This window comes from Pseudomonas iranensis (genome assembly GCF_014268585.2).
Lineage (GTDB): Bacteria > Pseudomonadota > Gammaproteobacteria > Pseudomonadales > Pseudomonadaceae > Aquipseudomonas > Aquipseudomonas iranensis.
The window spans coordinates 4,377,501-4,490,545 of sequence record NZ_CP077092.1; the positions used below are offsets into that span (position 1 = coordinate 4,377,501).

Here is a 113,045-nt window from a genome sequence, read left to right on the forward strand (position 1 = left end):
CTGCCGATCTGCACCGCCCTGGCCACCAAGGCGCTCAAGACTTTCACTCAACTCTCGCTCGACGATGGCAGCGAACAACGCATCCTTGGATGAAAAGTGGCTGTAGAACGCGGCGCCACTCAAACCGATGGCTTTCATCAGGCCATCCACGCCCACCGTGGAAAACCCCGATTTCTTTGCCGACAGCGCGCTGCTTTGCAGCAATCGTTCGCGGGTTTCCGATTTGTGTCCGGCCGAATAACGCATGTCATCTCCTGAAGTAGATCGCCTTGACGCTGCCCGAATCCTAGCATAACGTTCGTTAACTAAACGATCGTTAACCCAAAGGGATTCACCCATGAATAACAAGAAGGTCGTGTTGGTTGTCGGGGCCGGTGATGCCACGGGCGGGGCCATTGCCAAGCGCTTTGCCAGTGAGGGATTTATAGCCTGTGTGACCCGGCGCAGCGCCGACAAATTGCAGCCTCTGGTTGACGCAATCATCGCTGATGGCGGTGAGGCCCATGGTTTTGCCTGCGATGCGCGCAAGGAAGAAGACGTCATCGCCTTGATCGAAGACATCGAAACCCGCGTCGGCCCGATTGAGGCCTTTGTCTTCAACATCGGCGCCAACGTGCCTTGCAGCATTCTCGAAGAAACCGCGCGCAAATATTTCAAGATCTGGGAGATGGCCTGCTTCTCCGGTTTTCTCAATGCCCGTGAAGTGGCCAAGCGCATGGTCACTCGGCAGCGCGGCACGATTCTGTTCACTGGTGCCACGGCCGGGCTGCGCGGTGCTTCTGGATTTGCCGCTTTCGCCGGAGCCAAACACGGCATCCGCGCACTGGCGCAAAGCATGGCGAGAGAGTTGGGGCCGATGAACATTCATGTCGCCCACGTCGTAGTTGATGGTGCGATCGATACCGACTTCATCCGCGACAGCTTTCCCGAGAAATACGCGACCAAGGATCAGGACGGCATTCTCGATCCAGGGCACATCGCTGAAAACTATTGGTATCTGCACAGTCAGCCACGGGATGCCTGGACCTTCGAGCTGGACCTGCGCCCATGGAACGAACGCTGGTAAGCCCTCCCCCCTCATTACAACAATAAGAGAGCGATTTGATCATGACGAAAACCGTGGAATTCTATTTCGACCTCGGCAGCCCCACCACCTATCTGGCGCACACCCAGCTAGCGAAAATCTGCGCCGATACCCAGAGCGAACTGATCTACATCCCGATGCTGTTGGGTGGCGTGTTCAAAGCCACCGGCAACGCTTCGCCGGCAATGATTCCGGCCAAGGGCCGCTACATGTTTCAGGACCTCGATCGCTTCGCCAAACGCTACGGCGTACAGCTCAGATTCAATCCGCACTTTCCAATCAACACGCTGATACTGATGCGTGCCGTCACTGGCTTGCAGATGCGCCAGCCGCAGCGTTTCGCCGAGTTCGTCGATTGCCTGTTCAAGGCGCTTTGGGTCGAAGGCCGTAACCTCAACGATCCGCAAACCGTTGCCGCCGTGCTGACTGAAAACGGCTTCGATCCCCAAGAGATAATCGCCCTGACCAACGATGAATCGGTAAAAGCCGCACTCAAGGAAAACACCGAAGCCGCGATCAAGCGCGGCGTTTTCGGTGCCCCCAGCATGTTCATTGGCGATCAGTTGTTCTTCGGTCAGGATCGACTCGACTTCGTAGAAGAGGCATTGCGCCAGGATTGAAGCCGAGACCCAAGGCACCGCGAGCGGCGCCTTGGGTAAATCGATCAAATGGCCACAGTGCGCTCGTTCAACCAGCTCAACGCCGCGCCATCCAGCAATGGACTCAGTCGCTCACGCACTTCGCAGTGGTAGTCGTTCAGCCACTGCTTTTCTTCGTGGGTCAACAGGTCAGCAATCAGGCAGCGGGTATCGATCGGGCACAGCGTCAGGGTTTCGAACTTGAGGAAGTCGCCGAATTCGCTGCTGCCGGCCTCGCGGTTCATCGCCAGGTTCTCGATGCGCACGCCCCAGCGGCCCGGGCGATAAGTGCCGGGTTCGATCGAGGTAATCATCCCCGGCTGCATCGCCGTCTGCGGTGCCGGTGCCGCTTGATAAGCGATCACTTGCGGACCTTCGTGAACGTTGAGGAAATAGCCCACGCCATGACCGGTGCCGTGACCGTAGTCGACGTTGTCAGCCCAGATCGGCGCACGAGCGATGGCGTCGAGCAGCGGCGACAGAATGCCTTTCGGGAATCGTGCCCGCGACAGCGCAATCACGCCTTTCAACACGCGCGTGCAATCCTGTTTCTGCTCCTGCGTCGGCGTACCCACCGGGACCATGCGCGTGATGTCTGTGGTACCGCCGAGGTATTGGCCACCGGAATCGATGAGCAACAGACCATCACCCTCGATCAGCGCATGCTCTTCTTCGGTAGCGTGATAGTGCGGCATCGCGCCATTGGCGTTGAACGCGGCAATCGTGTTGAAGCTCAGCGAAACGTAATCGGGACGACGTTCACGGGCAGCGGTAAGTTTCTCGTCGATGGTCAGTTCGGTGATGCGCTCGCGCCCCCACGCCGATTCCAGCCAGGCAAAGAATTCGCACAACGCCGCGCCATCCTGCTCCATGGCTTTGCGGATGTGCTGAGCGTCGGCTTCGTTTTTCTGCGATTTGGCCAACGTAGTCGGGTTGAGACCCTCGACCAGTTTCACGCCACTGTCCAGGTTATCCAGCAACCCCGTGGTCACTCGCGCCGGATCGACCAGCAGGCTCGCGCCGCTCGGCACAGCACGCAACGCATCGGCCACTTCGCTGTAGTCACGCAGCGTCACGCCATCCTGCTCCAGTACCGCGCGCAGATCGCCATCGACCTTGCTCAGCGCCACGAACAGCGTGGCCTGTTGCTGATTGATCAAGGCGAACGAAACAAACACCGGATTGAACGAAACATCACCGCCACGCAGGTTGAACAGCCAGGCGATGTCATCCAAGGTGGCGATGAAGTGCCAGTCGGCACCACGTTCTTGCAAGGTTTCGCGCAATTTCGCGAGTTTCTCGCCACGGCTGACGGTCGCTTGTGGCGGCAGATGCTGATAGATCGGCGCGTTCGGCAGGCTCGGGCGATCACGCCAGACTTCCTGCAACAGGTCGATATCGGTGCGCAGGCGAGCACCGCGTGCCTCAAGCTTGCTGCTCAGTGTGCGCGCCGAAGCCACCGCCATTACCGCACCATCCACCGCAACCACGCCGCCCTCGGGGGTATGCTCGGCCAGCCAGTCCAGCGGGCTCGGTTGCCCCGGTTGCAGCTTGACCAGTTCGATGCCGCTGCCGTTAAGCTCTTTCGTCGCCTGTTCCCAGTAACGACTGTCGGCCCACACACCGGCGAAATCCGCAGTGACGATCAGCGTACCGACCGAACCGTGAAAACCCGACAGCCATTGCCGGCCCTGCCAGTAACCCGGCAGGTATTCCGAAAGATGCGGGTCGGCGGACGGCACCAGCAGCGCATGGATACCTTCGCGGCGCATCAGTTCACGGGTATGCGCCAGGCGCTGAAGCACCGATCCTTCGGTCAAGGTGTGGGAACTCATCATGTCTCCTGCTAATCGCGTCATCGTTATTGTTCGTAGCCTTCGCGGCCATGGAAAGCGTCTGCTGTTTAGAGCCCTGTCGCCCAGAATGGCGGGGCACTGGCGCAGGCGGTTGTGATCAGGTCAACGGCCTTGTCGACATCCTCAACGGTGGTAAACCGCCCGAGGCTCAAGCGAATGGTGCGCCCCGCCAGCCGCGCATCGTGCCCGAGCGCGAGCAGCACGTGGGACGGCGCATTACTTGCGGAATTACACGCCGAGGTCGCGGAAAACGCGATCGAATGGCTCAATGCGGCGCTGTTGAACTCGCCCTCGCTGAAGGTCAGGCTCAGGGTGTGCGGAATACGTTGCGAGGCACTGCCATTGAGGCGCACGCCGGGCAACTTCAAAAGCTGTTCGAGCAAGCGTTCGCGTAAAGCGATGATGGATTTTTTCTCTTCATCGAATGCGTCGGCGGCCAAAGCGAAAGCAGCGCCCATCCCGGCAATCTGATGAGTCGCCAGGGTTCCGGAGCGCAGGCCACCTTCATGACCGCCGCCGTGGATCTGTGCCTGCAAGCGTTGCTGCGCCTGCGGGCCGACATACAAGGCGCCGATGCCTTTGGGACCGTAAAGTTTGTGTGCGGAAAACGACATCAGATCCACCGGCCAGCGGCTCAGATCGATCGCGACTTTGCCCGCGCCTTGCGCCGCATCAACATGAAACAACGCCTGCCGACTGCGCACCACTTCGCCAATCGCCTCGACATCGTTGACCGTGCCCAGCTCGTTGTTGACCAGCATCAGCGACACCAGAAAGGTGTCGTCACGCATCGCTTCGCTGACCGCTTGCGGCGTGATCAAGCCTTGGGCGTCCGGCACCAGATAGGTCACGGCAATGCCCGAGTCCTGCAATTGCCGAGCGGTGTCGAGAATGGCCTTGTGTTCGATCTGACTGGTAATGATATGGCCGCCGGAAATGCCACGGGCCTGGGCGACGCCTTTGAGGGCGAGGTTGTTGGATTCGGTGGCTCCGGAGGTCCAGACAATCTGCTCAGGCTGCGCGCCGACCAGATCGGCGACTTGCCGACGTGCCTGCTCGACCGTCTGCCGGGCCTGCTGGCCGAAAGCGTGGGAGCTGGACGCCGGGTTACCGAAGTTACCGTGAAAACCCAGACATTCGATCATCACCTGGATGACCCGCTCGTCCACCGGGGTGGTGGCGGCGTAATCGAAATACAACGGACGTGTGTTCATAAAGGACTCGCAGAGCGTGTTCCGGGATCAGGAGGCTCGTGTCTGCAAACGACGATGCACAGCCTCGTGAGCTGTGCATGGGTTCGAGAGCGTCATCAATACCTGATCGGATGCCGTTAAAGAAGTAGGGCTTCATTAAAAGTGCGTAGGAACGCTCCTGAAACCGAGCTTAACAGGCATCGGGCCGGCGATTGAAGCAATGCGTCAGTGAACTTTCCAGAAGTAACGGATACAACGAGATCACCAACAGCGCTGCCATGCCCCAATTGAACACGCGCAACCAGCGCGGATCTTTCAGCACATTGCGCAACAGCGTGCCGCACGCCGCCCACAGGCCGACACTGGGCAGATTGATGATGGCGAACACCGCCGCGATGATTACGACGTTATAGAAATAACCCTGCATCGGCGTGTACGTGCTGATGGCGCCGATGGCCATGATCCACGCCTTGGGATTGACCCACTGGAACGCCGCGGCGCCCAGATAGCTGATCGGTTTCGCCTCGCCGTGGGCACTGTCGCCGACCGGGCCGGAGTGGGCGATCTTCCACGCCAGATACAACAAATACGCCGCGCCGACATATCGCAGCACCGTATACAGAATCGGATAGGCCTGAAACACCGCGCCAAGGCCGAAGCCCACCGCTACCACCAATAAAAAGAAGCCGCAGCTGATGCCGAGCATATGCGGAATGGTGCGGTTGAAACCGAAATTCACTCCGGACGCCAGCAACATGGTGTTGTTCGGCCCCGGTGTGATCGAGGTGACAAGGGCAAACAGGGCAAAGCCCAACAGCAGATCAAGCGAGAGGTTCATCGAGGCAGTCCATCCAGGGTCATTCAGCTGTTGACCCTATCCCACACGGCCCGGCAAACCCACGGACAGTTAGGGAAAACTTCAAGCAGTACAGTTTGCTTTCAGCTCGGGCGACCGTGCAGCTGTACGGCACGTTCGGCGCTCATCTCACCCTGTTGATCGAAGCCGAAAGTCTTCTGCGGCTGGCCGAGCAACTGGGCTTTTTTCGCGTGGTATTCGTCGAATGACAAGCCGCTGCGGTTCAGCGCTTCCAGCGCCAGTTCGCGGGATTCTTCAGCGGTGTATGGGCGCAGCTCTGGCGAAACATGGCCGGCACAACCGGCGAGTACGGAAACAGCGAGCATCAGCGAAACAGTCAGTAAACGGTTCATGGGAGCGTCCTGGCGAGCAATGTGGGGTCGATGGAGAAAGGCTACGCCCGGGCACGCTCGCGCAGAAATCAACGCTCTCAATAGTGGCTATCAGGTTTGCGCTAATACTGGCTGACCGGCAAACGGCAGTGCAGCGCGTCGTCGTGGCTGCGGGCAATGCTGCTGTGCACCTGGAACGAATTGAAGGTCACGGTTTTCGCCCGATGGGTGCGGATCAATTGCCAGAAATCCTCCTCGCCGCTTTCGAAACTGCGAAAGGCCGCCTCCCCCGCTTCGCGACTTTGCCACTGCAAAAAGCTCAGCACGCGGCGGCCGTCGTCGCTGGCCTGCACGCTGGCGCTGAGAAACCCGTCGTAACGCTGGGCCAGCCCCTCGGTCTGCGTCGCCAGTGCCGAGACCAGCGCTGCTTGCTGGCGGGGTTCGATTTCAAATTCGATCAATTGGGTAAAGCTGCGATTGCTCATGGAAAGCCCCCACTCATCTTGAAGCGAGCCTTGCGACCCGAAGAGCTGCAGGGTAAAACCTCTAGTTAAGTCAAGGTCAAGAGCATTTTCAGCATGATCAGCAAAGACCAGGTGCACAAGCCTCTCACCGTGGGCGAGGTTGCGGCGCGCAGTGGCGTCGCAGTCACGGCGCTGCACTTTTATGAAGCCAAAGGTTTGATCAAGAGTGAACGCAATGCCGGCAACCAGCGCCGCTATCCGCGCGCCGTCCTGCGCCGGGTGGCGTTGATCAAAGTTGCGCAACGGCTGGGGATACCGCTGGCGGAAATCGGCGAAGCGCTGAAGATCCTGCCGCAGGATCGCGCGCCGTCGGCGGCGGACTGGAAAATGCTGTCTGAACAATGGCAGCGCGAGCTCGATGAACGGATCAGGCAATTGACGCTGATGCGCGATCAGCTCACCGGGTGCATCGGCTGCGGCTGTCTGTCCATGGAGGCGTGTCCGTTACGCAATAAAGGCGACATGCTCGGTGACCGAGGGCCAGGCCCGCACTTTCGCGATGAGTGATGACGCTGCTCGTCGGCGAACAATTTGCGCAGCAAGGACGGTTCTATAGTGATTGCTCCGGGTAAATCCGGTGTAACCACATCTGTTGAAAACAAAAACAGGGAGAACGTCATGAGCGTCAAACCCATTCCCGAGGGGTATCACAGCATTACCCCGTATCTCGGCATCCAACAGGCTGCCGAGGCCATCGAGTTCTACAAGAAAGCTTTCAATGCCAGCGAAGTCATGCGCCTGACCATGCCCGACGGCAACATCGGCCACGCCGAGCTGCGCATCGGCGACAGCGCGATCATGCTCGGCACGCCTTGCGACCAAGGGCCGTTGAGCAATCCACAGCAGGCGGTGTCGATCGGCTTGCACCTGTATGTCACCGATGTCGACCAGTCCTTTCAACAAGCGCTGGATGCCGGCGCGCAAAGCGTCTCCGAGGTCAAAGACCAGTTTTACGGTGACCGCAGCGGTACCTTGAGAGATCCGTTCGGCCATCTGTGGTTTCTCGCCACGCACAAGGAGGATCTGAGCGAAGAGCAGATTCGCCAGCGTGCGATGGAGATGTTCAGCCAAGGCTGAGGGCTTTTTGCCTCGGATCGACCGGCAAAAATGCACTGCCGATGTAATTGCGAAACATTTACTTTCATATCCGCTTTCGGGATTTTCTTCGCTCATCCGTCTTATAGGAATGCAGGCCGTTCGCGTAGGCAAAAGCCACGAACGGCCTCCCGGGGAGTTCCGTGCTGCGAAGCCCGTAGCCCGGCCCCTTCCACCGCAATCAAGACGCGCAATCATGTCGAAGAAATCCCGTTCCAAACTGTGGTTCCTGGTGCATAGCTGGCTGGCGTTGCCGATCTGGTTCTTTGTGTTGATCGTCTGTGTCACCGGCACGCTGGCGGTGGTCAGCCAGGAGATTGTCTGGCTGGCCAACCCGCAAATGCGCGCCAGTCAGCCGTCGGACGATGCGCCGCGACTGAGCTATGACCAGATTCTCGCCGCGATCAAACAGGCCGAGCCGCAAACCCTGGTACAGAGCATCAATCGTCCGGACGAGTCGCACTTTGCCCTCGATGTCGAAGTCAGCTACCCCGACGGGCGCTCGTTGACGGTCTATGTCAATCCGTACACCGGAGTCATTCAGGGCACCGCGCCGGCCTTCGATTTCAAGGCCTTTACCCGCGCCCTGCATGGCTGGTGGCTGGTGCCGTTCACCAATGGTTACAGCTGGGGCTGGTACCTGGTGTCGTTGCTCGGCGTGCCGATGCTGGTGTCGCTGATTACCGGGCTGGTGGTGTACAAGCGCTTCTGGAAAGGTTTCCTGCGCCCGACCCTGCGCGTGCGCCACGGCGCGCGGATTTTCTGGGGCGACTTTCATCGCCTGTGCGGCATCTGGTCGATCTGGTTCATCGCGGTGATTTCCATCACCGGCATCTGGTTCCTGATCAAGGCGATCCTGTTCGATAACCAGATTTCCATTTCCAGCGAGCCGATCATCCCGGCGATGTCCCGCGAAAGTGTGCCGATCTCGGCCGCCGGCACCCCGCCGCCGCGCATCAGCCTGGACCGCGCCATCGAAATCGCCCAGCAGAAGATTCCGGGCCTGGAAGCCAGCTACGTCAACCTGCCGGGCAATGCCTACTCGCACATGAGCGTCAGCGGCCGTGGCTGGTATCCGCTGATGTATCAGACCGCGACTCTCAACCCGTACAACGGCGAAATGGCCTCCTCACGGTTGCTGTCCGATCGGTCCTCGCTGGAATTCGTCACCGAGTCCATGCGCCCGTTGCACACCGGCGACTTCGGTGGGATCTGGATCAAGTTGATCTGGTTCTTCTTCGGTCTGTTGCTGAGCATGATGATCCTCAGCGGCCTGCTGATCTGGACCAAGCGCACCGCGTTGGCCACCGCCAATGCGCTGAAACGCGAAGACAAGAAAAACCGCATCAAGGCACAACCGGCGCTGCGCCGTGAACCTTCGGAGGCCAGCCTGTGAACAAAGCCATCTCGGTCACACCGCCCTCGCGCCTGTCGCGTTTCTGGCACAAGTGGCGCTTCCACATCAATGTCCTGCTGTTGCTGATCCCGCTGGGCTTCATGCCGAAATACTTTGCCGATGCCTCGCTGTTTCGCGGCGACAGTGGCCTGGGTCAACGGGAAATTGGCACGGTTCAGGTCGGCCCATGGAGCCTGCGCCTGGCCGAGTTACGCGAAGAGGCACCGCACCTGAGCGGACCGGCCGGCTATATGAAGGATTTCACTGCCGCCGTCTGCGATACCTGCGTCGAACAGGTCAAGGCCACTTACCTGCGCATCGGCAAGCCGCGCAGTCTGCGCGCCGCTGGCACGATCTTCTTCGGTACGCCTTATCGCATGGGCACGCAAATGCCGATCCCGGCAAAGACCAAACCTGACGCCGAGCTGTGGATCACCATGGAAGGCTGGGACGGCAGCATGCACCAGGCCGCGATTCCCCTGAGCCAAGCCTCCCCCGCCACGGTTGCGTGGCTGAACAAACAAGGAGCCAAACCATGACTCGCTCGCCCCTTCAGACCCGTTTGCTCGCCAGCGCCGCGCTGCTGCTGCTGAGCGCCGGTTTCAGCGCCAGCGCCCTGGCGCACAACCCGATGTGCGAATGCAAAGCCATCGATGCCGAACAGATCAAATGCACCGGCGGTTTTTCCGACGGCAGCGGCGCGCCGGGTGTGACCCTCGACGTGATCGGCTACGACGAAACCATTCTGGTGCCGGGCAAATTGGGTGATGACTCGACGCTGACGTTCAAGAAACCCGGCAGCGAGTTCTATGTGCTGTTCGATGCCGGCCCAGGCCACGTTGTGGAAATCGACCAGGCGGATATCGAAGCCCCATGAGTAGCCCGACGACGCAAGTGGTACGCCCGGCCGGCGCCGGTCATGAAACCCTCAATGTGCTGCTGTTGTGCCTGCTGATCCTCGCGGTCGCCGGCTCGGTGGTGGCGTGGCGCGGGGTTTCCCATGAACCGGAGCCGGTCGCCAGCAACCAGTACGACGCCCGCCGCGATCTCAGCGCCGCCGAGCAAGGCATCTATGCCGACCTGCGGGTAACTCTCGACGAAATCCGCTTGCTGCGCGAAGAGCAACAAGCCCTGCCGACACCAAAAATGCTGGCCGAAGAAGGCTTTGCGCCGTTCGCGCAGGACGCCAGTTCGGTCAGCCGTGGTGGTCACGCATGGCAAATGCTCGCCGAGCGCGCCTATTTCGGCCGCAGCGCAACGCCTGATGTCGCCGGTTCATTTCTGATGCGTGTCGGCACTGACGCCAACGCGGTGCCGGACATCTGGCTCAACCGTGGCGCCGATCCCGCCCCTGCTGAGGATCTGTCTGACGCCGCGCTGTCCGCCGCTGGCTGGAAACAGATCGTCGCGCAATTCGATGCCGGGGTTACCCGCGAACATCGCCATTGATTCCTCGCCTTTATCCGAGAGAAGACTGCTTGCCCATGCCCATTTCATCTCCTCGCCGTCCCTTGTTACGTCTGTTTCTGCTTGGCCTGTGCGCCTGCCTGCTGAGCCCGTTGGCCAGCGCCGAGCAAGGCAAACGCCTGCGTATCGGCATCACTCTGCATCCGTATTACAGCTACGTCGCCAACATCGTCGGCGACAAGGCCGAAGTGGTGCCGCTGATTCCTGCGGGCTTCAATCCGCACGCCTACGAACCGCGCGCCGAAGACATCAAGCGCATCAGCGGACTGGACGTGATCGTGCTCAACGGCGTCGGCCATGACGACTTCGCCGACCGGATGATCGCCGCCAGCGAAACACCCAACGTGAAAACCATCGAAGCCAACGAGAACGTGCCGCTGCTGGCGGCCACCGGTGTCGCTGCGCGCGGCGCCGGCAAAGTGGTCAATCCGCACACGTTCCTGTCGATCAGCGCTTCCATCGCCCAGGTCAACAACATCGCCCGCGAGCTGGGCAAGATCGATCCGGACAATGCCAAGACCTACACCCAGAACGCCCGCGCCTATGGCAAACGCCTGCGGCAGATGCGCGCCGACGCGTTGGCCAAACTGACCCAGGCACCGAACGCCGAACTGCGCGTGGCCACGGTGCACGCAGCTTACGACTATCTGTTGCGTGAATTCGGTCTGGAAGTGACAGCCGTGGTCGAGCCCGCCCACGGCATCGAGCCAAGCCCGAGCCAGCTGAAAAAAACCATCGATCAATTACGCGAACTCGACGTGAAAGTGATCTTCTCCGAGATGGATTTCCCTTCCAGCTACGTCGACACCATCCAGCGCGAATCCGGGGTGAAGCTGTACCCGCTGTCGCACATTTCCTACGGCGAATACACCGCCGACAAGTATGAAAAGGAAATGACCGGCAACCTCAACACCGTGGTTCGGGCGATTCAGGAGTCGGGGGCATGACGTCGAAAGAAACCTTGATCGCCGATCACGCTGAACCCCCTGTGGGAGCGAGCCTGCTCGCGAAGGCGCCGGATCAGCCAACATCTTCGTTGAATGACACACCGCATTCGCGAGCAGGCTCACTCCCACAGGGAAAAAACGGGCCGGCGCTGGAGTTTGCGGGTATCAGCCTGACCTTGGGGCGTACGACGATTCTCGACAAGGTCAGCTTCCAGGTGCAGCCCGGCAGCGTGCATGCGCTGGTCGGCCCCAACGGCGGTGGCAAGAGTTCGCTGATCAAGACCCTGCTCGGGCAGATGCCGCATCAGGGCCAGCTCAGCCTGCACTGGCCCGGCGAGCCTGGCACCATTGGTTACGTCCCGCAGGCGCTGGAGTTCGATCGCGGCCTGCCGATGACCGTCGACGATTTCATGGCCGCCATGTGTCAACGCCGCCCGGCCTTTCTCGGCTTGAGCAAACACTATGCCGGCGCCATCGGCGAAGCGCTGGAACGGGTCGGCATGCAGGACAAGCGCAAGCGGCGCATGGGCGCGCTGTCCGGCGGCGAGCGGCAGCGGGTGCTGCTCGCGCAGGGCTTGATTCCGGCGCCGCAACTGCTGGTGCTCGACGAGCCGATGTCGGCCCTCGATGAGGCCGGGATCCAAGTGTTCGAACGTCTGCTGACTGACTGGCGCGCGGCGGGCATCACGGTGTTGTGGATCGAACATGACCTGGAAGCGGTAGGTCGGCTGGCCGATCGGGTTACCGGTCTCAACCGCCGCGTGCTGTTCGATGCCACACCGCAACAGGCGCTGACTCCGGAACGTCTGCTGACGCTGTTTTCCACCCATCCACGGAGCGCGGTCTGATGAGCTACGAAGCCTTTCGTTTGATGGTCCAGGGTTGGGCATCGTCAGGTTATCTGCCCGAGGCGCTGGCCTACGGTTTTGTGGTCAATGCGCTGCTCGCCGGCCTGCTGATCGGCCCGGTGCTGGGCGGGCTCGGCACGCTGGTGGTGGTCAAGCGCTTCGCGTTCTTTTCCGAAGCAGTCGGCCATGCCGCGTTGACCGGTGTCGCCATCGGCATCCTGCTCGGCGAACCCTACACCGGCCCGTACGGCAGTCTGTTCGGCTACTGCCTGCTGTTCGGCATCCTGCTCAACTACCTGCGCAACCGCACCGGGCTGGCACCGGATACGCTGATCGGCGTGTTTCTCTCGGTGTCACTGGCCCTGGGCGCGAGCCTGCTGCTGATTCTCGCCGGCAAGATCAACGTGCACATTCTGGAAAACGTGCTGTTCGGTTCGGTGTTGACCGTCAACGGCAATGATCTGGCGGTGCTGGCCATCGTCGGTTCGCTGGTCATGGCCCTCGCCCTGCCGCTGTACAACCGCATCATGCTCGCCAGTTTCAATCCGCAACTGGCGGCGGTGCGTGGCGTAGCGGTGAAGACCCTGGATTACCTGTTCGTGATCCTGGTGACCTTGATCACCGTCGCGGCAGTGAAGGTGATTGGCGCGATTCTGGTCGGTGCCTTGCTGGTGATTCCGGCGGCAGCGGCGCGCTTGCTCAGTCAGTCGCTGAAAGGGTTTTTCTGGTGCTCGGTGCTGATCGCTACCGTCAGCACCCTGTGCGGGATTCTTGCGCCAATCGTGTTCGACCTGCCGATCCCGTCCGGCGCTGCGATCATTCTGGTCGCCGGCATCGCTTTCGCCCTCGCCGCCATTGCGCGCGGCGTCGTCCCCAGCCTGAAAGGGAACCTTGGATAAATGGCTTTTTCATTGCGTAACCTGACTCTGGCCATGGCCCTGTGTGGCGTGGTCTGCACTCCGTTGATGGCGGCTGAAACTGCGAAACCGGTGCGCGTTCTGGCCTCGTTACCGATCACCTATGGATTGGGCGAAGCATTGCTCAAGGGCACGAACGTCAACCTCGAACGTGCGGCGCCGGCCAACCTTCCGGGTAGCCGTCAGACTGCGTATTTCACCGGCCGTGGCGCTCCGGCGCTGAGCAAACTGGCCACCGACGCGGACGCGGTAATCGGTCTGCGTTCGCTGTGGGCCGATGATCCGCTGTACCCGATCGCGCGGCGCAGCAATATCCGTATCGTCGAAGTCGACGCTGCGCGCCCGGTCGACGGCGCCCTGCCCGGCATCGCCGTGCAGCCGGGCCTGCAGGTTGATGGCCTGAACAGTCAGCCATGGCTGGCGAGCAACAACATGGGGCGCATGGCCGATGTGACGGCCGCAGACCTGGTGCGCTTGGCGCCGAGCGCCAAGCCTGCAATCGAAGCCAACCTGGCGGCGTTGAAACAGCGTTTGCTGAAACTCAGCGCGGACACCGAAGCGCGTCTGGCCGAAGCGGACAACCTGAGCGTGATGAGCCTGAGCGATCACTTCGGCTATCTGATTGGCAGCCTCAACCTTGAACTGGCCGGACAGGATGCGCGTCCCGATGCCGATTGGACGCCAGAGGAGTTGAAGAAGCTGACAGCGACGCTCAAGGACAATGACGTGGCGGTGGTGCTGCACCATCGCCAGCCAGCGGAGCCGGTGAAAGCAGCGATTGCCGAATCCGGCAGCCGCCTGGTGGTGTTGAGTACCGATGCGGCGGATCCGCTGGCGGAGCTGGAGGGGAATGTGGATTTGTTGCTCAAGGGGTTGAGCGGAGCGTAGTTTGAATAAGTCCGCGTAATCGTTCTTCGCGAGCAGGCTCGCTCCCACAGTTGAAATGCGATCCCCTGTGGGAGCGAGCCTGCTCGCGAAAAGGCCCGCGCCCACAACGTCACTCTCCAGACATGAAAAAACCCGCTGACCATCACTGGCCCAGCGGGTTTCTTTTGCCCGGTCGCTTATTGCGCCGCGACTTGCGCATCCATCTTCTGGCGCAGGCTCAATGGGCGCATGTCGGTCCAGACTTCTTCGATATAGGCCAGGCATTCCTTTTTCAGGCCGCTCTTGCCCACGGTGCGCCAGCCTTGGGGCACGGCTTTGTAATCGGGCCAGATCGAGTATTGCTCTTCGTGGTTGACCACGACCTGAAAGAGGATGTCCTCGCGGTCGAATACTGACGTCATGCTGGTTCTCCATCGTTGTAAGGTCGGCTGCACAAAGAATGCAGCCGGGTATGTAGAAAGAACGTTCGCCGCGCGGAAAAATTTACAGCGCGGCGGTGGCAGCGGCCAATGCGCGACCGAAGATCTCGGCCACCCGATCGATTTCCGCGGCAGTGATCACCAGCGGCGGCAGGAAGCGCACCACTGCGCCATGGCGGCCGCCCAGTTCCAGAATCAGGCCACGCTTGAGGCATTCACGCTGTACCAGCGGCGCCAGACGCGCAAACGCTGGCGGATGACCGAGCGCGTCGGGCGCGCTGTTCGGGTCCACCAGTTCGACGCCGAGCATCAGGCCGCGACCACGAATATCGCCCATCTGCGGGAAGTCGCGTTGCAGGATGTGCAGATGCTCGCTGAGTCGATCACCCATGGCGGCGGCGTGCTCGCAAACCTTGTGCTCCACCAGATAGCGCATCACCGCTGAACCGGCGGCCATGGCCATCTGATTGCCACGGAACGTGCCGGCATGGGCGCCGGGTTGCCAGGTGTCGAGCCAGTCGCGGTAAACCACCACCGCCAACGGCAGGCTGCCGCCGATGGCTTTGGACAGTACAACCACATCCGGAACGATGCCCGCGTGTTCAAAGGCAAACATCTTGCCGGTACGGGCGAAACCGCTCTGGATCTCATCAACGATCAACGCCACACCGGCCTTTTCGGTGATCCGGCGCAAGCCGCGCAACCACTCGACATCCGCTGGTATCACGCCGCCCTCGCCCTGCACCGCCTCGACAATCACCGCCGCCGGCAATTGCACACCTGCCTCAGGATCGTTGAGCAGATTTTCCAGGTAGCTCAGATTGGCGTTGACGCCCGCCGCGCCACCGAGACCGAACGGGCAACGGTAATCGTAGGGAAAAGGCATGAACTGCACGCCGTTGCTGAGCAACGCACCCAATGGTTTTTTCGGCCCCAGGCTGCCCATCAGGCTCAACGCACCTTGGCTCATGCCGTGATAACCGCCGGAAAATGACAGCACGGTGCTGCGCCCGGTTGCGGTGCGCACCAGTTTCAGCGCTGCTTCCACGGCGTCGGTGCCGGTCGGGCCACAGAACTGGATCTTCGCTTGCGCCGCCAGTTCTGTCGGCAGCAGGCCGAACAGGTCCTGGACGAATTGATCCTTGACCGGCGTAGTCAGGTCGAGGGTGTGCAGCGGCAACTCATCGGCCAGCACCTGCTGGATCGCCTCGATCACCACCGGGTGGTTATGCCCCAGCGCCAGCGTGCCGGCTCCAGCCAGGCAGTCGATGAATGTACGTCCTTCAACATCCTCGACATACAAGCCCTTGGCACGCTTGAGCGCCAAGGGAATACGCCGAGGATAACTGCGCGCGTTGGACTCCTGCCGGCTCTGCCGCGCCAACAACGGTGATTCGTTGAATTCGAACAACGTTTCCGCCGGCGCCGAGGCGACCCGGGCCGACGACGCTTCGATAAGACTGGTGGCGACTGACATCTCTCGACCCCTCAATTCGCTATGGATAGTGACCAGAACAGCACACCGACAGGTGCGCGTTCCGGTCGCGGGGCGCACTTGCAGGTTTTCCTGTTCTGGAAACGCTTCAGCGCGGTGCGGATTTACACCCTTGATCAAGTTGTCAGGCCGATAAGGACAAAGGTTTGTGCAACGGCACGGTTTGCAAGCCGTCGCAGATGCCAGATGGCGCCGCTTGTTGATAACCCAGATGCCGATAGAACGGCTCGGCGGTGCGCGTGCTGTTGAGGTGAACATGCTGCGCACCGCGAATGCGCAACCAGCCTTCAAGATTCTGCATCAGCGCCCGTCCGACACCGCGGCGGAAGGATTCCGGTTGCACGTAACACAGGGAAATCTCGCCGCTGGCCTGGGCCATGCCGACACCGACGGGTTTGTCCGCCAGTAAAGCCAAGCATAAATGGAAGTGGGGATGAGCGAGCCGGGCGCTGATGAAGTCAGCGGATTGCTGAGCGATCCAGGTGCCGACCCGTGGCGGATCGTTGCGGTGGTCGAGCGCGCAACCGATGCGGATGGAACGCTCGATGATGCGGCTGATGATGCCAGCGTCGGCCAATCGGGCCGGACGAATGCAGATGGGTGCTTCCATGGCGCAGTTCCCTCAATCCATTGAGTCAAAGCTGCGTTGACCTTAGCCCCGCCACTGGCGGATAGCGAACGCCAAGAAGTTACATTTGATGTGGCAGAACATGTTCTTTTGTGGGAGCGAGCCTGCTCGCGAAAGCGTCAGGCCAGTCAACGTCCATATTGGATGACTTACCGCATTCGCGAGCAGGCTCGCTCCCACAGGGGATCCGAGGTGAGATCAGAGGGTTTGCAACGGCATGGTCAGTTCCACCCGCAAGCCATCCGGGCGGCTGTCGAAATGCAGGGCGCAGTCACAGCGCTGAACAATCGCCTGGACAATCGCCAGACCCAGCCCGCAACCGGTGCTCTGCCCGTTGCGCCAGAAGCGCTGGGTCAGATGCTGCAAGTCATCCGGCGCAATGCCCGGGCCATGGTCACGCACGACAAAACGCACGCGATTGCCGATGTTTTCCAAATGGACTTCGACCGCACAATCTTCAGGCGTATGGCGCAGGGCGTTGTCGAGCAGGTTGCGCAATGCAGCAATCGCCAGCACGGCAGGCATTTGCAGCGGTGCGGCGGACAGGTCGTCCGGCACGTGCAGTTTGATCCGCAGCCGTTCACCGCCGGTGGCGTCCTGGATCGCCAGTCGGGCCACTTGCTCGGCGCTGCATTGCGAGCCGTCATCGAACGACAGGCTGCCTTCGACCCGCGCCAGCAGCAGCAACTGTTCAAGGGTGCGGTGCAAGCGATCGGCGCCCTCCTCGGCGCGGGCCAGCGATTGATCGCGGGCACTGCCATCGGTCATGCGCGCGACTTGCAGGTGGGTCTTGATCGCCGTCAGCGGACTGCGCAGTTCATGCGCGGCGTCACCGGTCAAGCGACGTTCACGCTCGATGGTCTTGCCGATGCGCTGGAACAATTGATTCTGGGTTTCCAGCAACGGCTTCAATTCGCTGGGAAACGCCTGCAACTGCAATGGCTCAAGGGAATCGGCATTGCGCCGCATCAGCGCCTCGCGCAGACGATTGAGTGGAGCCAGACCCTGACCGATGCCCAGCCACAACAAACACAGGCACCCCAGCAAGGCCACGCCGACCGGCACCGAAGCCGCGAGCAGAATCGACATGTTCAAGGCTTCGCGCTCGATCTGCCGATCCGCCGTAGTGATGCGCACATCGCCCCGGGCCAGGGTGAAACTGCGCCACGGGGCGCCGTCGATCATTTGATCGTGGAAGCCCATTTTCTCGGCTTCCAGCGCTTGCTCGGGGTTGTTGTGGCTTCGCGCGAGAATCTCGCCGCGCAATGAACTGACCTGACAGGCCATGCCGCCGGGAATGTTCAGCTGTTCAGCACTGAAGTGAGTGCCCTCGCCCTTGCTCGGCAGCGTCGGCAATTGCTCGAGCAAGCCGGCGACCATGCGCGCGGAGGCAACCAGACGCTGGTCGAGAGAAAACATCATCTGATTGCGCAGATCGCTGAGCATCCACGCCGCCGCCAGCGCCCAGATCAGCGCGAAGGCGGCGCCGAGCGTCAGACTCAGCCGCAGGCGCAGACTCATCACTTGCCTTGCTCTCCGCCATCGGCAGGCCCGAGGCGATAGCCCAGACCACGCACGGTTTCGACGATGCCTTTGCCAAGCTTGCTCCGTAGGTGATGGATATGCACGTTCAGTGCGTTGCTTTCCAGTTCGTCGTTGAAGCCGTAGACGCTGTCCTTCAGTTGCTCGGTGGACAGCACTCGGCCGCGATTGTGCAGTAGCGCCTGCAACAGCGACTGCTCGCGGCGCGACAGGTCCACCGGTTGCCCGGCGAGGCGGGTTTCGCGGCTACTCGGGTCGTAAGTAAGCGCGCCATGCTCGATCAGATTGACGCTGCGCCCGGCCACTCGGCGCAACAGGGTTTGCAGGCGAGCGAACAGTTCGCGCAGGTCGAAAGGCTTGAGCAGGTAGTCGTCGGCGCCAGCCTGCAGACCGTCGACACGATCGGTCACCGAATCGCGCGCGGTGAGGATCAACACGGGGATTTCCAGGCCGCTTTGCCGTAACTGTTGCAGCAACTTGAGGCCATCTTCGTCGGGCAGGCCGAGATCGAGCACCATCACGTCGAATTCGGCGACCTTGAGCATCGCCCGCGCCTTCGACGCGGTGTTGACGTGCTCGACGGTCAGGCCCTGTGCCGTGAGCCCGGCGACGATGCCGCTGGCGATCAGCTCATCGTCTTCGCAAACCAGTACGTGCATAGGGGCTCCGGAAATAAAAAGGCGAGTGAAGCAGGCAAGGATTAAGGGGCAATTATGGCGGCACACGTCGACTTCGCAAAGCTGCACGGGAATGCAGTCAGGTTGGCGCAGCCCAGCAACCGACGCGAGCACGCCAAGCAAACTTATTACCCCGTTACCCATCCGAAAACAATTTCAGCCTTTATCGTCAACGCAACTTCATCTAGTTTCGACTGGCAACTTCAACCCCACACTTAAATGGATGACGTTTAAACATGACCAACTTGAATAACTTTGTTGCCATAGACTGGCGCTCCGGTCCTGATCGAATCTATTTTTTCTTCAAGGACACCGATACCTATTCGCGCTTTGATCTTGGCGACAATAGTGTCCCGTCCAATTATCCAGCCGCCACGGCAGGCAACTGGGACAACTTCGCCCCGTATACCAAAGATCTGCGCTTTGGCTTGACTACCACTTCCTTCGGCTGGAACGCCGGAAGTGACGAGGATATTGCCTGGCTGTTCTTCTATGACGGAACAACTCCGATGGTCTGCAAATACGATCAGGACAGCGATAAAGTTGCCGCCTTCTACAAGGTAGCCGACTCGGTATGGAAGCCGATTCTTCCATATTTTGACAAGATCATCGCCGGCACCTGGTTTCAACTGACAGGCCACCCTTTTCTGTTTCGATTCATCCTCGATGACGGCCACTACTTGTCTTTCGACTACAAGGCCAAGACCGTCAAGTACAACCGCTTCGGCGAATATCAGCTGGGCGCGCTGAAACCTTACAAGGACCGGATAATCACAGCGGCGCAGAATGACCGGACATTTGCAGACAGTTACTGGTATATCTTCCTGACCAACAATCAGTACCTCACTTACAACATTCAGTCCGACCGACTCGTTGCCGGCCCCAGAACCATTGATGACGGCAATTGGCCCGGCCTGCTGCGTGGCTGATTGGTCAATCCCGGCGAGCCTAGTAGGATAGGGTTAATTATCGGTTAATCGCCGCCGCCCATCCTGCACCCCACTTGCACAGGGACAAGGCTCCTCCATGCGTCATTTTTTTCTTCTGTTTGCTCTACTGGTTTCCGGTCTGGCTCAGGCCGGAAACAATCCGTTCGAGTCCAAGCCGGACTTTTTACCCGTCGACAAAGCATTCGTACTCACCTCCGAGCGTCTGGACTCGGGCGAAACCCAGCTGTTCTGGCAGATCGCTGACGGCTACTACCTGTATCAGAAACGCCTGAAATTCGACGGACTGGCCGCCGACCAGCAGCCAGTGTTGCCTGAAGGCGAATCCCACAGCGATGAGTTCTTCGGCGAGCAGCCGGTCTACCGCCAAGGGCTGGAAGTGAAAATCCCGGCAGCGGCCAGCGGTCAGATCAAAGTCAGTTATCAGGGCTGCGCCGATGCCGGTCTGTGTTATCCACCGCAAACCCGGGTGTTTGACCTGGGTGGCAAAGCCGCAGCAACACCAAGCGCTGAAGCCCCGGATCAGGCTTTGGCCAGCAGTCTGCAACAACGGGCGCTGGGCTGGAGTCTGCTGGTGTTCTTCGGACTCGGCCTGCTGCTGGCGTTTACCCCGTGTTCGCTGCCGATGCTGCCAATTCTTGCCGGCATGATTGTCGGCAGTGGTGCCACGCCTCGACGCGGTTTTGCCTTGGCCAGCAGCTATGTGATCTGCATGGCGTTGGTCTATGCCGCAATGGGTGTCATTGCTGCACTGCTCGGTGCGAACCTGCAGGCATGGTTGCAGAATCCTTGGTTGCTCGGTGCGTTTGCCGCCATTTTCGTGGTACTGGCATTGCCGATGTTCGGCTTCTTCGAGCTGCAACTGCCGGTGGCCCTGCGTGATCGTCTTGAACATGCGTCGCGCAGCCGCAGCGGCGGCAGCCTGATCGGCGCCGGTGTGCTGGGCGCATTGTCCGGTCTCTTGGTCGGGCCGTGCATGACCGCGCCACTGGCCGGCGCGCTGCTGTACATCGCACAGAGCGGTAACGCGTTGCACGGCGGTCTGATTCTGTTTGCACTGGGCATCGGCATCGGTGTGCCGCTGTTGCTGCTGGTCACCGTGGGCAACCGCTTCCTGCCAAAACCCGGGGCGTGGATGAATCTGCTCAAGGGCATATTCGGCTTCCTCTTTCTTGCCACTGCATTGTTGATGCTGCGCCCGGTACTGGACCCTTCGTTGTGGTTGGGGCTGTGTGGCGCTCTGCTGTTGATCGCCGCTTACAGCGCCTGGAAACAATCCGCAGGCTTTGGCCGCGTCGCACAGGTGTTTGGCGCCCTGTCCTTGCTGCTCGGTTTGTGGGGCAGCTTGTTGGTGATCGGTGCGGCGGGCGGCAGTGATGATCCGTATCAGCCATTGCAGGTCTACAGCGCCGGCCCTGTCGCCAGCGCGGCGCCTACGGGTCACGATGCCTTCACCACGATCAAGGAACCTGCCGCCCTGCAACGCGAACTCGACGCGGCCAAGGCTCAGGGCCAGTGGGTGTTGCTCGATTACTACGCCGACTGGTGCGTGTCGTGCAAGGTCATGGAGAAGAAGGTGTTCGGTGAGGCCAAGGTCATGCAGGCCCTGAGCGATGTGCGCCTGCTGCGCCTGGATGTGACCGCCGACAACGCTGCGAGCCGTGAGCTGCTCAGTCGCTATAAAGTTCCGGGGCCGCCGACGTTCATCTGGATCGGCGCTGACGGCGAAGAACGCCGCAGCCAGCGCATCACCGGCGAGGTCGATGCCGACACCTTCCTGCAACGCTGGTCCGCCACCCGAGATGCCAACTGATGCTGACGTTCACCCTCGGCACCTTCGCCATCGCGCTCAACCACCTGCTGCTGATCAGTGCTCTGGCGCTGGCGACGTTTGTCGGCTGGCGAGTGGCCAAGCGCGGGGGGGATAACCCCGAGTCAGCGCTGTTCAGCCTGTTTTTGCTGGGCATGCTCGCGGCGCGCGTTGCGTTTGTCGCGCTGTACTGGTCGCACTATCGCAATGATCCGTGGCAGATCATCGATCTGCGCGACGGCGGTTTCCTCGCCTGGCCCGGAGTCATCGTGCTGTTGCTGGCGGCGTTATATCGCGGCTGGCGTCGTCCCGCTTTGCGCCGTCCGCTGGGCTTCGGCGTGGTAAGCGGCGTGGCGTTCTGGCTGCTCGCCACCTTGTCGCTGAACATCTACGAACAGGGTACGCGCCTGCCGGATATATCCCTGCGCAACGCCGCTGGCGAAACCATCAAGCTCAGTGAGTATCAGGGCGGGCCGCTGGTGATCAACCTGTGGGCGACCTGGTGCCCACCCTGCCGGCGAGAAATGCCGGTGCTGGAAAACGCCCAGCAACAGCGCCCTGATCTGACGTTCCTGTTTGTCAATCAGGCCGAAAGCATGCAAAGCGTGGCGACGTTCCTGGAAACCCAGGGCCTGAGCCTGAACAACGTGCTGTTCGACCGCGGCGGCCGTCTCGGTCAGGCCGTGGGTTCCATGGCGTTACCGACTACGCTGTTCTATAGCCCGGACGGTCGCTTGCTGACCAGTCATCTCGGTGAACTGTCGAACGCCAGCCTCGCCCGCGCCCTGGAAACCTTCGACACTTCGCCTTCAAGCCCTAATCAGGCCGTTGCCCCGACCAACTCTGCAAGGAAACTGCCATGCCCCGCCTCCGCCACCTGCTGACGCTGACCCTGGGCACTGCCCTGCTGCACTTGCCGTCGGTGCAGGCTGCTGAAGAACTGCCTGCGGCGATCAAAAAGATCGAAGCCAAGGGCGCGAAAATCGTCGGCCAGTTCGACGCCCCCGATGGCCTGCGCGGGTACGCCGCGCAATACCAGAATCGCGGCATGGCGCTGTACCTGACCCCGGACGGCAAACACGTCGTGGTGGGTAATCTGTACGACGCCGACGGCAAGGACCTGAGCAGCGAGCCTTTGCAGAAACTGGTCTACGCACCGATGTCCAAGGAAGTCTGGGCCAAGTTCGAGGCGAGCAACTGGATTCAGGACGGCAACAAGGATGCACCGCGCACGGTGTACCTGTTCAGCGATCCGAACTGCCCGTACTGCAACATGTTCTGGGAACAGGCGCGGCCATGGGTCAAGGCCGGCAAAGTGCAGTTGCGCCACATCATGGTCGGCATCATCCTCGAAGACAGCCCGGGCAAATCAGCCGCGCTGCTGGCGGCGAAAGACCCGGCCAAGGCCCTGGAAGATCACGAAAAGGCCGGCAAGGGCAGCGCGCTAAAGGCCATGAAAGACATCCCGGTCGCCGTGCAAACCAAACTCGCGGCCAACATGCAGTTGATGGAAGACCTTGAACTGCAGGCCACCCCGGCGATTTTCTACATGGATGACAAAGGCGAACTGCAACAACAGCAAGGCGCGCCTTCGCCGGACAAGTTGGTGAAGATTCTCGGGCCTAAGTAGTTTTTCATTGCTTGGACCGGCCCTTTCGCGAGCAGGCTCGCTCCCACAGTTGACTGCATTCCCTCAGCCAGAATGCGATTAACTGTGGGAGTGAGCCTGCTCGCGAATGAAGCTCACTCGATCTAGCGGTTGCGCTCGGCCAGAAACGCCAGCAGTGCCTCAGTGACAAACTCGGGATTCTCCAGATTGGAGATATGCCCCGCCTCCGGTACCAGCACGCACGGGCAACCGATCAATTCAGCCATTTCCCGTGCTTCCGAGGCTGGCCGTGGTTTGTCCTGATCGCCGCACAGCACCAGTGTCGTCTCCGGGTTCAGCTCGCTCAGACGTGGCAACAGATCGTCGCGACCAAACGTGATGCGTCCCATCGGTACGATGCTGTCGCGCAGACGCTCGGGCGAGTAGCTCTTCAATTTCGCGCGGAAGTCCTGATACAGCGCCGACTGCGGGTCGATGCCCGGGCGGAAGAAGATCGGTACGACGATATCGAGCAGTTGTTCGGAGATGGTACCGGTGTCTTCGATCTGCTTGAACAGCGAGAAGTAATACTGCCGGGTCGGTTCTGGCTCGACGCCGACGTAGGTGTCCATCAGCACCAGACCGTTGAGACGTTGCGGTGCGGACAGTGCCAAACGCACGCCCCACATGCCACCGACGGATAGTCCGACGAGGGTGACGCGATCAATGTCCAGATGATCGAGCAAGGCCTGCGTCTGACGGGCAATGTCGTCCAGCGATGTGGTGCCTTCGGGTAACTTGCCGGACTCGCCATGCCCCCACAGATCCACGGCAATGACGCGATAGTGCGGGGTCAGCGCGGCGATCTGCGGCGCCCACATCGCTTGATCCCAGAGATAACTGCCGGCCAGCAACACGGCGGGGCCGGTGCCTTGATCAATGTAGTGCAGTGCTTGTCCGTCAACCGTGAAAAAGGGCATCGACCACCTCCGCGAGAAAAAACAGAACCGGCAGACTGAGCTGCCGGTTGTTGATCGTCAAGGATGGAAATGTACAGTCATGTACTGGTGATTTGTGTTGAGTTCACCGACGCCATCGCTGGCAAGCCAGCTCCCACAAGGTTCAACGTCGTTCACAAGATTTGTGCTCACCGCAAAAACTGTGGGAGCTGGCTTGCCAGCGAAGAGGCCGGCCCAGGCGCCGGAGGACTACAACCCCTCCAGCTCCGCCATCAGATCATTCAACCGATCAACCTTCTCCTCGGTAATATCACTGGCCGCCAGCCCATCGATGTATTCGGCCAGTTCCTCCACCGTGCTGCATTCGAACATCGCGCGCAGCGGCACGTTGCGTTGCAGGGCTTTTTGTACCCGCGATGCAATTTGCGTAGCCAGCAGCGAATGCCCGCCCAGTTCGAAGAAATTGTCGCGCACGCCGACCTTTTCCACTTTCAGCACCTCAGCCCAGATATCAACCAGGATCTGCTCCAGCTCGTTGCGCGGCGCCAGATAATCCTCGCTCTGCAACTGACCGATCTCCAGTGCCGGCAAGGCTTTGCGGTCGAGTTTGCCGTTGGCATTGAGTGGCATTTGCTCCAGCCACAGCCAGTGCAGCGGCACCATGTATTCGGGGAGTTCGGCGCGCAGGCGCTGCTTGATCCGCTCCAGGCGTTCGCCCGGATTGAGCGCCGCATCGGCCGCGACCAGGTAGCCCACCAGATGCTTGCCGTTGACGCCTTCCTGGACACCCACCGCCGCGTCGCGCACTTGCGGTTGTTCATGCAGGCGCGCTTCGATTTCACCGAGCTCGATACGGTAACCGCGAATCTTCACTTGATGATCGACGCGGCCGACGTATTCCAGCACGCCGTCAGTGCGGCGCCGTGCCAGGTCACCGGTGCGGTACAGGCGTTCGCCCGGCGCGCCGAACGGATTCGGCACAAACACCGGCGCGGTGCGCAGCGGATCGCTGACGTAACCGCGACCGACGCCGATCCCGGCAACACATAACTCACCCACCGCGCCCAACGGCACCAGATCCAGCGCGCCATCGACCAGGTACAGCAAGTTGTTATCGGTCGGCGTGCCGATCGGCAAGTAACTGCCGCGCGTTGAAGCCATGTCGACACGGAAGAACGCCACATCATCCGAGCATTCCGCCGGGCCGTAAGCATTGACCAGACCAATGTCCGGGTAACGCAGCAGCCATTGATGGGCCAGTTCCGGCGGCATCGCTTCACCGGTCGGCAGCATCCAGCGCAAACCATCAAGGCTCAAACGCTCGGAGCCGAGCATGCCCTGAATCAGCGACGGCACACTTTCCAGCACGGTGATGCCCTGCGCCTGTACATGCGCCAGCAAACCTTGCGGATCGTGGGCAATCGTATTCGGCACGATGTCGACCCGCGCGCCGAACAACGGCGCGGCAAGGAACTGCCAGACGGAAATGTCGAAGCTTTGCGAGGCGGTCTGCGCGATCACATCGGCCTCGCTCAAGTCGAGGTACGGGCGTTTGCTCAACTGGTTGTTGAGCATGCCGCGCTGCTCGACCATCACGCCTTTAGGCAGCCCGGTCGAACCCGAGGTGTAGATCACATAGGCGAGATTGTCCGGGCCACTGTGGATGCCCGGATTGTGCGTCGCTGCCACCGATGCCTGGACCTCTTCCCACACCAGCAGGCGCGGGCGATTCGAACAGCCAAACTCTTCGAGCAAGGTCTGCGCCTGCTCAAGGCAGGCTGCACTGCACACCAGCAACGGCGTGCGGCTCAGCTCGATGATGCGGCTCAGGCGCTGGCTCGGCAGACCCGGGTCCAGCGGCAGATAACCAGCCCCGGCCTTGAAGCTGCCGATGATCATGCCGAGCAGATCGAGATTACGCTCGGCCAGCAGCGCCACCGGTTGATCCATGCGCACGCCGGCAGCCACCAGGGCGTGGCCGAGGCGGTTGGCGTTGTGATTCAGTTCGGCATAGCTCAATTGCTGATCGAGGCAACTGGCGGCAACGCGCTGCGGATGCGCCGCGACCTGCGCTTCGAACAACGCCACGTAGCTTTGCTCCAGCGGATAGTCATGGCCGCTCTGGTTGCAACCGTGCAGCAGGAAGTCGCGTTCTTCGTCGCCGAGCAGCGGCAAATCGGCCATGTCGCCATGGAAACCGTCGACCAGCGCCAGCAGCAGGCGCTTGAACTCACTGAGCATGCGCTCGACCGTCGATTCGTCGAAGTAACGCTGGTCATACGACAAATGCAGGCCAAGGTCGTCGCCCGGGTAACACACCGCCGTCAGCGGGAAGTTGGTGTGGGTGCGGCCGGAATCCGAGGTCGCATTCAGGCTCTGTGCACGATCAAGCACCGAGACTTCCACCGGGGCGTTTTCGAAGACGAACAGGCTGTCGAACAGCGGCTGGCCTTTGGGCAGTTCGCTCTGTTCCTGGATGTTTACCAGTGGCAGGTATTCGTACTCGCGCAGTTGCATGTTGCTGTCGAGCAACGCGCTGAGCCATTGACGCACGCTGCTGCGCTGATCGTCCTCAGGCATCTTCACCCGCAGGGCGATGCTGTTGATGAACAGGCCGACGGTGCGTTGCATTTCCGGCATCTCCACCGGCCGCCCGGCCACAGTTACGCCGAAGAGCACGTCGCGATCGCCGCTCAGGCGCCGCAAAACCAGAGCCCACGCAGCCTGGGCGAAAGTGTTGACGGTCAGTTGATGTGCCTGCGCCAGTTCCCGCAGCCGTGCGCCGTCCTCGACATTGAGGCGGGTGTAGCGGTCGCCGACGATCATGCCGCCGCTTTCACCAGCGTGTTCGCGCAGGAACGGCCGGTCGCTCGGGATCGGCGTGGTGCGCTCGAAGCCTTGCAGATTCTGCCGCCACCACTGCCGCGCCTCGGCCAGGCTCTGGCGTTGCAGCCAACCGATGTAATCGCGATAACGCGGCGGCACGCCCAACTGCGCTTCACGACCTTCACCGAGGGCGGTATAGATCTCGAAGAAGTCGTTCATCAGCAGCGAACGGCACCAGGCGTCGATGAGGATGTGGTGGTTGTTCATCATGAACCAGTAGCGCGCCGCGCCGACCTTGATCAGGCGCAGGTGAAACGGCGCCTGATTGAGCAGATCGAACCCGGCTTCGCGTTCGCTTTTCAGCAGCGCTTGCAACTGCGGTTCCTGCTCGGTTTCGGCGACGGCGCTCCAGTCCAGATACTCGATCGGCGTGCGCCCCGGCGTGTGAATCACTTGCAGCATGTCTTCGCCAACGTTCCAGCAGAACGAAGCGCGCAATGCTTCATGACGAGCGACCACCGCTTGCCAGGCCTGAGCGAAACGCTCGGGGTCGAGCTCGCTGTTGATGCGATATCGATCCTGCATGTAGTACAGACCGGTGCCCGGCTCGAGCAAGGTGTGCAGCAACATGCCTTCCTGCATCGGCGTCAGCGGGTAGACGTCTTCGATGTGCGCGGCCGGCACCGGCAGCGCATCGAGTTGCGCCTGAGTCAGTTTCGCCAGCGGGAAGTCCGATGGTGTCAGGCCGCCGGCCTCGTCTTTTAGACAATGGGCGATCAGGCTTTGCAACTCACCGAGGTAGGCGGCGGCCAGATCGTTAATGGTTTGCGCCTCGTAACGCTCGGCACTGAAAGTCCAGCGCAGCAGCAGTTCACCACCGTAAACCTGACTGTCGACGCTCAGCTCGTTGGGCAACGGCGCCTGCGGATCGTGGGCTGCACCGATTGGCTCATCGAGAGGACGGAACAGCGCATCGCTGCCGAAGCTCTGGTCGAACTGGCCGAGGTAGTTGAAGGTGACCTGCGCCTGCGGCAGCGCGGCCATGCTCTGCCGGCAGCCGTCATCGGCCAGATAACGCAGCACGCCATAACCGAGACCTTTGTGCGGCACGGCGCGCAGTTGTTCCTTGATTGCCTTGATCGAAGCGCCCTGCCCGGCAGCCTCTTCGAAGTTGTGCGGGGTCAGGCGCAGCGGGTAAGCGCTAGTGAACCAGCCGACCGTGCGGGTCAGATCAATCTCGTCGAACAGGGTTTCGCGACCGTGTCCTTCCAGTTGAATCAGTGCCGAGGGCTGGCCACTCCAGCGGCACAGCACACGAGCCAGGGCGGTCAACAGCAGGTCGTTGACCTGAGTGCGATAAGCGCTCGGTGCCTGTTGCAGCAACTGCCGGGTGCGCTCGGTATCGAGGCGTACGCTGACGGTTTGCGCATGACGATTCTGCCTGCCGCCCTGCGGATTTTCGCAAGGCAGATCAGCGCTCGGCCCGGCCAGTTGTGCTTGCCACCAACCGAGTTCTTCGCGCAGGGATTCGCTGCCGGCGTAGGCCTGCAAACGCGCGGCCCAGTCCTTGAAGGCGCTGGTTTTCGCCGGCAGTTTCAGCGGCTGCGCAGCGTCGAGCTGGCGATAGGCGGTTTGCAGATCATCCAGCAGCACGCGCCACGACACACCGTCGACCACCAAGTGGTGGATGGCGATGAACAGGCGTTGCTGAACATCCGCAACATCGACCAGCACCGCGCGCAGTAACGGGCCGTTGTGCAGATGCAGACTGCGTTGCGCGTCGGCGAACAGAGATTCGCACCGATCCAGCGAATCGACGCTGACTTGCCAGAGCACATCCTCATTCATCAGCGCTCGATGCGTCGCTTGCCATGCATCATCGGCTTCAGTGAAACGCAGACGCAGGGCATCGTGCTGCTCGATCACTGCCAGCAAAGCTTGCTGCAATCGTTGCGGCTCGAGGCGCACAGTCGGTTCCAGCAGCAGCGCCTGATTCCAGTGCTGACGCTGGGGAATGTCCGTATCGAAAAACCAATGCTGAATCGGTGTCAGGCGCGACTCACCGTCGACCAGACCCTGCTCGGCAGTCACCTGCTGCGTGCGGCTGGCAATGGCGGCGAGCGTCTGCACGGTCTGGTGCTGGAACAGGTCGCGCGGGCTGAAGTGAATGCCCTGCTGACGCGCGCGGCTGACCACTTGAATCGACAGAATCGAGTCGCCGCCGAGTTCGAAGAAGTTATCGTTGAGGCCGACCTGCCTGACGTTGAGCACATCGCACCAGATCTGCGCCAGGGTCTGCTCCAGCTCATTGCTTGGCGCAACATAGTCCTGACGATTCAACTCGGGATCGGGCGCCGGCAAGGCGCGGCGGTCGAGTTTGCCGTTGGCGGTCAGCGGCATGCTTGCCAGCAGCATCAGCTGGGTCGGCACCATGTAGTCCGGCAGTTGCGCCTTGAGGTGCGACTTGAGCGCTTCGCGCAGTTCAGCCTGTTGCGCTTCGCCTTGCCCGGCGACATCGGTAACGAGATAACCCACCAACTGCTTGCCACTCGGCGCATCCAGCGCCAGCACCACCGCTTCGCGGATCGAAGGGTGATCGAGCAGGCGCGTTTCGATTTCGCCCAGTTCGATGCGGAAACCACGGATTTTCACTTGATGGTCGATCCGCCCCAGATACTCGACCAGACCATCGGCACGCTGGCGCACCAGGTCGCCGGTGCGATACATGCGCCCGCCATCAGCGGCAAACGGGTCAGCGACAAAACGCTCGGCGCTGATGCCCGGACGGTCGTGATAGGCCTGCGCCAGACCGGCGCCGCCGACAAACAATTCACCGGTCGCGCCTTGCGGCACCAAGGCCAGATCGGCGTCGAGAATGTAGGCGACCCGCGACCCGATCACGCTACCGATCGGCACACTGCCGGCGCCCTCTTCCAGTACCTGCGGCGCCAGACTGGCCAGCGGCATGACCACGGTTTCAGTCGGGCCATAGGCGTTGAAGAACTGCGCTGGCTGGAACGCCACGCGGATGCGCTGTAGATGCTCGCCGGTCAGCGCTTCACCGCCGGTGATGATCATGCGCACCGGCAGGACTTCATTCTGCGTGGCAAGGAACTGCGCCAACTGGCTGCCGTAGCTCGGCGTGAAGCCGAGGACGTTGATCCGATGCGCACGAATCAAGCCGCAGATTTCTTCCGCGTCCCACTGCCCTTGCGCCCGCAGCACCACCTGCGCACCGCTGAGCAGCGGCACCAGCAGACGTTCGGTGGCGGCGTCGAAGTTGATCGAATAGAAATGCAGTTCACAGTCGTCCGGGCGCATGCCGAAGCGTTCGATCACGGCCTGACAGTGCATGGCAATTTCGCCGTGGGAGACCACCACGCCTTTCGGTTTGCCGGTCGAGCCCGAGGTGTAAATCAAGTAGGCCTGATGTTGCGGCAGGCTGATAAACGGCAGCTCGCTGGCCGGGTAGTCGGCCAGTGCCGGGCTGTCATCTTCCAGACACCAGAGCGCCACGTCTGACGGCAAGTCACCCAGGGCCTGAAACATCGCCCGATCGCTGAGCAGCAGACCGATGCGGCTGTCTTCGATCATGTAATGCAGACGGTCGAGCGGGTACTCCGGATCCAGCGGCACATAGGCGCCGCCAGCCTTGAGAATCGCCAGCAGGCCGATGACCATTTCCAGCGAACGCTCCAGCGCCAGACCGACCCGCACTTGCGGGCCGACCCCGCGTTCACGCAGCGCCCAGGCCAGACGATTGGCCCGGGCATCGAGTTCGGCGTAGCTCAGGGTCTGCCCGGCGAAGGTCAGCGCTGGCGCGTCTTTGCGCGCCAGTGCCTGCTCGGCGAACAGATGATGGATGCACTGATCGAGACGATGCTCGCCCGGCTCGACGCCAAGGCTGTCGAGCAGGTGCTGTTGCTCGGAGTTGTCGAGCAACGGCAGTTCGCTGAGACGTTGCTGCGGATCAGCGATCAACGCTTCAAGCAGGTTGCGCCAATGCCTGGCCATGCGTTCGATGGTCGGTTCGTTGAACAGGTCGGTGCTGTAAGTCAGGCAGCAGCCGAGGCGATGGTCGAGATCGGTGACTTCCAGATTGAGGTCGAACTTGGTCGCCCGAGCATCGTTGGCCAGGTACTCGACGGTCATACCAGCGAGGGTGCGGCTCTGCTGGAATTCCCAGCGCTGCACGTTGCACATCACCTGGAACAGCGGGTTGTAAGCCGCGCTGCGTGGCGGCTGCAAGGCTTCGACCAAGTGATCGAACGGCAGATCCTGATGGGACTGGCCTTCGATCACGGTGTGGCGCACCTGCTCGAACAGTTCGCCGACCGACATCTGCCCGTCGAGCTGGCAACGCAGCACCTGGGTGTTGAGGAACGCACCGATCAGCCCTTCGCTTTCCGGGCGGATGCGGTTGGCCACCGGCGCGCCGATGCGCAGGTCGGTCTGGCCGCTGTAGCGGTAGAGCAACGTGGCGAGTGCGGCGGTCATGGTCATGAACAGGGTCAGACCGTTTTGCGCATTGAACGCCCGCACCCGCGCGGCGAGATCGTCACTCAGATCGAAACGGAACAGCTCGCCCTGATGGCTCTGCACCGGTGGACGCGGACGGTCGCCGGGCAGTTCCAGCAGCGGATGTTCGCGACCGAGTTGCGCAGTCCAGTAATCGAGCTGGCGCTGGCGCTCGCCGGACTCCAGCCACTGACGCTGCCAGACGCTGTAGTCGAGGTATTGCACCGGCAGCGGCGCGAGCGGCGAGGCGCGCTCATCGACGAACGCTTCATACAGCGCACTGAGTTCACGGGCAAAGATGTCCATTGCCCAGCCTTCGGTGACGATGTGGTGCAAGGTCAGGACGAAGTAATGCTCGTGTTCGGCAGTCTTGACCAGGCAGGCGCGCAGCAGCGGTCCGGTTTCCAGATTGAACGGCTGGTGCGCTTCTGCATCGGCCAGTTGCTGGACTTGTAGCTCCCGGACTTCTGCCGGCAGGCTGGAGAAATCCTTCCAGCCCATGCGCACGCCGGTCTCGGCATGCACCTGTTGGCGGGCGACCCCGTCAACGCTGGGGAACGTAGTGCGCAGGGTTTCGTGGCGCAGGATCAGCGCCTGCAAGGCGGCCTCGAAATGCTCGACATGCAGCACGCCGCGCAAGCGCGCCATGCCGCCGACGTTGTACGCCGGGCTGTCCGGTTCCATCTGCCAGAGGAACCACATGCGCTGCTGCGAATAGGACAGCGGCACCGCTTGGCTGCGGTCGACTGTGCCGATCGGCAGCTGTGGGTTGGTGCGGCCGCTGACCTGGATCAGGCGAATCTGTTCGGCGTAATCGCCCAGTTCGCTGTGCTCGAACAAGGTGCGCAGCGGCAGTTCGACGTCACAGGCCTGACGTGTGCGCGAAATGATTTGCGTGGCCAGTAGCGAATGACCGCCGAGGGCGAAGAAATCATCGCGCAGGCCGATCTGCTTCAGACCCAGCACTTCGCGCCAGATCGCGGCGATTTGTTGCTCCAGTTCGCTGACCGGTTCGATGTGTTCACGCACTTGCCACTGGGGCTCGGGCAAGGCGCGGCGATCGAGTTTGCCGCTGGGGCTCAGCGGCATCGTATCAAGGCGCAGCAATTGTGCGGGCACCATGTATTCCGGCAGCTCGGCAGCGAGGGCAGCTTTCAGCCGAATAATTTGCTCATCGGCATTTTCCTGCGCATCGGTCGCCGTGAAGTAGCCGATCAGTTGCGCGCCGGCAGCGGTTTCCCGCACCAGCACCACGGCCTGGGCGACGCCATTTTGCGCCAGCAGTCGCGCCTGGATTTCTTCCGGTTCCACGCGAAAGCCGCGCAGTTTGGCCTGCTGATCGAGGCGACCGAGGTATTCGATCACGCCATCCGAGGACCAGCGCGCACGGTCGCCGGTGCGGTACAAGCGGGCGCCATGCTCGCCCAGTGGATCGACGACAAAACGCTCGGCGGTCAACGCCGGACGCCCGAGATAACCACGCGCCAGACCGATGCCGCTGATGCACAGCTCACCCGCCACACCCGCCGGCACTGGATTGAGATCGGCATCAAGAATGCGGCAGACCACATTGCCCAGCGGCCGGCCAATCGGCGAGCGCGCACCATCGGCGGCACTGCAATGCCAATGGGTGACGTTGATTGCGGTTTCAGTCGGGCCATAACGGTTGTGCAATTGCACCGCTGGCAATTGCGCGAGTACCCGGTTGCGCAACTCGGCGGGCAAGGCTTCACCGCCGGAAAACACCCGGCGCAGGCTCGTGCACTCGGCACTCAGCGGCTCGTCGACGAACAACGCCAGCAGTGGCGGGACGAAGTGCAGCGTGGTCACGCCGTATTGCTGGACCCGTTGCGCGATGCGATGCGGGTCACGGTGTTCGCCGGGGGCGGCAAGCAGCAGCCGCGCGCCGCTGATCAGCGGCCAGAAGCATTCCCACACCGAGACGTCGAAACTGATCGGCGCTTTTTGCATCAGCACGTCGGTTTCGTCGAGGCGGTAAGTGTCCTGCATCCATTGCAGGCGCTCGGCCAGCGCGGCGTGGGTGTTGCCGACGCCTTTCGGTTGCCCGGTGGAACCCGAGGTGTAAATCACGTAGGCGAGGTTGTCGCCGTGCAGTCGCAGTCCCGGTGCCTGGCTCGGCCATTTATCCAGGTGCAGCGCATCCATGGCGATCACGCTGACGCCATCGCTGGCCGGCAGACGCTCGAGCAATTGCGTCTGGGTCAGGAGCAGTTCGACGCCGCTGTCGCGGAGCATGTACGCGAGACGCTCGGCCGGATAATCCGGATCAAGCGGCACATAGGCGCCGCCGGCCTTGATGATCGCCAGCAGACCGATCAGCAGTTGCGGCGAACGCTCGGCAGCAATGGCCACGCACACGTCCGGGCCAACGCCTTTGTCGCGCAGGTAATGGGCGAGCCGGTTGGCTTGCGCGTGCAGCTCGGCAAAATCCAGACTACCGCCGTCCCACACCAGCGCGGTGCGTTGCGGGGTGTTGCGCAATTGTTGCTCGAGCAGTTCCGGCAGCCATTGTTGCGCCGGGGTGCACGGAGCGACGCTCCAGTCCTTCTGCTGATTCTGCTCGCTGGCGGCCAGCAAGCGCAGATCGCCGATGGCCTGCTGTGGCTGTTCGCAGACCTCGCTGAGCAGATTATGGAAATGCTCGGCCAGACGCTCGATGGTCGCGGCGTCGAACAGTTCGCTGGCGTAGTCGAACGCCAAGCTCAGGCGGCCGTTGCGATCTTCTTCGCTGTGCAGTTGCAGGTCGAACTTGGCCTCGCGGCTGTGCCACGGCAGTTCTTCGGCGAGCAGACCCGGCAGGCGCTTGAGCGCACTGAGGTCGCGCTGCTGATGGTTGAACATGACCTGGAACAGTCCCTGTTCGCGGGCCTGCGGGAACGCTTCGAGCAGTTGTTCGAAGGGCAGATCCTGATTGGCCTGGGCGCCGAGTGCGGCTTGGCGGGTCTGGTTCAGCAGCTCGGCAAATGTCAGGCGCGAATCGATTTGCGCGCGCAACACCTGGGTATTGATGAAGAAGCCGATCAGGTTTTGGGTTTCCAGGCGCGGACGGTTGGCGTTGGGCACGCCGATGCGAATGTCGCGCTGACCACTGTAGCGGTGCAGCAAACTTTGCAACGCAGCGAGCAGAAGCATGAACGGCGTGGCCTGGTGGGCCTGCGCAGTCTGGCGAATCGCCTCGCTGAGTTTGCTACTAAAGCGCACGCTGTGGCGTGCGGCGCTGTGGTTGTGTCTGGCCGAGCGCGGGTGATCGGTGGCCAGTTCCAGTGGCGGATGTTCTTCGCCCAGTTGCGCTTTCCAGTACGCCAGTTGCCGCTCGCCCTCGCCTTGCGCCAGCCATTGCCGCTGCCAGTTGCCGTAATCGGCGTATTGCGTGGGCAGTGCTGCCAGTGTCGCCGGCGCACCTTGGGTAGCGGCGGCATAGAGACGCGAGAATTCGTCGAGGAGGATATTCAGCGACCAGCCGTCAGCGATGATGTGGTGCAGGGTCACCAGCAGTTGATGTTCTTCGTCATCGAGACGCACCAGTGTCACCGCCAGCAACGGGCCTTTTTCCAGATCGAACCGAGTGCGCGCCTCGTCTTCGCGAATCTGCTCGGCACGGGCTTCACGCTCTGGCGCTGACAGGTCGCTGATGTCGATCAGTTGCAGGTCGAATTCGGCAGCGGCAAGCACTTGCTGCAATGCCACACCGTCGCGTTCGAAGAAACGTGTGCGCAGTGATTCATGGCGTTCGATCAGTTGCTGGAAGCTGCTGCGCACGGCGTCTTCGTCCAGCTCGCCACGCAGGCGCAGGCCGCCGGGAATATTGTAGGCGCTGCTCTGTGAATCGAGTTGCCAAGTGATCCACAGACGGTTTTGTGCCAGCGACTGCGGCATCGGCTCGCTGCGCGACAAGGTGCTGATTGCATCTTGGGCGCTGCCGCCAGTCTGTTGCTGCTGCGCCAGGGCGGCGGCGAAAGCGGAGAGGGTTGGCGCTTCGAACAGCAGGCGCAGGCTCAGCTCGACACCGAGTGCTTCGCGAACCCGCGCGACCACTTGCGTGGCGGCGATCGAGTTGCCGCCGAGCAGAAAGAAATGGTCGTCGCCACTGACCTGCTTGACGTTGAGTTGCTCGGCCCAGATTTTCCCGATCAACGCTTCAAGGTCCGAAGTGCTGCTGGTCGCGTTTTCCGCTGCCGCTGTGATCGAAGGGAACAACGCGTAACTGTCGAGACTGCCATCGGCCAGACGATTGCGGCACGCCGAGCGCTGCAGTTTGCCACTGGAAGTTTTCGGCAACGCGCCCGGATTGAGCAGCACCACCACGCTTGGCGCCTCCTGATACGCCTCGGCCACGGCTTGGCGAATGGCTTTGATCAGCGCATCTGGCGCAAGGATTTTCTGCACGCTACGGCTGATTTCCGCAGCGATGCCGATGCCCTCTTCGCCGTTGTGAGTGACCGCGAACGCCGCCACGCGGCCCTTGCGCACCACTTCGACTTCGCGCTCGACGGTCTGCTCGATGTCCTGCGGATAGAGGTTGTGTCCGCGGACGATGAGCATGTCTTTCAGGCGCCCGGTGACGAACAACTCGCCCGCACGGATAAAACCCAGGTCGCCGGTGCGCAACCAGCTGCGGCCGGCGTGCTGGACAAAAGTCTTGGCGCTGGCTTCGGGGTTGCGCCAATAACCGTGGGCGATGCTCGGGCCGGTGGCCCAGACTTCACCGACGGCGTTATCGGCGAGTTCTTCGAGGGTATTCGGTTCGACGATCAGCACCGCGTGCTCAGGCTGGCTGATGCCGCAGCTCATGACCGCGCTGCCGTCGCCCGGCTCGGCGCGGTTTTGCGCCAGCGCCTGATCATCCACGCGCAGTGCCGGGATGCCGGCGCCACGCGGTGTTCCGGCGACAAACAGGGTCGCCTCGGCCAGACCGTACGAAGCCATGAAGCTGTTGTCGCTGAAACCGCAAGCAGCGAATTTTTCGGCGAAGCGTTCGAGGGTATCGAGACGGATCGGCTCGGAACCGGAATAGGCCACGCGCCATCGACTCAGATCGAGGCGCTCAAGGGCCGACTCGCTGACCCGCTCACTGCACAAACGGTAGGCGAAATCCGGGCCGCCGCTGATGGTGCCGCCGTATTCGGCAATCGCTTCCAGCCAGCGCAACGGCCGGCCGAGGAAGTATGCCGGCGACATCAGAATGCACGGCACGCCGCTGAAAATCGGTTGCAGCAGACCACCGATCAAACCCATGTCGTGATACAGCGGCAACCAGCTGACGATGACGTCGTCCGGGTTGACGTCGATGCCGAAACCGTGACGGATCAGCAGTTCGTTGGCGACGAGGTTGCCATGGCTGACCTGCACGCCCTTGGGCAGCGCGGTGGAGCCGGAGGTGTATTGCAAAAAGGCGATGTGTTCAGGCGGCAGGCTCGGCTCAACCCAGCGTTCGGCCAGTGCGCTGTCGAGGGTGTCGACGCACAACAGCGGCGGCGCGCCGTCGATTTTTTGCAAGGCATCGCGCAGGTCGGCGCTGGTCAGCAACAGCGTGGGCTCGGCGTCGGCGATGATCGACAGCAAACGCTCCTGATGATGACGACGCGCGGATTCCGGCGGATAGGCCGGTACCGCAATCACACCGGCATACAGGCAGCCGAAAAACGCCGCGACATAATCCGCGCCACTGGGAAACAGCAGCACCGCACGCTCACCGAATCCAGCCTGAGCCTGCAACGCAGCGGCGATGGTACGCGCGCGTTGATCCAGTTCCCGATAGCTGAGCACCACGGTCTGCTCCGGGTTTTCGGCGAGAAAACGCAAGGCCACTCGGTTCGGCGTCAGGGCCGCGCGACGCTTGAGGGCATGGACCAGGGTGCTGGGGAGTTCGAACGCGTCGGTCATGAGGTTTCCTGCCTGAATTCGGCTTGCAAGTGGAATCGGGTGGCTGCGTCACACCTGTCGAGAGGCGTGCGGGGCGCGGTCTGTGCCGACCGCGCAAGGCATCGGAATGCGCTGAGGCCGGGGATCTGCACCCGGGCCATTCACCAATGAGAACGGATGGAGTGGGGAAATAATTAGTCGGCAGGCGCGACGTCCAGCGGGGCTGGGGTGCGGCGGCGTGTCGCAGTTGGCAAAACACATCGCCTTACAGCAATACCTCTCTTTCTCATTTGACAATCATTATCATTCAACATAATTTGTCGCTCGATGTGTAGGACGGCGCCGTCCCCCGAGGCCCTCCCACTAACCTATTGGCAGCAAGGTGATTTCCATGACGGAACAAGTATCCACAAGCAGGTGCGATTCACCGCTACTTCAGGCATTCGTCGACAATCGACTGATTCTGGTCAAGATTGCAGCCCGCATTACCGGTTGCAGGTCTCGTGCCGAAGATGTGGTTCAGGATGCGTTTTTCCGACTGCAATCGGCGCCGCCGATCACGTCGTCGATCAAGGCTCAGCTGAGCTACCTGTTCCAGATCGTGCGCAACCTCGCCATCGATCACTACCGCAAGCAGGCGCTCGAACAGAAATACTCAGGCCCGGAAGAGGAAGGCTTGAACGTGGTGATTCAGGGCGCTTCGCCGGAAACTTCGCACATCAACTTCTCGACCCTCGAACACATCGCCGATGCGCTGACCGAGCTGCCCAGCCGCACCCGTTATGCCTTCGAGATGTACCGCTTGCACGGCGTGCCGCAGAAAGACATCGCCAAGGAACTGGGCGTATCACCTACCCTGGTCAACTTCATGATTCGTGATGCGCTGGTGCACTGCCGCAAGGTCTCGGGCAGTCGGCGGGATGCGGTGATTGCGGGGCGTCGTTAGGATCCGGATTTTGCGTCAAGCCATTCGCGAGCAGGCTCGCTCCCACACTGGATTTGTGTCGTTCATCAAACCCTGTGGGAGCGAGCCTGCTCGCGAAAGCGACCTCAGTTTCAAACGAAAGCCGAGGCCGAACGCATCAGGCCAGCTTGCACCGATCAAAAAACCGCTCCCGCCCCAGAATCATCAGCGCCGCGCGCTTGTGCGGAAAATCGAATTCCTTCTCGCAGTGAAAGCATTGGTTGTGCATATGGCCGATCAACTTCGCGTTGTCGGCACGTGGCTCGGCGACCACGCGCTGGGTCCGTGGATCATCGAGAAACAGGTAATGCACCAGCGCCGATAACCAACTCGCCACTTTATGCGGGCCGCGATGACTTTCTTCGCCGACCAGCATGTGAATGCCACGGTCGTAATCGCCGGCATCGTAGAACGGCGCGATGCGATCTTCCTTGGCCCAGTAGGCTTCGAAATAAGCGAACGGCTGATCATCGAAACAGCCGATCAGGGTCAGCGTGTGCGGATCGGCATCGAGCTTGCCGAGGTATTCGCGATGCTGCTCAAGGCAGCCCTCCTCCTGCCAGAAACTCGCCACACGCGGGCTGTTCTGCCAGCGATTGAAGCGCGACAGATCTTCCTCGATTTCCAGCGTTCGCAAGGAAATCCACGCGCCGAGCCGCGCATCGAAACGCCGATAGACTTCACCGCGCGGCTTCACCGGTCGCAGCGGATGGCGCTTGCCGTGGCTGATGACCATTTGCTGCGGATAGCTGCCGGTCAGTGAAGTGCCCAGCCACGGCTGCGGCAGTTGCCAGAACAGCGTGCGCTCGCAGCGATACTCACCGGCGACTTCGGTATTGATCAGCAGACCACTGCGCAAGGCTTCGGTCGGCGGCTGATCGAGTTGCCAGGTCAATTGCTGGCACGCCGGGTCACGGGCGAACAGCCAATAACAGGCGGCCCACAAGGCTTGCCCGGGCGGCAGGGCAAAACGTTCATCAAGCTGGATCGGGCCATTGGCCTCGCGGTCCAGGCGCAGCCGAATCAGCGGTTGCCCGTCCAGGCTCAGGCTCAGTCGGCTCTCGGTGGCATCAGCGATCAATCGACTGCCCGAGGGCAACGCCAGGGCAGTCAGGTCATTCAGATTGGACATGGGTCGGGCTCACGTAATCGTCGACAGTTCAACGAAGTGACGTGAGCCGGGAGGGGAAATTTAAGCGCGAGATGCAAACAGCGCTTCAGTGATGCGGCACGGGCACCACGGCAATCTTGTAAGGCTCGAAAATCTTCAGCAATTCGCCATTGTCACGCAGACGCTGCAACAGATTGCCGAAGGCGTCGCCGGTGATCGGAGCGCTTGGCCGCAGAATCGCGTAATGGTGATAGATCTGATCGGTACGCTGCGAAGCCAACAGCTCATCGCGGACCTTCTCGTTGCGCAGCAGGTAATCGAACAGATAGGAGCGGGTCACCAAGGCAATGTCGGCGCGCCCGCGCAGGACCATCAGCAGGTTGCTGTCGTGGGAATAGGTCAGCGTGGCGTTGTAGTTGTGCGCGAGGAATTTCGGGTCGGCGTTGAAGTTGGCAAATTCGTAGTGATAACCGCTGAACAGCGCCAGACGTTTGCCCGACAGGCTCGAGAAGTAGTTTTGCTGGCGGCCGTCTTCGCGTTGCGCGACGAAAATCTCGGCGTCTTCCAGGCCCATGTCGACGTCATCATGGGGAATGTCCTTCCAGCCCCACTCGGGGTTCTCGAAGATCGCCATATCGATGCGGCCCTGCTTGAAATCACCGAAACGGCGCGGGATCGACGTCGGCACCAGGACGAACTGATAGTCGCTCTGCGAGCGGTTCAGCGCCTCGATCAATTGCGGCAACAGGCCGGTGTCGGCGCCGTTTTCCGGGCGAATCGTATAAGGCGGGAAATGCGCGGCGCCGACCCGGACCAATTGCGCTGACTGAGCGGGCAATACCCATAACGCAGCCAGCGCAGCGAGCATCAGCCCGGCGGCTGTCCGAATTGGCGAAGACTTCAAAACACCCCACTCCCCGAAAAAAATAGCGATCAATGCATTCAAGCTAGGCGGTTTCGCCGACTTAGCCAGTTTGTCGGCCGGTCCGACAACCGTTCAACGCGCTTCGAGGACCAGAATCAGCGCTTCATCGGCGAGCTGATCGAGGCTCAAACTGCCGCCGGCACGGAACCAGGTGGTGGTCCAGGACAGTGCGCCGGTAAGGAAACGTCGGGTAATAAAAACGTCGCCGCGAATGTAGCCGGCGTCCTTGGCCTCGCCCAGAACCTGCAACCAGATGTCTTCATAAACATCACGCAAAGCGAGCACTTTAGCCTGGCCGTCTTCGGACAATGAGCGCCATTCGTACACCAGCACCGCCATCGCCTCGCCACTGCCGCCCATGATCGACTGCAATTCGCAGCGAATCAGCGCCAGCACTTTCTCGCGCACGTCGCCGGCTTCGGCCAGGGCTGCGCGCATCAGCGCGGTGTTGTAGCGGATGGTTTCCTCCATCACCGCGCGGAGAATTTCATCCTTGCTTTTGAAGTGATGAAAAATGCTTCCCGACTGAATGCCCACAGCGCTGGCCAGATCACGCACCGTGGTGCGCTCGTAGCCTTTGTTGCGAAAAAGGTGAGCCGCCACTTGCAGCAATTTGCCGCGGGCGCTGTCCGGGTCGGTCAACTGGCCCTGGTCGACCAGTTCGCGCATGACCCGCAGGGCTTTTTGCTCGTCCACCCGTTCTCTCCTACAGTCGATCAGTGTGTTGCCCCCTGTAACCGCAGGGTTGCGCGCAATTTAAGCCGCGCGCGGGCACCAAGCAAGCGCTTGGGCAGAAGAATGTTTCGCCTGTTTACAAACCAAGCGCTTGCTTGGTAGCCTCCAGACACTTCTGTCGCAGGTCCCTGAGTCGGAGATAAAAATGCCAACCACCGTGCGAATCGGCTGCGCCAGTGCTTTTTGGGGCGACACTTCCACTGCTGCCGCCCAGCTTGTCTGCGGCGGAAACCTGGATTATCTGGTGTTCGATTATCTGGCCGAGATCACCATGTCGCTGATGGCCGGCGCGCGCCTGAAAGACCCGCAGGCCGGGTTCGCGGGTGACTTCGTTGAAGTGCTGGCGCCGCTGCTGACGCAACTGGCCGAACAGAACATCCGCGTGATCAGCAATGCCGGCGGGGTCAATCCGCAGGCTTGCGCGGCGGCCCTGCAAGCGGCCTGCGACCAGGCTGGGGTCCAGCTGAAGATCGCCGTGTTGCTCGGCGACGACTTGCAAGGACAACTCAAAAACCCCGCCGATATCCGCGAAATGTTCAGCGGCGCGCCGCTTCCGCGCATGTGCGTGTCGACCAACGCCTACCTCGGCGCGCCAGGGATTGTCGAAGCGTTGCGCCTGGGTGCCGACATTGTCATTACCGGCCGGGTGGTCGACAGCGCCGTAGTCAGCGCGGCGCTGGTCCACGAATTCGGTTGGTCGTGGCATGACTACGACAAACTCGCCCAGGCCGCGCTGGCCGGGCACATCATCGAATGCGGCGCGCAGTGCACCGGCGGTAATTTCACCGACTGGCGCGAGGTGCCGGATTACGAGCACATCGGTTTTCCGATCGTCGAGGTCAGCGCCGATGGCCAGTTCCTCGTCAGCAAACCCGAAGGCTCCGGCGGCCTGGTCACGCCGCTGACCGTTGGCGAGCAGATGCTCTACGAAATCGGCGATCCGCAGGCCTATCTGTTACCCGACGTGATCTGCGATTTCACTGAGGTCAAACTCCAGCAACAAGGCAAAAACGTCGTGCAGGTGCACGGTGCCAAAGGCCTGCCGCCCAGCGACAAATACAAAGTCAGCGCCACGTACCCGGACGGTTTTCGCTGCACCGCCAGTTGCCTGATGGCCGGCATCGACGCGGTGGACAAGGCGCGGCGGGTCAGTCAGGCGATCATTGACAAGACCGCCGAGATGTTCAGCCTGCGCGGCTGGGCGCCGTACAGCGAAACCCATGTCGAACTGCTCGGCAGCGAAGCCACCTACGGCCCACACGGCCAGCGCCGCGACAGCCGTGAAGTGGTGATCAAAATCGCCGTACGCCATCCTGACAAACGCGCGCTGGTGCTGTTTTCCAAAGAGATCGCCCAGGCCGCGACCGGTATGGCGCCGGGTTTGACCGGCATCGTCGGCGGACGTCCGACCGTGTACCCGGTCATCCGCCTGTTCTCATTTCTCGTCGATAAAAATGCCTGCACACTGCAGATCGACATGGCCGGTGAGCGCCATCCGTGCGCCCTCCCCGAACCAGTGGCCCTCGACAGCGCAGATTTGCCGCTCGCCCATCAGCCACCCAAACCCCAGGGCCGCGCCGATGCCAGTGTGCCGTTGGTGAAACTGGCGGTGGCGCGCTCCGGCGACAAGGGCAACCACAGCAACATCGGCGTGATGCCGCGCCATCCCGATTACCTGCCATGGATCGCCGAAGCGCTGACCCCTTCGGTGGTGGTCGACTGGATGCGCCACGTCCTCGATCCGCTTCTCGGGCGTGTCGAACGCTGGTATCTGCCCGGCACCCACAGCCTTAATTTTCTTTTGGAAAACGCCCTCGGCGGTGGCGGTGTCGCCAGTCTGCGCATCGACCCGCAAGGCAAAGCCTTCGCCCAGCAACTATTGGAAATCCAGATCCCGGTGCCGCAGAGCATCGCCGAACAGCTCGACTAGAGGATGGTGTGCATGGCTTACGCGTCGATTTTTCGCGCCGATCTGTTCAGCGGCCAGAACATGATTGTCACCGGTGGCGGCAGCGGCATCGGTCGCTGCACCGCCCATGAACTGGCGGCCCTTGGCGCCAATGTGTTGCTGGTCGGGCGCAAGCCGGAAAAACTCGAAAAGGTCGCCGCCGAAATCGCCGAGGACGGCGGCCGCGCGCACTGGAAGGCCTGCGATATCCGCGATGAAGAAGCGGTCAAGCAACTGGTCAAAGAGCTGATCGCCGAACACGGGCCGATCCACGGTCTGGTCAACAACGCCGGCGGCCAATACCCGTCGCCCTTGGCCTCGATCAATCAGAAGGGCTTTGAAACCGTGCTGCGGACCAATCTGGTCGGCGGCTTTCTGATGGCCCGCGAGGTGTTCAACCAGTCGATGAGCAAACACGGCGGCAGCATCGTCAACATGCTCGCCGACATGTGGGGCGGCATGCCCGGCATGGGCCACTCGGGCGCGGCGCGCTCGGGCATGGACAATTTCACCAAGACTGCCGCGTTCGAGTGGGGTTACGCCGGGGTCCGGGTCAACGCCGTGGCGCCGGGCTGGATCGCCTCCAGCGGCATGGACACTTACGAGGGCGCTTTCAAAGCAGTGATTCCGACCCTGCGCGAGCATGTGCCGCTCAAGCGTATCGGCACCGAATCGGAAGTCAGTGCGGCGATCGTGTTTCTGCTCAGCCCGGCGGCGGCATTCATCAGCGGCACCACGGTGAAAATCGACGGCGCCGCCAGCCTCGGCAGTCGCGCCTGGCCGCTGCACAAGGCCAGCCACAGCGAATCGTTCAATGGTTTTCACCGCGCGTATTTACCAGAAGTGTTGCGTCCCGACGTGCTCAAGGACGAGGAATAAGCCATGGCGCAGATTCAGTCGCAACTCGACCCGCACAGCGAAGCCTTCGCACGAAACCGCGCGGCCATGCTCGCCGCCATCGAGCAGGTGCAGCAGCTCGAACAGAACCTGTTGAACAAGGCCGCCGAAGCCAAAGACAAATTCAGCAAACGCGGGCAACTGTTGCCCCGCGAACGCCTGAACCTGTTGCTCGACCCCGGCGCGCCGTTCCTCGAACTGGCCAGCCTCGCCGGCTATAAATTGCACGACGACAAGGATGGCAGTTCGGCCGGTGGCGGGCTGATTGCCGGCATCGGTTATGTCTGCGGAATCCGCGCGATGGTGGTCGCCAACAACAGCGCGATCAAGGGCGGCACGATCTCGCCGAGCGGCCTGAAAAAATCCCTGCGCCTGCAACAGATCGCGCGGGAAAACAAACTGCCGATGATCACCCTCGCCGAAAGCGGCGGAGCCAATCTCAACTACGCGGCGGAGATTTTTGTCGAAGGCGCGCGCAGTTTCGCCAATCAGGCGCGCATGTCAGCGATGGGTTTGCCGCAGATCACCGTGGTACACGGCTCGGCCACCGCAGGCGGCGCCTATCAACCGGGGTTATCGGATTACGTAGTGGTGGTGCGCGGCAAGGCCAAGCTGTTTCTCGCCGGCCCGCCATTGCTTAAAGCGGCGACCGGCGAAGTGGCCACCGATGAAGAACTCGGTGGCGCCGAAATGCACGCGCAAGTCGCCGGCACTGCCGAATATCTCGCCGAAAACGACGCTGACGGCATACGCCAGGTCCGCGAGATCATGCGCATGCTGCCATGGAACGAGCAGCTGCCGTGGCTGCCGCAGCCGCAATTCAAAGAACCGCTTTACCCCATCGACGAACTGCTCGGGCTGATCCCCGACGATGCAAAAAAGCCCTACGACGTGCGCGAAATCATCGCGCGGATTGCCGATGAATCGGACTTTCTCGAGTTCAAAGGCGAGTTCGATCAGCAAACCATGTGTGGCCAGTTGAAAATCCAGGGCCGCGCCTGCGGCTTCATTGGCAACAACGGCCCGATCACCCCGCAAGGTGCGAGCAAGGCGGCGCAGTTCATCCAGTTGTGCGACCAGAGCCAGACGCCGCTGCTGTTTTTCCACAACACCACGGGTTTCATGGTCGGCACCGAATCGGAACAGCAAGGCGTGATCAAGCACGGCTCGAAACTGATCCAGGCGGTGGCCAACGCACGGGTGGCTAAACTGACCATCGTCGTCGGCGGTTCCTACGGCGCCGGCAACTACGCCATGTGCGGACGCGGGCTCGATCCGCGCTTCATCTTCGCCTGGCCCAACAGCCGCACAGCGGTGATGGGTGGCGCTCAGGCCGGCAAGGTCTTGCGCATCGTCACTGAGGCCAAACAGCTCAAGGACGGCATCGAGCCTGATCCGAAAATGCTCGACATGCTCGAACAGATGACCGCGCAGAAACTCGACAGCCAATCCACCGCACTGTACGGCAGCGCCAATCTGTGGGACGACGGCCTGATCGACCCGCGCGACACCCGCACCCTGCTCGGTTACTTGCTGGATATCTGCCACGAAGCCGACATGCGCACGCTGCAACCCAACAGCTTCGGCGTCAGCCGCTTCTGACCGCCACGGATCCTACGGAGAACAACAATGATCTTCACCCCGGAACACGAAGCCCTGCGCCGCACCGTCCGCCAGTTCGTCACGCACGAGATCAACCCGCACGTCGAAGAGTGGGAAAAGGCCGGGCGCTTTCCGATCCACGAGATTTTCCGCAAGGCCGGCGAACTGGGTTTGCTGGGCATTTCCAAGCCGGAAAAATTCGGCGGCATGGGCCTTGATTACAGCTATTCGATTGTCGCCGCTGAAGAGTTCGGCACCATTCATTGCGGCGGGATTCCGATGTCGATTGGCGTGCAGACCGACATGTGCACACCCGCCCTCGCCCGCTTCGGCTCCGACGAACTGCGCGAAGAGTTCCTCCGGCCGGCGATCACGGGCGAACAGGTCGGTTGCATCGGCGTCTCCGAAGTAGGTGCCGGTTCCGATGTCGCCGGGCTGAAAACCACGGCGCGCAAGGACGGCGACGACTACGTGATCAACGGCAGCAAAATGTGGATCACCAACTCGCCGAGCGCCGATTTCATCTGCCTGCTCGCCAACACTTCGGACGACAAGCCGCACATCAACAAGTCGCTGATCATGGTGCCGATGACCGCCCCGGGGATCAGCCTCAGTTCGCACCTGGACAAGCTCGGAATGCGCAGCTCGGAAACCGCGCAGGTGTTCTTCGACAACGTGCGCGTGCCGCAACGCAATCGCATCGGCCATGAAGGCGCGGGGTTCATGATGCAGATGCTGCAGTTCCAGGAAGAACGCCTGTTCGGCGCGGCGAACATGATCAAGGGCCTGGAATATTGCATCGACAGCACCATCGAGTACTGCAAGGAGCGCAAGACCTTCGGTAATGCGCTGATCGATAACCAAGTGATCCACTTCCGCCTCGCCGAATTGCAGACCGAAATCGAATGCCTGCGCGCGCTGGTCTATCAGGCCACCGAGCAGTACATCAAAGGCCAGGACGTCACGCGCCTGGCATCGATGGCCAAGCTCAAGGCCGGGCGTCTCGGCCGTGAAGTCAGCGACAGCTGCCTGCAATATTGGGGCGGCATGGGCTTCATGTGGGACAACCCGGTGGCCCGCGCCTATCGCGATGTGCGCCTGGTATCGATTGGCGGCGGCGCCGACGAAATCATGCTGGGGATCATCTGCAAACTGATGGGCATTCTGCCGGGGAAAAAGAAATGAGCCGCTTGCCCGATTGCCAGACGCTGTTGCTGGAACTGCATGGCGGCGTGCTGCACATCACCCTCAACCGCCCGGACAGCCGCAACGCGATGAGCCTGCAAATGGTCGCCGAACTGCGCGCGGTGCTGGCGGCGGTGCACGATGACCGCACAGTGCGGGCCTTGGTGCTCAGCGGTGCCGGCGGGCATTTTTGTGCCGGCGGCGACATCAAGGACATGGCCAGCGCACGGTCGCAGGGCGCAGACGCTTACCGCGAGTTGAACCGGGCGTTCGGTGCGTTACTGGAGGAAGCCCAGCACACGCCGCAGGTGCTGATCTGCGTGTTGCAAGGCGCCGTGCTCGGCGGCGGCTTCGGCCTGGCCTGCGTCAGCGATGTTGCGATTAGCGATCACAAGGCGCAGTTCGGTTTGCCGGAAACCAGCCTCGGCCTGATCCCGGCGCAAATCGCACCGTTTGTGGCGCAACGGATCGGCCTCACGGAAACCCGCCGGCTCGCGCTGACGGCGGCGCGTTTCGATGGCGCTGAGGCGCAGCGATTGGGGCTGGTGCATTTCGTTGAACAAGATGCGCAAGCGTTGGCCGAGCGACTGGATGAGGTCTTGCAACAGGTGCTGCGCTGCGCACCCGAAGCGAATGCGGTGACCAAAAAATTATTGCTGGCGAGTGCCGGACAGCCGTCCAGTGCATTGCTTGATGAGGCGGCGCAGTGGTTCAGCGCGGCGGTGACTGGAGACGAAGGAATCGAGGGGACCTTGGCATTCATGCAGAAACGCAAACCGGGGTGGGCCTGAAAAAGCATCGCGGGCAAGCCCGCTCCCACACGGATTCTCATTTGCTCAAATAACCTGTGGGAGCTGGCTTGCCAGCGATGAGGCCATCCCATTCACCGCTATCATTTCAGGAACCCCACCATGCCCACCCTCCACAAAATCCTGATCGCCAACCGCGGTGAAATCGCCTGCCGCATCCAGCGCACGGCGCAGGCGCTGGGTTATCGCACCGTCGCCGTTTTCAGCGACGCCGACGCCGATGCGCTACACGTACAAATGGCCGACCAAGCCGTGCACATCGGCCCGGCGCCGGTGCAGCAGTCGTACCTCAACATTGCGGCGATCCTCGACGCCGCCCGCCGCAGCGGCGCCGACGCGATTCACCCGGGCTACGGCTTCCTCTCGGAAAACGCCGATTTCGCCCGCGCCTGCGCCGAAGCCGGGCTGACTTTCATCGGCCCCAGCGTCGAAGCGATCGAACTGATGGGCAGCAAGCGCCTGTCGAAAATCGCCATGCTTGCCGCCGGCGTGCCGTGCATTGCCGGCTATCAAGGCGCAGCGCAGGACGACGCGACGCTGCTGGCCGAAGCCGAACGCATCGGCTATCCGCTGATGATCAAGGCCAGTGCCGGTGGCGGTGGACGTGGCATGCGCCTGGTGCACGAGGCCAGCGAACTGGCGGCGCAACTGCGCACCGCACGCTCCGAAGCAATGAACGGTTTCGGTAGCGACGAGTTGATTCTCGAGCAGGCCTTGATCGAACCGCGCCATGTCGAAGTGCAGCTGTTCGGCGACCAGCACGGCCATCTGGTCTATCTCGGCGAACGTGATTGCTCGATCCAGCGCCGCCATCAGAAAGTCATCGAAGAAGCGCCGTGCCCGGTGATGACCGCCGAGCTGCGCCAGGCCATGGGCGAAGCGGCGCTCAAGGCCGGGCGCGCGGTGGACTACGTCGGCGCCGGCACCGTGGAGTTCCTGCTCGACGCGCGCGGGCAGTTCTACTTTCTGGAAATGAACACCCGTCTGCAGGTCGAGCATCCGGTGACGGAAATGATCACCGGCCTCGATCTGGTCGCGTGGCAACTGCTGGTTGCCGAGGGCCAGCCGTTACCGCTGACGCAGGCACAGATTCGTCTCGACGGTCACGCCATGGAAGTGCGCCTCTACGCTGAAGATCCCGCTGCGGATTTTCTTCCGCAAACCGGCCGAATTGCCGCATGGCAACCGGCTTCGGATCACGGGGCGCGGATCGATCACGGTCTGCTTGAAGGCCAGTCGGTCAGCCCGTTCTACGACCCGCTGCTGGGCAAACTGATCGCCCACGGCGCAACCCGCGAAGAGGCGCGACGCAAATTGTTGCGGGCGGTGCAGGACACCGTGCTGCTTGGCGTGCAAAGCAACCAACGCTTGCTCGAAGGCCTGCTGCAACATCCGCAGTTCATCAGCGGCGACTTCAGCACCGCTTTTATCCAGGAACATTTTTCCAGCCATGCCAGCCTCAACACTTATGTGCCGACGACGGCGCAACTGGCGATTGCCGTGGCGTTGTTCTACCAGGCCAGCGCCCTGCCCCATAGCGCCCCATTGAATGGCTGGCGCAACAACGCCAGCGTGCCGCTGCACTATCGACTCGGCAGTGACGAGCAGAACTGGGCGCTATCAGTGCTGGCGCGCAAATCCGGCGAGTTGGTCGTGCAGGCTGGCGAAAGCACTGTGGTAGTGAAAATCATTGAGCACGCCGCGCAATCGATCACCATTGAACTCGACGGCCTGCGCCAACGTCACGCCTATCGTCTGCACGATCGGCAGCTGTGGCTGTTCACCCATCCGGGCAGCCTGCGCCTGGAGGATCGAACTCATGCGCCGATCGACAGTCAGACCAGCGTCGCCTCCGGCATCCTGAAAGCCCCGATGGACGGTGCCATTGTCGACGTGCTGGTCAGCGAGGGCAGTACGGTCAGCAAGGGTCAATTGCTGGTGGTGCTGGAGGCAATGAAAATGGAGCATCCGTTGAAGGCCGGCATCGATGGCGTGCTCAAACGGGTGCAAGTGAAGGTTGGCGATCAGGTAAAAAATCGTCAGGTTCTGTTGCAGGTCGAGTAGTCGCCCGGGCACAAGCGCGGGGTTTGACTACGCTCTGATAAATCAGAACGCGGAAATCAGGAACCCTGCGATGCCCCATTGGCTGGTCATAGATCTGGAAGCCACCACAGACGAGGGTGGCTGGCCGGTCACGGAAATGGAAATTATCGAGATCGGTGCGACCCTGGTCGACCGCGCCGGGCGCGAGCAGGATCACTTCCAGCGCTTCGTCAAACCGACCCGCCGGCCATTGCTGACGCCATTCTGTCGGGAGCTGACACACATCACCCAGGCCAACATCGATTCGGCGCAACCGCTGAGCGAGGTCTGGCCGGCCTTTGAGCGTTGGCTCGCGCAGCATCAAACCCGTCTGGAAGGCTGGGCCAGTTGGGGCGGTTACGATCGCCAGCAATTGCTGCAGGAGTGGCAACGCCTGAACATCGACAGCGGCCTGAGCAAAGTCCCGCACATGAACCTCAAGCAGCGCTTCGCCAAGGCCCGGCGCCTGGAACGACCGTTGGGGCTCAATGGCGCGCTGCAACTGGCGGGCATGCAGTTCAACGGCCAACAACATCGCGCGCTGGAAGATGCCCGCAATACCGCACGGTTATTGCCGCTGGTCCTGCCGCTTTAGGCGCGTGACGGCGCGAAAAGCCTTGTGCATACTGGCCGCCCCCTTTTAAGCCCTTTTCGAGGAATCCGCCCATGTTTAAAGTCAACGAGTACTTCGACGGCACCGTCAAGTCGATCGCCTTTGGCACCGCTGAAGGTCCGGCGACCATTGGCGTCATGGCCCCGGGCGAATACGAATTCGGCACCAGCCAGCGCGAGATCATGCATGTGGTTTCCGGCGCGCTGAGCGTAAAACTGCCAGACAGCAGCGACTGGGAAACCTTCGCCGCCGGCAGCCAGTTCAACGTCCCGGCCAACAGCAAGTTCCAGCTGAAGGTCGCGGTCGATACCGCTTACCTGTGCGAATACCGCGGCTGATCCCGCCGGTTTCACAGCGCAAAAAAATGCCCGCGTCCAAAAGACCCGGGCATTTTTCGTTTCAGGGAAACTCTATTCGAGAATTTCCACCGGCATGCCGACTTCCAGGCGCCCGTTGCCGTCATTGACCAGATTCTGCCCGAACATCGCGCCATCGGCGGTGCTGCGGTGTTTCTGCAACGTCGCGAACGGCTCACGATCGGTGCTGCGCTCACCGGTTTGCGGGTCGACGGTCGTCATGATGCAACGCGCACATGGCTTGACCACGCGGAATTCGATATCGCCGATGCGAATGCGTTTCCATTGGTCCTCGGCGTAAGGCGCGCTGCCTTCGATCACCAGATTCGGACGGAAGCGCAGCATCTCCAGCTCTCGCCCTACCGTTTCCGAGAGCGCCAGCCGCGAAGCTTCGCCGATCAGCAGCAATGGATAACCGTCGGCGAACGCCACTTGATCGTCGTCCTTGCCGAAACCCGACTGCGTGGTGCGTGCCCGCTCCAGCGGCATCTGCACCAGACGTGTCGGCTTGCCGAGGAAGTCGCTGATAAACCGCGCGGCTTGATCACCGGCGTCCGGCACCCGCAGGGTGTCACGCCAGATCGTCACACCGCGCAGCTCGGCGTCGGCAGCGGGCAGCGCGACTTCGATAGATCCCTGCTCGGGAGCGCTGAGGGTCAGACCGCCGCTGGCATTCCATAACGCCGACAACTGACTCATCCTCGCTTCGGCACGCTGGGTCAGAAAGCGCCCGCTGGCCTCGTCCACCAGCATCCAGCGTCGGTCGCCCGCCAGCCCGAGCTTGTCCAGCTCGATGCTTTGCAGGATTTCGCCCTTGCCGGATTTCAACGGGTAACGATAAAGCGCGCTCAGACGCAGCATGGCCAGCTTCCTTGGAGGAAAAACGCCACCCTATACGAGCTCGATCTGGAATCAAAGACCATGCTCACTTCTACAATGGGTGTGTGGTCAGGCCGGCACGGCGTCGAGCATCAGACGCTGGCGCACCACGTCGACCAGTTTGTCCGGCTGGAATTTGGAGAGGAAGTTGTCGCAACCGACCTTCTTCACCATCGAGTCGTTGAAACTGCCGGACAGCGAGGTGTGCAGTACGACGTACAGGCCACGCAGGCGAGGGTCGTTGCGGATCTCCGTGGTCAGGCGATAACCGTCCATTTCCGGCATTTCCGCGTCGGTGAAAATCATCAGCAGTTTGTCAGTCATGTGCACGCCGGTATCGGCCCAGGCCTTGAGCATGTTCAAGGCTTTCAGACCGTCGCTGGCAATGTGCATTTTCACCCCAAGCTGGCCGAGGGTATCGCGCAATTGCGATAGCGCTACGTTGGAGTCGTCCACCAACAACACTTCGCGGCCACGGGCGCGCTCCAGTACCGGGTCGTCGAGTTTCTCGCGCGAGACCTTGGCGTTGTACGGGACGATTTCAGCGAGGACTTTCTCGACGTCGATGATCTCCACCAGTTGATCGTCGACCTTGCTGATCGCGGTCAGATAATGCTGGCGGCCGGCACTGGTCGGCGGCGGCAGAATGGCTTCCCAGTTCATGTTGACGATGCGGTCGACACCGCCGACGAGGAAGGCCTGCACCGAACGGTTGTATTCGGTGACGATGATCGTGCTGTTCGGGCCCGGCACCAGCGGGCGCATACCGATTGCCTGGGACAGGTCGATCACCGGCAAGGTCTGTCCGCGCAGATTGACCACGCCGCAGACGAAAGGATGACGCTGCGGCATCAGGGTCAGCTTGGGCAGTTGCAGCACTTCCTGAACCTTGAACACGTTGATCGCGAACAGCTGGCGTCCGGCCAGGCGAAACATGAGGATTTCCAGGCGATTCTCACCCACCAGTTGCGTGCGTTGGTCTACCGTGTCGAGAATGCCGGCCATCAATGACTCCTGGGCTTGTTCTGATGAATTCACTATGGGGGTTTATCGGCTGCATTCAGCTAATCTTGATTGCTGTAAAGCGCGCCGCTAAAAATGCCACAAACGGCCATTGATGTCACACTGACATCATGCTTTACTGGCAATCGTGATTTCATCTGCTAGATTCATTGCGGCGCGACCTCGGTTTGCACGTTAGGTTCCCGCGCCTAAGGGATTCCCCTAGGATCAATCAGGCCCAACCTGATATTCGCCATTTCCAATAGCCATTACTGTGACGCCATTCTCATTGCATGAACGGAGTCAGGCTATTGTGTGCGATCGCAATTCAGTGGCAACCCACCCTCTGGAACCCCTCGGTCCGTGCACCTGCACCGCCGGGCGCGATCTGCCGACGATTCACGATCGTCGCCACACACGGCCATCCGTCAACCAACACGACGTGGTGGAGATGAACATGCCAATCGACCGTAAAGACTGGGCGCAACGCTTCCCCGAATTTCTGGTCGAGGCCGAAACGCTTCTCGCCAAGTCCGAAGAATGCCTGAGCCATCTGCAACTGATCAGCAATGACAAGGATGCCATCGACTGCATGCTCGGCACTCTGCTGAAGCTTGCTGGCCGCGCCGAAGCCTTGGCACTGGAAGCAATCTCCGAGTTTTCCCTGCACATCTACAGTCTGCTGAATCTGACCCAGGATCGCGTCGACCTGCACGAACAGGCCCTCGATGCCTTGCGAGACTGTTTCACCCTGATGGCATGGCAGCTTGAGCTGGTCGATCATAAAACCGGACAACTGAGTCTTGATGGCAGCGAGCAGACAGCCCTGCTTGAGGCCTTCGCGGCACAAATGGGCCAGGACACGTTCGAGCCGAAGATGATGAGCAAACGTTTGCTCTCTTCGCCCTTTACCGCGCATCAGGCTTAAGCCTGCAATCCGCGATATTGTCGCAAATGAATGCTTCGTACCTGAAAGCGACAATCCGGGGCAAATAATCTGCCCGACCAACGGCTGATTTCCAGATGCCGCCATCAGGGTTTTCCCTGTGTGCTCCCAGAGACACTTCCAGGCAAAATCGAAGTCGTCCAACTACAAGAACTCCAACTTTTTCCAATATGGAACTTGCGTCCACGATCCGGTATTTCCTGACTGAATGGACATATATAGTGACCGCGACCAACGGTATGTTAAGTGGTATTATGCCGCCGGTTAATTACCTGCCGTTTAATGGCACAGTGACTCCAGCGTTTCATTAGCAATGTTATTGCCGGTCAATGATTGCTTAACGAATGCGGTATGAATCAATAACATAATTGACAGTATTTCCACACAGAGATCCGCCAGTCACCGGTCGGTCTGCCCGCAGCGAACATCCATTGGCTCCATCCGTTATGTACGCCAGTCTGAAGTCACTCATTACATGGCCACCTTCTCGGGAAAACGCCCGGCGCTTCACACTTGTTCTGTGTGTTCTGGCGACCTTGGGCAGTCTGCTGGCGTATGTTGTTTCCGCACGCCTGCCCTTGGGATTGCTGGCACTCGACGTTGCCGCCACCGCGTGCGTCTGGGTGCAATATCGCTTGTCGCGCAAATCGATCAAGTTTCAGCCACAAGAGCTGGCTGATCGACTGCTGCAAGTCCAGGAAAACGAGCGCCATCGCCTCAGCCGTGAATTGCACGACGATATCGGCCAGTTGCTCACCGCCGCCAAGCTGCAAAGTGACTGGCTCAAACGCCGCCTGCCGGAAGATCTGCAGGAACAATGCAAGGTGCTCTGCGACACGCTGGATGAAACCCTGAACAAGGTACGGGACGTCTCGGCGATTCTCAATCCACGTCAATTGACCAGCCTGGGCCTTGAAGCCAGCCTGCGTGCGCACTTGCTCAAGACACTGGCCAACACGCCGGTCAACTGGAGTCTCGATTGCCAGCAACGGCTCAACGGCATTCCCGAGGAAATGGCCGTCGCGGCGTTTCGCATCGCCCAGGAAGCCGTGACCAACATCCTCCGGCACGCACAGGCAAAAAACCTGTTGATTCGGGTACAGCGATTGCCGCAAGGTCTGACGCTGTTGATCAGTGATGACGGCCTGGGTTTTGCTCCGGCGGCCGACCCGGCCAGAGAAGGCCAACGCGGCATGGCCGGAATGGCCGAGCGTATCGAACAACTGGGCGGCACATTGAGCGTTATCAGCGAGCCGGGCAAAGGCACTCGAATCGAAGCACTATTCCCGTGGGCGCCTCGGGCACTCGAACGGGCCAGTACGAATAAGGTTATGCGTTGACTTGTAACTTACTTCTGGTGGATGACCACTCGCTGATCAGAGCCGGCGTGCGCGCTCTGGTACTGGATATTCCCGGTTACGCGGTAATCGGCGAAGCCAGTGATGGTTCGCAATTGCTTGAAATGGTCGAGCAATTGAGCCCGGACATCGTATTGCTGGACATCTCGATGAGAGAAACCGGTGGCCTGGAAGCGCTGCAACGGCTCAAGCGCGTGCGGCCGCAGAGCAAAGTGCTGATTCTGTCGATGCACACCGATCCGGCGCTGATCATGCAGGCGCTGGAGTCCGGTGCCCATGGCTACCTGCTCAAGGACACCACGGCCACCGAGCTCGAGCACGCGCTGGAAGCCCTGCGCAACAACGAACGCTACCTCAGCCCGGCCATCGCTCATACGGTGATCAATCAGGCACTGACCCGAAACCAGAAAAGCCAGCCGGACATCGCCGATTCGCACAATCTGACCGCGCGCCAGCTGGAAATCCTTCGCCTGATCGTGCGCGGCAAATCGACCCGGGAAATTGCCAACGGTCTGGGCTTGAGCGTCAAGACCGTCGAAACCCACCGCGCGCAGATCATGAAACGCCTGCAAATCTACGACGTGGCGGGTCTGGTGCTGTTCGCCGTGCGTGAGCAGATCATCAGCCTTGATGACTGATTGACGGTTGTTGGCCCAATAACGGCGAGTCCTTCGGCAGATGCACCTGCAACGCTGCAGGTTTCGCAACAAATCGCAGACTGTCGCCTTCCAGCGGCTCGCCATCGAGATTGATGCTCAGCCCTTCGGCGACCTTGATCTCGACCCACGGCAAACGTGCCCGCACAAACATGTTGTCGAGGCCGAAGCCCTCGCTCAGCAGATTCTTCAGCGTGCCGACCAGCTCCTGCGGTGCCGGCAGAATGCTGATGTCCAGCAAACCATCGTCGACTCGCGCCTCGGGGCACAGCACATGGCCGCCACCCGCCTGCCGTCCGTTGCCGATGCCCAGTGCGAGCAGTTCACCCTGCCAATGAAAGTCCGGCCCCTGCAACTCGCCATAAGCGGCATGCAGCTCGCTGAACCGGGTCAAACCGGTGAACAGGTAGGCGGCACCGCCCAAGACCTTTTTCAAGTCTTCCGAAGTATTGGCGGTCACCTGGCTGCCGAATCCGCCGGTCGCCATGTTCAGGAAAATCTGCCCGCCCACTTCGCCCAGATCGATATCCGAGGGCTGAACATCCAGTAGCTCAAGGGCTTCAGCAGGCTCCAGGGAAATACCGGCGGCGCGGGAGAAATCGTTGGCGGTCCCCAGCGGCAACAACACAAGACTGGCTTTTTGCGGATGCTGAGCCAGCGCCTCGGCAATATCGCGCAACGTGCCATCACCGCCACCGGCGATGATTTTGCTGTAGCCGGCCGCCAACGCTTCCTCGACCAGACGCTGGGCGTCGCCAGCCTCCCAGGTCACTCGTACAGCCAGTTCCCAGCCTTGCTCACGCTTGGCTTCGACGGCAGCGCGGACATCTTCGTTGAGTGCCTGTTTGCCATGCAAGATCAGCAGTGCCCGGCGTTCACTCATAACGTCACTCCAAGAATTGAAATCGATTGAAACATCTTGACCACTGCGCGCGTTAAAAAAGCCGCAGGGATGGCAATTAATTGCTTTTCAAACGGCCAGCGTCCTACACAGCGGTATTTTTTCGTACGGAACAAGAGGAATCGGCTTAATTGACCCCGTCCGATCATTGGGTCACCGTGTGCCGGCAGTACCAACTTTCAACTCAATAACACAAGGATGTGCCGGTAATGAACGGATACCCTGCGATTCATTTCCATGAATCGAGCAATGGAATAATCAGCAAGCGTGCAGTTGCTACGACCAGCGAGTACTTCCATGCGCAACCATGAAACCAAGGCACCGGTGAGCCCGGTAGCCGCTCTCGCCGAAAGTCGTGCCAGCAAGAAACCAGACTTCTGTAACAGCGCCAAGACCCCTGGAGAGTTTGATATGGAACCCCGAGTCAGCGAGCTGGAGACTCACTTCAAATACATGCGCCGCGACATGGACGAAGTGCTCAATGATGTCCGGACGATCAAACACCGTCTGGCGTATTCGGCGGGTGCAACCGCTGTCATCCTGGGACTGCTGGGATGGGTGGCCAACAGTCGATTCGACCAGTTGGTGACACTGATCAGCAACTGACCGAATCAATCGTTGCACGCGCCGTGCTTAACAGCCGACGCGTGCATGGGCAAGACGGGTTACCCCAGCAGGTCACTGAGGGGAATGAAGCTCACTTCATCACCCTCGCTCAGCGTGCGGCCCTCTCGGACTTCCACTAACCCGTCGGCCCACGCGGCGCTGCGCAGCACACCCGAACTCTGGTTGCGGTAAATGATTGCGCGCCCCTGCTCCAAGCGCCCGCGCAAATATTCACGACGGTTGCCGGCCACCGGCCAGACAAAGCCTGCTGGCACTGCAAACTTGAGTGGTTCGACGGCTTGCACACCCAGGCGACGCAAAAGATAAGGCCGCGTCAGCAGGGCGAACGTCACCAGCGTCGAGGCGGGATTGCCGGGCAGGCCAATCACCGGCACGTTGCGAAAATGGCCGAAGGTCAACGGCTTCCCGGGCTTGATGGCCAGCTTCCACAGGGCCAACTCGCCTTCTTCACGCAGGGCAATGCCGAGGAAATCCGCCTCACCGACCGAGACACCGCCGGTAGACAGAATCAGATCGACATTTTGTAGCTCGCCCAACCGCGCCCGCGTGGTGGCCAGATCGTCCGGGAGAATTCCGCCATCGATCACTTCACAACCCAGACGCTGCAGCCAACTGCACAGAAGTACGCGATTGCTGTTGTAGATCTGGCCCGGGCCCAATGCCTGGCCGGGTTCAACCAGCTCGTCGCCGGTGGACAAAACAGCGACGCGAGGTTTGCGCACGACATTGAGGCCGGCACAGCCAAGCGAAGCAGCCAGGCCCTGCTCAATCGGTCCGAGCCGGGTGCCAGCTTGCAGCACCAATTCGCCGACCGTAGTTTCCTGGCCCTGCGGACGAATGTTCTGCCCGGCTTTCAAAAGCTCAAGAAAGCGCACTCGGCCGTCGGCCTGAACTTCAGCGTTTTCCTGCATCTCGACACAGTCGGCGCCCGGCGGCAACGGTGCCCCGGTGAAGATGCGTGCGCAGGTGCCTGGCTCCAAAGGTTGTGGAGATTGTCCGGCAAACACCTTTTGACTGACCGGCAGCGGCTCGCCCTGCCAACCCGCCAGGTTCAAGGCGTAGCCGTCCATGGCGCTGTTTGGCCACGGCGGCAGATCCAGCGTCGAGATGAGATCTTCCGCCAGCACCCGCCCTTCGACTTGAGCCAGCGGCAAGTGCTCGCGCTCGACAATGCGCGACGCATCGGCGATGGCCAGCAAACGCTCGAGCGCCGTTTCGACAGGCAGCAAACTGCCGGTCTTGCCCGGCTTACCCACGGGATTCACAAGGCGCCGCCTGCTTCAGATGGGTGACGAAGTTGCAGGGACGATGACGGGCGTCCAGTTGCTCAGCAAGAATGCCATCCCAGCCAGTGCGCACCGCATTGGTCGAACCCGGCAGGCAGCACACCAGCGTGCCGTTGGCCAGACCGGCCAGGGCACGGGACTGCACGGTCGAAGTGCCGATATCGGCTACGGAAATCTGGCGGAACAGTTCGCCAAAACCGTCGACCTGCTTGTCGAGCAGGCATGCCACCGCTTCCGGCGTGCTGTCACGCCCGGTGAAGCCGGTGCCGCCGGTGATCAACACAACCTGAACCACATCGTCGGCAATCCAGTTGGCGACTTGCGCGCGAATTTTGTAGAGATCATCTTTAAGCAAAACCCGCTCGGCCAGCGCGTGACCGGCCGCGATCAAGCGATCAACGAAGACCTGGCCGGAGGTATCGGTTTCCAGGGTTCGGGTGTCGCTGACAGTCAGCACCGCAATATTGAGCGGCACGAAAGGTACATCAGCCTTGGCTTTCATAGGCTCTTCCAGTTGTAGGGGAAACAGCCCGGTGTTATATCACAGCGGCTCATTTTTCCGCCGCCCCTCTGGAGAGTCGTCATGCCCTCGAACAGTCAATTGCCGCCCTGCTCCGTCCTGCTTCTGGCGGGTGGACGCGGCCAGCGCATGGGCGGTCAGGACAAGGGGCTTATCGAGTGGCTGGGCGAGCCTTTGATCGCGCATTTGCAGCGCAAGGTACGGCCGCTGACCGACGATCTGATCATCTCGTGCAACCGCAATCGCGAGCGCTATGCCACGTTCGCCGATCAGTTGGTGATGGATGATGAAGGCGATTTCCCCGGGCCGCTGGCCGGTATTCGTGCCGGGCTGAAAGCGGCGCGCCATGCGCATTTGCTGGTGTTGCCGTGTGATGTGCCGCGAATCGACAAGGCGTTGCTCGAAGACATGCTGAATACTGCCGATCAGCAACGTGAAAAACCTTTAATGCTGCGCCACGGCGAACATTGGGAACCGCTGCTGTGCGTGATTCCCGTGGCGCTGTTGCCGGCATTCGAAGCAGCCTGGGATGCAGGTGAACGCAGCCCGGGCCGGGTGATGCGCAGCCTCGGTGCCGTTGCATTGCAATGTCCTGACAACGACCCGCGACTGGCCAACCTCAACACCCCGGAATTGTTACATCTGCACAACACTGTGTCAGACTGACATTATCCAAGGAACTCTCACGCCTTGTTTACGTCTCAAGCTCAGTAACCAGAAGATTTCCCATTCGGAGACACACTCATGACTCAACGGACCCTCGCCACTTTCATGCTCGCACTGGGCCTGGCAACCCTCGCAGGTTGCTCCTCGCCAACAGTGATCACCTTGAATGACGGTCGCGAAATCCAGGCCGTCGACACCCCGAAATACGATGATGATTCGGGCTTCTACGAGTTCCAGCAGCTGGACGGCAAAGAGACCCGCATCAACAAGGATCAGGTTCGTACCGTTAAAGAGCTGTAAGGCTCCGCGTCGTTACCGGATACAGAAAAGCCCGCATTGTCATGCGGGCTTTTTCATGGGCGCTCGGAAAGCAGTTTCAGCATTACCACTGTAAGGTGATTTGACTCTCGAACTCCCGCAATTCACCGGTCACCGGGTCAGAGAAGCGCAGGCCCTGCGCAAGCAGCTTCAACGGGTTGGCGTAATCGTCCTCGACATCTTTCAACACCGTCGGATAAAACGGGTCGTTGCAAATACTTGCGCCCAGCGACGTCATGTGCACCCGCAACTGATGCTTCTTGCCCGTCACGGGGTAGAGGCCATAGCGCCACAGATCACCGTTTTTCTCACGCACCTCGACCGCCGTTTCGGTATTGCTGGCGCCAGGTCCTTCCTGCATGCGGAAAAACGGCTCGCCATCGACCAGGCGGCTCTTGTGCACCAAGGGGAAATTCAGCTCGGGCAACGCCGGGGCGATCGCTTCGTAGCGCTTGTCGATCTGCCGGGTCGGGAACAATGACTGATAGGCCGAGCGGGTTTGCGGGTTAGCCGAGAAGATCACCAGCCCTGCGGTGTGCCGGTCAATGCGGTGCAGCGGCACCAGATGCGGATTGTCCAGCCGACGGATCAGCCGGCGCAGCAGGGTTTGTTCGACATATTCCCCGGCCGGAGTTACTGGCAGAAAATGAGGTTTGTCGGCCACTACCAGATGTTCGTCAGCGTAGAGAATCGACTCGAGCACCGGGATCGGCTTTTCGTCCGGCACCTCACGAAAGTAATGAATGCGCAGCCCTTCCCTGTACGGCAAGTCCAGCGCAATCGGCTGACCCTGCGCATCCAGCACCCGCCCGCGAGCAATCCGGTCGAGCCATTGTTCGCGGCCGATGGCACTGAAGTGTTCGCACAGGCAATCGAGTACCGTCAGCCAGGAACCGGGCGGCAAATACAAGGTGCTGGCCTGATTGTGCGCAGCGGAAAATACGGGGCTGGTCATACGAAACAGAAATCCTCAATGCAGGCCGGCATTATCCAACAGTGAGGCAAAGCCACCTAGCGCAGTTTGATCAGGCCGGAATCGACTTGAGGGCGGCCGCTTCGGTGAACTCCTTCAGCCAGCGCAAGACATCGACCGCCTCCCAACGCCCCGGGTCGTACAACGCGTACAACAGGCCCTGATAACCGACCACATCCAGTTGCTTGTGATAACCGGCGCGCTGAAACAGGGCTTCGATCTCGGCAAAGCAGGTGTTGAAATGCAGCTTGTTGAACGGCGTCTTGCCTTCCGTGACCAGCCCGTCCAGGCGCAATTCGAGGACGGCCTCGCGCACCACGTCCACCGACATCCGGTTAACGCTGCTCTTCAACTGTTCGACATTGACCACGGTTCATCCCTCTGACTCGATTGCTGTATGGACATACAGTAACCGAAGAATTCAGCGAGCGCCAACGCAAGGATGTATCGCTGCGACCAGCGGAAGGATCAAGGCAAAATCAACAGCCTAAAAATGCCACTACCTGGTCGCCACTGAACGGCCAATCCAGCTCAGCGCCAGTGTCGACCCGCCGCAGTACCGGGATGCGCAAGCTGTATTTTTCGAACCACGATTCGTCTTCGGCGATGTCCACCAATTCAACCAGCAGACCATGCTCGACGAAGGGCATCAGCTCGGCTTCGGCGACTTCACACAGGTGACACCCGAGGGTGCCGAACAGCTGACATTCAGGAGGCATGACGGCATTACCGGAAAACAAGTGAGCCCATTCTAGGACGCCACTAAACCCTCGTCGACCCGGCGGCGCCCAAAGGACCCAGCGCTCCCGGCGCAAAATCCTGACGCAAATCATTCAGCGCAAATTGCAAATGCGTCATCCTCGCGGACTTTTTGCCTCTACGCTTCAGAGGCCAACGCCCTGACAGCGGAGTGTCCCGTGTTTGCAAATCTGTTGATCATCCTCGCCTCATCCCTGGTGGTGATTGCCCTGTTCCGGCGCCTGCGACTGCCGCCGGTGCTGGGTTACCTGTGCGTGGGATTACTGGTCGGGCCGAACGCATTCGACTGGGTCAACGAGAGCGAACATCTGCCGGATGTCGCCGAGCTGGGCGTGGTGTTTCTGCTGTTTTCGCTGGGTCTGGAGTTCTCCCTGTCGAAGATGATTGCGTTGCGTCAGGTGGTGTTTCGCCTCGGCAGTCAGCAAGTGTTGATCAGCACAGCGCTGCTCGGCACACTGTTAATGGGCCTGGGCATGCCGCTGATGCCGGCGCTGTTGCTCGGTGCCGGGTTATCGCTGTCATCCACGGCGATCGTGACCAAGGAGCTGGGCAGTCTTGGTGAAGTATTCAGCAGCCACGGCCAGAACGCGGTCGGCGTGTTGCTGTTTCAGGACGTTGTCGCGGTATTGCTGCTGACACTGGTTCCGGTCTTCGCCGGCACCAGCGAGCAGGCCTGGTATTGGGCCTTGCCGTTGACCCTGGGCAAAACCGTGGTGCTGTTCTTCGGCCTGCTGCTCGCCAGTCGCTGGTTATTGCCACGGCTGTTTCATGAGGTGGCGGCCTCGCGCTCTGCGGAGCTGTTCGTCCTGCTGGCGCTGGTGATCGTGCTGCTGACTGCCTGGCTCACGCACTTGTTGGGGCTGTCGCCTGCACTCGGCGCTTTCCTCGCCGGCATGTTGCTCGGGGAAAGCCATTACCGGCACCAGATCGAAGCCGACATCCGGCCCTTTCGCGACATTCTGCTCGGCGTGTTCTTCGTCAGCATCGGCATGCTGATCGACCTGCAATTGTTCGTCAGTCACAGCCTGTTGATCATCGGCCTGACGCTCGGCCTGATGCTGATCAAGGGCATCGTGGTCGCGCTGCTGGTGAAGTGGCGCGGCAGTGACAGCGAAACCGCATGGCGCAGCGGCCTGGCCCTGGCCCAGGGTGGCGAATTCTGTTTTGCCTTGATGGCGCAGATGCAGCAGAACAGCCTGTTGCCGGCCGAACCGGGCGCCCTGCTGCTCGCGGCGACGTTCTGTTCGATGCTGCTCACGCCACTGCTGTTGCGTGCGGCGCCGCGCATTGCCGCCGTGCTGCACCGCAAGCCCAATCAGGAAGCGCAGATCGAACAGATCAGCGCGCTCAACGCCGACCTCGACCAGCACGTGGTGATCTGCGGCTACGGTCGCGTCGGCCAGTCCATTGGCCGCTTCATGGGCAATACGGGGCAAGCCTATGTTGCGCTGGACAACGATCCGGTGCGGGTGCAGGAAGCCGCATCCGCGGAAAGCGACGTGCATTACGGCGACTCGGCGCGTGGCGATCTGCTTACTGCGGTTGGCCTGTTGCGCGCCAGGCTGCTGGTAATCGCCGTGGATCAGAGCGACGTGGCGTTGCGCATTCTGCGCGAAGCCCGGCGACTCAACCGACAGGTGCCGATTCTGGTACGCACCCGTGACGACAGCCAATCGGCGGAACTCAGAGCTGCCGGCGCCACCGAGGTGGTGCCGGAGCTTTTGGAGTCAAGCTTGATGCTCGCTTCACACGCGCTGATCATGCTTGGCCTGCCCGCGCACAAAGTGCAGGAGAAGGTCGATCAAGTGCGTATCGATCGGTATCGCCTGCTCCACGGTTTCTATCCCGGAGCCAATGATGAGGAAATCTAGTCCTGACTCACCGCGCCGATCTTGTGCAGTGACAGGTCGGCGCCGTAATACTCTTGTTCCTGACTCAGGCGCAGCCCATGCAATGCCTTGATCGTGCCGTAGACGACGAAACCGCCGACCAGCGCGACCGCGACGCCAAGCGCAGTGCCGATCAACTGGCTGATCAGGCTGACACCGCCCAGGCCACCCAGCACAGACTGACCGAAGATGCCGCAGGCAATCCCGCCCCACACGCCACACAAACCATGCAGCGGCCATACGCCCAGCACATCGTCGATGCGCCATTTGACTTGGGCAGCGGTAAAGCACCAGACAAACAAGGCTCCGGCGATCGAGCCGGTTACCAGCGCACCGACCGGATGCATCAGGTCGGAGCCGGCGCAAATCGCCACCAGCCCGGCCAGCGGGCCGTTGTGCAGAAAGCCAGGGTCGTTGCGCCCAACGATCAACGCCGCGACGGTACCGCCAACCATGGCCATCAGCGAGTTGACCGCGACCAGGCCACTGACACCTTGCAGGGTTTGCGCGCTCATCACGTTGAAGCCGAACCAGCCGACAATCAGGATCCACGAGCCCAGCGCCAGAAACGGAATGCTCGACGGCGCGAACGCGACCAGGCGCCCATCGCGGTAGCGACCATTGCGCGGGCCGAGCAGCAGAACAGCGGCCAACGCCAGCCAACCGCCCACGGCATGCACCACCACCGAGCCGGCGAAATCATGGAATGCCGCGCCAAACTGCGCCGCCAGCCAGCCTTGCAAGCCGAAGTTGCCGTTCCAGATCAGCCCTTCGAAGAACGGATAGATAAACGCTACGATCAGCGCCGTCGCGCACAACTGCGGGACGAAACGCGCGCGTTCGGCAATGCCGCCGGAAATGATCGCCGGGATCGCGGCAGCGAAGGTCAGCAGGAAGAAAAACTTCACCAGGCCATAGCCGTGGTCAGCCGTGAGCACCGCCGCCGGTTGCATGAAGGTGACGCCATAGGAGATCCAATAGCCTATAAAGAAATAGGCCAGGGTCGAGACGGCGAAATCGCTGAGGATTTTCGCCAGCGCGTTGACCTGGTTCTTCTGCCGGACCGTGCCGACCTCCAGAAAGGCGAAACCGGCGTGCATCGCCAGTACCATCACCGCACCGATCAGAATGAACAACGTGTTGGAGCTGTGAACCAGCGTGTCCACAGCGCTTTGCAGATTTTCCATGAGGAGGCAGACCCAAGGCTAAAAGGCACCAAAGCGGTTCATGTGTGCATTTCATGCACCAAATTACGACTCATCAAATATCCAACGGCAGGGTTGATGAACTGATTTGGCGCATATATCGATGTCCGATCACGAACCGCGAGCAAATGAATTAGAGTTTTCTGCTCGGACGCCCGGCAACAGCGCACATACGCCGAGCGACGCACCAAGACACAGCAAAAGTTGTACCAGGCATTTGCACTGAACCTTCGCGCAAGGCTCATACTCGAACGCTTCAAAGCCACCTACGGAGATCCACCATGGCCAGCATCAAGGCAAAGACTGCTCAAGAAATCCTGATGAACGACTTCCAGACTCTGGTTGCCGACACCGAACGCCTGCTCGAGCACACCAAGACCCTCGCTGGTGATCAGGCCGATGAGCTGCGTGCCCAGATTCACGACAGCCTGCTGCGTGCCCGGGAAACCCTGAAAGTGACTGAAGACACCCTGCGCGAACGCGGTCAGGCGGCGGTCACCGCTACTGAAGACTATGTATCGGCCAATCCATGGCAGTCGGTGGGCATCGCTGCCGGCGTCGGCTTTCTGATCGGCCTGCTGGCAACTCGGCGCTGATCATGTCGATCGGTGAATCCGGCCCGACTGCGGGCACCGCCTCCTCCACACGTCGCCTCGGCGCTGCCGTTCTGGGCCTGCTGCACAGTCATGTCGAGTTGTTCGGCATCGAATTGCAGGAGCAGAAATCACGCACCGTCAGCCTGCTGCTGTTCGCGGGCTTGGCACTGGTGTTTGCCCTGCTGTTGCTGGTGGGTCTGTCGACGCTGGTGATGATCATCTTCTGGGACACCTACCGCCTGGCAGCGATCATCGGCCTGTGCGTGTTTTACACGCTGGCGTCGATCTTCTGCGGCCTACGCCTCAAAGCGGCGATTTTCGATGAGTCCTCGCCTTTCCACGGCACGCTCGAAGAGCTGGCCAACGACCGGGAGCGCCTGCTGCCATGAGCCTGCCTGAACTTCCGCACAACAGCTCACGCCGGGAAATGCGCAAGGCGCTGATCCGCCTGCGCATGGAAATGCACCGTCAGGAAATCCGCCACGAAACCGCACAAGTGTTGCAACCGTTGCAGCGCATGCGTGGCATGAAGCAGAACGTGCAGGACGGTTTCGGCATCAAGCACGCGCCGTTGTGGGGCGTGGCGGCGGTGACGCTGCTGGGTTTCCTCACCGGCAAAGGCTCGAAACGCAGCAGTGGTGGCGGTTTGACGCGACTGCTGCGTCTGGGCACGACGCTTGGGCCGCTGATCAGACTGGTCATGCACAGCTCGGGCAAACGCTGAAGCGCCCATCTGGCTACATTCTTGCAATAGCGCCGGGATGAATCTCCTTATCGGGAGATTCCATCCCGCGTGCCTATCCGGCAAGCGCGGCCAAACCAAAAACAAGATTAAGGACTTGCCGTGATCGACGGGCAACCGCTCGCCTGTTTTCAGCCTTTCATCGATACCGCCACCGGCCGCATCGCAGGCGTCGAGGCATTAGGTCGCTTGCGCCAGAGCGATGGTCAACTGACCTCGGTCGGGCCATTGTTCGCCGACCCACGGACCCCGGCCACCGCCTTGCGCCGTCTTGATCGGCAGATCCGTGACCACGCCCTCAGCCGCCTGCATGAAGCGCCGGCGGAGTGGTTTCTCAGCCTGAACATGTCGCCACGCTGGATCAGTCGCCTGCGCGCCGATCAAGCGCTGCCAAGCCTCAAGCAATTGGCACGACACGAGGTTGATCCGCAGCGCATCGTTTTCGAAATCACCGAACTGGGCGGTAACAGCGAACGCCTTGCCCACGTGGTCGGGCGCTACCGTGACGCAGGGGCAAGAATCGCCATCGACGATTTCGGCGCCGGCTATTCGCAGCTGGATCGGGTACTGGCCCTGCAACCGGACATTCTCAAGCTCGACATGCGCCTGTTTCAGGCTGCTGCCCTCGGCGGACCGAGCAGCGATGTGGTCAAAGCACTTGCGCAGATGGCCGAGAAAACCGGCTGCTGGATCATCGCTGAAGGCGTCGAAACCGAAGCGCAGCTGAATTTTGCTCTGGAATGCGGTTCGCGCTACGTGCAGGGTTTTCTCTTCGCCCGGGCGCAGGAAGAGTTCTTCGCTACGGATGCTTTCGTCGCGCATTTCGCGCAATTGCGGCAACGCTACGTGAAGCAGAAACTCAGCGAGCGCGGGCGGTTGATGCAAATGCGTCAGCAGCTCAGCGAACTGATGGCGATTCTGCAGCAATGGGCGCAGGCCCGCGCCCCGCTCAGTGCATTGCCGCAATTGCAGGCGTTTCCCTGGCTGCTGCGCTTTTATCAGTGCGACCGCCACGGCACGCAACTGACGCCCAACCTCGAATGGCGGCATGACGGCTGGTTCGCCGATGACCGCTATCTGGGGCACAACTGGTCGTGGCGACCGTACTTCTATCATCTGCTGGCCGAAGGCTGGGAAGAACGCCGCCTGACCCTGTCGAACACCTATCGCGATGCCACCAGCAACCAGTACTGCCTGACTGCGGGGCAGTTTTTCGATAACGGCGAACGGCTGTTGCTGATCGATATCGATGCGGCGGGTCTGTAGTTCCGCTTGCAGGCGCGCAGCCGAACCGGGAAGCTAGGGCGATCAGTCACCAGACGGAGAGAATCAGCCTTGGATTGGCCTACCCTGCTCAACCGCGAACGCCTCGGCAAGCCGCTGCACAGCCCGCAAGAACTCGGCCGCAGCCCTTTTCACAAAGACCATGACCGCATCATTTTCTCCGGTGCCTTTCGCCGCCTCGGGCGCAAGACCCAAGTGCACCCGGTCACCAGCAACGATCACATTCATACCCGCCTGACCCACTCGCTGGAAGTCAGTTGCGTCGGCCGCTCGCTGGGCATGCGTGTCGGTGAAACCTTGCGCAGCGCGCTGCCAGACTGGTGCGACCCGGCCGACCTCGGCATGGTCGTGCAATCGGCTTGCCTGGCTCACGATATCGGCAACCCGCCGTTCGGCCATTCTGGCGAAGACGCCATTCGTCACTGGTTCCAGCAAGCCGCCGGGCGAGGCTGGCTCGATGGCATGAGCGACGCCGAGCGTGGTGATTTCCTCAATTTCGAGGGCAATGCTCAAGGTTTTCGCGTGCTGACGCAGCTGGAATATCACCAGTTCGATGGCGGCACGCGCCTGACCTACGCGACGCTGGGCACCTATCTGAAGTACCCGTGGACCGCGCGCCACGCCGACTCCCTCGGCTACAAGAAACACAAGTTCGGCTGCTATCAGAGCGAGCTGCCGCTGCTCGAACAGATCGCTCACAAGCTCGGCCTGCCGCAAATCGAAGACCAGCGCTGGGCACGCCATCCATTGGTGTACTTGATGGAGGCGGCCGATGACATCTGCTATGCGCTGATCGATCTCGAAGACGGTCTGGAAATGGAGTTGCTCGAATACGCCGAAGTCGAGTCGTTGCTGCTCGGCCTGGTCGGTGACGATTTGCCGGAAACCTATCGCCAGCTCGGCCCGCAGGATTCCCGCCGGCGCAAACTGGCGATCCTGCGCGGCAAGGCCATCGAGCACCTGACCAACGCGGCGGCGCGGGCATTTGTCGAACAGCAGAATGCTCTGCTCGCCGGCACGCTGCACGGCGATCTGGTCGAACACATGCACGGGCCGGCGAAGCGCTGCGTGTTGAACGCCAAGGACATCGCGCGCAAGAAAATCTTTCAGGACAAACGCAAGACCCTGCATGAGATCGGCGCGTACACGACGCTGGAGATCCTGCTCAATTCGTTCTGCGGCGCCGCGCTGGAGCAGCACAACGGCCGCACGCCGTCGTTCAAGAGTCGGCGCATCCTCGATTTGCTCGGCAATAACGCGCCGGACCCGCAGGGTTCGTTGCACAGCTCGTTTCTGCGCATGATCGATTTCATCGCCGGCATGACCGACAGTTACGCCAGTGACATGGCACTGGAAATGACCGGGCGTTCAAGTCACTGAGTCTTGAGGGGTCAGCCGGTCACTGATCTGACCGGCTGACCCCCATGAGAGTTTTGCTGAATGCCCCTGTGAACCAGGTGAGATTCAACTACGCTTGACCCATTAACCAGATCAAATAAACACCGCTGATTAAACACAACTTTAAACACCGACAAATAATTGAATATCAATATTGGCCTTCGGATCATTTCAATCTTCGGCCAATTGATTGCTCGCCCTTCCTTACGCCGAACCTAATTTCAACGTAGTCTCTTTCCTCATTACGCGTAGGATTAATCCGATAACGTAGTCGCGACACTACCAGTCCATGCGAGTGCTCATGCATCTGAGCTAAGGTGCGCGCTTTATTCATGCTTGCATGGGACTCTATTTATGAACTCCGTTTTTATTGTGGACGATCATCCGGTCATCCGCCTCGCCGTGCGAATGCTCCTGGAACATGAAGGCTACAAGGTCGTCGGCGAGACCGATAACGGTGTCGATGCCATGCAGATGGTCCGTGAGTGCATGCCCGACCTGGTCATTCTCGATATCAGCATCCCCAAGCTGGACGGCCTCGAAGTGCTGGCCCGCTTCAACACCATGGGTTCGAATTTCAAGATTCTGATCCTGACGGCGCAGTGTCCTACGCTGTTCGGCATTCGTTGCATGCAATCCGGCGCATCGGGATATGTCTGCAAGCAGGAAGACTTGAGCGAATTGGTCAGCGCAATCAAAGCGGTACTTTCCGGTTATAACTATTTCCCCAGTCAAGCGCTTAATCCGGTGCGCGCCGACGACACTCGATACGCTGAACTTGAACTGTTCAAATCCGTCAATGACCGCGAACTGATGGTATTGCAGTTATTTGCTCAGGGACGTACCAACAAGGAAATAGCCAAGGGCATGTTTCTCAGCAACAAAACCGTCAGCACTTATAAAAAGCGTCTGATGCAAAAACTCAAAGCCAGATCCCTTGTAGAACTTATCGAGATGGCCAAACGTAACGCACTCGTGTGAGACTCCGCATGCCCAGCCGTGTAAAGGACTACCTGATTGCCTTGAGCGCTGTTCTGTACCTGAGCGCCAATGCCCTCGCCGCGCCAAGCGCTTCACCGGACTATGCATTGCTCAGCCGCTCGGCCACCGAGGCCGTGCAAACTGTCCTGCAGCCGTCACAACGGCAATGGCTGCAGACTCGCAGCGAACTGAAACTGGGTACCTCCGCACCTGATTACCCGCCATTCGACATGACCGTCAGTGGCCAGGACTACGAGGGACTGACCGCCGATTACGCAGGGATTCTCGGTCAGGCCACCGGTTTGCCGATTCGCGTGCAACGCTTTCCCTCGCGCGAGGCTGCAATTCGCGCCTTGATCGATGGCCAGATCGACCTGCTTGGCACAGCCAACGGCTACGAAGCAGGCAATGCCAACCTCGCGCTTTCCAGACCCTATGCGGTCGATCAGCCCGTACTGGTAACCCGCGAGGACGAAACCCGCTCGTTGACCGAAGGCCTCGCCGGGCTGCGCCTGAGCATGGTGTATCACTACCTGCCGGTGCCCGAGATCAAAGCGCTGTATCCCAAAGCGCTGATCACCTGCTATCCGTCCTACCAGAATGCAATCAACGCGGTGGCCTTCGACCAGGCCGATGTGTTTCTCGGCGACACCCTCTCCACCCATTACATGATCAACAAGGGCTATCTCAACAATGTCCGTATGGCCAACTTCGGCAAGCAGGAAGCCCATGGCTTCAGCTTCGCCGTGCGGCGCAGCAATCCGCAGCTGCTGGGCATCATCGACACGGTGCTCGCAGCGATCCCGAGCAGTCAGCGCGACGACATCGCCAAGCGCTGGAGCGCCGGCAGCGACCTGCTGCTCACTGACAGAAAACTGCAGCTGACAGATCGTGAGGAAAAGTGGCTCAAGCAGCATCCCGTCGTCAGCGTGGTGGTCAATGAAGCTTACGCACCGTTGACCTTCTTCGACAGCGCCGGCAATTTCCGCGGCATCAGCGCCGACCTGCTAGAGCTGATCCGCTTGCGTACCGGCCTGCGTTTCAAGGTTCAGCGCAGCCGCAACGATGCGGAAATGATCAGGCAGATCGACAACCACAAAGCCGATCTGATTGCCGCCCTGCTGCCCAGCGCCGAACGTGAAAAAAACCTGAGTTTCAGTCGCCCGTATCTGGAAAATTCCTACGTGCTGCTGACCCGCAAAAGCGCCGACAGCCCGACCAATCTGGGCCAACTCAAAGGCAAGCGTCTGGCGATCGCCCAAGGCAATCCGCTGGTCGCCTACTTGCATGAGAATTTCCCGGGCATCGAACTGATCGAAACCCCCGACACGTTCAGCGCCGTGTCGATGCTGGCCGACAACCATGTCGACGGTGCGGTGAACTCGCTGGTGATCGCCAACTATTTCATCTCATCGCGCATATTCGATCGGCCACTGCAAATCACCACCACGATCGGCACCAGTCAGGCAGCCTTCTCGCTGGCGACCGCCCGTGACAACACCGAACTGGCCTCGATCATCAACAAGGCGCTGCTGAGCATCGCTCCCGAGGAGCTCGGCGTGATCAACGGCCGCTGGCGCGGTTACTCCACGGCATCACAGAACATCTGGCAAAACTACCAGCGCCTGTTCTACCAAGTGGTCGCAGCCGCCGGCCTGATCCTGCTGCTGTTGTTGACCTGGAACGCCTACATGCGCCACCAGATCAAACAACGCCAGGCCGCCGAACGAGCGCTGAACGATCAACTGGAGTTCATGCGCTCGCTGGTCAACGGCACGCCGCACCCGATCTACGTGCGAGATCGCCAGGGTCTGCTGCAAAGTTGCAACGACAGTTATCTCGAAGCGTTCAACGCCAGACGCGAGGACATCATCGGCAAAGGCGTGATGCAGGGCACCCTGAGCAACGCATGCGAGGCCGAGGCATTCCAGGCCGATTACCAGAGAGTCATTGCCGAAGGCATTCCGTTGATCCTCGACCGGCCCCTGCACATCGGCAGCCGCCGTTTGACGATTTACCACTGGATTCTTCCCTACCGCGACTCCAGCGGTGACGTTCAAGGGATTATCGGCGGCTGGATAGACATCAGTGAACGCCGCCAATTGTTTGAAAAACTGCGTGCAGCCAAAGAACAGGCGGACGAGGCGAACCGGGCCAAAAGTACCTTCCTGGCAACCATGAGCCATGAGATCCGTACGCCAATGAACGCCGTGATCGGCATGCTCGAACTGACCCTGCGACGCATCGATCCGCAACACCCCGATCGCGCATCGATCGACACGGCCTACCATTCGGCCAAGGATCTGCTCGGGCTGATCGGCGATATCCTCGACATTGCCCGCATTGAGTCGGGACGTCTGAGCCTGTCCCCGGAATGGATCAATCTGGTCGACACCGTGACCTCCGTTGCACGCATCTTCGACGGCCTCGCGCGGCAGAAAAACCTTGCCTTGCAAGTCGTCTTCAACCCGCCGCACCCGGCTGTGGATGTGCATCTGGATCCGCTGCGCTTCAAGCAGGTGCTGTCCAACCTGGTCAGCAACGCTATCAAGTTCACCGACAGTGGCCACGTGCGGATCACCCTCGACCTGATCCCGGCAGACGCTGCTGGTCGAACATTGATGCAACTGACCGTGCAGGACAGCGGCTCAGGCATCAGCGCCGAAGATCAACAGCGCTTGTTCGAGCCATTCTCGCAGGCGGAAAACGGCAGTCGGCAGGCAAAAAACGGCGCCGGACTGGGGCTGGTCATCAGTCGCAACCTGTGCGAAATGATGGGCGGACAACTGCAGTTGAGCAGCCAGCCCGGCATCGGCACTCAGGTGTGCATATCGCTGCCGCTGGACAGCCTGCCGGCAAAGGCGAATCCGCCGAAAAGCGAACCGTTGATCAAGCCCGCGACCATGCCGTTACATGTCCTGGTTGTCGACGACCATCCGGCCAACCGTCTGCTCATGTGTCAGCAACTTGAGTTTCTCGGACATCGCTTCAGCATTGCCGAAGATGGCTGCAGCGGCCTCGAACGGTGGAAGGCCGATCATTTCGATCTGGTGATCGTCGACTGCAACATGCCCTTGATGAACGGCTATGACATGACCCGTGGGATTCGCCAGCTTGAACTGCAAAACCATCGCCCGCCGTGCACCGTGCTGGGTTTCACCGCCAATGCTCAGCCGGAAGAAGTCCAGCGCTGCAAGCTCGCCGGCATGGACGACTGCCTGTTCAAACCGTTGAGTCTGACCCTGCTCGGACAGTGGATCGACGGCATCACGCCGGCTTCACCGGCCTCGGTGTTCGACCTGCAAAGTCTGAGCTTGCTGACCGGTAACAACCCGGCGCAGACCCGACGCATGCTGGTGGAGCTGCTCAAGAGCAGCCGCCTCGACCGCGAGGAACTGCTCAGGCTGTCGCCCGAGGATGATCGCGAAGCACTGGCGGTGGCTGCGCACAAGATCAAGGGCGCAGCACGCATCGCGCAGGCCTCGCGGTTGATCGAATGTTGCGATGAGCTTGAGGCCGCTTGCGAGCAAGCGCTCGCATCACAGGAGATTGCCCGTCGCTGGGCGGCAACCAGCCAGGCGATGCTCGAACTGGCGCAGGCCCTGCAGCAGCAATTGACCCTGGCCGATCAAGGCACAGTCAGCGAGTCTTAACTATGCTTGGACGCTGAGCAGTGAGTTAAACATTCATGGAGAGCCAGCAATGCACAGCCCACTGCGCCCCGAGCAACGCCGGTTGCCGCTGCACGTGCACATCAGCGTCATGTTCACCTTTCTTTTATTGCTTACGGGCGTGGTGCTGGGCCTGTTCAATTACCACCAGACCACGCAGATCATCCTGTCGAGCAGCGAAAAGCTGTTTGACCGCATCGAGCAGGATGTACGCCTCGATCTGCAGGCAACCTATCAACCGATCCGCAACCTGCTGAGCCTGCTGGCGGACACCCCGGCGGCCCACGCGAGCGATCTGCAACAACGCCTGCCGTTGCTCAAACCCTTCAGCCAGTCGCTGACCGACAACCCGGCGCTGGCTTCGCTGTATCTGGGTTATACCAATGGTGATTTCTTCATGGTGCGCGCGCTGCGCACGGCGGAACTCAAGACACAGCTTCAGGCGCCGGAAGCGGCGGCCTATCAGGTCTGGAGCATCGAGCACGAGCCGCAAGGCACTGTACGCTCGCGATCACTGTTCTTTGATCAGGCCCTGACGCCGCTCAGCCGCCGCGATCATCCAGACGAGCCTTACGATCCGCGCAGCCGGACCTGGTTCAGCGATGCCCTGCAACAGGCAGGGCAAATCACCACCGAGCCCTATGTATTTTTCTCGACCCACAATGTCGGCACCACGCTGGCCCGGCGCAGCGGCGAGAATGCCGTGATCGGCGCCGATCTGACCCTCGCTTCGCTGTCGACAGCCTTGGGCAAGCACCGGGTCACGCCTTCGACAGAGATCGCGTTGTACGACACCGACGGCAACGCCGTGGCCTACCCCGACAGCCATCGTCTGATCGTCGATGACCGCACCGCGCGACTGGCCAGAGCGGCCGATCTCAGCCCTGAACTGAACACACTGCTCAGCTCCGACACTATCGGCAAGCGTCTGCAAGTAAACGACCGGCAATGGATCGTCGCGCGCACCAGCATTGAGGAAGGCGGGCCGAAAGGTTTGCAACTGGCGCTGCTGGTGCCGGAAGACGAATTACTGGTGGACGCGTTCCGGATGCGCTGGCAAGGCGCGCTGATCACCCTCGCCATCCTGTTGCTGTGCCTGCCATTGGGCTGGGTGATTTCGCGGATTCTGGTCAAGCCGCTGCATGCGCTGGTCAAGGAAGCCGACGCGATCCGCAGCTTCGACTTCAGTTCTCCGCTGGCGCGCCGCTCGCCCGTACTGGAAGTCGATCAATTGAGCCTGTCGATGGCGCGGATGAAAGAAACCCTGGGCAGTTTCTTCCGCATCACCGACAGCCTTTGCGCCGAAACCCGTTTTGCCCCGCTGCTCGAACGCGTGCTGTTCGAAACCGTGCAGATCGCTCAGGCGCAGGCCGGTCTGATCTATCTGCGCGAAGCCGACGGCGCGCGCATGGAACCTTATGGACTGGTGATTGATGGCGTGCCGCGGAAGCTGGAGGCGTTCGACATTGAGGGACGCGAGCTGCATAAGAACACCGGCCCGGCGTGGTTCGAGCAACTGGCCAGCGCCAACAATACCGTCAGCCATCTGGGCTTCGATCAGGCCGGCGACTTGCAGAAAATCCTCCTGGCCATGGAATCACCGCGCATCCACTTGATCGGCATCCGCCTGCACAACCAGCACGATGAAACCATCGGCCTGCTGATTCTGCTGGTCAATGACAGCGGCGCGCCGGGCGACCTGGAAAAGCTGCGCCCCGATCGTATCGCCTTCTTGCAGGCGGTGTCCGGCGCGGCGGCGGTGAGCATCGAAAGTCAGCGTCTGCAAGCGCGGCAGAAACAACTGCTCGATGCCTTCATCCAACTGCTCGCCAGCGCGATCGATGCCAAGAGCCCCTACACCGGTGGCCACTGCCAGCGGGTTCCGGAATTGACGCTGATGCTCGCCCAGGCCGCTGCGGCAAGCCAGGACCCGGCGTTCAGCGCTTACCAACCGAGCGAGGATGAATGGGAGGCGTTGCACATCGCAGCGTGGCTGCACGATTGCGGCAAGGTCACGACGCCGGAATACGTAGTCGACAAGGCCACCAAGCTCGAGACCATCAACGACCGCATCCACGAAATCCGCACCCGCTTCGAGGTGCTCAAGCGTGACGTGTGGATCAACTACTGGCAGACGCTGGCAAGCGGTGGAGACGAAGCGGCGCTGGCCCGCGCCCGTGATAGTGAGTTGCTGATGCTCGACGACGACTTCGCCTTTGTCGCCCGCTGCAATCTCGGTGGCGAGGCCATGGCCGAGGCCGATCTGCTGCGCCTCGAGCAAGTCGCGCAACGCAGATGGCTGCGCACACTTGATGATCGCCTCGGTGTGTCATGGGAAGAAAACCGCCGCCAGGCAAAAACACCGGCGCCGACACTGCCCTTCAGTGAAACACTGCTGGCCGACAAACCCGAGCATCTGATCGAACGCGACAAGAACGAGCTGATCCCCGAGGACAACCCCTGGGGCTTCAAACTCGATGTACCCGCGTACAAGTACAACCGCGGCGAGTTGTACAACCTGAAGATCGCCCGTGGCACCCTGACCCGCGAAGAGCGCTACATCATCAACCATCACATGGTGCAGACGATCATGATGCTCAGCCACCTGCCCTTCCCCGGTCACTTGGACAGCATTGCCGAGATCGCCGGCGGCCATCATGAAAAAATGGACGGCACCGGGTATCCGAAACGGCTGAAGCGCGAGGAAATGAGCCTGCCGGCGAGGATGATGGCGATTGCCGATATTTTCGAAGCGCTGACTGCCGCCGATCGCCCTTACAAGAAAGCCAAGTCGTTGAGCGAGGCGCTGGGGATCATGGCGACCATGTGCCGTGAAGCGCACATCGATGCGCCGCTGTTCGGCCTGTTCATCAATGAGGGTGTGTACATGCAGTACGCGACGCGGTTTCTTGATCCCGCGCAAATCGACAGCGTGGATACGGCCAGCCTGTTGCACAAGGCTGGCCTCAGCGGTTGATCAGCAGTCGGTCAGGCGCAGGAAAATCGCCGCCAGTTGCTCGATGCCGGCCTGATCCTCGGCGCCGAAACGTGCCAACTTCGGGCTGTCGAGGTCGAGCACGCCGATCAGGCGACCGTCCTTGACCAACGGCACAACCAGTTCGCTGTTGGACGCGCTGTCGCAGGCGATGTGACCGGGGAAAGCATGCACATCCTCGACTCGCTGGGTTTGCAGGCTGGCAGCAGCAGCGCCGCACACACCGCGCCCGAACGGGATGCGCACGCAAGCGATCTGACCCTGAAACGGGCCGAGCACCAGCTCTTCGTTGCGATTGAGGTAGAAACCGGCCCAGTTCAGATCATCGAGCTGGTTGAACAGGAACGCCGAGAACTGCGCGGCATTGGCGATGAAATCGCGCTCGTCCGCCAGTAGCGATTCCAGTTGCGCGGCCAACATACCGTAGCCTTCGAGGCCCTGGCCGCTTTGTTGCAAATCAATCATGCCTTGTGCTCCAGCAATTTCAGTCCCACCCAGTAGCGGGCGAATTGATACGCGCAACGTCCGTTGCGATTACCGCGGCCGGTGGCCCAGCGCACGGCGAGGATGTCCAGTGCTTCGTCGCGCTGCCAGCTCAGGCCGGCCTTGGCGGCCAACTGGCCGATCCAGTGCTCGACGACGTTGAGAAAATGTTCCTGGGTAAACGGGTAGAACGACAGCCACAGACCGAAACGGTCAGACAAGGCGATCTTGTCTTCCACCGCTTCGCTCGGGTGCAGTTCGCCGTCGACGCGCTTCCAGTTTTCGTTGTCGCTTTCCTTTTCCGGCACCAGGTGGCGGCGGTTGGAAGTGGCGTACAACAAGACGTTGTCAGGGGCCTGCTCGAGCGAACCGTCGAGCACGCTTTTCAGCACGCGATAGTCGCCTTCGCCGGATTCGAACGACAGGTCATCGCAGAACAGCACGAAACGTTGCGGCAATTTGGCGACTTGCTCGACCACCCGTGGCAGGTCAGCCAAGTGATCGCGTTCGATCTCGATCAGACGCAGGCCGGCAGCGGCGTGCTCGGCCAGCAACGCACGCACCAGCGAAGACTTGCCGGTACCGCGCGAGCCCCAGAGCAAGGCGTGGTTGGCCGGCATGCCATCAAGAAATTGTTGTGTGTTGCGCCCCAACTGCTCCAACTGACGGTCGACGCCGATCAGGTCGGACAGACGCATGTCGAGGCTGACTTCCAGCGGCAACAGGTAGCCGCTGCGACCGTCACGCTGCCAGCGCGCTGCCAGGCATGTGTTCCAGTCAATGACGGGGCGCGGTGCCGGCAACAGTGGTTCGATTCGCGCCAGAACCGACTCGGCGCGTTCAAGAAAAGCATTCAATCGGGAATCCACGTCTTCTCCTCGGGCACTTTCACAGTGATGATGACGATCCAGCGACGACACACAGATAAAATCGCCTCAGCAAGCCTTGTTACAAGGCGATTCGGGAACCTCGGTATCCCTGCATGATCGACTATGCTTGAGCAGCGAAGGGAAACGGAAGTGGTTCAACAACCCATGGATATCAAATTCACCCACCGGCTGTCTTACAAGCAAGCCAGGCTTACCGTGCTGGTCGGGTTCATTCTGGGCACCCTGCTCAGTCTGCTGCAGATCGGCATCGATTATGCCAGCGAAGACGCTTCCATCAACCGGGAAATCCTCGCACTGCTGGAAATCAGCCACAATCCGGCCTCGCGCATCGCCTATAACATCGACGCCGAACTGGCGCAGGAGCTCACCCTCGGCCTGCTGCGCTCGCCGGCGATCATCGCCGCGCAACTGATCGACAACAACGAGACCGTGCTGGCCAACGTCAAACGCCCGGAACTGCAGAGCAGCTATCGGCTGATCAGCGACTTCCTGTTCGGCGCCAAGCGTCATTTCGAAGATCGCCTGTACCTCGACCATTTGCCCAACGAATCCCTCGGCGTCCTCAAACTGGAAGTCGACACTTACGCCTTTGGCAGCCGCTTCTTGCGCCGCGCGGAAGTCACCCTGCTCAACGGTTTCGCCCGCAGCCTGCTGCTGACCGGGATCCTCCTGGCGCTGTTCTACGTGATGCTGACCAAACCACTGGTGCGGGTCATCCGTGAACTCAGCGGCCGCGACCCGCGCAGCGCCGAGCCGACCACGCTTGAGTGCCCGGCCGGCCACGGCAACGATGAGATCGGCGTGCTGGTCAAAGTCGCCAATCAGCAGTTCGAGAACATCGCCACCGAAATCCAGCAACGGCGCACCGCGGAAAACCGCCTGACCGAATACCTCGCGCAACTGGAAGACATCGTTTCGGCGCGCACCGCCGAACTCAAGGCAATCAACGCCCGCCTCAGTCAATCCAACGAAGAACTGGAAGTAGCACGCCGCACCGCGCTGGACATGGCCGAAGCGCGTTCGGCGTTTCTGGCCAACATGAGCCATGAAATCCGTACACCACTCAACGGTCTGCTGGGGATGATCGCGCTGTCGCTGGACGGCCCGCTCAACGCCGAGCAGCAGCAACAACTGTCGATCGCCCACGACTCGGGCAAGGTGCTGGTGGAACTGCTCAACGATATTCTCGACCTGTCGAAATTCGACGCCGGGCAACTGGAGCTGGAAAACATCCCGTTCGACCTCGGCTCGCTGATCGAGGACACCGCCAACCTGCTCTCGCAGAACGCCGCGCCGAGCGTCGAGCTGACCTGCCTGATCGAGCCGCACTTCCCGGCGCTGGTGCTGGGCGACCCGACCCGGGTGCGCCAGATCGTCAGCAACCTGCTGTCCAACGCGCTGAAATTCACCCGTTTCGGTCGGGTCGATGTGCGCCTGTCGGCACACAAGGGTGGCGTGCGCATCGAAGTCTGCGACACCGGCATCGGCATCGCCCAGGAAGCGCAAGTGAAAATCTTCCAGCCGTTCACCCAGGCCGGCGCTGGTATCACCCGTCAGTACGGCGGTACCGGGCTGGGGCTCGCGCTGACGTACAACCTGTGCGAGGCGATGCAGGGTCGACTGACCATCAGTTCCGAAAGCGGCTTCGGCAGCCAGTTCTGCGCAGAACTGCCACTGCCCTCTCACACCCGCGCGCTGCCGCCGATACCGTTACGCGGCAAGGTTCTCGCCATCACCGCTGCCAGCAGTGGCCTGGCGGAATTGCTGAAAAGCCTGTTGCCGGTGTGGGGCCTGGAATACACGCAGCGCACTATTGATGATTCGCTGCTGGGCCTGAATCCGGATGTGCTGATCACCGATTGTCCGGAATGCCTGTTCGGTCTGCGCCCGAGCATCACCGCGCCGATTCTGCTGGTGACTGCTTACGGCAGTTTTCTGCCCAGCGAAGAAGCCGCCGCCCTCGCCCCCTTGCAGCAGCAGGCCCGGCCGCTGGCGCGCAACGCGCTGTACCAGCATCTGCGACGGATTCTGCAACCGGAGGTCGCCGCCCTCACCGAAGCGCAAGCGGACGCCTCGCCGTCCGCGCGCCGCGGCAAGGTGCTGCTGGTCGAGGACAACCCGGTCAATCAACTGGTGGCAAAAGGCATGCTTGGCAAGCTTGGCTGCGATGTGGTGGTGGCGGGGCATGGCGCCGAGGCGCTGGATCAGCTGGAGTTTGCCGATTTCGATCTGGTGCTGATGGACTGCAACATGCCGGTGATGGATGGCTATGAAGCCAGTCGGCAGATTCGCCAGAGCGGGCGCTGGCCGAATCTGCCGATTGTCGCGCTGACCGCCAACGCCATGTCCGAGGAACGCGAACGCTGCCGCGCGGCGGGCATGAGTGACTATCTGGCCAAACCGTTTCGCCGCGAAGAACTCGCCGCGCTGCTCGATCAGTGGATGCCGACTACGCCAGCGCTTTGATTTGCCCGAGCAAGTGATCGAGGCCAGCGCGCAAGTCGTTGAGCCGGTCAAGATCAACGCCACTGTCGCAGAGCAGGCGCGCCTTCAGTGGCCCGACCCGCTCGCGCAATGCGGCTCCGGCAGGCGTCAGGCTCAGGTGCATCTCACGTTCGTCGCGCGCCGAGCGCCTGCGCTGGACCAGATCGATCTGCTCCAGACGCTTGAGCAATGGCGTCAATGTCCCCGAGTCCAGCGCCAGACGCTCGCCCAAGGCCTTGACCGTCGGTTGCTCCGGCGCAGCATCCTGCCACTCCCACAGCACCAGCATCGCCAGGTACTGCGGGTAGGTCAGGCCCAACTGATCGAGCATCGGCTTATAGGCGCGAATCACCGCCCGCGAGGCCGCGTACAGCTTGAAGCACAACTGGCTGTCGAGCTTCAGCGAGTCACCCGGCTGGCTCATTTCAGCAAAGCTTCGATCTCGCCGCTCAGGTCCTGCGGTTTGGTCGTCGGCGCGAAACGCTTGACCAACTGGCCATCCTTGCCGATCAGGAACTTGGTGAAGTTCCACTTGATGCCCTGCGAGCCGAGCAGGCCCGGGGCGCGCTTCTTCAACTGCACGAACAGCGGGTGAGCATCGGCGCCGTTGACGTCGATCTTCTTGAACAGCGGGAAGCTGACGCCGAAATTCAGCTCGCAGAACTCGCTGATGGCGCCCTCATTGCCCGGCTCCTGTTTGCCGAACTGGTTGCACGGGAAACCCAACACCACCAGCCCCTGGTCCTTGTAGGTCTGCCAGAGTTCTTCGAGGCCCTTGTATTGCGGAGTGAAGCCACACTTGCTCGCGGTATTGACCACCAGCACGGCTTTGCCGGCGAAATCGGCCAAGGTCTTTTGCTCACCCTTGATGGTGGTGCACGGGATATTCAGCAGGTTGTCGCTCATGGGTCGGCTCCGCAATGGTGAGGAAGGCGCAAACATAACGAGCAATTGAATTGTGTGCAATCTAATTGCTCGATAAAGAGGCGACGCAATGTCGCCTGTTTCGGTTATTCGCGCGGCTCGAGATTCAGGCACACCGAGTTGATGCAATAACGCAGGCCGGTCGGTGGCGGGCCATCCGGGAATACGTGCCCCAGATGCGCATCGCAGCGCGCGCATTTCACTTCGGTGCGGATCATGCCGTGGCTGGTGTCGCGGATCTCAGCCATCGCGCTATCGCCGATCGGCGCATAAAAGCTCGGCCAGCCGCAGCCGGAGTCGAATTTGGTCTTGGAATCGAACAAAGGCTCGTTGCAGCAGACACAGTGGTAGACACCGTCGGTTTTGGTGTCGTTGTATTTGCCCGAGAACGGACGCTCGGTGGCACTCAGACGGCAGACGTTGTACTGCTCGGGGTCGAGCATGGCACGCCATTCTTCCAGGGTTTTCTGCAACTTTTCCATCATCACACCTCAGCGGCTGAAAAAGCCCGATCTGTACCTTTTCCACGGATCGGGCGGCACGTATGATTGCGCCTCGTCACGCGCCAGTCTGGCAGCCAGACCGGGCGCATTCAAACGGATTCTGAGCGCAAAAGCGCCAGACCTCCGCCTGTGCGAAGACGCAGCAATCCCAGTACGGTTGTCCATTTGCCGCCTGGATCGTTCATTTTCGGGATCACATCGCCATGCAGTTCAGCAAATCGAACAAGCTCGCCAACGTCTGCTACGACATTCGCGGCCCGGTGCTCAAGCACGCCAAACGACTGGAAGAGGAAGGCCAGCGCATCCTCAAGCTGAACATCGGCAACCCGGCGCCGTTTGGTTTCGAAGCGCCGGACGAAATCCTCCAGGACGTGATCCGCAACCTGCCGACCGCGCAGGGCTACAGCGATTCCAAAGGCCTGTTCAGCGCGCGCAAGGCGGTGATGCAGTACTACCAGCAGAAGCAGGTTGAAGGTGTCGGCATCGAAGACATCTACCTGGGCAACGGTGTGTCCGAGCTGATCGTGATGTCGCTGCAGGCGCTGCTCAACAACGGCGACGAAGTGCTGGTGCCAGCCCCGGACTATCCGCTGTGGACCGCTGCCGTCAGCCTCGCTGGCGGTAACGCTGTGCATTATCTGTGCGACGAAGGCGCCGACTGGTTCCCGGATCTGGCCGACATCAAGGCCAAGATCACCCCGAACACCAAGGCCATGGTGATCATCAACCCGAACAACCCGACCGGTGCGGTGTACTCGAAGGAAGTGTTGCTGGGCATGCTGGAAATCGCCCGGGCGCACAATCTGGTGGTGTTCTCCGATGAGATCTACGACAAGATTCTCTATGACGACGCCGTGCACATCTGCACCGCTTCGCTGGCGCCGGACCTGCTCTGCCTGACCTTCAACGGCCTGTCGAAATCCTACCGCGTGGCCGGTTTCCGCTCCGGCTGGATTGCCATTTCCGGGCCGAAACACAACGCGCAGAGTTACATCGAAGGCATCGACATGCTGGCCAACATGCGCCTGTGCGCCAACGTGCCGAGCCAGCACGCGATCCAGACCGCGCTGGGCGGCTACCAGAGCATCAACGATCTGGTGCTGCCGCAGGGTCGCCTGCTGGAGCAGCGCAATCGCACCTGGGAGTTGCTTAACGATATTCCCGGCGTCAGCTGCGTGAAGCCGATGGGCGCGCTGTACGCGTTCCCGAAAATCGACCCGAAGGTCTGCCCGATCCACAACGACGAGAAATTCGTGCTTGATCTGCTGCTTTCCGAGAAGCTGCTGGTGGTGCAGGGCACGGCGTTCAACTGGCCGTGGCCGGATCACTTCCGCGTGGTCACCCTGCCCCGCGTCGATGATCTGGAAATGGCCATCGGCCGCATCGGCAACTTCCTCAAGTCCTACCGCCAGTAATGGGCCAGCAGTGCGCAACGAATTGGCTGTTGCGCACTGTCTGATTCAGCAACACATCTTTGTTCCGCGCCTTTGCAGCCCTTCTACACTTGCGATGCGAGCCGTACAGACGTATCTGACCTAATGGCGGCGGGGCGAAAGGCTGTGTCATCCGTGTCGGAATCGAGGGTGGGAATTTTCTTTTTGCTCAGGAAACCGCTGTAGGACACAGTTTGAAATAGTCACTCGGTTGAATAGCCCGGTGCCGCACCTTATATACCCCGCAGTACGCTACATCTTTAGCTTGAGGAGAGTTCTACAACCATGATGCGCATCCTGCTGTTTTTGGCCACTAACCTGGCGGTCGTGCTGATAGCCAGCATCACCCTGAGCCTGTTCGGCTTCAACGGGTTCATGGCGGCCAACGGGGTCGACCTCGACCTCAGTCAGCTGCTGGTCTTCTGTGCGGTCTTTGGTTTCGCCGGCTCGCTGTTCTCGCTGTTCATCTCCAAGTGGATGGCGAAGATGAGCACCGGTACGCAAATCATCAGCCAGCCACGCACTCGTCATGAGCAATGGCTGCTGCAAACGGTCGAGCAATTGTCCCGCGAAGCCGGGATCAAGATGCCTGAAGTCGGGATTTTCCCGGCCTACGAAGCGAATGCTTTCGCCACCGGCTGGAACAAGAACGACGCGCTGGTCGCGGTCAGCCAGGGCCTGCTCGAGCGATTCTCGCCCGATGAAGTGAAAGCCGTACTGGCCCACGAAATCGGTCACGTCGCCAACGGCGACATGGTCACGCTGGCGCTGATCCAGGGCGTGGTGAACACCTTTGTGATGTTCTTCGCGCGGATCATCGGCAACTTCGTCGACAAGGTCATCTTCAAGAACGAAGAAGGCCAGGGCATCGCCTACTACGTGGCGACCATCTTCGCCGAACTGGTGCTGGGCATCCTCGCCAGCGCAATCGTCATGTGGTTCTCGCGCAAGCGCGAATTCCGTGCCGACGAAGCCGGCGCCCGCCTGGCCGGTACCAGCGCGATGATTGGCGCTCTGCAACGTCTGCGTGCCGAACAGGGCCTGCCGGTGCACATGCCCGACACCCTGAACGCCTTCGGCATCAACGGTGGCATCAAACAGGGCTTCGCCCGCATGTTCATGAGCCACCCGCCGCTGGAAGAGCGTATTGACGCACTGCGTCGTCGCGGTTGATTTGACCGAAGTGAAAAAGAAGGCCCGCAGCGATGCGGGCCTTTTTTTGTATCTTCAGATCATGCGTTGTCAGCAAAGTCCCATTCGCGAGCAGGCTCGCTCCCACCTTTGGAAAGCATTCCCCTGTGGGAGCGAGCCTGCTCCCGAAGACGCCGGAGCTGCTGACAGAAAACTATCTGGAAGAAACCCGATAAACCCGCTCCACCAACCACTCAACCCCGCCCTGCAGAAACTTCGGGCTCACAGCCAGAATATCCCGCTCTTCCAGGTTCTCCACCTGCCAACCCTGGCCGAGCAACCGCTGCACCTCATCATCATTCACCGCAAACGGCGGCCCCGGAATCTGCGTCTGATCGTAATCCAGGGTAATCACCAGCCCTTTCATCTCCGGCGCCAGCAACTGCTGCAGATGCGCCGCATAGCGCTGACGCATCGCGTCCGGCAAGGCAATCAGCGCGGCGCGGTCGTACAGCGCGGTGCAACCGGCAACATCCTCTGCCGTCAGCGCGAAAAAATCCCCGCACCACAGTTCGATGGCATCACTGCGATAAACCTTGAATGCGCCCTTCTCGCTGATCTGCGGCTGCAACTGATGTTCGCTGAAAAACTCCTCGACAGCCTTTTCCGATAGCTCCACTCCAAGCACCTGATGTCCCTGCCCGGCAAGCCAGAGCAGATCCAGACTCTTCCCGCACAGCGGCACCAGCACACGCGCCGACGGTGCAATCGCCAGCTCCGGCCAGTAACGCTGCAAATACGGGTTGGCCTCGGACTGATGAAAGCCGATCTGGTTCGAATCCCATTTCTTGTACCAAAACTCAGGCTGCATGGATCACTCCCGAAAAACCGATGAAAAACCGCAGAAACTTATATTGGATTCAGATCGATGATCTGACTGAAGATGGCTCATCTTAGCGCTCAGGAGCCCGTCCATGTTGCCCAGCCTGTTTATCTCCCACGGTTCACCGATGCTGGCGCTGGAGCCCGGTGCCAGCGGCCCGGCACTGGCGCGACTGGCCGCCGAACTGCCGCGTCCCAAAGCCATCGTCATCGTCTCTGCACACTGGGAAAGCCAGGAACTGCTGGTCAGCAGCCACCCGCATCCGGAAACCTGGCACGACTTCGGCGGTTTCCCCCGTGCGCTGTTTGAAGTGCAGTACCCGGCACCGGGCAATGCGCAGCTGGCCGCCGAAGTAGCTGAACTGCTGAACGCCCATGACTTGCCGGCGCGGCTCGATCCGCAACGACCGTTTGATCATGGTGTTTGGGTGCCACTGTCGTTGATGTATCCGCAGGCCGACCTTCCGGTGGTGCAAGTTTCGCTGCCGAGTCGTGGCGGGCCGGCGTTACAGACGCGGGTTGGCCGTGCGCTGGCGAGCCTGCGCGAACAAGGCATTCTGTTGATCGGCTCCGGCAGCATCACCCACAACCTGCGCGAGCTGGACTGGCATGCCGGCCCGGAAAGCATTGAACCGTGGGCGCGTAGTTTCCGTGACTGGATGATCGACAAGCTGGCCGCCAACGATGAAACGGCGCTGCATGATTATCGCCAACAGGCGCCGAATGCTGTGCGCAGCCACCCGAGTGATGAGCATTTGTTGCCGCTGTACTTTGCTCGCGGTGCCGGCGGGATTTTCAGCGTGGCGCATCAGGGTTTCACGATGGGGGCGCTGGGTATGGATATTTATCGCTTCGGTTGAGGCCTTCGCGAGCAGGCTCGCTCCCACAGTAGCCAATGAACAGGCAAAAAAAATCCCCGAACCAGTCGGGGATTTTTTATGTGCGATCAATCAGCCCAAGGGCGGATCAATCTTCGCGGTAGCGACGCAGCTTGAGCTGCTTACCAGCCACGCGAGTGTCCTTCAGCTTGGTCAGGAGCTTTTCCAGACCTTCTTCCGGCAGTTCGACGAGGCTGAAGCTGTCACGCACCTGGATGCGACCGATCGCTTCACGGGCCAGACCGCCTTCGTTGAGGATGGCGCCCAGCAGGTTTTTCGCAGCGATACCGTCACGCGCACCCAGCGCGGTACGGCAACGAGCACGGCCTTCGCCCAAAGGCATTGGCGCGCGACGCTCGCGGTCACCACGATCAGGGCGGTCACCGGAACGCTCAGGACGGTCGCCACGCGGTGCGTTGTTCGGCACCAGTGGGCGTTCCTTCTCGATCGCTGCCAGGTTCAGCGCTTGACCGTTGGTGGCCTTGCGCAGCAGCGCAGCAGCCAGTGCACGCGGGGTGCAACCGATGTCGGCAGTCAGGCGATCAAGCAGTTCACCGTGAGTCGATTCGGCGTCAGCAACCAGCGGCGACAGGCTGTTGGTCAGTTTCTTGATGCGAGCATCGAGAACGGCTTGAGCGTCTGGCAGGCGTACTTCGGCAACTTTCTGACCGGTTACGCGCTCGATCACTTGCAGCATGCGGCGCTCACGTGGAGTCACCAGCAGCAGTGCACGACCTTCGCGACCGGCACGGCCGGTACGGCCGATACGGTGCACGTAGGACTCCGGGTCGTACGGCATGTCAACGTTGAACACGTGAGTGATGCGCGGAACGTCCAGCCCACGGGCAGCAACGTCGGTCGCGACAACGATGTCCAGACGGCCATCCTTGAGCGAGTCGATCACGCGCTCACGCTGGTTCTGGGCGATGTCACCGTTCAACGCGGCGGCTTTGTAGCCTTTGGCGTCGAGGGCGCTGGCCAGGTCCAGGGTCGCTTGCTTGGTGCGCACGAACATGATCAGGGCGTCGAAATCTTCGACTTCCAGCAGGCTGAGTACGGCCGAGGTTTTCTGGTCAGCGTGAACCAACAGGTGAGCCTGTTCGATCGCGGTAACGGTCTGGGTCTTGGTCTGGATCTTGACGTGTTGCGGATCGCGCAGGTGGCGTTCGGCAATGGCGCGGATCGACTGCGGCAGGGTCGCCGAGAACAGCACGGTCTGGCGGGTCGATGGCAGAGCCTTGAAGATGACTTCCAGGTCATCCATGAAGCCCAGCTTCAACATTTCGTCAGCTTCGTCGAGAACCAGATGGTTCACGGTCGACAGGACTTTCTCGTCGCGACGCAGGTGGTCGCACAGACGACCCGGAGTAGCGACAACAATCTGTGCGCCATTACGGATTGCCTTGAGTTGCGGGCCCATCGGCGCGCCGCCGTAGACAGCCACGACGGTGACGCCTGGCATTTGCTTGGCGTAGGTTTCAAAAGCGGTTGCTACTTGCAGCGCCAACTCTCGGGTTGGCGCCAGGATCAGGGCTTGCGGTTCGCGCTTGGCAGGATCGATGCGGTGCAGAATAGGCAGTGCGAACGCGGCGGTTTTACCGGTACCGGTTTGCGCCTGGCCAATCATGTCCTGGCCGGCCATGATGATCGGGATCGATTGCTGCTGAATCGCCGAAGGCTCTTCGTAGCCAGTCGCTGCGACGGCTGCAAGAATATTCGGGTTGAGATTAAAAGCGGCGAATCCGCCGGTTTCCTGGGTCATGGGTCTGCCTCTAAGTGCATCCGCAAAGACCCATGCTCCAAAGCTGCGCATGCCGTGTTGAGACTCAAGAGTCGCCCTGGCAGCTTTGTCGGCGGGGATTTGCGAAAACGAATGAATGAAGATGAATCGTCAAGGAAGAGCCCGCAATGCGGACGTGCAGCCGAAGCTGACTTCGGGAAATGCGCTACCTAAACGCGGCCCGGTTAAAGGCCGGCGCGCACTATACCGGATTTCGCCCGAAAAGGGAGCTTTTTTTGTGGCCCTTATCCGTGTGTCACCGCCGTGTAACGGGGTTTTGCGGATAATCGCGCAACGGTCTATTTTGCAAAGGCCCGGCCCTGCGGGCGATGACGCTTAAACGGTTCACCGACCTGCGGCAAAGCGCCGCGCACCCGCCCTTCCCGCTTGAGGATTTAGCCATGAATCAGCCCTGCGCCGGCCGCGTCAGCCGAGAACGTCGTGGTCATGTGCACTTGATCGGCCTCGATCGGGCGGCCAAGCGCAACGCTTTCGATATCGACCTGCTCAACGACCTGAGCCTGGCCTACGGCGAATTCGAAGCCGACCGCGAAGCGCGGGTCGCCGTGGTGTTCGGCCATGGCGAGCACTTCACCGCCGGGCTCGATCTGGTCAATGCCAGCGCAGCCCTGGCCGAAGGCTGGCAGGTTCCGAGCGGCGGCTGCGATCCCTGGGGCGTTTTCGTCGGCCCACGGGTGAGCAAACCGGTCATCGTCGCCGCGCAGGGTTACTGCCTGACCATCGGCATCGAGCTGATGCTGGCGGCGGACATCAACCTGTGCGCGAGCAATACTCGCTTCGCGCAGATGGAAGTGCAGCGTGGGATCTTTCCGTTTGGCGGCGCGACTTTGCGTTTCCAGCAGATTGCCGGCTGGGGCAATGCGATGCGCTGGTTGCTCACTGGCGATGAGTTCGATGCCCACGATGCGTTGCATCTGGGCTTGGTCCAGGAAGTGATGGCCAGCGAAGACTTGCTGCCCCGCGCGATCGAGCTGGCCGAACGGATTGCCCGGCAGGCACCGCTGGGCGTGCAGGCGACCTTGATGTCAGCGCGACAGGCGCGTTATGAGGGTGAGACAGCGGCGGCGCAGGCGTTACCGGCGCTGGTGAAGAAGTTGCTCGCCACTGAGGATGCCCGGGAGGGGGTGCGGTCGTTGGTGGAGCGGCGGCCAGGGATTTTCAAAGGGGTGTGAAGAATCTGCTGCCTGTCAGGGCCTTTTCGCGAGCAGGCTCGCTCCCACAGGTAGAACGCATTTCAAATGTGGGAGCGAGCCTGCTCGCGAAGGGGGCGGTACTGCCGGCTCAGGTCGCCGGGCGAATCGCGTTGATCAACGACTGCAACGAATACCCCAGCTGCGGCGCCAGCGCTTCGGCCCGTTGGGTCAGCGCCTGCATGTCCAGCGCCTGATCGAGATCCGCCGGAACGATCAGAATCACGTTGCCCTCCTTCACCGGCAACTCCCAGTAATGCCGGTGATAGAGCCCGCGCAACAACGCCGCGCCCAGTGGCTTGCCATCGTCGGTGGCCCACTGATTGATCACCAGCCAGCCGCCCGGATTCAGGCGTTTCTGACAATCGCCGAGAAAACTCCAGGCCAGATGTCCGACACCGGGACCGACATCGGTATAGAGGTCGACGAAAATCAGATCCGCCGGCTCGGCAGTCGGCAGCAATTCCAGCGCATCGCCGACGCGGATGTACAAACGCGGATCGTCATCCAGGCCGAGATATTCGATGGCCAGGCGCGGTACGTCCGGGCGCAGTTCGATGGCTTCGACGTCTTCCAGCGGCAGGAATTTCAGGCAAGCCTGGGTCAGCGTGCCCGCGCCCAAACCGAGAAACAGCGCGCTCTCCGGCTGCTCGTGGCACAGCGCGCCGATCAGCATCGCGCGGGTGTAGTCGTACTCCAGCCAGCTCGGGTCGGCGGTGAACACGCAGCTCTGCTCGATCGCATCGCCGAACTCGAGAAAGCGGTAATCGGCCACTTCCAGCACGCGAATCACGCCGAACTCATCCTGTACTTCGGCGAGCAGATGCTCGACGCGCTCCTCAGTCATTTCGTCTCCTGATGGTCACCGGGCGCGGTGACGCGATGGCACCGCTGTGGCGCCGTGGCAAAGCGGCGATTGTCGGCGATGGGGCGGGAGCAGGTCACGCACTAATTGCTGCTAACATGGCGCTTCCCTGCGTACGAACTTCGAGACCGTGATGAGCCAACCGTGGAGCCCTGACAGCTGGCGCGCCCTGCCGATCCAGCAACAACCGCAATACCCCGACGCCGCGCACCTGCAACAGGTCGAGCAGACTCTGGCCAGCTATCCGCCGCTGGTGTTCGCCGGCGAAGCGCGCGAGCTGCGCCGGCAGTTTGCCGAAGTCACCCAGGGTCGCGCGTTTCTGTTGCAGGGCGGCGATTGCGCGGAAAGCTTCGCCGAATTCTCCGCCGCGAAGATCCGCGACACCTTCAAAGTGTTGCTGCAAATGGCAATCGTCATGACCTTCGCCGCTGGCTGCCCGGTGGTCAAGGTCGGGCGCATGGCCGGTCAGTTCGCCAAGCCGCGTTCGGCCAACGACGAAACCATCGGCGGCGTGACCCTGCCGGCCTACCGTGGCGACATCGTCAATGGCATCGGCTTCGACGAAAAGAGCCGCGTGCCGGATCCGGAGCGTTTGCTGCAGTCCTATCATCAGTCCACAGCAACCTTGAACCTGTTGCGCGCTTTCGCCCAGGGCGGTTTCGCCGACCTGCACCAAGTGCACAAGTGGAACCTGGATTTCATCGCCAACTCGGCGCTGGCCGAGAAGTACAGCCACCTCGCCGACCGCATCGATGAAACCCTGGCGTTCATGCGCGCCTGCGGCATGGACAGCTCACCGCAACTGCGCGAAACCAGTTTCTTCACCGCCCACGAAGCGTTGCTGCTGAACTACGAAGAAGCCTTCGTGCGCCGCGACAGCCTGACCAACGATTACTACGATTGCTCGGCGCACATGCTGTGGATCGGCGACCGCACCCGCCAGCTCGACGGCGCGCACGTTGAATTCCTGCGCGGCGTGAACAACCCGATCGGCGTCAAGGTCGGCCCGAGCATGAACCCCGATGACCTGATCCGCCTGATCGACGTGCTCAACCCGGACAACGATCCGGGCCGCTTGAACCTGATCGCGCGGATGGGCGCGAACAAGGTCGGCGATCATCTGCCGGCACTGATCCGCGCGGTCCAGCGCGAAGGCAAGCAGGTGCTGTGGAGCTCCGATCCGATGCACGGCAACACCATCAAGGCCAGCAGCGGCTACAAGACCCGTGACTTCGCACAGATCCTTGGCGAGGTGAAGCAGTTCTTCCAGGTGCACGAAGCGGAAGGCAGCTATGCCGGCGGCATTCATATCGAGATGACCGGGCAGAACGTCACCGAGTGCATCGGCGGCGCCCGACCAATTACCGAGGATGGCTTGTCCGACCGTTACCACACCCACTGCGATCCGCGGATGAATGCCGACCAGTCGCTGGAATTGGCGTTTTTGATTGCCGAGACCCTGAAGCAAGTCCGCCGCTAGACGGCGTCGCCTCCCTTCGCGAGCAGGCTCGCTCCCACATTTGCAATGCGTTTCCCTGTGGGAGCGAGCCTGCTCGCGAAAGGGCCGGCTCAGGCAACCTCAATCCGCGCCAATGCCACCCGCAACCGCCCCGCACTCTCGCGCTGACAATTCAACTGCACCCGCTCAAGCCCCAGCCAACCCGCCATCCGCCGCAAATTCAGCGCCAGCGCCAGCATGCCCTCCTCGTCCAGCCCCGGCTCCTCTTCGTGCACCGCATGCACCGCCAACTGCCCCGCCGCCCGCTCTGCGCGTAGATCAACCCGCGCGGCGATCCGCTCGTTGTGCAAAAACGGCAGCACGTAATAGCCGTAAACGCGCTTGGGCTGCGGTGTGTAGATTTCCAGACGATAGCGGAAATCGAACAAACGCTCGGTGCGGCTGCGCTCCCAGATCAGCGAGTCGAACGGCGACAGCAGCGCACTGGCAATGACCTTGCGCGGCACTTTGGGCTCCGGCAGGCAATAGGCGATCTGCCGCCAGTCGCCGACTTCGCACATCTGCAATTGCCCCGCCTCAACCAACTCAGCCAGACGCGGGCGCGCATCCGCGGGGCTCAGGCGAAAGTAATCACGCAGGTCTTTTTCCGAACCAACGCCCAATGCTTGCGCCGCATGCAACAGCAAACCGCGTTGCGCCTCGGCCTCGTCCGGCGTGGGCTGTTGCAGGATCGCCGCAGGAATCACCCGCTCGGGCAAATCGTACAAGCGCTCGAAACCGCGTCGCCCCGCCACTGTGACCTCACCGGCGGCGAACAACCATTCCAGTGCATGTTTCTCGGCACTCCAGTCCCACCACGGCCCGGCCTTGTCTTCGCGGGTCGACAGACTGCCAGCGCCCAGCGCGCCCCGCTCCTCAACCGCAGTCAGCACACGGCGGATGGTTTCCTGCTGTTCGCGACCAAACTTTGCCAGTTGCTGATAGATGTCTTCGCCACGCTTGGCGCGTTGCATGCGCCAACCCAGCAACGGGTACATCGACAGCGGCAACAGCGACGCTTCATGGCCCCAGTATTCGAACAGCGTGCGCCGCCGGCCCGCACTCCAGGCAGCCTGGTCGAGCAAGTCAGATGGATAGGAACCGAGACGGGAAAACAGCGGCAGGTAGTGCGAGCGCACCACGGCATTGACGGAATCGATTTGCAGCAGGCCCAGCCGTTCGATCAGCCGGTTGAGATGACTGGCATTGACGGTCGGCGGCTGGCGCCCGTTGAACCCTTGGGCGGCCAGCGCCAGACGTCGCGCCTGTTTGAGGGAAAAGAACACTGTCGCGGGCATTTATTCCTCCATGTCTGCTCGCAACCTACCTCACCTGAAAGGGGTTTGTGTAGCGATAGCCTCATCATTTATGCATCGGATCGTCCCAGAACGGCCGCACGGTTTCGTGTTCAACATCGGCGCGGCTGATGCCGATGTCTTTCAGCGCCTCATCGCTCAGACCGGCGAGCATTTCCCGTTCACGATGCAGCTCATACCAGCGGCTGAATTTGTGCAGCAGATCGGACACGATATGGCCGTGGCCGGACAGCTGTTCTTCGCTTGCATACTCTCTTTGACCTTTCATCGTCTTGCCTCCTTTTGTGGATGGCTCAAGTCTCGCGCCAGCGCTAAGATCAATCCAACGAATGTTTCTGATGGCATGCATCACGGAGATTCATCAATTGTCCGCCTACCCCAGTATCGATACCGATGTCCTGCGCACCTTTGTCGCGATTGCCGATCAGGGCGGTTTCACCCGTGCCGGCGAGATGGTCAACCGCACCCAGTCGGCGGTGAGCATGCAGATGAAACGCCTGGAAGAAGACGTGTTGCAGCGCCAGCTGTTCGAGCGCGATGGCCGTCAGGTGCGACTGACAGCTGAAGGCCAGGTGCTGCTCGGTTACGCGCGGCGCATCCTCAAACTGCACAGTGAAGTGTTCAACACCCTGCGCGAGCCGCACATGGTCGGCACCGTGCGCATCGGTACGCCGGATGATTACGTGATGCGTTTTCTGCCGGGGATCCTGTCGCGGTTCGCGCAGTTCTATCCGCTGATCCAGATCGAAGTACATTGCGAATCGACCAAACAACTGTTGCAGCGCACTGATCTGGACTTGTCGATCGTCACCCGTGAGCCGGGCAACGAGATCGGCCAGTTGCTGCGCAAGGAGCGCTTTGTCTGGGCCGAGGCGCAGAACTTCAGCGCCCACGAACAGACGCCGCTGCCCCTGGCGATGTTCAACAGTGATTGTTTCTGCCGCCTGTGGGCGTGCAATGCGCTGGATGCGATGGGCCGCGATTACCGCATCGCCTACAACAGCAGCAGCCTGTCGGCGCTGATGGCGGTAGTCAGCGCGGGGCTGGCGATCACCGCGCAACTGGAAAGCCTGATCACCCCGGACATGCGCATCCTTGGCGCCGCCGAAGACCTGCCGCTGCTGCCCGAGGCGAGCATCATGCTGATCCGCAATCTGAACAACCCGTCGCCGATCACCGAGTGCCTGGCCGAACACATTGTCGAGGGCTTCAAACTTTAAACGCGAGCATCACCGCACACAGCACCAGAAAACCGCAGAACAGCCCACGCAGGAGTTTTTCCGGCATGGCGTGGGCAACTTTCACGCCCCAACTGATGCTGAGCAGACCTCCGACCGCCAGAGGCAGGCCGATCATCCAGTCGACTTCGTGGTGCACCGCATAGGTCACCAGGGTTACGCCAGTGCTCGGCAGGGCCAGCGCCAGCGACAAGCCTTGAGCAACCACTTGACTGGTGCCGAACAGGCTGGTCAACACTGGCGTGGCCACCACCGCGCCGCCGACGCCGAACAAGCCGCCCATGGTCCCGGAAGCAGCGCCGAGCACGCCCAGCCACGGCCAGGAATGGCGCATCTCGGCAGTCGGCGCTGGGCGCGGACCGAACATCTTCAACAGGTTGTAGGCCGACAGCGCCACCAGAAAGGCGACAAATCCGATGCGCATGGTCTGCGCATCGATGCCCACCGCCCAGATCGAGCCAAGCCAGGCAAAGCAGAAACCCATCACTGCCAGCGGCAGCGCATGGCGCAATTCGATGCGATTACGCTGGTGATAACGCCACAGCGCCAGCATCACGTTCGGTACCACCATCACCAGCGCCGTGCCTTGGGCGATCTGCTGATCAAGCCCAAACCACACGCCAAGCAATGGAATCGCAATCAAGCCACCGCCAATGCCAAAGATCCCGCCCAATGTGCCCAGGGCGGCGCCGAACAGCAGGTACAACAGAAAATCCATCACAACGGTAATCCTCTAACGACAGGCGGCCAATGCTACGCACTCACGCCTAGCGGGGAAACGCATAGCAACGCACAATGGCTATGCCGATTTTGCACAAGCGTGATTTCCATGAATCCCAACCAATTGACCGATCAGCTCGGCCTGTTTCTCGATGTGCTGGAGAGTGGCAGCTTTTCTGCCGCTTCGCGCCGTCATCCGCTGACACCATCCGCCGTGGCGCGGCGCATCGATAGCCTGGAAAGTGCCGTCGGCAGTCAGCTGTTCGTGCGTAGCACCCATGCCGTGCTGCCGACTTCGGCCGGTCTGGCCTTTGCCGAACGGGCGCGACGGATCATCGCCGAGTTGCAACTGGCGCGTGCCGAAGCGGTGTCATTGAGCAGCGCACCGGAAGGCCTGATCCGCATCGATGCGCCAGCAGCCTTCGGGCGGCGGCATCTGGCGCCGGTGATTGCCGATTTTCTCCTGCTGTATCCGGGACTGGATGTGCAGATGCACCTGATCGACAGCTTCAGCGACATGGCCGGCAGCAGCCTGGGCAAGGTCGATCTGGTGCTGCGTACCGGCCAATTGGCTGACTCGCGCCTGGTCGCCACGCCATTGGCGAGCATGGTCCGCGTCGCCTGCGCCAGCCCTGACTATCTCAAGCAGCGCGGCGTGCCCGAGCATCCGGCGCAGTTGAGTGAACACGACGGGCTCGACTGGGAAGGCCTTGCGCCGCCCTTTGCCTGGAAATTCGAAGTGGACGGGCAAATGCAACTGCACCGGCCATCGCGGGTACGCCTGAGCGCCAACAATGCCGAAGCTCTGGCGTGTGGCGCGGCGGCGGGTCTGGGCGTCGCACACCTGCCGACCTGGCTGGCCAGCGAATACTTGCTGCGTGGCGAACTGGTGCCACTGTTCTGCGAAAACGGCCTGCCGCCGCCGGAGTCCACCGGCATTTACGCGCTGCGCATGGAACAGCAGGTCCATTCGCGCAGTCGGTTATTGCTGGAATACCTGAAAACCCGCTTCAGCCCGGTGCCTCCATGGGATCTGGCGCTGCAACGGCAATTCGCCCGGCACTGACGCCGGACATATTTATCTGGCGCCTTAAAGATTCGAGCGCTAGATTAAAAAACGATCAACGATCAAGGCTTTGACAATGACTTGCGAACGCGACAACTGCGACGACCTTCTGCTCGACAATCAGGCGTGCTTCGCCCTGCACTCGACCTCGCTGATGATGACCAAGGTCTACAAGCCGCTGTTGCAGGCGCTGGGTCTGACCTATCCGCAGTATCTGGCGATGATGGTGTTGTGGGAGAAGGACGGTCTGACTGTCGGAGAAATCAGCGCACGCCTGCTGACCGATCCGGGATCGCTGACGCCATTGCTCAAGCGTCTGGAAGCCGAAGGCCTGCTCAGCCGCACCCGCAGTCGTGAAGATGAGCGGGTGGTGATTGTCGAACTGACCGCAGCAGGCCGCGCCTTGCGTGACAAGGCGCAGACCGTGCCGCAGTGCATCCTTGGCGCCAGTGGCTTCACCCTTGAACGTCTGCAGAAATTGCAGGCAGAGCTGCAAGCGCTGCGCGGACATCTGCAAGACAGCCTGAATTAAGCCCCGCTACATTCCCCTGTGGGAGCGAGCCTGCTCGCGAAAGCGTCCGATCAGACAGCGAGTCGTTGAATGTTCCACCGCCTTCGCGAGCAGGCTCGCTCCCACAGTGATTTCAGCGCCAACAAAAATATTTTTCCCGCCTGCATTCCCTCGTCAAGCGCTCTAAATCAAGCCTTACCCGCCCCTTCCACGCTATGCCCTTGAGCAAAACGCGATTTTTATTAAAAATTTATCTTGCGCGCTAAACATTAGCGCTATACATTCTCTTCACACCTACTTAGCGCGCAAACAATTAGCGCGCAACACCACAACCAATGAGGCTCACACCATGCAAACTCTCTACACCGCAATCGCAACTTCCACTGGCGGCCGTGACGGTCGTGCGATCTCCAGCGACAACGTACTCGACGTCAAACTGGCCACCCCGAAAGAACTCGGCGGTGCTGGCGGCGCGGCGACCAACCCTGAGCAACTGTTCGCTGCCGGTTACTCGGCCTGCTTCATCGGCGCACTGAAATTCGTCGCCAGCCAGACCAAGCGCAAGATTCCTGACGACGCGTCGATTACCGCCCATGTCGGCATCGGCCAGATCCCTGGCGGTTTCGGTCTGGACATCGATTTGCACATCAGCCTGCCGGGCCTGGAACAAGCCGACGCGCAGTCGCTGGTCGACGCCGCTCACCAGGTCTGCCCGTACTCCAACGCCACCCGTGGCAACGTTGATGTGCGCCTGCACGTAACCGTGTAATCACTCAAGCCCCCGGCCCGAACAAGGAAAAATGAACATGAACACTTTCAGCAAAGTCTTGACCGGTACCCTTCTCGCCCTGTCGGTACACAGCGCTTTCGCCGGTGATGTCGAACACAACACCCAGGCATTCCTCGATGCGCTGAATTCAGGCAGCGGCAAGCCGATCGAGCAGCTGTCGCCCAAGGATGCCCGCGCCGTGCTGGTCGGCGCGCAGTCCGGGGTCAAGTTGACGTTGCCCAAAGCCGATGTCAGCGAGAAGACCATCCAGGTCGATGGCCAACCGCTGAGCCTGACCATCGTCCGGCCGGCCGGGGTCAAGGGTGAGCTGCCGGTGTTCATGTTCTTCCACGGCGGCGGCTGGGTGCTGGGGGACTTCCCGACTCACGAACGTCTGGTACGCGATCTGGTGGTCGGTTCGGGTGCGGCGGCGGTGTTCGTCAACTACACCCCTTCGCCGGAAGCGCATTACCCGGTGGCGATCAACCAGGCCTACGCTGCGACCAAATGGGTGGCGGAACACGGTAAAGAGATCAATGTCGACGGCAAGCGCCTGGCCGTGGCCGGCAACAGCGTCGGCGGCAACATGGCCGCAGTGGTTGCGCTGATGGCCAAGGACAAGGGCACCCCGGCGATCAAATTCCAGGTGCTGCTGTGGCCGGTGACCGATGCCAACTTTGACACCGGTTCGTACAACCAGTACGCCGAAGGGCACTTCCTCACCCGCAACATGATGAAGTGGTTCTGGGACAACTACACCACCGACGCCAAACAGCGCAACGAGATCTACGCGTCACCGCTGCGCGCTACTACCGCACAGCTCAAAGGCCTGCCGCCTGCACTGGTGCAGACTGCCAGCGCCGACGTGCTGCGCGATGAAGGCGAAGCCTATGCGCGCAAACTCGACGAGGCCGGGGTTCCGGTAACGTCGGTGCGCTACAACGGCATGATTCACGATTACGGTTTGCTCAACGTGGTCAGCCAGGTACCGGCGGTGCGTTCGGCGATGTTGCAGGCGTCTGAAGAACTGAAGCAACACTTGAAGTAACCACCGTCCCATTGTGGGAGTGAGCCTGCTCGCGAAAGCGTCCCGTCAGACAGCGCTTCATTGAATGACACACCGCATTCGCGAGCAGGCTCGCTCCCACAGGGTTCCGAGTGTTTCTTACAGGCACAAAAAAACCCGACTCAATGGTCGGGTTTTTTCTTTCCGCAAAAAACAGTGCTTATTTTGCACGGCCTTTGTAGGAACCGCCTTCGCGGGTATCGATCTCGATCATGTCGCCGATTTCGATGAAGTCGGCAACCGACAGCTCGGTACCGTTCTTCAGTTTGGCAGGCTTCATCACCTTGCCGGAAGTGTCACCGCGAGCGGAGCCTTCGGTGTAGTCAACCTGACGCACGATGGTGGTCGGCAGCTCTACGGAAACCAGGCGCTCTTCGAAGAACACGGCTTCGCAAACGTCGGTCATGCCTTCTTCAACGAAAGGCAGAACGCTTTCGATGTCTTCGGCGTTCAGCTCGTACATGGTGTAGTCAGTGGTGTCCATGAACGTGTAGGTGTCACCGCTGATGAACGACAGGGTGGCTTCTTTACGATCCAGGATCACGTCGTCCAGTTTGTCGTCCGCACCGTAAACGGTTTCGGTCTTGTAACCGGTCAGCAGGTTCTTCAGCTTGGTCTTCATGATCGCGCTGTTACGGCCCGACTTGGTGAATTCAGCTTTCTGAACCAGCCAAGGATCGTTGTCGATACGGATCACGGTACCGGGTTTGAGTTCTTTACCAGTTTTCATTGCGAATATCCGAATTTGGATGGGATTTACAAAAATCTAGGCCGCGTATCATATCCAATTTACATAAAACTGTACCAGCGCCGTGGCAAGATCCGCCTGCAAGGCCTGTTCCAGACACCATGCCTCGGCGTTTTTCTCGAGTTCCGGCCAATGATTTCGCACCGCCAGCCAGTGCTCGCCGATCGGTTGACCGGCACTCCACGCTCGCCACAGACCGTTCATCGCCTGCGCCGCAGCGGGCGGAAGGCCGTGAGTGTAGAGCGCGAGAAAAGCATCGAGCTTGTCCAGATGGATGTCATCGTCCTGCTGATAGATGTGCCAGAGCATCGGCCGCCCCGCCCATTGCGCGCGAACGAATGAATCTTCACCGCGCACCGCGTTGAAATCGCAGCACCAGAGCAGATGGTCGTACTGGTCCTGACGGACGAACGGCAGCACTTGCACGGTCAGGGACTCGCGCACATGAATCGCGCCGACCGTCAGGGTTTCCACATTTAGCCAGCGCGCCACATCGCCGAGAATCCGCCCTTCCGGCACCAGCAGGTGAGTCGCCTGTGCATCGGCCGCCAGCACGTCCAGCCAACTGGCCAACCCGGGGTTTTCATAAGCAAACAGCGAGATCAGTTGCGCGTCCGGAGCAGGATCGATACCCAAGGCTTGCAGGAAATGTCGCTGGGCCGGCCGATCCTGCTGAAACTGCCGACGCTGTTCGAGCAGTCCGCGTTCGCGCAGCAGGCCACCGGTGCCCGGTTTGAAGCCTGGAAAGAAAAAGAACTTCTGCACCGTTTTGTATTTTACCGACGGCAAGCCGTGGCAGCCGGTGACCCAGTCTTCGGCGCTGAGATAATCGAGGTTGAGCCACAGCGGTGGCGTTTCCCGTGCGGCCATGCTGTCCATGTAATCAGTGGGCAACTGACAGGCGAAGGCGGCGATGACTACGTCGGCCGCCTCGGCGTGCAGCCATTCGCTCGGCCACTGACGCACCTCGACGCCCTGCTGCCATTGCTGCACAACATCGACATCGATCTCAGGACAGAGGCGCTCGAACGCGCGCAGATCATCCACCCACAGGCGCACCGGCAAGGCATGCTCGGCCACCAGCTGCCGGGCCAGGCGCCAGGTCACGCCGATGTCACCGAAGTTATCGACCACGGTGCAGAATATGTCCCAGCGGGGTTTCGCTTCAGGCATGCCGTTCTCCCGTTGGCAAAAAACCTCGATTGTCCGCATAAATGCGCTCGCGCAGAAGAGCCGACGGCGATTAATCTTCGTGCGACAATCGCCGCTTGCCCGCAACCATCCGCCAGGAGGCCGCCATGCCCTACCGTCCCAATCCGCGTCGTCCCTTGCCTGTTCAGCTTAGCGCGCTGCATCTGACCGGCAGCATTGCGCTGGGCCTGTGGCTGGGGTTCCTGGCGATTGCGCTGACCTGCTGGCTGCTTTCGCGCTTTATCTTTCCCGAGCAACTGGCCCCTGTCGCGCAAGCGGTACAGCAGCGCGTCAATCCCCCGGCTGTGGCGCCCGTGCAGGTTCAGCCTGACATTCCGCCGCAAAGTCCGCTGTTCCAACAGTACGAAGAAAACCTGCGCAAGAATGAACAGCAGGCCCGACTGGATCAGGCGCGCGCCAATTCGCGTAACGCGTCCAATCCGAAATGCCAGTTCTGGCTGCAGCAGGACCAGACCGCGCCGACCGAAAAGAGCCGCGCCAACGTTTTGCAATTCTGCGATTGATCATGAACAAACACAGCGTCCACCAGTTGATTCTCGACAAGCTGCGCATCGACCTCGACATCGCCGAGCGCGCCGCGCAAACCGCTTACGAAACCGCGACCCACGAAGAAAATATCGCCGAAAACAAATACGACACGCTGGGGCTGGAGGCGTCGTATCTGGCGGCGGGTCAGGCGAAGCGGGTTGAGGAAATCCGTCAGTCACTGGCGCTGTGTCAGAACCTGACGTTGCGTGCCTACGATGAAAATCGCGGCATTGAAGTCGGCGCCCTGCTCGGTCTGGAGGACGAAAAGGGTCGCGAGCAATGGCTGTTTCTGGCGCCGGATGCGGCGGGGCTGAAAGTCGACGTGGTCGGTCAGCCGATCACCGTCATCACCCCACGCTCGCCGCTGGGCAAAAGTCTGCTGGGCAAGTTCGCGGGCGATGAGGTGGAGATTCTGGTGGCGGGCACCCGGCAACAATTTGCTGTCACCGAGGTGCTCTGAAGCGGGTGCTTAGTGAACGGGCAGTTCGACGCCGTCGAACAGCTCTTCGAGCTCTTGCTTGTTGTGGCACTGAATGGCCTTGGCCATGACTTCGCGGGTCAGGTGCGGGGCGAATTTCTCGATGAAGTCGCACATGAAGCCACGCAGGAAGGTGCCACGACGGAAACCGATCTTGGTGATGCTCGACTCGAACAGTTCGCTGGCATCCAGCACCACCAGGTCGTTATCGAGCTTGGTATCGACGGCCATCTTAGCCACGATGCCTACGCCCAGACCCAGACGCACGTAGGTTTTGATCACGTCGGCGTCAGCAGCGGTGAACACCACTTTCGGCGTCAGGCCACGATGGCTGAAGGCTTCGTCGAGCTTGGAACGGCCGGTGAAACCGAACACGTAAGTAACAATCGGATATTCGGCCAGCGCTTCGAGGGTCAGCTTCGGCAGCTTGGTCAGCGGGTGGCCGTGGGGTACGACCACGCAGCGGTTCCAGCGGTAGCACGGCATCATCACCAGATCACCGAACAGCTCCAGCGCTTCAGTGGCAATGGCGAAATCGACGGTGCCGTCAGCGGCCATTTCGGCGATCTGCATCGGCGAGCCCTGATGCATGTGCAGCGCCACGTCCGGGTATTGCTTGATGAAATTGCTGATCACCGGCGGCAGCGCGTAACGTGCCTGGGTGTGGGTGGTGGCGATCGACAGGGTGCCCTTTTTCTCGTTGGAGAATTCCTGGGCAATCTGCTTGATGCTTTCGACTTTGCGCAGGATCTCGCCAGCGGTGGTGATGATGCGCTCGCCGGCCGGGGTGACGCGGGTCAGGTGCTTGCCGCTGCGGGCGAAGACTTCGACGCCCAGCTCGTCTTCCAGCAGGCGGATCTGCTTACTGATGCCCGGTTGCGAGGTGTACAGGCTTTGAGCGGTAGCGGAAACGTTGAGGTCGTGGTGCGCCACTTCCCAGATGTAGCGCAGTTGTTGAAGCTTCATATCAATCCCTCAAAGCAGGTAGACGCCACGGGCATCAGCGACGGTATATAACTATATTAATGGTTCGAAGAATAAATCTAGAACTTTTTTATCAAAACGCCATTATTCCTGCTTCAGCGATCCTCACGCCGCCGGCGTTCCATCAGCGGCACCAGATAGACCGGCACCTTGGCCAACTGCAGGACCCGCGCCGCCGTGCGCCCCAACGGCGTTTCCGCGCCGACGCCATGGCTGTGACTGCCGACGATCAGCAGATCGACCGAGAGCTTGTGCACCTGGTCGAGAATCACCTGCGACGGATCACCCTGCAGCACGCGCACCGCGCGAATGCGCTGCAGATCCTGTTCGCCGTCGTCCCCCAGTTCTTCACGAAAGCTGTCGAGCACCCGTTGTTCGATATTGGCGATGACTGTTTTCAGACCCTGACTATGGAATTCGTTCAATGCCTGTTCGTCGAGATAGCTTTGCAGCACCGACTCGGCAAACAGGCCCATGGGTTCCACCGCGTGTACTACATACAGATCGGCATTGAAGGTGCGCGCCAAGGCCAGGGCATGCTGCATCACGAACGGTGCGTACAGACCGAGGTCGGTGGCATACAGCATTGAGCGAATCATGGGACCTCCTCGCGAGCCAACGATGGCGGAGATTGATTCAGCTTAGCAGTGCCTTGGCGAGTACGACGTGCGACGCAACGTCCTGAATGAAAAGGCTCTAGATCGACGGTTCGTTGCTGATGCCATGGGGCACGTGGCCGGTGGCGACCACTTCGCGAGCCAGTTCGCAATGGCCGGTCTGGTCATCGAAGAACACGTCGGCGGCGAAGGCTTCGAGGAACGCCGATTTGGTCAGACCACCGAGAAACAGCGACTCATCGAGGCGAATATCCCATTCCCGCAAGGTGCGGATCACCCGCTCATGGGCCGGCGCCGAACGCGCGGTCACCAGCGCCGTGCGGATCGGGCAATCGTCATCGGGAAACTCGCGCTGCAACAGATTGAGCGCTGCCAGAAAGCCCTTGAACGGCCCACCACGCAATGGCTCGCGTGCCGATTCGCGTTCCTTGGCCTGAAACGCTTCCAGGCCGCCGGACTGATAAACGCGCTCGGACTCGTCGGAAAAGATCACCGCGTCACCGTCAAAGGCGATACGCAATTCATCACTGGCCGCGCGGCTCGCGCCTCCGGACAGAATCGTCGCGGCGGCGAACCCGGCGTCCAGCGCCGCACGCACGTCTTCGGCGTGGGTCGAGAGAAAGAGGTCGCAGCCAAACGCTTTCAGATACGGATACGGACTGCGCCCGCCGACGAACGCCGCACGAGAAATCGCCAGACCGTAATGATGAATCGAGTTGAACACGCGCAGCCCGGTGTCGGCGCTGTTACGGGAAACCAGAATCACCTCGACCCGCGCGCGGCCGAGGCGACTGTTCAAGCTCAGGAGTTTTTCCACCAGAGGGAACGCATCGCCCGGCGCGAGGATTTCGTCTTCGTGCTCGATCTGATATTGCCGATAGGCTTCGACGCCGCTCGACAGGTAGACCTTGTGGCTTTCGCTCAGGTCGAACAAGGCCCGCGAGGAAATCGCCAGCACCAGTTTGTCATCGATGTTATTGGCCATGCCTTCCCCCAGAACAACCGACTCAGGTATTGCGTCGGTCGATAAAACCCAAATGGCGATACAACGCCTCGATGCGCGGCAACTCGCACCCCGCCGCTTTCGCCGCCGCCAGTGGCCGGGCGTAGATCGCCTCCAGCTCCAGCGGACGCTTGTATGCAAAGTCGTGGTACATGCTCGGCCAGTAATCGGGCATTTTTTCCGTCATGGTGAACAGGTATTCGGCGTAACCGGGCGGGATCTCGTATCCACAGGCCCGGGCGCCCTGCACCACTTCCGCCATCAACGCCTGAATCGACACGCGGCTGTCAGCATCAGCCATCAGCGCTTCGGTTCCCGCGCCGAGCAATACCGAAAGTCCGTTATAGGGAATATTCCACACCAGTTTCTGCCAGCGCGCCTGATGCAGGTTGGCCATCGCCTGCGAGTCGATGCCGGCGGCACGGAACAGTCCGGCGCCCTCCTCGACGATCGCCATGCGCGCTACTTCATCAATGGCCGAGCCGCTGTGATAACCGACATTCACCGCGCCAAGGGCCTGATGGGTAATCTGCCCCGGCCCCTCGCGGTGCACGCAGATCAGGCACAGACCACCGAGCAGATGCAGCGAATCCGGCAACAGCGGCCGCAGGCTGTCTTCGACATCCAGACCGTTCTGCAGCAACAGCACTTTTGCGTCAGGTTTGGAGGCCTGAATGATCGCCGGGGCCAGACCGGCGTTGCTGGTGGTCTTGGTGCCGACCAGCAGCCAGTCACAGGGCGGCATGTCTTCGGCAGCGGAATAGGCATTGACCGGATGCAGCGTCAACGGCCCATGCACCGCACTGTTGATCTGCAAACCGCGCTCAGCCACGGCGGAAAATTCGCTGCGCAACAAAAAGTGCACCTCAAACCCGGCACGCGCCAGCATCACCCCGTAGAACCCGCCGATTGCACCGGTGCCGATAATCCCCACCACCGGTTTGCTGACTGTCTCGCTCATGGCAACTCCTCTGCAATTCGACCCAGCGCCTGTGCCACTGCCTGGTTGAGCTCATCAACCGTCAGACGAGTGTGCACTGCGCCAAAGAACTCGCCGTCGCACACCACAAACAGCGCCGGCAAATGAAACACCTGATAACGCTCGACCAGGCCGCCATTGTTGCCGGCGTCGATCCAGCACAGCCGATCGATCGCCAGCGGCAATCCCGGCAACACCTCGCGGGCATAACGACAACTGGCACAGCCGACGCTGGTGAAGATCACCAGAGAAACCCCGCGCATCGCCAGCAGCCGCTGGTCGGCGTCGAAGTCGGTCAGCTCGGATTCGACCACTATACTGGGGGAAACAATGTCAGATGGCCGACACAGGGAGTCTGTGCTCATGGGACGTTTCATTCCTCATCCGGACGAAGTGCCGGTTGAATTGACGTTACTCAAGCCTGAATGCATTTCCAGACAACAGCTGCACACTATCAGCCTCGGCGGCATCGCTTGCAATTACCACCGCGCCTGGCGCCATGGCACTGCGCTGCAAGTACGCATGCCGACGCTGAATGCCGACTTCTGTTATCCGGGCTATGTGGCCTGGTGTCTGCGGCGTAAAAAAGGCTATCTGGTGGGCATTGCCTTCACTGACGAACAGACCCTGTTCAGCGCGCGAATGGGTGAGCAGGTGTGTCAGATCGAACGCTATTCGCGCATGCAGGACAGCCACGACGATCTGCAGGATAGTCAGGCGCTGGCCCTGCAATGGGTCGAGGAGCACGCCGAAGAGTTCTCCCACGACAACCTGCGCAAGGCTTTTGCGCAGCCAGCGCTGGACTAAAGCACGGTTTGCCCATTGTCGAGCCGCCTCTGACGCGCTAAGGTTCGGCTCCCCCGACGCGCTAAATCTGCTGTGCTCCGCCGCGCGGGGATCGCTGGCGGCCGGCACCCGTGACCTGACGAGTAAACGATGGCTGATTTACCGATCAACGACCTAAACGTCGCCTCTAACGAGACCCTGATCACTCCCGATCAGCTCAAGCGTGATATCCCCCTGAGCGACGCCGCCCTGCGCACCGTCACCAAGGGCCGCGAAGTCATTCGCAACATTCTCGATGGCACCGACCACCGTCTGTTCGTCGTGATCGGCCCGTGCTCGATTCACGACATCAAGGCTGCCCACGAATACGCCGATCGCCTCAAGGTGCTCGCCGAGGAAGTCTCCGACACCCTGTATCTGGTCATGCGCGTGTATTTCGAGAAGCCGCGCACCACCGTCGGCTGGAAAGGTCTGATCAACGATCCGTATCTGGACGACTCGTTCAAGATCCAGGACGGTCTGCACATCGGTCGTCAGTTGCTGCTCGACCTGGCCGAGAAAGGCCTGCCGACTGCCACCGAAGCCCTCGACCCGATCTCCCCGCAGTATCTGCAGGATCTGATCAGCTGGTCGGCCATCGGCGCGCGTACCACCGAATCGCAGACTCACCGCGAAATGGCTTCCGGCCTCTCCTCGGCGGTCGGCTTCAAGAACGGCACCGACGGCGGCCTGACCGTGGCGATCAACGCCTTGCAGTCGGTGTCCAGCCCGCACCGTTTCCTCGGCATCAACCAGGAAGGTGGCGTGTCGATCGTCACCACCAAAGGCAACGCCTACGGTCACGTGGTGCTGCGTGGCGGTAACGGCAAGCCGAACTATGATTCGGTCAGCGTGGCCCTGTGCGAGCAGGCGCTGAACAAAGCGAAGATCAAGCCGAACATCATGGTCGATTGCAGCCACGCCAACTCCAACAAGGACCCGGCCCTGCAACCGCTGGTGATGGAAAACGTCGCCAACCAGATCCTCGAGGGTAACCAGTCGATCATCGGCCTGATGGTCGAAAGCCACCTGAACTGGGGCTGCCAGGCGATTCCGAAAGACCTCGCCGACCTGCAATACGGCGTGTCGATCACCGATGCCTGCATCGATTGGTCCGCTACCGAAAACACCTTGCGCAGCATGCACGCCAAGCTCAAGGACGTATTGCCGAAGCGTCAGCGCACGTAAGCTGCGTTTTACGGGCATAAAAAAACGCCGGACATTGTCCGGCGTTTTTGTGTGTGCGATTCAGATCTTCGCGGCGCGACGCTGATGGCGTTCCATGTAGCGCTCGACGTAGGAGCAAGACGGGATCACCGTGTAGCCCATTTCTTCGGCGTATTGCAGCGCGCGTTCAGTCAGCGCTGCGGCAATGCCACGGCCGCGCAGGGCATTAGGCACGAAGGTGCGGTAGATATCCAGGGTCTGCTTGCCCAGATCCATGTAGGTCAGGTAAGCACGATGACCGTCCACAGTGGTCTCGAATTGATGACCAGCCTGGTCATGGTGGATGGACAACGCCTCGCTCATCACTACTCCTCGCGGGTCTTGAATTGTGACCCCTACCTTACCGATGTTTTTCCGGCGAAGGAACATCTACGCCACCCCGTGCCTGATGGACACTGAGAAGAGCCACACCGATCTCGCGCAATCTGACACCTGCTGAATAGTAGGCACCATTGGCGAAAATGCTCAAGGTACGCTCGTCATCGGACGGTTTGGGGGCAAAGGCTTCGATGCTCGCAGGTTCGGTCGCAGACCCTCTTTGCGCGCCGCTTGCCTGAACATTGCCGGAATGTTGAGACTTAAGACGTGCAAGCTTTTTTAAAGTCACCTGAACATCAACAAAGATACGCGAAGCGCTTCGCAGAACCTGAACAAAAGTGTGGACGAATTCATTTAGAAAGACTTTAGCCGAAGTCGCAAAAACAGCATGCGACGGTGGGAACTTTTTCCGTTTGAGTCGCTCACGCCGGGGCTTGCAGCTGGATATTTTTTATACAGCGCAGTTAAAAGTTGCTCGAAAAAGAATCAACGCCTACAATTTTTTTTGCTTCTTGCGCTACGTCAGTTTACTTACTACAAGTAATGGGTAGTATGTACGCCGGCTATTTCCTCAATCGTGAGGAGACAGCCACTTAATTTGAAAGTCCTTGAAGGGGAACACGATGAACAACGTTCTGAAATTCTCTGCTCTGGCTCTGGCCGCAGTTCTGGCTACCGGTTGCAGCAGCGCATCGAAAGAAACCGAAGCACGTCTGACCGCTACTGAAGACGCAGCTGCTCGCTCCCAGGCTCGTGCAGACGAAGCTTACCGTAAAGCTGATGAAGCTCTGGCTGCTGCTCAAAAAGCACAACAGACTGCTGACGAAGCTAACGAGCGTGCTCTGCGCATGCTGGAAAAAGCTAGCCGCAAGTAATAATCCCTCGGGATTGTTATCGAGCCGATCCGGTTTTCCGGGTCGGCTTTTTTGTGCCCGGTGCTTTTCTCCGGGCAATAAAAAACCCACCGACGCTGCACGCCTCGGCGGGTTTCCGATCAATGCTTATTGCTGCAGATCGATCGGTGCACTGCTGACCATTGGCGCCGAGGTATTCGGCACGGCGATCTCAACCGGCAGGCCGTCTTCGGCCGCAACCACATCACGCACCACATCCCAGTTCATGCGCAGGTTGCTGGTGATGTCTTCACGCTTGAGCATCGCGTTGATCACCGCGGTGTGCTTGTCGACCACCGACGGGTTGCCCTTGTCGTCGAGCGGCGTGTGCGCTTCCAGATAGACCTTGCCGCCACTGCGACCGAACTTGTACGGGTCGTTGATGATGCGCACCGAGGTGCCGACCGGGACCATGCCGGCCATTTCCAGCACGTTGTTGTTGAACATGCGGAAGCAGCCGTGGCTGGTGCGCATGCCGATGCCGAACTTCTTGTTCGAACCGTGGATCAGGTAGCCCGGTGTGCCGAGGGTGAACTTGAACGGCCCCAGCGGGTTATCAGGACCGGCCGGCACCACATTCGGCAGCGGATCACCGTCAGCGGCGTGTTCGGCCTTGATCGAAGCCGGAGGCGTCCACGTCGGGTTCGGCGTCTTGGCGATGATCGAAGTGTGCGCGATCGGCGAGCCCCAGCCTTCACGGCCGATGCCCAGCGGGAAGGTGTACACCACGTCGCGGCCTTTCGGGTAGTAATAAAGACGGTATTCGGCAAGGTTGATGACGATGCCTTCACGCGGGCCCGGCGGCAGGATGAAACGCGTCGGCAGGACGATCTCGGTACCGGCGCCCGGCAGCCAGGCATCGATGCCCGGGTTGGCCGCAACCATTTCCGAATAGCCCAGATCGTAGGTGGTGCCCAGGTCGGCGAAGGTGTCTTCGTACTTGGCTTTGATCACCTGCACCTGGCCGACGATGTCCTCGCCGGGTGGTGGCAGGGGAAGCTCCAATGCAGCAACGGGACCGGCCACACACAGGGCGGCAAGTGACAGGCAGCGGGTGACGGCAGGAAAGCGCGGCAACATCCGGAAAATCCTTCGCATGATCATCAAGGGTATAAGGGCGCGATTGTACACCGCGGCCTGGGGATTCGGGAGACACGCCGATAGACCGTGTCGCGCCCTGAAAGATCGCAGCCTCGTTGCACTCGTCAGCTCCTACATTTGCAACGCATTCCCTGTAGGAGCTGACGAGTGCAACGAGGCTGCGATCTTTTGATCTTAAAGTTCGAATCGAAGCTCGGGCCAGATCGGCGAGGTGCCGCGCTTCTGCGATTCGAGAATCGCCCGGCACAGCGAGCACAGACGCTGATCCTGGAACACCCGGCGATCAACATTCGACCAGCGCGGTTGCGCCGGCAGCAGAGTGCCGCACAGCGTGCGATCGGCCGAGCCACCGAGTTCCAGCTGACGCGTCACCAGATGCACCCGCACTTCCTGGCAGGCGAACAGATCCAGCTGCTCGTCAGGCTCGATCAGTTGGTAGGCAAACAGGGACCAGGCAGGACGCGGCATCGGGGGCTCCAAATTAGGGGGCGCCACATTAGCCGAAAGCCTGCCACTAGAAAAGCCTCATAACAGCGGTTTTAGCGTCGGCCAGACATTTTCCAGCAACTTGCCCTGAGCCCCGGCCGCCGGGTGCAGACCGTCGGCCTGCATCAGCTCCGGATGACCACCGACACCTTCGAGAAAAAACGGCACCAACGGGATGTTTTTCTCTTCGGCGAGCTTGCCGTAAACCTCGGCGAACGAATCGGTGTAGCGCTTGCCATAATTGGGTGGCAACTGCATGCCGAGCAGCAGCACTTTCGCGCCGCTCTGCCGCGAGCTGTCGATCATCGAGGAAAGATTTCGTTGCAATTGCGCTGGCGGCATCCCGCGCAGGCCGTCATTGCCACCCAGCTCGAGGATCACCAACTCCGGCTTATGCTCTGCAAGCAGCGCCGGCAGCCGCGCCTGGCCTCCGGCACTGGTGTCGCCACTGATCGAGGCGTTGACCACTTTATCGTCGAAACCCTCCTGTTTGAGCCGCTGCTCAAGCAGCGAGACCCACCCCAGACGGGTATCCAGGCCGAAACCGGCGCTGATACTATCGCCAACGATCAGGACAGTACCCGCCGCTGCGTTCTGGGCCATGCACATCAAGGCCAGGCCAGCACTCAAAAACCATACACGCATCGGATTCTCCATGGGCGCAAGCATTCTCACCGCGAAGAACCTCAGCAAAGTGGTCCCTAGCGCGGAAGGTGAACTGACTATCCTGCACGAACTCAGCCTGGAACTGAACAAGGGCGACAGCCTGGCCATCGTCGGCGCGTCCGGTTCCGGCAAATCCACCCTCCTCGGCCTGCTCGCCGGTCTCGACCTGCCGAGCAGCGGCGAAGTCACCCTCGCCGGCCAGGGCCTGAGCAATCTCGACGAAGACCAGCGCGCACGAATCCGTGCCGAGCACGTCGGGTTTGTCTTCCAGTCATTTCAGTTGCTCGACAGCCTGAATGCGCTGGAGAACGTCATGCTCCCGCTTGAGCTCGACGGCCGCAAAGATGCCCGCGAGCGCGCCACGCAATTGCTTCAGCGCGTCGGCCTCGGGCAGCGCCTGACCCACTCGCCGCGCCAGCTCTCCGGCGGTGAACAGCAGCGCGTGGCCATCGCCCGCGCCTTCGCGGCCGAACCGGACGTGCTGTTCGCCGACGAGCCGACCGGCAACCTCGACAGCCACACCGGCGAGCGCATCAGCGACTTGCTGTTCGAATTGAACAAGGAACGCGGCACCACCCTGGTGCTGGTGACCCACGACGAACGCCTGGCCCATCGCTGCCGGCGCCTGATCCGTCTTGAAGCCGGGCTGCTGGTCGCCCCTCTGGAGCCTTGATGGCACGTCTGCCGCTGTTGCGTCTGTTCAGCCTTGCCCTGCGCCAGCTCATGCGCGATGCCCGCGCCGGTGAGTTGCGCGTGTTGTTCTTTGCGCTGGTGGTGGCCGTCGCGGCGAGCACCGCGATCGGCTATTTCGGCGCCCGCCTCAATGGCGCGATGATGCTGCGCGCTACCGAGTTTCTGGGTGCCGATCTGGTCCTTGAAGGCAGCTCGCCGGCCCGCGAGGAGCAAATCCGCAGCGGCACCGAACTGCGCCTGAATCATGCGCAAGTGGTGGAGTTTTCCAGCGTCATTGCCACCGACAACGGCATTCAGCTGTCGAGCATCAAAGCTGTCGACCGTGCCTATCCACTGCGTGGCGAGCTGAAGAGCGCGCCCGCACCCTTTGCCCAGGAAGAAGTCGGCGGCGAACCGCAACCCGGTGAAGCCTGGGTCGAGGCGCGTCTGCTGACCGCGCTGGATCTGAAGATCGGCGACAACATCGACGTCGGCATGAAGACCTTGAAGCTGACCCGCGTGCTGACCTACGAGCCGGATCGCGCTGGCAACTTCTACAGCCTGACGCCACGGGTGCTGATCAATCTTGACGACCTCGCCGCCACCGGCGTGGTGCAACCGGGCAGCCGGGTAAGCTATCGAGAACTGTGGCGCGGTGAACCGCAGACGCTGGAAACCTATCGTGAATTGATCAAACCAGGCCTCGCTGCCAATCAGCGAATCCAGGATGCCCGTGATGGCAACCGACAGATTGGCGGCGCGCTGGGCAAGGCCGAGCGCTACCTGAACATGGCCAGTCTGGTTGCGGTATTGCTGGCTGGCGTAGCCGTGGCGTTGTCGGCGAACCGTTTCGCCAGTCGGCGTTTCGACGCCAGTGCCTTGCTGCGCTGCCTCGGCTTGTCGCGCCGGGAAACCATGGTGCTGTTCAGCCTGCAACTGACCGTGCTCGGCCTGATTGCCGCCATCAGTGGCGCCCTGCTCGGCTGGCTGGCGCAACTGGGGCTGTTCGCCCTGCTGCATGATTTGCTGCCAAGTGACGTGCCACCGGGCGGGCTGTTTCCGGCGATGGCCGGAATTGGCACCGGACTGGTGGCGCTGGCCGGTTTTGCCTTGCCGCCTTTGGCTGCACTGGGTCGCGTGCCGCCGCTGCGGGTGTTGCGCCGCGATATGCTGCCGATCCCCTCGAGCACATGGATGGTCTACGGCGCGGCGCTGGGTGCGCTGGGCCTGATCATGTGGCGTCTGAGCCTCGACCTGCTGCTGACCTTCGCCCTGCTTGGCGGCGGCGTGGTCGCCGCGCTGGTGCTGGGCGGCCTGCTGTTGTTGCTGCTGCAAAGCCTGCGCCGCATGCTCGCCCGCGCTTCGTTGCCATGGCGTCTGGGCCTTGGCCAGTTGTTGCGGCATCCATTGGCGGCGGCCGGGCAGTCGCTGGCGTTCGGTCTGATCCTGCTGTCGATGGCGCTGATCGCACTGCTGCGCGGCGAACTGCTCGACACTTGGCAAAACCAGCTACCGAAAAACGCGCCGAACTACTTCGCGCTGAATATCCTCCCGGCGGACAAACAGGCTTTCGCCGATCACCTGATCAAGGTGTCGGCGCAAGCGGCGCCGTTGTATCCAGTGGTGCCGGGTCGGTTGATCAGCATCAATGGCGAAGCGGTACAACAGATTGTCAGCAAGGACTCGGCCGGCGACCGCGCCATCCAGCGTGACTTGAGCCTGACCTGGGCGGCGGATCTGCCGGCCGGCAACAAGCTCACCGCCGGCTCGTGGTGGAGCGGCCAGCCGTCCGGCGACGTGCCGGGGGTTTCGGTGGAAGGCAAGGTGGCCGAAAGCCTGAAACTCAAACTCGGCGATCACATGGTGTTCAGCGTCGGCGGGGTCAATCGCGAAGCGAAGGTCACCAGCCTGCGCGAGATCAACTGGGACAATTTCCAGCCGAACTTCTTCATGATCTTCCAGCCCGGCACCTTGAAGGATCTGCCGGCGACCTACCTGACCAGTTTCTATCTGGCGCCGGGGCATGATCAGCAGATTGTCGAGTTGTCGCGGACCTTCCCGGCGGTGACCATCCTGCAGGTCGAAGCGTTGCTCGAACAGCTGCGCAGCATCCTCGCTCAGGTCACCCTGGCGGTGGAATATGTGTTGTTGTTTGTTCTGGCTGCGGGGATGGCGGTGCTGTTCTCCGGTCTGCAAGCGACGCTGGATGAACGCATTCGCCAAGGGGCGCTGTTGCGCGCGCTGGGTGCCGAGCGGCAGTTGCTGATCAAGGCGCGGCGTATCGAATTCGGCTTGTTGGGCGCGGTAAGCGGCTTGCTCGCGGCGATCGGTTCGGAGGTGGTCAGTCTGGTGCTGTACCGCTTCGCCTTTGATCTGCCATGGCATCCGCATCCATGGCTGCTGGTGCTGCCGCTGATTGGCGCCGCGCTGATTGGTGGCGCCGGTGTG

Annotated in this window: 106 protein-coding genes and 1 pseudogene (2 of these 107 cut by a window edge); 59 read left to right on the top strand and 48 right to left on the bottom strand. The window is 60.9% G+C overall.

Going from position 1 to position 113,045, the window contains the following annotated elements; all coding sequences use genetic code 11:
* Positions 1-246, bottom strand: partial view of a TetR/AcrR family transcriptional regulator gene (locus HU724_RS19630; protein ID WP_071173071.1) — the beginning only. It extends 324 nt beyond the left edge of the window; only the first 246 of its 570 coding nucleotides appear in the window; it begins with the start codon at positions 244-246; the stop codon falls past the left edge of the window.
* 91 nt (positions 247-337) lie between these two features.
* On the opposite strand from HU724_RS19630, the gene HU724_RS19635 reads away from it, so the two are divergent.
* Positions 338-1,066 (top strand): SDR family oxidoreductase, encoded by a 729-nt coding sequence (locus HU724_RS19635; protein ID WP_130887934.1) that lies wholly within the window; start codon positions 338-340, stop codon positions 1,064-1,066.
* A gap of 41 nt (positions 1,067-1,107) precedes the next feature.
* Complete coding sequence (locus HU724_RS19640; RefSeq protein WP_186567943.1) at positions 1,108-1,704, top strand: 2-hydroxychromene-2-carboxylate isomerase; 597 nt, start codon at positions 1,108-1,110, stop codon at positions 1,702-1,704.
* A 44-nt stretch (positions 1,705-1,748) separates the two neighbouring features.
* On the opposite strand, the gene HU724_RS19645 is transcribed toward HU724_RS19640, so the two are convergent.
* The 5 genes from HU724_RS19645 to HU724_RS19665 all read right to left on the bottom strand — a co-directional run bounded on the left by HU724_RS19645 (position 1,749) and on the right by HU724_RS19665 (position 6,444).
* Positions 1,749-3,557, bottom strand: coding sequence for an aminopeptidase P family protein (locus HU724_RS19645; protein WP_186567942.1), 1,809 nt, complete (start codon positions 3,555-3,557; stop codon positions 1,749-1,751).
* A 68-nt stretch (positions 3,558-3,625) separates the two neighbouring features.
* Positions 3,626-4,792 carry an aminotransferase class V-fold PLP-dependent enzyme gene (locus tag HU724_RS19650; protein WP_186567940.1) on the bottom strand — a complete coding sequence of 389 codons (1,167 nt, stop codon included), beginning with the start codon at positions 4,790-4,792 and terminating at the stop codon, positions 3,626-3,628.
* Positions 4,793-4,961: 169 nt separating this feature from the next.
* Positions 4,962-5,609, bottom strand: a complete 648-nt coding sequence (locus tag HU724_RS19655) for a LysE family translocator (RefSeq protein ID WP_186567938.1) — start codon at positions 5,607-5,609, stop codon at positions 4,962-4,964.
* 101 nt (positions 5,610-5,710) lie between these two features.
* The gene (locus HU724_RS19660; protein WP_123419085.1) at positions 5,711-5,980 is read right to left on the bottom strand and encodes a hypothetical protein; all 270 of its coding nucleotides are present in this window, start codon (positions 5,978-5,980) and stop codon (positions 5,711-5,713) included.
* 101 nt (positions 5,981-6,081) lie between these two features.
* The gene (locus tag HU724_RS19665) at positions 6,082-6,444 is read right to left on the bottom strand and encodes an antibiotic biosynthesis monooxygenase (RefSeq protein WP_016770724.1); all 363 of its coding nucleotides are present in this window, start codon (positions 6,442-6,444) and stop codon (positions 6,082-6,084) included.
* 93 nt (positions 6,445-6,537) lie between these two features.
* On the opposite strand from HU724_RS19665, the gene soxR reads away from it, so the two are divergent.
* The 10 genes from soxR (at position 6,538) to HU724_RS19715 (ending at position 14,041) form a co-directional block, all read left to right on the top strand.
* A complete protein-coding gene (gene soxR / locus HU724_RS19670; RefSeq protein ID WP_056788635.1) occupies positions 6,538-6,990 on the top strand; it encodes a redox-sensitive transcriptional activator SoxR in 453 nt (150 codons plus the stop codon).
* Positions 6,991-7,101: 111 nt separating this feature from the next.
* On the top strand, positions 7,102-7,560 hold the full coding sequence (locus HU724_RS19675) for a VOC family protein (protein ID WP_095182163.1): 459 nt from the start codon (positions 7,102-7,104) through the stop codon (positions 7,558-7,560).
* 214 nt (positions 7,561-7,774) lie between these two features.
* The gene (locus HU724_RS19680) at positions 7,775-8,974 is read left to right on the top strand and encodes a PepSY-associated TM helix domain-containing protein (protein WP_133339317.1); all 1,200 of its coding nucleotides are present in this window, start codon (positions 7,775-7,777) and stop codon (positions 8,972-8,974) included.
* The gene (locus HU724_RS19685; RefSeq protein WP_064361579.1) at positions 8,971-9,513 is read left to right on the top strand and encodes a PA2404 family protein; all 543 of its coding nucleotides are present in this window, start codon (positions 8,971-8,973) and stop codon (positions 9,511-9,513) included. Before HU724_RS19680 ends, HU724_RS19685 begins: the two co-directional genes overlap by 4 nt.
* The gene (locus tag HU724_RS19690; protein ID WP_186567936.1) at positions 9,510-9,851 is read left to right on the top strand and encodes a hypothetical protein; all 342 of its coding nucleotides are present in this window, start codon (positions 9,510-9,512) and stop codon (positions 9,849-9,851) included. The genes HU724_RS19685 and HU724_RS19690 overlap by 4 nt, the downstream gene beginning before the upstream one ends.
* Entirely contained in the window at positions 9,848-10,423 is a 576-nt protein-coding gene (locus tag HU724_RS19695; protein ID WP_186567934.1) for a DUF6162 family protein, read from the top strand. Before HU724_RS19690 ends, HU724_RS19695 begins: the two co-directional genes overlap by 4 nt.
* 35 nt (positions 10,424-10,458) lie before the next feature.
* On the top strand, positions 10,459-11,388 hold the full coding sequence (locus tag HU724_RS19700; protein WP_186567932.1) for a metal ABC transporter substrate-binding protein: 930 nt from the start codon (positions 10,459-10,461) through the stop codon (positions 11,386-11,388).
* Complete coding sequence (locus tag HU724_RS19705) at positions 11,385-12,236, top strand: metal ABC transporter ATP-binding protein (RefSeq protein WP_225927637.1); 852 nt, start codon at positions 11,385-11,387, stop codon at positions 12,234-12,236. The genes HU724_RS19700 and HU724_RS19705 overlap by 4 nt, the downstream gene beginning before the upstream one ends.
* Complete coding sequence (locus HU724_RS19710) at positions 12,236-13,135, top strand: metal ABC transporter permease (RefSeq protein WP_007917717.1); 900 nt, start codon at positions 12,236-12,238, stop codon at positions 13,133-13,135. Before HU724_RS19705 ends, HU724_RS19710 begins: the two co-directional genes overlap by 1 nt.
* The gene (locus HU724_RS19715) at positions 13,136-14,041 is read left to right on the top strand and encodes a metal ABC transporter substrate-binding protein (RefSeq protein ID WP_186567930.1); all 906 of its coding nucleotides are present in this window, start codon (positions 13,136-13,138) and stop codon (positions 14,039-14,041) included.
* Positions 14,042-14,217: 176 nt separating this feature from the next.
* On the opposite strand, the gene HU724_RS19720 is transcribed toward HU724_RS19715, so the two are convergent.
* From HU724_RS19720 to HU724_RS19730, 3 genes are all read right to left on the bottom strand, one after another.
* Positions 14,218-14,442: an MbtH family protein gene (locus HU724_RS19720; protein WP_016770808.1), complete on the bottom strand. Its 225-nt coding sequence runs from the start codon at positions 14,440-14,442 to the stop codon at positions 14,218-14,220.
* A gap of 82 nt (positions 14,443-14,524) precedes the next feature.
* Entirely contained in the window at positions 14,525-15,937 is a 1,413-nt protein-coding gene (locus HU724_RS19725; protein WP_186567928.1) for an aspartate aminotransferase family protein, read from the bottom strand.
* A gap of 142 nt (positions 15,938-16,079) precedes the next feature.
* Positions 16,080-16,565 (bottom strand): GNAT family N-acetyltransferase, encoded by a 486-nt coding sequence (locus HU724_RS19730; protein ID WP_186567926.1) that lies wholly within the window; start codon positions 16,563-16,565, stop codon positions 16,080-16,082.
* Positions 16,566-16,675: 110 nt separating this feature from the next.
* Between HU724_RS19730 and HU724_RS27655 the strand changes: the two are divergent.
* Positions 16,676-16,765 (top strand): annotated as a pseudogene (locus tag HU724_RS27655) (metal ABC transporter ATP-binding protein); the annotation flags it as partial.
* A 16-nt stretch (positions 16,766-16,781) separates the two neighbouring features.
* Here HU724_RS27655 and HU724_RS19735 read toward each other — a convergent pair.
* Both HU724_RS19735 and HU724_RS19740 read right to left on the bottom strand, forming a co-directional pair.
* The gene (locus HU724_RS19735) at positions 16,782-18,104 is read right to left on the bottom strand and encodes an ATP-binding protein (protein WP_038860405.1); all 1,323 of its coding nucleotides are present in this window, start codon (positions 18,102-18,104) and stop codon (positions 16,782-16,784) included.
* Positions 18,104-18,784 carry a response regulator gene (locus HU724_RS19740; RefSeq protein ID WP_042607836.1) on the bottom strand — a complete coding sequence of 227 codons (681 nt, stop codon included), beginning with the start codon at positions 18,782-18,784 and terminating at the stop codon, positions 18,104-18,106. The genes HU724_RS19735 and HU724_RS19740 overlap by 1 nt, the downstream gene beginning before the upstream one ends.
* Positions 18,785-19,038: 254 nt before the next feature.
* On the opposite strand from HU724_RS19740, the gene HU724_RS19745 reads away from it, so the two are divergent.
* The 4 genes from HU724_RS19745 (at position 19,039) to dsbG (ending at position 23,189) form a co-directional block, all read left to right on the top strand.
* Entirely contained in the window at positions 19,039-19,731 is a 693-nt protein-coding gene (locus HU724_RS19745) for a hypothetical protein (RefSeq protein ID WP_016770813.1), read from the top strand.
* Between the two features lie 97 nt (positions 19,732-19,828).
* Positions 19,829-21,562 carry a protein-disulfide reductase DsbD gene (dsbD, locus tag HU724_RS19750; protein WP_186567924.1) on the top strand — a complete coding sequence of 578 codons (1,734 nt, stop codon included), beginning with the start codon at positions 19,829-19,831 and terminating at the stop codon, positions 21,560-21,562.
* On the top strand, positions 21,562-22,443 hold the full coding sequence (locus tag HU724_RS19755; RefSeq protein WP_186567922.1) for a TlpA disulfide reductase family protein: 882 nt from the start codon (positions 21,562-21,564) through the stop codon (positions 22,441-22,443). Before dsbD ends, HU724_RS19755 begins: the two co-directional genes overlap by 1 nt.
* Positions 22,419-23,189 (top strand): thiol:disulfide interchange protein DsbG, encoded by a 771-nt coding sequence (gene dsbG, locus HU724_RS19760; RefSeq protein ID WP_186567920.1) that lies wholly within the window; start codon positions 22,419-22,421, stop codon positions 23,187-23,189. Before HU724_RS19755 ends, dsbG begins: the two co-directional genes overlap by 25 nt.
* Before the next feature lie 122 nt (positions 23,190-23,311).
* Here dsbG and HU724_RS19765 read toward each other — a convergent pair whose 3' ends face one another.
* Together HU724_RS19765 and HU724_RS19770 are read right to left on the bottom strand one after the other, a co-directional pair.
* Entirely contained in the window at positions 23,312-24,127 is an 816-nt protein-coding gene (locus HU724_RS19765) for an alpha/beta fold hydrolase (protein ID WP_186567918.1), read from the bottom strand.
* A 228-nt stretch (positions 24,128-24,355) separates the two neighbouring features.
* Entirely contained in the window at positions 24,356-37,354 is a 12,999-nt protein-coding gene (locus HU724_RS19770; RefSeq protein WP_186567916.1) for a non-ribosomal peptide synthetase, read from the bottom strand.
* 370 nt (positions 37,355-37,724) lie between these two features.
* On the opposite strand from HU724_RS19770, the gene HU724_RS19775 reads away from it, so the two are divergent.
* Positions 37,725-38,279, top strand: a complete 555-nt coding sequence (locus HU724_RS19775) for an RNA polymerase factor sigma-70 (RefSeq protein WP_008088195.1) — start codon at positions 37,725-37,727, stop codon at positions 38,277-38,279.
* A 136-nt stretch (positions 38,280-38,415) separates the two neighbouring features.
* On the opposite strand, the gene HU724_RS19780 is transcribed toward HU724_RS19775, so the two are convergent.
* The 3 genes from HU724_RS19780 to HU724_RS19790 form a co-directional block, all read right to left on the bottom strand.
* The gene (locus HU724_RS19780; RefSeq protein ID WP_186567914.1) at positions 38,416-39,429 is read right to left on the bottom strand and encodes a GNAT family N-acetyltransferase; all 1,014 of its coding nucleotides are present in this window, start codon (positions 39,427-39,429) and stop codon (positions 38,416-38,418) included.
* An 85-nt stretch (positions 39,430-39,514) separates the two neighbouring features.
* A complete protein-coding gene (locus tag HU724_RS19785; RefSeq protein WP_130912581.1) occupies positions 39,515-40,312 on the bottom strand; it encodes a substrate-binding periplasmic protein in 798 nt (265 codons plus the stop codon).
* Between the two features lie 93 nt (positions 40,313-40,405).
* Positions 40,406-41,029: a TetR/AcrR family transcriptional regulator gene (locus HU724_RS19790; RefSeq protein WP_016770820.1), complete on the bottom strand. Its 624-nt coding sequence runs from the start codon at positions 41,027-41,029 to the stop codon at positions 40,406-40,408.
* Between the two features lie 184 nt (positions 41,030-41,213).
* Between HU724_RS19790 and HU724_RS19795 the strand changes: the two genes are divergently transcribed.
* The 8 genes from HU724_RS19795 to ppnP all read left to right on the top strand — a co-directional run bounded on the left by HU724_RS19795 (position 41,214) and on the right by ppnP (position 50,542).
* Positions 41,214-42,998: an acyclic terpene utilization AtuA family protein gene (locus tag HU724_RS19795; protein WP_186567912.1), complete on the top strand. Its 1,785-nt coding sequence runs from the start codon at positions 41,214-41,216 to the stop codon at positions 42,996-42,998.
* A 12-nt stretch (positions 42,999-43,010) separates the two neighbouring features.
* Entirely contained in the window at positions 43,011-43,895 is an 885-nt protein-coding gene (locus HU724_RS19800; RefSeq protein WP_186567910.1) for an SDR family oxidoreductase, read from the top strand.
* A 3-nt stretch (positions 43,896-43,898) separates the two neighbouring features.
* Positions 43,899-45,515 (top strand): geranyl-CoA carboxylase subunit beta, encoded by a 1,617-nt coding sequence (gene atuC / locus HU724_RS19805; protein ID WP_186567908.1) that lies wholly within the window; start codon positions 43,899-43,901, stop codon positions 45,513-45,515.
* A gap of 27 nt (positions 45,516-45,542) precedes the next feature.
* Positions 45,543-46,700, top strand: coding sequence for a citronellyl-CoA dehydrogenase (atuD, locus tag HU724_RS19810; protein ID WP_186567907.1), 1,158 nt, complete (start codon positions 45,543-45,545; stop codon positions 46,698-46,700).
* Positions 46,697-47,491, top strand: a complete 795-nt coding sequence (locus HU724_RS19815) for an enoyl-CoA hydratase/isomerase family protein (protein WP_186567905.1) — start codon at positions 46,697-46,699, stop codon at positions 47,489-47,491. The genes atuD and HU724_RS19815 overlap by 4 nt, the downstream gene beginning before the upstream one ends.
* A gap of 120 nt (positions 47,492-47,611) precedes the next feature.
* Positions 47,612-49,573 carry an acetyl-CoA carboxylase biotin carboxylase subunit gene (locus HU724_RS19820; protein ID WP_186567903.1) on the top strand — a complete coding sequence of 654 codons (1,962 nt, stop codon included), beginning with the start codon at positions 47,612-47,614 and terminating at the stop codon, positions 49,571-49,573.
* A 70-nt stretch (positions 49,574-49,643) separates the two neighbouring features.
* A complete protein-coding gene (locus tag HU724_RS19825; RefSeq protein ID WP_016770826.1) occupies positions 49,644-50,186 on the top strand; it encodes a 3'-5' exonuclease in 543 nt (180 codons plus the stop codon).
* Positions 50,187-50,257: 71 nt separating this feature from the next.
* A complete protein-coding gene (gene ppnP, locus HU724_RS19830) occupies positions 50,258-50,542 on the top strand; it encodes a pyrimidine/purine nucleoside phosphorylase (protein WP_039759849.1) in 285 nt (94 codons plus the stop codon).
* A 72-nt stretch (positions 50,543-50,614) separates the two neighbouring features.
* On the opposite strand, the gene HU724_RS19835 is transcribed toward ppnP, so the two are convergent.
* Both HU724_RS19835 and HU724_RS19840 read right to left on the bottom strand, forming a co-directional pair.
* Positions 50,615-51,421 (bottom strand): MOSC domain-containing protein, encoded by an 807-nt coding sequence (locus HU724_RS19835; protein ID WP_186567901.1) that lies wholly within the window; start codon positions 51,419-51,421, stop codon positions 50,615-50,617.
* Between the two features lie 87 nt (positions 51,422-51,508).
* Positions 51,509-52,444 carry a chemotaxis protein CheV gene (locus tag HU724_RS19840; RefSeq protein ID WP_016770829.1) on the bottom strand — a complete coding sequence of 312 codons (936 nt, stop codon included), beginning with the start codon at positions 52,442-52,444 and terminating at the stop codon, positions 51,509-51,511.
* Between the two features lie 454 nt (positions 52,445-52,898).
* On the opposite strand from HU724_RS19840, the gene HU724_RS19845 reads away from it, so the two are divergent.
* The 3 genes from HU724_RS19845 (at position 52,899) to HU724_RS19855 (ending at position 55,383) form a co-directional block, all read left to right on the top strand.
* Positions 52,899-53,369 carry a hypothetical protein gene (locus tag HU724_RS19845; RefSeq protein ID WP_186567899.1) on the top strand — a complete coding sequence of 157 codons (471 nt, stop codon included), beginning with the start codon at positions 52,899-52,901 and terminating at the stop codon, positions 53,367-53,369.
* Between the two features lie 464 nt (positions 53,370-53,833).
* Positions 53,834-54,727, top strand: coding sequence for a sensor histidine kinase (locus HU724_RS19850; protein WP_071173101.1), 894 nt, complete (start codon positions 53,834-53,836; stop codon positions 54,725-54,727).
* Positions 54,724-55,383 carry a response regulator gene (locus HU724_RS19855; RefSeq protein WP_041478445.1) on the top strand — a complete coding sequence of 220 codons (660 nt, stop codon included), beginning with the start codon at positions 54,724-54,726 and terminating at the stop codon, positions 55,381-55,383. Before HU724_RS19850 ends, HU724_RS19855 begins: the two co-directional genes overlap by 4 nt.
* On the opposite strand, the gene yegS is transcribed toward HU724_RS19855, so the two are convergent.
* Positions 55,367-56,284: a lipid kinase YegS gene (gene yegS, locus HU724_RS19860; RefSeq protein WP_016770833.1), complete on the bottom strand. Its 918-nt coding sequence runs from the start codon at positions 56,282-56,284 to the stop codon at positions 55,367-55,369. The two genes, HU724_RS19855 and yegS, sit on opposite strands and share 17 nt — an antisense overlap.
* Positions 56,285-56,599: 315 nt before the next feature.
* On the opposite strand from yegS, the gene HU724_RS19865 reads away from it, so the two are divergent.
* The gene (locus tag HU724_RS19865; RefSeq protein ID WP_016770834.1) at positions 56,600-56,908 is read left to right on the top strand and encodes a hypothetical protein; all 309 of its coding nucleotides are present in this window, start codon (positions 56,600-56,602) and stop codon (positions 56,906-56,908) included.
* Between the two features lie 59 nt (positions 56,909-56,967).
* Here HU724_RS19865 and HU724_RS19870 read toward each other — a convergent pair whose 3' ends face one another.
* Positions 56,968-58,194 (bottom strand): molybdopterin molybdotransferase MoeA, encoded by a 1,227-nt coding sequence (locus HU724_RS19870; protein ID WP_186567897.1) that lies wholly within the window; start codon positions 58,192-58,194, stop codon positions 56,968-56,970.
* The gene (moaB, locus tag HU724_RS19875) at positions 58,178-58,717 is read right to left on the bottom strand and encodes a molybdenum cofactor biosynthesis protein B (RefSeq protein WP_016770598.1); all 540 of its coding nucleotides are present in this window, start codon (positions 58,715-58,717) and stop codon (positions 58,178-58,180) included. The genes HU724_RS19870 and moaB overlap by 17 nt, the downstream gene beginning before the upstream one ends.
* 81 nt (positions 58,718-58,798) lie before the next feature.
* Here moaB and mobA point away from each other — a divergent pair, with 81 nt between their 5' ends.
* Positions 58,799-59,401 carry a molybdenum cofactor guanylyltransferase MobA gene (mobA, locus tag HU724_RS19880; RefSeq protein ID WP_186567895.1) on the top strand — a complete coding sequence of 201 codons (603 nt, stop codon included), beginning with the start codon at positions 58,799-58,801 and terminating at the stop codon, positions 59,399-59,401.
* A gap of 78 nt (positions 59,402-59,479) precedes the next feature.
* Complete coding sequence (locus HU724_RS19885; RefSeq protein ID WP_016770600.1) at positions 59,480-59,701, top strand: YgdI/YgdR family lipoprotein; 222 nt, start codon at positions 59,480-59,482, stop codon at positions 59,699-59,701.
* An 82-nt stretch (positions 59,702-59,783) separates the two neighbouring features.
* Here HU724_RS19885 and HU724_RS19890 read toward each other — a convergent pair whose 3' ends face one another.
* The 3 genes from HU724_RS19890 to HU724_RS19900 all read right to left on the bottom strand — a co-directional run bounded on the left by HU724_RS19890 (position 59,784) and on the right by HU724_RS19900 (position 61,411).
* On the bottom strand, positions 59,784-60,674 hold the full coding sequence (locus HU724_RS19890; RefSeq protein ID WP_186567893.1) for a pseudouridine synthase: 891 nt from the start codon (positions 60,672-60,674) through the stop codon (positions 59,784-59,786).
* Positions 60,675-60,744: 70 nt separating this feature from the next.
* On the bottom strand, positions 60,745-61,062 hold the full coding sequence (locus HU724_RS19895; protein ID WP_016770837.1) for a hypothetical protein: 318 nt from the start codon (positions 61,060-61,062) through the stop codon (positions 60,745-60,747).
* Positions 61,063-61,171: 109 nt separating this feature from the next.
* Complete coding sequence (locus tag HU724_RS19900) at positions 61,172-61,411, bottom strand: glutaredoxin family protein (protein WP_122707244.1); 240 nt, start codon at positions 61,409-61,411, stop codon at positions 61,172-61,174.
* 198 nt (positions 61,412-61,609) lie between these two features.
* Between HU724_RS19900 and HU724_RS19905 the strand changes: the two genes are divergently transcribed.
* Positions 61,610-63,322, top strand: a complete 1,713-nt coding sequence (locus HU724_RS19905) for a cation:proton antiporter (protein ID WP_186567891.1) — start codon at positions 61,610-61,612, stop codon at positions 63,320-63,322.
* Here the strand turns inward: HU724_RS19905 and HU724_RS19910 are convergent.
* Positions 63,319-64,527 carry an ammonium transporter gene (locus HU724_RS19910; RefSeq protein ID WP_186567889.1) on the bottom strand — a complete coding sequence of 403 codons (1,209 nt, stop codon included), beginning with the start codon at positions 64,525-64,527 and terminating at the stop codon, positions 63,319-63,321. The two genes, HU724_RS19905 and HU724_RS19910, sit on opposite strands and share 4 nt — an antisense overlap.
* 299 nt (positions 64,528-64,826) lie before the next feature.
* Here HU724_RS19910 and HU724_RS19915 point away from each other — a divergent pair, with 299 nt between their 5' ends.
* The 8 genes from HU724_RS19915 (at position 64,827) to HU724_RS19950 (ending at position 76,194) form a co-directional block, all read left to right on the top strand.
* Entirely contained in the window at positions 64,827-65,141 is a 315-nt protein-coding gene (locus tag HU724_RS19915; RefSeq protein WP_016770842.1) for an ElaB/YgaM/YqjD family protein, read from the top strand.
* A 2-nt stretch (positions 65,142-65,143) separates the two neighbouring features.
* Entirely contained in the window at positions 65,144-65,530 is a 387-nt protein-coding gene (locus HU724_RS19920; RefSeq protein WP_008079909.1) for a phage holin family protein, read from the top strand.
* Positions 65,527-65,865 carry a hypothetical protein gene (locus tag HU724_RS19925; protein ID WP_016770844.1) on the top strand — a complete coding sequence of 113 codons (339 nt, stop codon included), beginning with the start codon at positions 65,527-65,529 and terminating at the stop codon, positions 65,863-65,865. Before HU724_RS19920 ends, HU724_RS19925 begins: the two co-directional genes overlap by 4 nt.
* Before the next feature lie 120 nt (positions 65,866-65,985).
* Positions 65,986-67,149: an EAL domain-containing protein gene (locus tag HU724_RS19930; RefSeq protein WP_041478435.1), complete on the top strand. Its 1,164-nt coding sequence runs from the start codon at positions 65,986-65,988 to the stop codon at positions 67,147-67,149.
* 69 nt (positions 67,150-67,218) lie between these two features.
* Positions 67,219-68,547, top strand: a complete 1,329-nt coding sequence (locus HU724_RS19935) for a deoxyguanosinetriphosphate triphosphohydrolase (protein ID WP_186567887.1) — start codon at positions 67,219-67,221, stop codon at positions 68,545-68,547.
* A gap of 372 nt (positions 68,548-68,919) precedes the next feature.
* Entirely contained in the window at positions 68,920-69,546 is a 627-nt protein-coding gene (locus tag HU724_RS19940; protein WP_016770847.1) for a response regulator transcription factor, read from the top strand.
* A gap of 8 nt (positions 69,547-69,554) precedes the next feature.
* Positions 69,555-73,199 (top strand): transporter substrate-binding domain-containing protein, encoded by a 3,645-nt coding sequence (locus HU724_RS19945; protein ID WP_186567885.1) that lies wholly within the window; start codon positions 69,555-69,557, stop codon positions 73,197-73,199.
* A 49-nt stretch (positions 73,200-73,248) separates the two neighbouring features.
* A complete protein-coding gene (locus tag HU724_RS19950) occupies positions 73,249-76,194 on the top strand; it encodes an HD domain-containing phosphohydrolase (RefSeq protein ID WP_186567883.1) in 2,946 nt (981 codons plus the stop codon).
* Here the strand turns inward: HU724_RS19950 and HU724_RS19955 are convergent, their stop codons facing one another.
* Together HU724_RS19955 and HU724_RS19960 are read right to left on the bottom strand one after the other, a co-directional pair.
* Positions 76,195-76,677 carry a GAF domain-containing protein gene (locus HU724_RS19955; RefSeq protein WP_016770850.1) on the bottom strand — a complete coding sequence of 161 codons (483 nt, stop codon included), beginning with the start codon at positions 76,675-76,677 and terminating at the stop codon, positions 76,195-76,197.
* Positions 76,674-77,564: an ATP-binding protein gene (locus HU724_RS19960; protein WP_016770851.1), complete on the bottom strand. Its 891-nt coding sequence runs from the start codon at positions 77,562-77,564 to the stop codon at positions 76,674-76,676. Before HU724_RS19960 ends, HU724_RS19955 begins: the two co-directional genes overlap by 4 nt.
* 165 nt (positions 77,565-77,729) lie before the next feature.
* Between HU724_RS19960 and HU724_RS19965 the strand changes: the two genes are divergently transcribed.
* Positions 77,730-80,051 (top strand): hybrid sensor histidine kinase/response regulator, encoded by a 2,322-nt coding sequence (locus tag HU724_RS19965; RefSeq protein WP_051600511.1) that lies wholly within the window; start codon positions 77,730-77,732, stop codon positions 80,049-80,051.
* On the opposite strand, the gene HU724_RS19970 is transcribed toward HU724_RS19965, so the two are convergent.
* From HU724_RS19970 to msrB, 3 genes are all read right to left on the bottom strand, one after another.
* Entirely contained in the window at positions 80,035-80,493 is a 459-nt protein-coding gene (locus HU724_RS19970) for a MarR family winged helix-turn-helix transcriptional regulator (protein WP_016770853.1), read from the bottom strand. The two genes, HU724_RS19965 and HU724_RS19970, sit on opposite strands and share 17 nt — an antisense overlap.
* Complete coding sequence (locus HU724_RS19975) at positions 80,490-80,975, bottom strand: glutathione peroxidase (RefSeq protein WP_016770854.1); 486 nt, start codon at positions 80,973-80,975, stop codon at positions 80,490-80,492. The genes HU724_RS19970 and HU724_RS19975 overlap by 4 nt, the downstream gene beginning before the upstream one ends.
* Positions 80,976-81,079: 104 nt before the next feature.
* Positions 81,080-81,475: a peptide-methionine (R)-S-oxide reductase MsrB gene (gene msrB, locus HU724_RS19980; RefSeq protein ID WP_016770855.1), complete on the bottom strand. Its 396-nt coding sequence runs from the start codon at positions 81,473-81,475 to the stop codon at positions 81,080-81,082.
* 224 nt (positions 81,476-81,699) lie between these two features.
* On the opposite strand from msrB, the gene HU724_RS19985 reads away from it, so the two are divergent.
* Together HU724_RS19985 and htpX are read left to right on the top strand one after the other, a co-directional pair.
* A complete protein-coding gene (locus tag HU724_RS19985) occupies positions 81,700-82,911 on the top strand; it encodes a pyridoxal phosphate-dependent aminotransferase (protein ID WP_016770856.1) in 1,212 nt (403 codons plus the stop codon).
* 303 nt (positions 82,912-83,214) lie between these two features.
* The gene (gene htpX, locus HU724_RS19990) at positions 83,215-84,102 is read left to right on the top strand and encodes a protease HtpX (protein WP_007908619.1); all 888 of its coding nucleotides are present in this window, start codon (positions 83,215-83,217) and stop codon (positions 84,100-84,102) included.
* Positions 84,103-84,274: 172 nt separating this feature from the next.
* Here htpX and HU724_RS19995 read toward each other — a convergent pair whose 3' ends face one another.
* On the bottom strand, positions 84,275-84,931 hold the full coding sequence (locus tag HU724_RS19995; RefSeq protein ID WP_186567881.1) for a thiopurine S-methyltransferase: 657 nt from the start codon (positions 84,929-84,931) through the stop codon (positions 84,275-84,277).
* Positions 84,932-85,034: 103 nt separating this feature from the next.
* Here HU724_RS19995 and HU724_RS20000 point away from each other — a divergent pair, with 103 nt between their 5' ends.
* Positions 85,035-85,802 carry a DODA-type extradiol aromatic ring-opening family dioxygenase gene (locus HU724_RS20000; protein ID WP_186567879.1) on the top strand — a complete coding sequence of 256 codons (768 nt, stop codon included), beginning with the start codon at positions 85,035-85,037 and terminating at the stop codon, positions 85,800-85,802.
* Between the two features lie 106 nt (positions 85,803-85,908).
* Here HU724_RS20000 and HU724_RS20005 read toward each other — a convergent pair whose 3' ends face one another.
* Entirely contained in the window at positions 85,909-87,582 is a 1,674-nt protein-coding gene (locus HU724_RS20005) for a DEAD/DEAH box helicase (RefSeq protein WP_016770859.1), read from the bottom strand.
* A gap of 419 nt (positions 87,583-88,001) precedes the next feature.
* Here HU724_RS20005 and HU724_RS20010 point away from each other — a divergent pair, with 419 nt between their 5' ends.
* Entirely contained in the window at positions 88,002-88,793 is a 792-nt protein-coding gene (locus HU724_RS20010; RefSeq protein ID WP_071173120.1) for a crotonase/enoyl-CoA hydratase family protein, read from the top strand.
* Between the two features lie 109 nt (positions 88,794-88,902).
* On the opposite strand, the gene HU724_RS20015 is transcribed toward HU724_RS20010, so the two are convergent.
* A complete protein-coding gene (locus HU724_RS20015; RefSeq protein ID WP_024013768.1) occupies positions 88,903-89,658 on the bottom strand; it encodes a spermidine synthase in 756 nt (251 codons plus the stop codon).
* Between the two features lie 151 nt (positions 89,659-89,809).
* Between HU724_RS20015 and HU724_RS20020 the strand changes: the two genes are divergently transcribed.
* On the top strand, positions 89,810-91,156 hold the full coding sequence (locus tag HU724_RS20020) for a class II 3-deoxy-7-phosphoheptulonate synthase (protein WP_186567877.1): 1,347 nt from the start codon (positions 89,810-89,812) through the stop codon (positions 91,154-91,156).
* Between the two features lie 89 nt (positions 91,157-91,245).
* Here the strand turns inward: HU724_RS20020 and HU724_RS20025 are convergent, their stop codons facing one another.
* Both HU724_RS20025 and HU724_RS20030 read right to left on the bottom strand, forming a co-directional pair.
* Complete coding sequence (locus tag HU724_RS20025; protein ID WP_186567875.1) at positions 91,246-92,472, bottom strand: winged helix-turn-helix domain-containing protein; 1,227 nt, start codon at positions 92,470-92,472, stop codon at positions 91,246-91,248.
* 64 nt (positions 92,473-92,536) lie between these two features.
* Positions 92,537-92,758, bottom strand: coding sequence for a DUF1127 domain-containing protein (locus HU724_RS20030; protein WP_024013770.1), 222 nt, complete (start codon positions 92,756-92,758; stop codon positions 92,537-92,539).
* A 97-nt stretch (positions 92,759-92,855) separates the two neighbouring features.
* On the opposite strand from HU724_RS20030, the gene HU724_RS20035 reads away from it, so the two are divergent.
* On the top strand, positions 92,856-93,710 hold the full coding sequence (locus HU724_RS20035; protein WP_174823892.1) for a LysR substrate-binding domain-containing protein: 855 nt from the start codon (positions 92,856-92,858) through the stop codon (positions 93,708-93,710).
* Here the strand turns inward: HU724_RS20035 and HU724_RS20040 are convergent.
* Positions 93,700-94,446, bottom strand: a complete 747-nt coding sequence (locus HU724_RS20040; protein WP_189691427.1) for a sulfite exporter TauE/SafE family protein — start codon at positions 94,444-94,446, stop codon at positions 93,700-93,702. The two genes, HU724_RS20035 and HU724_RS20040, sit on opposite strands and share 11 nt — an antisense overlap.
* Positions 94,447-94,557: 111 nt before the next feature.
* Between HU724_RS20040 and HU724_RS20045 the strand changes: the two genes are divergently transcribed.
* The 4 genes from HU724_RS20045 (at position 94,558) to HU724_RS20060 (ending at position 97,842) form a co-directional block, all read left to right on the top strand.
* Positions 94,558-95,514, top strand: coding sequence for a LysR family transcriptional regulator (locus tag HU724_RS20045; RefSeq protein WP_016770867.1), 957 nt, complete (start codon positions 94,558-94,560; stop codon positions 95,512-95,514).
* Between the two features lie 76 nt (positions 95,515-95,590).
* The gene (locus HU724_RS20050; protein WP_073472431.1) at positions 95,591-96,046 is read left to right on the top strand and encodes a MarR family winged helix-turn-helix transcriptional regulator; all 456 of its coding nucleotides are present in this window, start codon (positions 95,591-95,593) and stop codon (positions 96,044-96,046) included.
* A 328-nt stretch (positions 96,047-96,374) separates the two neighbouring features.
* Complete coding sequence (locus HU724_RS20055) at positions 96,375-96,794, top strand: organic hydroperoxide resistance protein (RefSeq protein ID WP_007940002.1); 420 nt, start codon at positions 96,375-96,377, stop codon at positions 96,792-96,794.
* 37 nt (positions 96,795-96,831) lie between these two features.
* Positions 96,832-97,842, top strand: a complete 1,011-nt coding sequence (locus HU724_RS20060) for an alpha/beta hydrolase (RefSeq protein WP_024013773.1) — start codon at positions 96,832-96,834, stop codon at positions 97,840-97,842.
* A gap of 178 nt (positions 97,843-98,020) precedes the next feature.
* Here the strand turns inward: HU724_RS20060 and HU724_RS20065 are convergent, their stop codons facing one another.
* On the bottom strand, positions 98,021-98,590 hold the full coding sequence (locus HU724_RS20065; protein ID WP_003226785.1) for an elongation factor P: 570 nt from the start codon (positions 98,588-98,590) through the stop codon (positions 98,021-98,023).
* Between the two features lie 48 nt (positions 98,591-98,638).
* Positions 98,639-99,781: an elongation factor P maturation arginine rhamnosyltransferase EarP gene (gene earP, locus HU724_RS20070; RefSeq protein WP_186567873.1), complete on the bottom strand. Its 1,143-nt coding sequence runs from the start codon at positions 99,779-99,781 to the stop codon at positions 98,639-98,641.
* A gap of 125 nt (positions 99,782-99,906) precedes the next feature.
* Here earP and HU724_RS20075 point away from each other — a divergent pair, with 125 nt between their 5' ends.
* The gene (locus HU724_RS20075) at positions 99,907-100,323 is read left to right on the top strand and encodes a hypothetical protein (protein ID WP_056788478.1); all 417 of its coding nucleotides are present in this window, start codon (positions 99,907-99,909) and stop codon (positions 100,321-100,323) included.
* 2 nt (positions 100,324-100,325) lie between these two features.
* Positions 100,326-100,808, top strand: a complete 483-nt coding sequence (locus tag HU724_RS20080; protein ID WP_024013776.1) for a GreA/GreB family elongation factor — start codon at positions 100,326-100,328, stop codon at positions 100,806-100,808.
* A 9-nt stretch (positions 100,809-100,817) separates the two neighbouring features.
* Here HU724_RS20080 and cysB read toward each other — a convergent pair whose 3' ends face one another.
* The 5 genes from cysB to HU724_RS20105 all read right to left on the bottom strand — a co-directional run bounded on the left by cysB (position 100,818) and on the right by HU724_RS20105 (position 104,774).
* Positions 100,818-101,792, bottom strand: a complete 975-nt coding sequence (gene cysB, locus HU724_RS20085; RefSeq protein WP_016770873.1) for an HTH-type transcriptional regulator CysB — start codon at positions 101,790-101,792, stop codon at positions 100,818-100,820.
* Between the two features lie 113 nt (positions 101,793-101,905).
* Entirely contained in the window at positions 101,906-102,409 is a 504-nt protein-coding gene (locus HU724_RS20090) for a universal stress protein (protein ID WP_016770874.1), read from the bottom strand.
* A 97-nt stretch (positions 102,410-102,506) separates the two neighbouring features.
* Complete coding sequence (locus HU724_RS20095) at positions 102,507-103,412, bottom strand: 5'-nucleotidase (protein ID WP_039759920.1); 906 nt, start codon at positions 103,410-103,412, stop codon at positions 102,507-102,509.
* Between the two features lie 22 nt (positions 103,413-103,434).
* Entirely contained in the window at positions 103,435-104,391 is a 957-nt protein-coding gene (locus tag HU724_RS20100) for a putative 2-dehydropantoate 2-reductase (protein ID WP_186567871.1), read from the bottom strand.
* Complete coding sequence (locus HU724_RS20105) at positions 104,388-104,774, bottom strand: thioredoxin family protein (protein ID WP_186567869.1); 387 nt, start codon at positions 104,772-104,774, stop codon at positions 104,388-104,390. Before HU724_RS20105 ends, HU724_RS20100 begins: the two co-directional genes overlap by 4 nt.
* Here HU724_RS20105 and HU724_RS20110 point away from each other — a divergent pair.
* Together HU724_RS20110 and HU724_RS20115 are read left to right on the top strand one after the other, a co-directional pair.
* A complete protein-coding gene (locus HU724_RS20110; protein ID WP_024013780.1) occupies positions 104,773-105,216 on the top strand; it encodes a PilZ domain-containing protein in 444 nt (147 codons plus the stop codon). The genes HU724_RS20105 and HU724_RS20110 overlap by 2 nt on opposite strands.
* Before the next feature lie 129 nt (positions 105,217-105,345).
* Entirely contained in the window at positions 105,346-106,422 is a 1,077-nt protein-coding gene (locus HU724_RS20115; RefSeq protein ID WP_016770878.1) for a 3-deoxy-7-phosphoheptulonate synthase, read from the top strand.
* 60 nt (positions 106,423-106,482) lie between these two features.
* Here the strand turns inward: HU724_RS20115 and HU724_RS20120 are convergent, their stop codons facing one another.
* Positions 106,483-106,764, bottom strand: a complete 282-nt coding sequence (locus HU724_RS20120) for a GNAT family N-acetyltransferase (RefSeq protein WP_016770879.1) — start codon at positions 106,762-106,764, stop codon at positions 106,483-106,485.
* A gap of 37 nt (positions 106,765-106,801) precedes the next feature.
* Positions 106,802-107,068 carry a hypothetical protein gene (locus HU724_RS20125; protein ID WP_186567867.1) on the bottom strand — a complete coding sequence of 89 codons (267 nt, stop codon included), beginning with the start codon at positions 107,066-107,068 and terminating at the stop codon, positions 106,802-106,804.
* Between the two features lie 334 nt (positions 107,069-107,402).
* Here HU724_RS20125 and oprI point away from each other — a divergent pair, with 334 nt between their 5' ends.
* Complete coding sequence (gene oprI / locus HU724_RS20130; protein WP_003183784.1) at positions 107,403-107,654, top strand: outer membrane lipoprotei OprI; 252 nt, start codon at positions 107,403-107,405, stop codon at positions 107,652-107,654.
* Between the two features lie 126 nt (positions 107,655-107,780).
* On the opposite strand, the gene HU724_RS20135 is transcribed toward oprI, so the two are convergent.
* The 3 genes from HU724_RS20135 to HU724_RS20145 all read right to left on the bottom strand — a co-directional run bounded on the left by HU724_RS20135 (position 107,781) and on the right by HU724_RS20145 (position 109,904).
* On the bottom strand, positions 107,781-108,752 hold the full coding sequence (locus HU724_RS20135; RefSeq protein ID WP_024013783.1) for a L,D-transpeptidase family protein: 972 nt from the start codon (positions 108,750-108,752) through the stop codon (positions 107,781-107,783).
* A 195-nt stretch (positions 108,753-108,947) separates the two neighbouring features.
* On the bottom strand, positions 108,948-109,241 hold the full coding sequence (locus tag HU724_RS20140) for a hypothetical protein (RefSeq protein WP_016770881.1): 294 nt from the start codon (positions 109,239-109,241) through the stop codon (positions 108,948-108,950).
* Positions 109,242-109,298: 57 nt separating this feature from the next.
* A complete protein-coding gene (locus HU724_RS20145; protein WP_186567865.1) occupies positions 109,299-109,904 on the bottom strand; it encodes an arylesterase in 606 nt (201 codons plus the stop codon).
* A 10-nt stretch (positions 109,905-109,914) separates the two neighbouring features.
* On the opposite strand from HU724_RS20145, the gene HU724_RS20150 reads away from it, so the two are divergent.
* Both HU724_RS20150 and HU724_RS20155 read left to right on the top strand, forming a co-directional pair.
* On the top strand, positions 109,915-110,598 hold the full coding sequence (locus tag HU724_RS20150) for an ABC transporter ATP-binding protein (protein ID WP_016770883.1): 684 nt from the start codon (positions 109,915-109,917) through the stop codon (positions 110,596-110,598).
* Positions 110,598-113,045 carry the 5' portion of an ABC transporter permease gene (locus HU724_RS20155; RefSeq protein ID WP_186567864.1) on the top strand. Its footprint extends 57 nt past the window's final position, so only the first 2,448 of its 2,505 coding nucleotides appear in the window; it begins with the start codon at positions 110,598-110,600; its stop codon lies off the right edge, out of view. The genes HU724_RS20150 and HU724_RS20155 overlap by 1 nt, the downstream gene beginning before the upstream one ends.

What these genes read in the sequence shown, in the direction of transcription:
- HU724_RS19635 (WP_130887934.1), top strand. Translation starts at nt 338, where the DNA reads ATGAATAACAAGAAGGTCGTGTTGGTTGTCGGGGCCGGTGATGCCACG.
- HU724_RS19640 (WP_186567943.1), top strand. Translation starts at nt 1,108, where the DNA reads ATGACGAAAACCGTGGAATTCTATTTCGACCTCGGCAGCCCCACCACC.
- HU724_RS19645 (WP_186567942.1), bottom strand. Translation starts at nt 3,557, where the DNA reads ATGAGTTCCCACACCTTGACCGAAGGATCGGTGCTTCAGCGCCTGGCG.
- HU724_RS19650 (WP_186567940.1), bottom strand. Translation starts at nt 4,792, where the DNA reads ATGAACACACGTCCGTTGTATTTCGATTACGCCGCCACCACCCCGGTG.
- HU724_RS19655 (WP_186567938.1), bottom strand. Translation starts at nt 5,609, where the DNA reads ATGAACCTCTCGCTTGATCTGCTGTTGGGCTTTGCCCTGTTTGCCCTT.
- HU724_RS19660 (WP_123419085.1), bottom strand. Translation starts at nt 5,980, where the DNA reads ATGAACCGTTTACTGACTGTTTCGCTGATGCTCGCTGTTTCCGTACTC.
- HU724_RS19665 (WP_016770724.1), bottom strand. Translation starts at nt 6,444, where the DNA reads ATGAGCAATCGCAGCTTTACCCAATTGATCGAATTTGAAATCGAACCC.
- soxR (WP_056788635.1), top strand. Translation starts at nt 6,538, where the DNA reads ATGATCAGCAAAGACCAGGTGCACAAGCCTCTCACCGTGGGCGAGGTT.
- HU724_RS19675 (WP_095182163.1), top strand. Translation starts at nt 7,102, where the DNA reads ATGAGCGTCAAACCCATTCCCGAGGGGTATCACAGCATTACCCCGTAT.
- HU724_RS19680 (WP_133339317.1), top strand. Translation starts at nt 7,775, where the DNA reads ATGTCGAAGAAATCCCGTTCCAAACTGTGGTTCCTGGTGCATAGCTGG.
- HU724_RS19690 (WP_186567936.1), top strand. Translation starts at nt 9,510, where the DNA reads ATGACTCGCTCGCCCCTTCAGACCCGTTTGCTCGCCAGCGCCGCGCTG.
- HU724_RS19695 (WP_186567934.1), top strand. Translation starts at nt 9,848, where the DNA reads ATGAGTAGCCCGACGACGCAAGTGGTACGCCCGGCCGGCGCCGGTCAT.
- HU724_RS19700 (WP_186567932.1), top strand. Translation starts at nt 10,459, where the DNA reads ATGCCCATTTCATCTCCTCGCCGTCCCTTGTTACGTCTGTTTCTGCTT.
- HU724_RS19705 (WP_225927637.1), top strand. Translation starts at nt 11,385, where the DNA reads ATGACGTCGAAAGAAACCTTGATCGCCGATCACGCTGAACCCCCTGTG.
- HU724_RS19710 (WP_007917717.1), top strand. Translation starts at nt 12,236, where the DNA reads ATGAGCTACGAAGCCTTTCGTTTGATGGTCCAGGGTTGGGCATCGTCA.
- HU724_RS19715 (WP_186567930.1), top strand. Translation starts at nt 13,136, where the DNA reads ATGGCTTTTTCATTGCGTAACCTGACTCTGGCCATGGCCCTGTGTGGC.
- HU724_RS19720 (WP_016770808.1), bottom strand. Translation starts at nt 14,442, where the DNA reads ATGACGTCAGTATTCGACCGCGAGGACATCCTCTTTCAGGTCGTGGTC.
- HU724_RS19725 (WP_186567928.1), bottom strand. Translation starts at nt 15,937, where the DNA reads ATGTCAGTCGCCACCAGTCTTATCGAAGCGTCGTCGGCCCGGGTCGCC.
- HU724_RS19730 (WP_186567926.1), bottom strand. Translation starts at nt 16,565, where the DNA reads ATGGAAGCACCCATCTGCATTCGTCCGGCCCGATTGGCCGACGCTGGC.
- HU724_RS19735 (WP_038860405.1), bottom strand. Translation starts at nt 18,104, where the DNA reads ATGAGTCTGCGCCTGCGGCTGAGTCTGACGCTCGGCGCCGCCTTCGCG.
- HU724_RS19740 (WP_042607836.1), bottom strand. Translation starts at nt 18,784, where the DNA reads ATGCACGTACTGGTTTGCGAAGACGATGAGCTGATCGCCAGCGGCATC.
- HU724_RS19745 (WP_016770813.1), top strand. Translation starts at nt 19,039, where the DNA reads ATGACCAACTTGAATAACTTTGTTGCCATAGACTGGCGCTCCGGTCCT.
- dsbD (WP_186567924.1), top strand. Translation starts at nt 19,829, where the DNA reads ATGCGTCATTTTTTTCTTCTGTTTGCTCTACTGGTTTCCGGTCTGGCT.
- HU724_RS19755 (WP_186567922.1), top strand. Translation starts at nt 21,562, where the DNA reads ATGCTGACGTTCACCCTCGGCACCTTCGCCATCGCGCTCAACCACCTG.
- dsbG (WP_186567920.1), top strand. Translation starts at nt 22,419, where the DNA reads ATGCCCCGCCTCCGCCACCTGCTGACGCTGACCCTGGGCACTGCCCTG.
- HU724_RS19765 (WP_186567918.1), bottom strand. Translation starts at nt 24,127, where the DNA reads ATGCCCTTTTTCACGGTTGACGGACAAGCACTGCACTACATTGATCAA.
- HU724_RS19770 (WP_186567916.1), bottom strand. Translation starts at nt 37,354, where the DNA reads ATGACCGACGCGTTCGAACTCCCCAGCACCCTGGTCCATGCCCTCAAG.
- HU724_RS19775 (WP_008088195.1), top strand. Translation starts at nt 37,725, where the DNA reads ATGACGGAACAAGTATCCACAAGCAGGTGCGATTCACCGCTACTTCAG.
- HU724_RS19780 (WP_186567914.1), bottom strand. Translation starts at nt 39,429, where the DNA reads ATGTCCAATCTGAATGACCTGACTGCCCTGGCGTTGCCCTCGGGCAGT.
- HU724_RS19795 (WP_186567912.1), top strand. Translation starts at nt 41,214, where the DNA reads ATGCCAACCACCGTGCGAATCGGCTGCGCCAGTGCTTTTTGGGGCGAC.
- HU724_RS19800 (WP_186567910.1), top strand. Translation starts at nt 43,011, where the DNA reads ATGGCTTACGCGTCGATTTTTCGCGCCGATCTGTTCAGCGGCCAGAAC.
- atuC (WP_186567908.1), top strand. Translation starts at nt 43,899, where the DNA reads ATGGCGCAGATTCAGTCGCAACTCGACCCGCACAGCGAAGCCTTCGCA.
- atuD (WP_186567907.1), top strand. Translation starts at nt 45,543, where the DNA reads ATGATCTTCACCCCGGAACACGAAGCCCTGCGCCGCACCGTCCGCCAG.
- HU724_RS19815 (WP_186567905.1), top strand. Translation starts at nt 46,697, where the DNA reads ATGAGCCGCTTGCCCGATTGCCAGACGCTGTTGCTGGAACTGCATGGC.
- HU724_RS19820 (WP_186567903.1), top strand. Translation starts at nt 47,612, where the DNA reads ATGCCCACCCTCCACAAAATCCTGATCGCCAACCGCGGTGAAATCGCC.
- HU724_RS19825 (WP_016770826.1), top strand. Translation starts at nt 49,644, where the DNA reads ATGCCCCATTGGCTGGTCATAGATCTGGAAGCCACCACAGACGAGGGT.
- ppnP (WP_039759849.1), top strand. Translation starts at nt 50,258, where the DNA reads ATGTTTAAAGTCAACGAGTACTTCGACGGCACCGTCAAGTCGATCGCC.
- HU724_RS19835 (WP_186567901.1), bottom strand. Translation starts at nt 51,421, where the DNA reads ATGCTGCGTCTGAGCGCGCTTTATCGTTACCCGTTGAAATCCGGCAAG.
- HU724_RS19840 (WP_016770829.1), bottom strand. Translation starts at nt 52,444, where the DNA reads ATGGCCGGCATTCTCGACACGGTAGACCAACGCACGCAACTGGTGGGT.
- HU724_RS19845 (WP_186567899.1), top strand. Translation starts at nt 52,899, where the DNA reads ATGCCAATCGACCGTAAAGACTGGGCGCAACGCTTCCCCGAATTTCTG.
- HU724_RS19850 (WP_071173101.1), top strand. Translation starts at nt 53,834, where the DNA reads ATGTACGCCAGTCTGAAGTCACTCATTACATGGCCACCTTCTCGGGAA.
- yegS (WP_016770833.1), bottom strand. Translation starts at nt 56,284, where the DNA reads ATGAGTGAACGCCGGGCACTGCTGATCTTGCATGGCAAACAGGCACTC.
- HU724_RS19865 (WP_016770834.1), top strand. Translation starts at nt 56,600, where the DNA reads ATGCGCAACCATGAAACCAAGGCACCGGTGAGCCCGGTAGCCGCTCTC.
- moaB (WP_016770598.1), bottom strand. Translation starts at nt 58,717, where the DNA reads ATGAAAGCCAAGGCTGATGTACCTTTCGTGCCGCTCAATATTGCGGTG.
- mobA (WP_186567895.1), top strand. Translation starts at nt 58,799, where the DNA reads ATGCCCTCGAACAGTCAATTGCCGCCCTGCTCCGTCCTGCTTCTGGCG.
- HU724_RS19885 (WP_016770600.1), top strand. Translation starts at nt 59,480, where the DNA reads ATGACTCAACGGACCCTCGCCACTTTCATGCTCGCACTGGGCCTGGCA.
- HU724_RS19890 (WP_186567893.1), bottom strand. Translation starts at nt 60,674, where the DNA reads ATGACCAGCCCCGTATTTTCCGCTGCGCACAATCAGGCCAGCACCTTG.
- HU724_RS19900 (WP_122707244.1), bottom strand. Translation starts at nt 61,411, where the DNA reads ATGCCTCCTGAATGTCAGCTGTTCGGCACCCTCGGGTGTCACCTGTGT.
- HU724_RS19910 (WP_186567889.1), bottom strand. Translation starts at nt 64,527, where the DNA reads ATGGAAAATCTGCAAAGCGCTGTGGACACGCTGGTTCACAGCTCCAAC.
- HU724_RS19915 (WP_016770842.1), top strand. Translation starts at nt 64,827, where the DNA reads ATGGCCAGCATCAAGGCAAAGACTGCTCAAGAAATCCTGATGAACGAC.
- HU724_RS19920 (WP_008079909.1), top strand. Translation starts at nt 65,144, where the DNA reads ATGTCGATCGGTGAATCCGGCCCGACTGCGGGCACCGCCTCCTCCACA.
- HU724_RS19925 (WP_016770844.1), top strand. Translation starts at nt 65,527, where the DNA reads ATGAGCCTGCCTGAACTTCCGCACAACAGCTCACGCCGGGAAATGCGC.
- HU724_RS19940 (WP_016770847.1), top strand. Translation starts at nt 68,920, where the DNA reads ATGAACTCCGTTTTTATTGTGGACGATCATCCGGTCATCCGCCTCGCC.
- HU724_RS19945 (WP_186567885.1), top strand. Translation starts at nt 69,555, where the DNA reads ATGCCCAGCCGTGTAAAGGACTACCTGATTGCCTTGAGCGCTGTTCTG.
- HU724_RS19950 (WP_186567883.1), top strand. Translation starts at nt 73,249, where the DNA reads ATGCACAGCCCACTGCGCCCCGAGCAACGCCGGTTGCCGCTGCACGTG.
- HU724_RS19955 (WP_016770850.1), bottom strand. Translation starts at nt 76,677, where the DNA reads ATGATTGATTTGCAACAAAGCGGCCAGGGCCTCGAAGGCTACGGTATG.
- HU724_RS19965 (WP_051600511.1), top strand. Translation starts at nt 77,730, where the DNA reads ATGGATATCAAATTCACCCACCGGCTGTCTTACAAGCAAGCCAGGCTT.
- HU724_RS19970 (WP_016770853.1), bottom strand. Translation starts at nt 80,493, where the DNA reads ATGAGCCAGCCGGGTGACTCGCTGAAGCTCGACAGCCAGTTGTGCTTC.
- HU724_RS19975 (WP_016770854.1), bottom strand. Translation starts at nt 80,975, where the DNA reads ATGAGCGACAACCTGCTGAATATCCCGTGCACCACCATCAAGGGTGAG.
- msrB (WP_016770855.1), bottom strand. Translation starts at nt 81,475, where the DNA reads ATGGAAAAGTTGCAGAAAACCCTGGAAGAATGGCGTGCCATGCTCGAC.
- HU724_RS19985 (WP_016770856.1), top strand. Translation starts at nt 81,700, where the DNA reads ATGCAGTTCAGCAAATCGAACAAGCTCGCCAACGTCTGCTACGACATT.
- htpX (WP_007908619.1), top strand. Translation starts at nt 83,215, where the DNA reads ATGATGCGCATCCTGCTGTTTTTGGCCACTAACCTGGCGGTCGTGCTG.
- HU724_RS19995 (WP_186567881.1), bottom strand. Translation starts at nt 84,931, where the DNA reads ATGCAGCCTGAGTTTTGGTACAAGAAATGGGATTCGAACCAGATCGGC.
- HU724_RS20000 (WP_186567879.1), top strand. Translation starts at nt 85,035, where the DNA reads ATGTTGCCCAGCCTGTTTATCTCCCACGGTTCACCGATGCTGGCGCTG.
- HU724_RS20005 (WP_016770859.1), bottom strand. Translation starts at nt 87,582, where the DNA reads ATGACCCAGGAAACCGGCGGATTCGCCGCTTTTAATCTCAACCCGAAT.
- HU724_RS20010 (WP_071173120.1), top strand. Translation starts at nt 88,002, where the DNA reads ATGAATCAGCCCTGCGCCGGCCGCGTCAGCCGAGAACGTCGTGGTCAT.
- HU724_RS20015 (WP_024013768.1), bottom strand. Translation starts at nt 89,658, where the DNA reads ATGACTGAGGAGCGCGTCGAGCATCTGCTCGCCGAAGTACAGGATGAG.
- HU724_RS20020 (WP_186567877.1), top strand. Translation starts at nt 89,810, where the DNA reads ATGAGCCAACCGTGGAGCCCTGACAGCTGGCGCGCCCTGCCGATCCAG.
- HU724_RS20025 (WP_186567875.1), bottom strand. Translation starts at nt 92,472, where the DNA reads ATGCCCGCGACAGTGTTCTTTTCCCTCAAACAGGCGCGACGTCTGGCG.
- HU724_RS20030 (WP_024013770.1), bottom strand. Translation starts at nt 92,758, where the DNA reads ATGAAAGGTCAAAGAGAGTATGCAAGCGAAGAACAGCTGTCCGGCCAC.
- HU724_RS20040 (WP_189691427.1), bottom strand. Translation starts at nt 94,446, where the DNA reads ATGGATTTTCTGTTGTACCTGCTGTTCGGCGCCGCCCTGGGCACATTG.
- HU724_RS20045 (WP_016770867.1), top strand. Translation starts at nt 94,558, where the DNA reads ATGAATCCCAACCAATTGACCGATCAGCTCGGCCTGTTTCTCGATGTG.
- HU724_RS20050 (WP_073472431.1), top strand. Translation starts at nt 95,591, where the DNA reads ATGACTTGCGAACGCGACAACTGCGACGACCTTCTGCTCGACAATCAG.
- HU724_RS20055 (WP_007940002.1), top strand. Translation starts at nt 96,375, where the DNA reads ATGCAAACTCTCTACACCGCAATCGCAACTTCCACTGGCGGCCGTGAC.
- HU724_RS20060 (WP_024013773.1), top strand. Translation starts at nt 96,832, where the DNA reads ATGAACACTTTCAGCAAAGTCTTGACCGGTACCCTTCTCGCCCTGTCG.
- HU724_RS20065 (WP_003226785.1), bottom strand. Translation starts at nt 98,590, where the DNA reads ATGAAAACTGGTAAAGAACTCAAACCCGGTACCGTGATCCGTATCGAC.
- earP (WP_186567873.1), bottom strand. Translation starts at nt 99,781, where the DNA reads ATGCCTGAAGCGAAACCCCGCTGGGACATATTCTGCACCGTGGTCGAT.
- HU724_RS20075 (WP_056788478.1), top strand. Translation starts at nt 99,907, where the DNA reads ATGCCCTACCGTCCCAATCCGCGTCGTCCCTTGCCTGTTCAGCTTAGC.
- HU724_RS20080 (WP_024013776.1), top strand. Translation starts at nt 100,326, where the DNA reads ATGAACAAACACAGCGTCCACCAGTTGATTCTCGACAAGCTGCGCATC.
- cysB (WP_016770873.1), bottom strand. Translation starts at nt 101,792, where the DNA reads ATGAAGCTTCAACAACTGCGCTACATCTGGGAAGTGGCGCACCACGAC.
- HU724_RS20090 (WP_016770874.1), bottom strand. Translation starts at nt 102,409, where the DNA reads ATGATTCGCTCAATGCTGTATGCCACCGACCTCGGTCTGTACGCACCG.
- HU724_RS20095 (WP_039759920.1), bottom strand. Translation starts at nt 103,412, where the DNA reads ATGGCCAATAACATCGATGACAAACTGGTGCTGGCGATTTCCTCGCGG.
- HU724_RS20100 (WP_186567871.1), bottom strand. Translation starts at nt 104,391, where the DNA reads ATGAGCGAGACAGTCAGCAAACCGGTGGTGGGGATTATCGGCACCGGT.
- HU724_RS20110 (WP_024013780.1), top strand. Translation starts at nt 104,773, where the DNA reads ATGGGACGTTTCATTCCTCATCCGGACGAAGTGCCGGTTGAATTGACG.
- HU724_RS20105 (WP_186567869.1), bottom strand. Translation starts at nt 104,774, where the DNA reads ATGAGCACAGACTCCCTGTGTCGGCCATCTGACATTGTTTCCCCCAGT.
- HU724_RS20115 (WP_016770878.1), top strand. Translation starts at nt 105,346, where the DNA reads ATGGCTGATTTACCGATCAACGACCTAAACGTCGCCTCTAACGAGACC.
- HU724_RS20120 (WP_016770879.1), bottom strand. Translation starts at nt 106,764, where the DNA reads ATGAGCGAGGCGTTGTCCATCCACCATGACCAGGCTGGTCATCAATTC.
- oprI (WP_003183784.1), top strand. Translation starts at nt 107,403, where the DNA reads ATGAACAACGTTCTGAAATTCTCTGCTCTGGCTCTGGCCGCAGTTCTG.
- HU724_RS20135 (WP_024013783.1), bottom strand. Translation starts at nt 108,752, where the DNA reads ATGTTGCCGCGCTTTCCTGCCGTCACCCGCTGCCTGTCACTTGCCGCC.
- HU724_RS20140 (WP_016770881.1), bottom strand. Translation starts at nt 109,241, where the DNA reads ATGCCGCGTCCTGCCTGGTCCCTGTTTGCCTACCAACTGATCGAGCCT.
- HU724_RS20145 (WP_186567865.1), bottom strand. Translation starts at nt 109,904, where the DNA reads ATGCGTGTATGGTTTTTGAGTGCTGGCCTGGCCTTGATGTGCATGGCC.
- HU724_RS20150 (WP_016770883.1), top strand. Translation starts at nt 109,915, where the DNA reads ATGGGCGCAAGCATTCTCACCGCGAAGAACCTCAGCAAAGTGGTCCCT.